Source organism: Burkholderia sp. BCC1644, from assembly GCF_902833225.1.
GTDB lineage: Bacteria > Pseudomonadota > Gammaproteobacteria > Burkholderiales > Burkholderiaceae > Burkholderia.
Window position 1 is genome coordinate 112,801 of the sequence record NZ_CADFEI010000005.1, and the last position, 113,640, is coordinate 226,440.

Annotated in this window: 103 protein-coding genes, 3 tRNA genes and 2 pseudogenes (2 of these 108 cut by a window edge); 55 read left to right on the top strand and 53 right to left on the bottom strand. The window is 66.0% G+C overall.

Annotation, left to right across the window (positions count from 1 at the left end; translation table 11 throughout):
- Positions 1–153, top strand: partial view of a folate-binding protein YgfZ gene (locus tag HWX87_RS11485; protein WP_176047241.1) — the 3' portion only. Its footprint begins 882 nt before the window's first position; 153 of the gene's 1,035 nt are visible here — the last part of the coding sequence; its start codon lies beyond the left edge, outside the window; the stop codon is at positions 151–153.
- A 76-nt stretch (positions 154–229) separates the two neighbouring features.
- Positions 230–1,075 (top strand): NRDE family protein, encoded by an 846-nt coding sequence (locus tag HWX87_RS11490; protein ID WP_176047242.1) that lies wholly within the window; start codon positions 230–232, stop codon positions 1,073–1,075.
- A 16-nt stretch (positions 1,076–1,091) separates the two neighbouring features.
- Here HWX87_RS11490 and HWX87_RS11495 read toward each other — a convergent pair whose 3' ends face one another.
- The 4 genes from HWX87_RS11495 to HWX87_RS11510 all read right to left on the bottom strand — a co-directional run bounded on the left by HWX87_RS11495 (position 1,092) and on the right by HWX87_RS11510 (position 3,480).
- Entirely contained in the window at positions 1,092–1,532 is a 441-nt protein-coding gene (locus HWX87_RS11495; protein WP_176047243.1) for a GNAT family N-acetyltransferase, read from the bottom strand.
- A 41-nt stretch (positions 1,533–1,573) separates the two neighbouring features.
- A complete protein-coding gene (locus HWX87_RS11500) occupies positions 1,574–2,533 on the bottom strand; it encodes an alpha/beta hydrolase (protein ID WP_176047497.1) in 960 nt (319 codons plus the stop codon).
- A 156-nt stretch (positions 2,534–2,689) separates the two neighbouring features.
- A complete protein-coding gene (locus HWX87_RS11505) occupies positions 2,690–3,169 on the bottom strand; it encodes a PaaI family thioesterase (protein WP_046545900.1) in 480 nt (159 codons plus the stop codon).
- Positions 3,166–3,480, bottom strand: a complete 315-nt coding sequence (locus tag HWX87_RS11510) for a Dabb family protein (RefSeq protein WP_176047244.1) — start codon at positions 3,478–3,480, stop codon at positions 3,166–3,168. The genes HWX87_RS11505 and HWX87_RS11510 overlap by 4 nt, the downstream gene beginning before the upstream one ends.
- An 83-nt stretch (positions 3,481–3,563) precedes the next feature.
- On the opposite strand from HWX87_RS11510, the gene HWX87_RS11515 reads away from it, so the two are divergent.
- Both HWX87_RS11515 and HWX87_RS11520 read left to right on the top strand, forming a co-directional pair.
- Positions 3,564–3,938, top strand: coding sequence for an Arm DNA-binding domain-containing protein (locus HWX87_RS11515; RefSeq protein ID WP_244137655.1), 375 nt, complete (start codon positions 3,564–3,566; stop codon positions 3,936–3,938).
- A gap of 26 nt (positions 3,939–3,964) precedes the next feature.
- A complete protein-coding gene (locus tag HWX87_RS11520; RefSeq protein ID WP_176047245.1) occupies positions 3,965–4,675 on the top strand; it encodes a hypothetical protein in 711 nt (236 codons plus the stop codon).
- A 168-nt stretch (positions 4,676–4,843) separates the two neighbouring features.
- On the opposite strand, the gene HWX87_RS11525 is transcribed toward HWX87_RS11520, so the two are convergent.
- The 3 genes and pseudogenes from HWX87_RS11525 to HWX87_RS37990 form a co-directional block, all read right to left on the bottom strand.
- The gene (locus HWX87_RS11525; protein ID WP_176047246.1) at positions 4,844–6,169 is read right to left on the bottom strand and encodes a hypothetical protein; all 1,326 of its coding nucleotides are present in this window, start codon (positions 6,167–6,169) and stop codon (positions 4,844–4,846) included.
- A 30-nt stretch (positions 6,170–6,199) separates the two neighbouring features.
- Positions 6,200–6,505: pseudogene (locus HWX87_RS11530) on the bottom strand (phage baseplate assembly protein V); the annotation flags it as partial.
- A 384-nt stretch (positions 6,506–6,889) separates the two neighbouring features.
- A pseudogene (locus tag HWX87_RS37990) lies at positions 6,890–7,084 on the bottom strand (RidA family protein); the annotation flags it as partial.
- Between HWX87_RS37990 and HWX87_RS37995 the strand changes: the two are divergent.
- Positions 7,037–7,288: a hypothetical protein gene (locus HWX87_RS37995; RefSeq protein WP_244137656.1), complete on the top strand. Its 252-nt coding sequence runs from the start codon at positions 7,037–7,039 to the stop codon at positions 7,286–7,288. The pseudogene HWX87_RS37990 and the gene HWX87_RS37995 sit on opposite strands and share 48 nt — an antisense overlap.
- An 826-nt stretch (positions 7,289–8,114) precedes the next feature.
- A complete protein-coding gene (locus tag HWX87_RS11540) occupies positions 8,115–10,256 on the top strand; it encodes a hypothetical protein (RefSeq protein WP_176047248.1) in 2,142 nt (713 codons plus the stop codon).
- A 78-nt stretch (positions 10,257–10,334) separates the two neighbouring features.
- Here the strand turns inward: HWX87_RS11540 and HWX87_RS11545 are convergent, their stop codons facing one another.
- The 5 genes from HWX87_RS11545 to HWX87_RS11565 form a co-directional block, all read right to left on the bottom strand.
- Entirely contained in the window at positions 10,335–11,735 is a 1,401-nt protein-coding gene (locus HWX87_RS11545) for a GGDEF domain-containing protein (RefSeq protein WP_176047249.1), read from the bottom strand.
- Positions 11,736–11,990: 255 nt separating this feature from the next.
- Positions 11,991–13,169: an acetyl-CoA C-acyltransferase gene (locus HWX87_RS11550; protein WP_176047250.1), complete on the bottom strand. Its 1,179-nt coding sequence runs from the start codon at positions 13,167–13,169 to the stop codon at positions 11,991–11,993.
- A gap of 44 nt (positions 13,170–13,213) precedes the next feature.
- Positions 13,214–13,846 (bottom strand): bifunctional nicotinamidase/pyrazinamidase, encoded by a 633-nt coding sequence (gene pncA, locus HWX87_RS11555; protein WP_176047251.1) that lies wholly within the window; start codon positions 13,844–13,846, stop codon positions 13,214–13,216.
- 44 nt (positions 13,847–13,890) lie between these two features.
- Positions 13,891–15,975, bottom strand: a complete 2,085-nt coding sequence (locus HWX87_RS11560) for a 3-hydroxyacyl-CoA dehydrogenase NAD-binding domain-containing protein (RefSeq protein ID WP_176047252.1) — start codon at positions 15,973–15,975, stop codon at positions 13,891–13,893.
- 190 nt (positions 15,976–16,165) lie between these two features.
- Complete coding sequence (locus HWX87_RS11565; protein WP_176047253.1) at positions 16,166–17,809, bottom strand: 3-(methylthio)propionyl-CoA ligase; 1,644 nt, start codon at positions 17,807–17,809, stop codon at positions 16,166–16,168.
- A 179-nt stretch (positions 17,810–17,988) separates the two neighbouring features.
- Here HWX87_RS11565 and HWX87_RS11570 point away from each other — a divergent pair, with 179 nt between their 5' ends.
- The 5 genes from HWX87_RS11570 to HWX87_RS11590 all read left to right on the top strand — a co-directional run bounded on the left by HWX87_RS11570 (position 17,989) and on the right by HWX87_RS11590 (position 21,820).
- Positions 17,989–19,557, top strand: coding sequence for a protein adenylyltransferase SelO (locus HWX87_RS11570; RefSeq protein ID WP_176047254.1), 1,569 nt, complete (start codon positions 17,989–17,991; stop codon positions 19,555–19,557).
- Between the two features lie 45 nt (positions 19,558–19,602).
- Positions 19,603–20,034: a peptide-methionine (R)-S-oxide reductase MsrB gene (gene msrB, locus HWX87_RS11575; RefSeq protein WP_176047255.1), complete on the top strand. Its 432-nt coding sequence runs from the start codon at positions 19,603–19,605 to the stop codon at positions 20,032–20,034.
- A 144-nt stretch (positions 20,035–20,178) separates the two neighbouring features.
- Positions 20,179–20,709, top strand: a complete 531-nt coding sequence (locus HWX87_RS11580; RefSeq protein WP_176047256.1) for a septation protein A — start codon at positions 20,179–20,181, stop codon at positions 20,707–20,709.
- A gap of 1 nt (position 20,710) precedes the next feature.
- Positions 20,711–21,019, top strand: a complete 309-nt coding sequence (locus tag HWX87_RS11585; protein ID WP_176047257.1) for a BolA family protein — start codon at positions 20,711–20,713, stop codon at positions 21,017–21,019.
- A gap of 18 nt (positions 21,020–21,037) precedes the next feature.
- A complete protein-coding gene (locus tag HWX87_RS11590; protein ID WP_176047258.1) occupies positions 21,038–21,820 on the top strand; it encodes a peptidylprolyl isomerase in 783 nt (260 codons plus the stop codon).
- Positions 21,821–21,991: 171 nt separating this feature from the next.
- Here the strand turns inward: HWX87_RS11590 and HWX87_RS11595 are convergent, their stop codons facing one another.
- Entirely contained in the window at positions 21,992–22,537 is a 546-nt protein-coding gene (locus tag HWX87_RS11595) for an N-acetyltransferase (protein ID WP_176047259.1), read from the bottom strand.
- Positions 22,538–22,542: 5 nt separating this feature from the next.
- Positions 22,543–26,607, bottom strand: a complete 4,065-nt coding sequence (purL, locus tag HWX87_RS11600) for a phosphoribosylformylglycinamidine synthase (RefSeq protein ID WP_176047260.1) — start codon at positions 26,605–26,607, stop codon at positions 22,543–22,545.
- Positions 26,608–26,935: 328 nt separating this feature from the next.
- Here purL and HWX87_RS11605 point away from each other — a divergent pair, with 328 nt between their 5' ends.
- From HWX87_RS11605 to pgi, 3 genes are all read left to right on the top strand, one after another.
- A complete protein-coding gene (locus HWX87_RS11605) occupies positions 26,936–28,237 on the top strand; it encodes an FAD-dependent oxidoreductase (RefSeq protein ID WP_176047261.1) in 1,302 nt (433 codons plus the stop codon).
- Positions 28,238–28,288: 51 nt separating this feature from the next.
- Entirely contained in the window at positions 28,289–29,833 is a 1,545-nt protein-coding gene (locus HWX87_RS11610; protein ID WP_176047262.1) for an NAD(P)H-hydrate dehydratase, read from the top strand.
- Between the two features lie 111 nt (positions 29,834–29,944).
- The gene (gene pgi / locus HWX87_RS11615; RefSeq protein WP_176047263.1) at positions 29,945–31,567 is read left to right on the top strand and encodes a glucose-6-phosphate isomerase; all 1,623 of its coding nucleotides are present in this window, start codon (positions 29,945–29,947) and stop codon (positions 31,565–31,567) included.
- A gap of 72 nt (positions 31,568–31,639) precedes the next feature.
- On the opposite strand, the gene HWX87_RS11620 is transcribed toward pgi, so the two are convergent.
- Positions 31,640–32,341, bottom strand: a complete 702-nt coding sequence (locus tag HWX87_RS11620) for an ABC transporter ATP-binding protein (RefSeq protein WP_124450440.1) — start codon at positions 32,339–32,341, stop codon at positions 31,640–31,642.
- On the opposite strand from HWX87_RS11620, the gene HWX87_RS11625 reads away from it, so the two are divergent.
- Complete coding sequence (locus HWX87_RS11625; RefSeq protein ID WP_176047264.1) at positions 32,340–33,008, top strand: arylesterase; 669 nt, start codon at positions 32,340–32,342, stop codon at positions 33,006–33,008. The genes HWX87_RS11620 and HWX87_RS11625 overlap by 2 nt on opposite strands.
- Before the next feature lie 72 nt (positions 33,009–33,080).
- Here the strand turns inward: HWX87_RS11625 and HWX87_RS11630 are convergent, their stop codons facing one another.
- The 7 genes from HWX87_RS11630 to tig form a co-directional block, all read right to left on the bottom strand.
- Complete coding sequence (locus HWX87_RS11630; protein ID WP_176047265.1) at positions 33,081–35,015, bottom strand: SurA N-terminal domain-containing protein; 1,935 nt, start codon at positions 35,013–35,015, stop codon at positions 33,081–33,083.
- A 322-nt stretch (positions 35,016–35,337) separates the two neighbouring features.
- Positions 35,338–35,414: transfer RNA gene (locus tag HWX87_RS11635), tRNA-Asp, on the bottom strand.
- A 23-nt stretch (positions 35,415–35,437) separates the two neighbouring features.
- A tRNA-Val gene (locus HWX87_RS11640) sits at positions 35,438–35,513 on the bottom strand.
- 205 nt (positions 35,514–35,718) lie between these two features.
- The gene (gene lon, locus HWX87_RS11645; RefSeq protein ID WP_176047266.1) at positions 35,719–38,142 is read right to left on the bottom strand and encodes an endopeptidase La; all 2,424 of its coding nucleotides are present in this window, start codon (positions 38,140–38,142) and stop codon (positions 35,719–35,721) included.
- Between the two features lie 197 nt (positions 38,143–38,339).
- Positions 38,340–39,611 carry an ATP-dependent Clp protease ATP-binding subunit ClpX gene (gene clpX, locus HWX87_RS11650; RefSeq protein ID WP_006489345.1) on the bottom strand — a complete coding sequence of 424 codons (1,272 nt, stop codon included), beginning with the start codon at positions 39,609–39,611 and terminating at the stop codon, positions 38,340–38,342.
- Positions 39,612–39,774: 163 nt separating this feature from the next.
- The gene (gene clpP, locus HWX87_RS11655) at positions 39,775–40,428 is read right to left on the bottom strand and encodes an ATP-dependent Clp endopeptidase proteolytic subunit ClpP (protein ID WP_010092137.1); all 654 of its coding nucleotides are present in this window, start codon (positions 40,426–40,428) and stop codon (positions 39,775–39,777) included.
- A 140-nt stretch (positions 40,429–40,568) separates the two neighbouring features.
- Positions 40,569–41,915, bottom strand: a complete 1,347-nt coding sequence (gene tig, locus HWX87_RS11660) for a trigger factor (RefSeq protein ID WP_176047267.1) — start codon at positions 41,913–41,915, stop codon at positions 40,569–40,571.
- A gap of 388 nt (positions 41,916–42,303) precedes the next feature.
- Here tig and HWX87_RS11665 point away from each other — a divergent pair, with 388 nt between their 5' ends.
- Positions 42,304–43,449, top strand: coding sequence for a glycerate kinase (locus tag HWX87_RS11665; RefSeq protein ID WP_176047268.1), 1,146 nt, complete (start codon positions 42,304–42,306; stop codon positions 43,447–43,449).
- Positions 43,450–43,511: 62 nt separating this feature from the next.
- Positions 43,512–43,961 (top strand): MarR family transcriptional regulator, encoded by a 450-nt coding sequence (locus HWX87_RS11670; protein ID WP_176047269.1) that lies wholly within the window; start codon positions 43,512–43,514, stop codon positions 43,959–43,961.
- Positions 43,962–44,127: 166 nt separating this feature from the next.
- Here HWX87_RS11670 and HWX87_RS11675 read toward each other — a convergent pair whose 3' ends face one another.
- Positions 44,128–45,126, bottom strand: coding sequence for a 2-dehydropantoate 2-reductase (locus tag HWX87_RS11675; protein WP_176047270.1), 999 nt, complete (start codon positions 45,124–45,126; stop codon positions 44,128–44,130).
- Positions 45,127–45,226: 100 nt separating this feature from the next.
- The gene (locus tag HWX87_RS11680) at positions 45,227–46,375 is read right to left on the bottom strand and encodes a LuxR C-terminal-related transcriptional regulator (protein WP_176047271.1); all 1,149 of its coding nucleotides are present in this window, start codon (positions 46,373–46,375) and stop codon (positions 45,227–45,229) included.
- A 302-nt stretch (positions 46,376–46,677) separates the two neighbouring features.
- On the opposite strand from HWX87_RS11680, the gene HWX87_RS11685 reads away from it, so the two are divergent.
- The 4 genes from HWX87_RS11685 (at position 46,678) to HWX87_RS11700 (ending at position 50,420) form a co-directional block, all read left to right on the top strand.
- Positions 46,678–47,724, top strand: a complete 1,047-nt coding sequence (locus tag HWX87_RS11685; RefSeq protein ID WP_176047272.1) for a porin — start codon at positions 46,678–46,680, stop codon at positions 47,722–47,724.
- A gap of 21 nt (positions 47,725–47,745) precedes the next feature.
- The gene (locus HWX87_RS11690; RefSeq protein ID WP_176047273.1) at positions 47,746–48,954 is read left to right on the top strand and encodes an MFS transporter; all 1,209 of its coding nucleotides are present in this window, start codon (positions 47,746–47,748) and stop codon (positions 48,952–48,954) included.
- A 14-nt stretch (positions 48,955–48,968) separates the two neighbouring features.
- Complete coding sequence (locus HWX87_RS11695) at positions 48,969–50,078, top strand: class II histone deacetylase (protein WP_176047274.1); 1,110 nt, start codon at positions 48,969–48,971, stop codon at positions 50,076–50,078.
- A gap of 111 nt (positions 50,079–50,189) precedes the next feature.
- Positions 50,190–50,420, top strand: a complete 231-nt coding sequence (locus HWX87_RS11700; RefSeq protein ID WP_059233918.1) for a hypothetical protein — start codon at positions 50,190–50,192, stop codon at positions 50,418–50,420.
- A 104-nt stretch (positions 50,421–50,524) separates the two neighbouring features.
- On the opposite strand, the gene HWX87_RS11705 is transcribed toward HWX87_RS11700, so the two are convergent.
- Both HWX87_RS11705 and HWX87_RS11710 read right to left on the bottom strand, forming a co-directional pair.
- Positions 50,525–50,818 carry a hypothetical protein gene (locus HWX87_RS11705; protein WP_176047499.1) on the bottom strand — a complete coding sequence of 98 codons (294 nt, stop codon included), beginning with the start codon at positions 50,816–50,818 and terminating at the stop codon, positions 50,525–50,527.
- Positions 50,819–51,014: 196 nt separating this feature from the next.
- Positions 51,015–51,101: transfer RNA gene (locus tag HWX87_RS11710), tRNA-Leu, on the bottom strand.
- Positions 51,102–51,336: 235 nt separating this feature from the next.
- Here HWX87_RS11710 and hpnD point away from each other — a divergent pair.
- Complete coding sequence (hpnD, locus tag HWX87_RS11715; RefSeq protein ID WP_176047275.1) at positions 51,337–52,170, top strand: presqualene diphosphate synthase HpnD; 834 nt, start codon at positions 51,337–51,339, stop codon at positions 52,168–52,170.
- A gap of 9 nt (positions 52,171–52,179) precedes the next feature.
- On the opposite strand, the gene HWX87_RS11720 is transcribed toward hpnD, so the two are convergent.
- The 3 genes from HWX87_RS11720 to HWX87_RS11730 all read right to left on the bottom strand — a co-directional run bounded on the left by HWX87_RS11720 (position 52,180) and on the right by HWX87_RS11730 (position 55,382).
- The gene (locus HWX87_RS11720; RefSeq protein ID WP_176047276.1) at positions 52,180–53,400 is read right to left on the bottom strand and encodes a DUF1501 domain-containing protein; all 1,221 of its coding nucleotides are present in this window, start codon (positions 53,398–53,400) and stop codon (positions 52,180–52,182) included.
- 67 nt (positions 53,401–53,467) lie between these two features.
- A complete protein-coding gene (locus tag HWX87_RS11725; RefSeq protein WP_176047277.1) occupies positions 53,468–54,970 on the bottom strand; it encodes a DUF1800 domain-containing protein in 1,503 nt (500 codons plus the stop codon).
- A gap of 133 nt (positions 54,971–55,103) precedes the next feature.
- Positions 55,104–55,382 (bottom strand): hypothetical protein, encoded by a 279-nt coding sequence (locus HWX87_RS11730; protein WP_124450473.1) that lies wholly within the window; start codon positions 55,380–55,382, stop codon positions 55,104–55,106.
- A gap of 267 nt (positions 55,383–55,649) precedes the next feature.
- Between HWX87_RS11730 and ompR the strand changes: the two genes are divergently transcribed.
- From ompR to HWX87_RS11750, 4 genes are all read left to right on the top strand, one after another.
- Positions 55,650–56,375 carry a two-component system response regulator OmpR gene (gene ompR / locus HWX87_RS11735; RefSeq protein WP_004199523.1) on the top strand — a complete coding sequence of 242 codons (726 nt, stop codon included), beginning with the start codon at positions 55,650–55,652 and terminating at the stop codon, positions 56,373–56,375.
- A gap of 40 nt (positions 56,376–56,415) precedes the next feature.
- The gene (locus HWX87_RS11740; protein WP_176047278.1) at positions 56,416–57,777 is read left to right on the top strand and encodes an ATP-binding protein; all 1,362 of its coding nucleotides are present in this window, start codon (positions 56,416–56,418) and stop codon (positions 57,775–57,777) included.
- 189 nt (positions 57,778–57,966) lie between these two features.
- On the top strand, positions 57,967–58,515 hold the full coding sequence (locus HWX87_RS11745; RefSeq protein WP_043188036.1) for a peroxiredoxin: 549 nt from the start codon (positions 57,967–57,969) through the stop codon (positions 58,513–58,515).
- 76 nt (positions 58,516–58,591) lie between these two features.
- Positions 58,592–59,119, top strand: a complete 528-nt coding sequence (locus HWX87_RS11750; protein ID WP_176047279.1) for a carboxymuconolactone decarboxylase family protein — start codon at positions 58,592–58,594, stop codon at positions 59,117–59,119.
- A 123-nt stretch (positions 59,120–59,242) separates the two neighbouring features.
- On the opposite strand, the gene ispF is transcribed toward HWX87_RS11750, so the two are convergent.
- Entirely contained in the window at positions 59,243–59,728 is a 486-nt protein-coding gene (gene ispF / locus HWX87_RS11755; RefSeq protein WP_034188783.1) for a 2-C-methyl-D-erythritol 2,4-cyclodiphosphate synthase, read from the bottom strand.
- Positions 59,729–59,756: 28 nt separating this feature from the next.
- A complete protein-coding gene (gene ispD / locus HWX87_RS11760) occupies positions 59,757–60,467 on the bottom strand; it encodes a 2-C-methyl-D-erythritol 4-phosphate cytidylyltransferase (protein ID WP_176047280.1) in 711 nt (236 codons plus the stop codon).
- Between the two features lie 107 nt (positions 60,468–60,574).
- On the opposite strand from ispD, the gene mfd reads away from it, so the two are divergent.
- The 9 genes from mfd to HWX87_RS11805 all read left to right on the top strand — a co-directional run bounded on the left by mfd (position 60,575) and on the right by HWX87_RS11805 (position 73,224).
- Positions 60,575–64,045 (top strand): transcription-repair coupling factor, encoded by a 3,471-nt coding sequence (gene mfd, locus HWX87_RS11765; RefSeq protein ID WP_176047281.1) that lies wholly within the window; start codon positions 60,575–60,577, stop codon positions 64,043–64,045.
- Between the two features lie 104 nt (positions 64,046–64,149).
- A complete protein-coding gene (gene argE / locus HWX87_RS11770; protein ID WP_176047282.1) occupies positions 64,150–65,370 on the top strand; it encodes an acetylornithine deacetylase in 1,221 nt (406 codons plus the stop codon).
- Between the two features lie 60 nt (positions 65,371–65,430).
- Entirely contained in the window at positions 65,431–66,450 is a 1,020-nt protein-coding gene (locus HWX87_RS11775) for a threonine/serine dehydratase (protein ID WP_176047283.1), read from the top strand.
- A gap of 145 nt (positions 66,451–66,595) precedes the next feature.
- Positions 66,596–67,060, top strand: a complete 465-nt coding sequence (locus tag HWX87_RS11780) for a DUF3574 domain-containing protein (RefSeq protein ID WP_244137658.1) — start codon at positions 66,596–66,598, stop codon at positions 67,058–67,060.
- Between the two features lie 323 nt (positions 67,061–67,383).
- A complete protein-coding gene (locus tag HWX87_RS11785; RefSeq protein ID WP_176047285.1) occupies positions 67,384–67,716 on the top strand; it encodes a hypothetical protein in 333 nt (110 codons plus the stop codon).
- A 78-nt stretch (positions 67,717–67,794) separates the two neighbouring features.
- Positions 67,795–68,172 (top strand): hypothetical protein, encoded by a 378-nt coding sequence (locus HWX87_RS11790; RefSeq protein WP_176047286.1) that lies wholly within the window; start codon positions 67,795–67,797, stop codon positions 68,170–68,172.
- A 183-nt stretch (positions 68,173–68,355) separates the two neighbouring features.
- On the top strand, positions 68,356–69,615 hold the full coding sequence (locus tag HWX87_RS11795; protein WP_176047500.1) for an HlyD family efflux transporter periplasmic adaptor subunit: 1,260 nt from the start codon (positions 68,356–68,358) through the stop codon (positions 69,613–69,615).
- Positions 69,616–69,628: 13 nt separating this feature from the next.
- Positions 69,629–71,782, top strand: a complete 2,154-nt coding sequence (locus tag HWX87_RS11800; protein ID WP_176047287.1) for a peptidase domain-containing ABC transporter — start codon at positions 69,629–69,631, stop codon at positions 71,780–71,782.
- The gene (locus tag HWX87_RS11805; RefSeq protein ID WP_176047288.1) at positions 71,779–73,224 is read left to right on the top strand and encodes a TolC family protein; all 1,446 of its coding nucleotides are present in this window, start codon (positions 71,779–71,781) and stop codon (positions 73,222–73,224) included. Before HWX87_RS11800 ends, HWX87_RS11805 begins: the two co-directional genes overlap by 4 nt.
- 83 nt (positions 73,225–73,307) lie before the next feature.
- Here HWX87_RS11805 and HWX87_RS11810 read toward each other — a convergent pair whose 3' ends face one another.
- Positions 73,308–75,830 carry a penicillin-binding protein 1A gene (locus HWX87_RS11810; protein ID WP_176047289.1) on the bottom strand — a complete coding sequence of 841 codons (2,523 nt, stop codon included), beginning with the start codon at positions 75,828–75,830 and terminating at the stop codon, positions 73,308–73,310.
- A gap of 443 nt (positions 75,831–76,273) precedes the next feature.
- Between HWX87_RS11810 and HWX87_RS11815 the strand changes: the two genes are divergently transcribed.
- The 4 genes from HWX87_RS11815 to HWX87_RS11830 all read left to right on the top strand — a co-directional run bounded on the left by HWX87_RS11815 (position 76,274) and on the right by HWX87_RS11830 (position 79,641).
- Complete coding sequence (locus HWX87_RS11815; protein WP_059233905.1) at positions 76,274–76,954, top strand: PspA/IM30 family protein; 681 nt, start codon at positions 76,274–76,276, stop codon at positions 76,952–76,954.
- Between the two features lie 80 nt (positions 76,955–77,034).
- A complete protein-coding gene (locus HWX87_RS11820) occupies positions 77,035–78,207 on the top strand; it encodes a tetratricopeptide repeat protein (RefSeq protein WP_176047290.1) in 1,173 nt (390 codons plus the stop codon).
- A 222-nt stretch (positions 78,208–78,429) separates the two neighbouring features.
- Entirely contained in the window at positions 78,430–78,861 is a 432-nt protein-coding gene (gene mscL, locus HWX87_RS11825; protein ID WP_176047291.1) for a large conductance mechanosensitive channel protein MscL, read from the top strand.
- Between the two features lie 333 nt (positions 78,862–79,194).
- Positions 79,195–79,641: a hypothetical protein gene (locus tag HWX87_RS11830; protein ID WP_027784713.1), complete on the top strand. Its 447-nt coding sequence runs from the start codon at positions 79,195–79,197 to the stop codon at positions 79,639–79,641.
- Positions 79,642–79,707: 66 nt separating this feature from the next.
- On the opposite strand, the gene HWX87_RS11835 is transcribed toward HWX87_RS11830, so the two are convergent.
- Positions 79,708–80,601 (bottom strand): NAD(P)-dependent oxidoreductase, encoded by an 894-nt coding sequence (locus tag HWX87_RS11835; protein ID WP_176047292.1) that lies wholly within the window; start codon positions 80,599–80,601, stop codon positions 79,708–79,710.
- A 135-nt stretch (positions 80,602–80,736) separates the two neighbouring features.
- On the opposite strand from HWX87_RS11835, the gene HWX87_RS11840 reads away from it, so the two are divergent.
- Both HWX87_RS11840 and HWX87_RS11845 read left to right on the top strand, forming a co-directional pair.
- On the top strand, positions 80,737–80,946 hold the full coding sequence (locus tag HWX87_RS11840; RefSeq protein WP_006493215.1) for a dodecin: 210 nt from the start codon (positions 80,737–80,739) through the stop codon (positions 80,944–80,946).
- Between the two features lie 220 nt (positions 80,947–81,166).
- Positions 81,167–82,096: a LysR substrate-binding domain-containing protein gene (locus HWX87_RS11845; RefSeq protein WP_006490213.1), complete on the top strand. Its 930-nt coding sequence runs from the start codon at positions 81,167–81,169 to the stop codon at positions 82,094–82,096.
- Between the two features lie 97 nt (positions 82,097–82,193).
- Here the strand turns inward: HWX87_RS11845 and HWX87_RS11850 are convergent, their stop codons facing one another.
- Complete coding sequence (locus HWX87_RS11850; RefSeq protein WP_059233901.1) at positions 82,194–83,606, bottom strand: 8-oxoguanine deaminase; 1,413 nt, start codon at positions 83,604–83,606, stop codon at positions 82,194–82,196.
- 509 nt (positions 83,607–84,115) lie between these two features.
- On the opposite strand from HWX87_RS11850, the gene uraH reads away from it, so the two are divergent.
- Positions 84,116–84,469 carry a hydroxyisourate hydrolase gene (gene uraH / locus HWX87_RS11855; RefSeq protein WP_011352401.1) on the top strand — a complete coding sequence of 118 codons (354 nt, stop codon included), beginning with the start codon at positions 84,116–84,118 and terminating at the stop codon, positions 84,467–84,469.
- Positions 84,470–84,521: 52 nt separating this feature from the next.
- Positions 84,522–85,715 (top strand): urate hydroxylase PuuD, encoded by a 1,194-nt coding sequence (locus tag HWX87_RS11860; RefSeq protein ID WP_176047293.1) that lies wholly within the window; start codon positions 84,522–84,524, stop codon positions 85,713–85,715.
- 100 nt (positions 85,716–85,815) lie between these two features.
- Here HWX87_RS11860 and HWX87_RS11865 read toward each other — a convergent pair whose 3' ends face one another.
- Both HWX87_RS11865 and HWX87_RS11870 read right to left on the bottom strand, forming a co-directional pair.
- A complete protein-coding gene (locus HWX87_RS11865; protein ID WP_176047294.1) occupies positions 85,816–86,226 on the bottom strand; it encodes an ACT domain-containing protein in 411 nt (136 codons plus the stop codon).
- Between the two features lie 71 nt (positions 86,227–86,297).
- The gene (locus tag HWX87_RS11870; protein WP_176047295.1) at positions 86,298–87,218 is read right to left on the bottom strand and encodes a LysR substrate-binding domain-containing protein; all 921 of its coding nucleotides are present in this window, start codon (positions 87,216–87,218) and stop codon (positions 86,298–86,300) included.
- 133 nt (positions 87,219–87,351) lie between these two features.
- Between HWX87_RS11870 and HWX87_RS11875 the strand changes: the two genes are divergently transcribed.
- Complete coding sequence (locus HWX87_RS11875) at positions 87,352–88,167, top strand: aminotransferase class IV family protein (RefSeq protein WP_176047296.1); 816 nt, start codon at positions 87,352–87,354, stop codon at positions 88,165–88,167.
- A gap of 12 nt (positions 88,168–88,179) precedes the next feature.
- On the opposite strand, the gene HWX87_RS11880 is transcribed toward HWX87_RS11875, so the two are convergent.
- A complete protein-coding gene (locus HWX87_RS11880) occupies positions 88,180–88,584 on the bottom strand; it encodes a RidA family protein (protein WP_176047297.1) in 405 nt (134 codons plus the stop codon).
- A 153-nt stretch (positions 88,585–88,737) separates the two neighbouring features.
- Here HWX87_RS11880 and HWX87_RS11885 point away from each other — a divergent pair, with 153 nt between their 5' ends.
- Positions 88,738–89,700, top strand: a complete 963-nt coding sequence (locus tag HWX87_RS11885; protein WP_176047298.1) for a LysR family transcriptional regulator — start codon at positions 88,738–88,740, stop codon at positions 89,698–89,700.
- Between the two features lie 96 nt (positions 89,701–89,796).
- Here the strand turns inward: HWX87_RS11885 and HWX87_RS11890 are convergent, their stop codons facing one another.
- From HWX87_RS11890 to HWX87_RS11940, 11 genes are all read right to left on the bottom strand, one after another.
- Positions 89,797–90,309, bottom strand: coding sequence for an ureidoglycolate lyase (locus HWX87_RS11890; protein WP_021160363.1), 513 nt, complete (start codon positions 90,307–90,309; stop codon positions 89,797–89,799).
- The gene (gene alc / locus HWX87_RS11895; protein ID WP_176047299.1) at positions 90,306–91,319 is read right to left on the bottom strand and encodes an allantoicase; all 1,014 of its coding nucleotides are present in this window, start codon (positions 91,317–91,319) and stop codon (positions 90,306–90,308) included. Before alc ends, HWX87_RS11890 begins: the two co-directional genes overlap by 4 nt.
- A gap of 62 nt (positions 91,320–91,381) precedes the next feature.
- The gene (gene uraD / locus HWX87_RS11900; RefSeq protein ID WP_176047300.1) at positions 91,382–91,903 is read right to left on the bottom strand and encodes a 2-oxo-4-hydroxy-4-carboxy-5-ureidoimidazoline decarboxylase; all 522 of its coding nucleotides are present in this window, start codon (positions 91,901–91,903) and stop codon (positions 91,382–91,384) included.
- Entirely contained in the window at positions 91,900–92,853 is a 954-nt protein-coding gene (gene puuE / locus HWX87_RS11905; protein ID WP_176047301.1) for an allantoinase PuuE, read from the bottom strand. Before puuE ends, uraD begins: the two co-directional genes overlap by 4 nt.
- Positions 92,854–93,002: 149 nt before the next feature.
- Positions 93,003–93,794: an aspartate/glutamate racemase family protein gene (locus HWX87_RS11910; protein WP_176047302.1), complete on the bottom strand. Its 792-nt coding sequence runs from the start codon at positions 93,792–93,794 to the stop codon at positions 93,003–93,005.
- A gap of 10 nt (positions 93,795–93,804) precedes the next feature.
- Complete coding sequence (locus HWX87_RS11915; protein ID WP_176047303.1) at positions 93,805–95,289, bottom strand: NCS1 family nucleobase:cation symporter-1; 1,485 nt, start codon at positions 95,287–95,289, stop codon at positions 93,805–93,807.
- 149 nt (positions 95,290–95,438) lie between these two features.
- A complete protein-coding gene (locus tag HWX87_RS11920; protein ID WP_176047304.1) occupies positions 95,439–96,143 on the bottom strand; it encodes a GntR family transcriptional regulator in 705 nt (234 codons plus the stop codon).
- Between the two features lie 307 nt (positions 96,144–96,450).
- Positions 96,451–97,389 (bottom strand): muramoyltetrapeptide carboxypeptidase, encoded by a 939-nt coding sequence (gene ldcA, locus HWX87_RS11925; protein ID WP_176047305.1) that lies wholly within the window; start codon positions 97,387–97,389, stop codon positions 96,451–96,453.
- 81 nt (positions 97,390–97,470) lie between these two features.
- Positions 97,471–98,067, bottom strand: coding sequence for a tRNA adenosine(34) deaminase TadA (gene tadA / locus HWX87_RS11930; RefSeq protein ID WP_176047306.1), 597 nt, complete (start codon positions 98,065–98,067; stop codon positions 97,471–97,473).
- Positions 98,064–98,465 carry a DnaJ family domain-containing protein gene (locus HWX87_RS11935; RefSeq protein WP_176047307.1) on the bottom strand — a complete coding sequence of 134 codons (402 nt, stop codon included), beginning with the start codon at positions 98,463–98,465 and terminating at the stop codon, positions 98,064–98,066. Before HWX87_RS11935 ends, tadA begins: the two co-directional genes overlap by 4 nt.
- A gap of 279 nt (positions 98,466–98,744) precedes the next feature.
- Complete coding sequence (locus tag HWX87_RS11940; protein ID WP_176047308.1) at positions 98,745–99,962, bottom strand: MFS transporter; 1,218 nt, start codon at positions 99,960–99,962, stop codon at positions 98,745–98,747.
- 289 nt (positions 99,963–100,251) lie between these two features.
- Here HWX87_RS11940 and HWX87_RS11945 point away from each other — a divergent pair, with 289 nt between their 5' ends.
- From HWX87_RS11945 to HWX87_RS11980, 8 genes are all read left to right on the top strand, one after another.
- Positions 100,252–101,022, top strand: a complete 771-nt coding sequence (locus HWX87_RS11945) for a GntR family transcriptional regulator (protein ID WP_176047309.1) — start codon at positions 100,252–100,254, stop codon at positions 101,020–101,022.
- The gene (locus tag HWX87_RS11950) at positions 101,019–102,758 is read left to right on the top strand and encodes a fumarate reductase/succinate dehydrogenase flavoprotein subunit (RefSeq protein ID WP_176047310.1); all 1,740 of its coding nucleotides are present in this window, start codon (positions 101,019–101,021) and stop codon (positions 102,756–102,758) included. The genes HWX87_RS11945 and HWX87_RS11950 overlap by 4 nt, the downstream gene beginning before the upstream one ends.
- 11 nt (positions 102,759–102,769) lie before the next feature.
- Positions 102,770–103,015 carry a ferredoxin family protein gene (locus HWX87_RS11955; protein ID WP_175920231.1) on the top strand — a complete coding sequence of 82 codons (246 nt, stop codon included), beginning with the start codon at positions 102,770–102,772 and terminating at the stop codon, positions 103,013–103,015.
- Between the two features lie 31 nt (positions 103,016–103,046).
- Positions 103,047–104,042, top strand: a complete 996-nt coding sequence (locus HWX87_RS11960; protein WP_176047311.1) for a HEAT repeat domain-containing protein — start codon at positions 103,047–103,049, stop codon at positions 104,040–104,042.
- Positions 104,039–104,317, top strand: coding sequence for a DUF971 domain-containing protein (locus HWX87_RS11965; protein WP_176047312.1), 279 nt, complete (start codon positions 104,039–104,041; stop codon positions 104,315–104,317). Before HWX87_RS11960 ends, HWX87_RS11965 begins: the two co-directional genes overlap by 4 nt.
- 106 nt (positions 104,318–104,423) lie before the next feature.
- Positions 104,424–105,302: an NAD(P)-dependent oxidoreductase gene (locus HWX87_RS11970; RefSeq protein WP_176047313.1), complete on the top strand. Its 879-nt coding sequence runs from the start codon at positions 104,424–104,426 to the stop codon at positions 105,300–105,302.
- A gap of 8 nt (positions 105,303–105,310) precedes the next feature.
- The gene (locus HWX87_RS11975; RefSeq protein ID WP_176047314.1) at positions 105,311–105,799 is read left to right on the top strand and encodes an NUDIX hydrolase; all 489 of its coding nucleotides are present in this window, start codon (positions 105,311–105,313) and stop codon (positions 105,797–105,799) included.
- A 97-nt stretch (positions 105,800–105,896) separates the two neighbouring features.
- Positions 105,897–106,346, top strand: coding sequence for an acetyltransferase (locus HWX87_RS11980; protein WP_176047501.1), 450 nt, complete (start codon positions 105,897–105,899; stop codon positions 106,344–106,346).
- A 64-nt stretch (positions 106,347–106,410) separates the two neighbouring features.
- Here HWX87_RS11980 and HWX87_RS11985 read toward each other — a convergent pair whose 3' ends face one another.
- On the bottom strand, positions 106,411–106,965 hold the full coding sequence (locus HWX87_RS11985) for a TetR/AcrR family transcriptional regulator (RefSeq protein ID WP_176047315.1): 555 nt from the start codon (positions 106,963–106,965) through the stop codon (positions 106,411–106,413).
- Between the two features lie 96 nt (positions 106,966–107,061).
- Here HWX87_RS11985 and HWX87_RS11990 point away from each other — a divergent pair, with 96 nt between their 5' ends.
- Both HWX87_RS11990 and HWX87_RS11995 read left to right on the top strand, forming a co-directional pair.
- Positions 107,062–107,727: a DJ-1/PfpI family protein gene (locus HWX87_RS11990; protein ID WP_176047502.1), complete on the top strand. Its 666-nt coding sequence runs from the start codon at positions 107,062–107,064 to the stop codon at positions 107,725–107,727.
- 254 nt (positions 107,728–107,981) lie between these two features.
- Positions 107,982–108,599 carry a 3'-5' exonuclease gene (locus tag HWX87_RS11995; protein WP_176047316.1) on the top strand — a complete coding sequence of 206 codons (618 nt, stop codon included), beginning with the start codon at positions 107,982–107,984 and terminating at the stop codon, positions 108,597–108,599.
- A 206-nt stretch (positions 108,600–108,805) separates the two neighbouring features.
- Here the strand turns inward: HWX87_RS11995 and guaA are convergent, their stop codons facing one another.
- From guaA to HWX87_RS12015, 4 genes are all read right to left on the bottom strand, one after another.
- Positions 108,806–110,425: a glutamine-hydrolyzing GMP synthase gene (gene guaA, locus HWX87_RS12000; RefSeq protein WP_176047317.1), complete on the bottom strand. Its 1,620-nt coding sequence runs from the start codon at positions 110,423–110,425 to the stop codon at positions 108,806–108,808.
- A gap of 107 nt (positions 110,426–110,532) precedes the next feature.
- Positions 110,533–111,138, bottom strand: a complete 606-nt coding sequence (locus HWX87_RS12005) for a hypothetical protein (RefSeq protein WP_176047318.1) — start codon at positions 111,136–111,138, stop codon at positions 110,533–110,535.
- 6 nt (positions 111,139–111,144) lie between these two features.
- A complete protein-coding gene (gene guaB / locus HWX87_RS12010; protein ID WP_166959983.1) occupies positions 111,145–112,605 on the bottom strand; it encodes an IMP dehydrogenase in 1,461 nt (486 codons plus the stop codon).
- A gap of 278 nt (positions 112,606–112,883) precedes the next feature.
- On the bottom strand, positions 112,884–113,640 hold the 3' portion of the coding sequence (locus HWX87_RS12015; RefSeq protein WP_176047319.1) for a DUF2182 domain-containing protein. 50 nt of this gene lie beyond the right edge of the window; 757 of the gene's 807 nt are visible here — the last part of the coding sequence; its start codon lies beyond the right edge, outside the window; it ends in the stop codon at positions 112,884–112,886.

Sequence of the window (113,640 nt, forward strand, 5' to 3'; positions counted from 1 at the left end):
GTCAATGCGGCGGCCGCGCCCGCGGGCGGCGTCGATGCGCTCGTCGAGATCAAGCTCGCCGCGCTCGACAACGGCACGGTGCACCTCGGTTCGGCCGACGGCCCGGTGCTCGCGTTCGATACGCTGCCGTACGCATGGCCGACGGAAGCGTGATGCACTGACAACCCGTTCGGGCGCCGGCTCGCGAGTCGCAGCCGGCGCCCGATGTTTCCTGCGAGAGAATCGCCCGATGTGTCTGATTGCCTTCGACTGGCAGCCCGATGCCGCCGCCGGTCCCGTCTTTACCCTCGCCGCCAACCGTGACGAGTTCTTTCGCCGGACCAGCGCGCCGCTCTCGTGGTGGGAGGATGTGCCGGGTGTACTGGCCGGCCGCGATCTCGAAGCGGGCGGCACGTGGCTCGGCGTCTCGCGCGACGGCAGGTTCGCCGCGCTGACGAACTACCGCGCGCCGTTCGACATTCGCGCGGGCGCCCCGACCCGCGGCAAGCTCGTGTCCGATTTTCTCGGCGGCCCGTCCGTCGCGCCGCTCGAGTATCTCGGGCAACTGGCCGAGCATGCCGCCGTGTACAACGGCTTCAACCTGCTCGTCGGCGACTGGCGGCGACGCGAACTCGCGTGGTTCTGCAACCGTGCGCCCGAAGGCGAAAGCAGTGTCGCCGCGCCCGTCGCGATCACGCCCGGCGTGCATGCGCTGTCGAACGCGCGGCTCGATACGCCCTGGCCGAAAGTCGTGCGCAAGCGCGCGGAACTCGGCACGCTGCTCACCGACAATCCGACCCCGTCGCTCGACGAGCTGATCGCGTTGATGCGCGACCCGCATGTCGCGGACGACGACGCGCTGCCCCATACCGGCATCCCGATCGAACGCGAACGTGCGCTGTCGGCCGCGTTCATCGAGACGCCCGAATACGGCACGCGCGGCACGACCGCGCTGCGCGTCACGATGAAGGAAGGCGTGCGGCTGACGGTCGAGATCAAGGAGCGCTGCGACGACGACGGCTCGCACCGCACCGTCCGTCCGGGTTCGTTCGAGCGCGCGTTCACGTTCGACCTCGACGCGACGCGGCCGCGCTGAACGCGCGCACCGCGCGCTACGGCGCGCGCGTCATCTCGACGTGCGGCACACCGGCTTCGACGAACGGTTCACCGACCGCCGCGAAGCCATGCCGCACGTAGAACGCCACCGCCGAATCCTGCGCGTAAAGCCGCACGGCAGTTTCGCCGCGGTGCCGCGCGGCACCCAGCAACGCGTTCAGCACGGCTGACCCGACACCCTGCCCGCGTACATCGGCCAGCACCGCGACACGGCCGATCATGCCGGATGGCAACAGCCTTCCCGTCGCGACCGCCCGACGCGTACCTGTCGCCGCATCGATCCGGTAGGCAACCGCATGGAACGACAGCGGATCGTCATCGTCGAGTTCCCATTCCGGCGGAATCTGTTGCTCGCGTACGAACACCGCGTCGCGAATGCGCGCAGCATCACCGCCCAGCACCGTCCAGTCACCCGTTTCCACTACGCCGTCCGCCATCGCAGCTCCCATGCGGCGCGTGCGCCGTCAAACGCCTGCCGTCAAACGTCGTCGAATGCGGCCTTCAGCGCCGCGACCGCATCAACATGCGCGGCCCGCACCTCGGGGATGTAGCCGCCCATCTTGAAGAATTCGTGGATCATCCCCGGATAGCAGACCAGCGTGACCGCGTTGCCGGCCGCGCGCAGCTTCGCTGCGTACGCGGCACCCTCGTCGCTCAGCGGATCGTATTCGGCCGTCGCGATCCACGCCGGCGCGACGCCCGCAAACGACGGCGCGCCGCGCGTACCGTCGAGCGGCGCGAAGCGCCAGTCGTCGCGATCCGCCCGATCGCGCACGTATTGCGTGAAGAACCACTGGATCGTGTCCTGCGTCAGCAGGTAGCCGTTCGCGAGCCGCGCGTGCGATTCGGTGTCCTGGTAACCCGTCACGCCCGGATAGATCAGCAGCTGCAGCGCCAGGCGAATGCCCGCATCGCGCGCGAGCACCGCGCAGACGGTGGCAAGCGTGCCGCCCGCACTGTCGCCGCCGACCGCCAGCCGAGCAGCGTCGATGCCGAACGTGGCGGCCTCGCGATGGAGCCACTGCAATGCGTCGTCGGCGTCGTTCACCGCGGTCGGGAACCGGTGTTCGGGCGCGAGCCGGTAATCGACCGACAGCACCGCGCACTGCGCATCGCGCGCGAACATCCTGCACAGCGCGTCGTGCGTGTCGACGCTGCCGACCGTGAAACCACCGCCGTGATAGTAGACGAGCGCGGGCAGCGGCTCTGCAAGGCTCGGCGCGACCGGCAGGTACAGCCGCGCACCGATCGTGCGGCCGTCGCGCGTCGGCACGACGCATTCTTCCACCGAATGCATCGGCGCCGGCGCGACGTCGAGGATCGGCGCGCTCTTCTCGTACGCGGCGCGCGCCTGCTGCGGCGTCTGGTGGTGATAGGACGGACGTTTCGCGCGCTCGATCATGTCGAGCACCTGGGCGACCTTCGGATTCAGCGGCATCGGGGAAGACAGCGCCTGTGCGGCGCCCTGAACGGACAAGCGTGCATGATGCCACGCTCGCGTCAGGCCGGTATGGCGCGCGATGTGCGGGAATCCCGTGCCGCCAAACAAAACGGCCCTGCCTCATTCGGGAGACAGGGCCGTTCGTCCGGGTGCTTACGCGTCGCTCGGGCCGGGCTGGGCGTCCGGCGCCGTGCGCGAGCGTTGCCGCTTGATGTCGCGGCCGACCGCAAGCCGCCGCATGTACTTGAACGTACCGAGCGCCTTCGCGACGAAGTTGCCGTCGCTGTCGCGCACTTCGCCTTCGCAGTAGGCCATCGTCGTCGAGCGGTGCATCACGCGCCCGTAGGCGCGCAGTTCGCCGCGGCCCGGCTGCATGAAGTTCACCTTCATCTCGACCGTGACGACGCCGATGCCGTCGTCGGTCAGGCTGCGCGCCGCCATCGCGAGCGCGATGTCCGCGAGCGTCATCGTCACGCCGCCGTGCGCGATGCTCCACGTGTTCATGTGCCGCTCCTCGAGCGGCAGCACGATCTCGCTCGCCCCGTCCTTCGCGGACACGAGCTGCACGCCGAGCATGTCGACGAACGGGCTTTCGATCGACGGGCCGTCCGTCGGGGTTGCCGCGTCGCTCATCGTGCGCTGTCGACGATGTAGTCGACGCACTCGCGCGATTCGGCCACCGCAACGACGAATTTCTTCACTTCCTGGTGGATCGGGTGCACCTGGTATGCGTCGAGCGCGGCTTTGTCCGCGAAATCGGACACGAGCACGATGTCGGCGGTCGCGTCGAGGCCGGGCGTCGCCAGGCCGACGTCGATCTGCAAGGTGCCCGGCACGAGGTCGCGGCAGCCTTCGAGCTTTTCCTTCAGCTTCAGCGCGTTCTGTGCGCGCGTCGCGCCTTCGGCCGATTCTTTCAACTTCCACATCACAATATGTCTGATCACTTCGGTTGCTCCTGTTCGTGTTGGTTCGGCAGTGTGCCCGTCACCCTTAGCAGTCGGGTACCTTGCACCGTTCGCCCGGAATCGTGTCCAGTCTCAAGATCCGACCAGCGAAGGCAGGCGACAAGCCTACCAAACTTGCCGACGGCAATGGACAGTATCTGTTAGTGAATCTGTCCGACTCGAAGCTTTTGCGACACAAGTATGGAATCGCAGGGAAGGAGAATCTCTTCGCGATCGGAGAATATCCCACTGTCAGCCTTCAAGACGCTCTCCCGGCACGCGATGATGCCCGTGCACTCGTCAAGAAGGGATTGCATCCCTCCCATGCGAAGCACGAAGTGCTGTCCGCGCGTATCAACGAAGGCAGTTGTCAGTCCAATGATGCACCTCCGCCGCGCATAGCAGCATTAAAATTCAAGAGCTATGCCACGACCTACGCCGAATTTGCAAAAGAATAATTGCTGCCAGCCCGGAGAAGCCACTCATGAACTACGTTCGTCCAGACGTATACAAGGCCATCACTGAGAACGACATTGGTGAGGTTGTCTTTCAAGATCCATTAACGGACGATACTCGTAAAGCAAAGCGGAATCTCGTAGCAGGTAGCTTCACGGCATTGTTGATTGCGGCGTTGAATCTGCAGGTCAGTGGATTCCTGGGGTTACAAACTGCCGTTCACACTACATTGGAAAGCAGCATAACGAAGGGCCTTGCATGCCTCATAGTAGGCTATTTTCTTTCCGCATTCGCCCTCGCAGCCTATGTCGACTACTCCGCGTGGAAATTCACGCGCGAGCGCGCCCTGACCAAACCTTACCTTGATCTAGTGTCGATGCTGGAAGCTCATTTTCACATCACAGGCGAACAAGTGAAGAACGCGATGCACGGTCTCGATGGCACAGTGATCGAAACGGATATGCGGTCTCAAGTGCAATTCTCGTCGCAAATCTCCAGTGCGACCGGGCAACTCAAGGCAATCCAAGAAGGGATGAATTCGTTGCATGCAGAGGTAGCGCCACTCCTCGCCAAATGGGCGACTGTGATCACACGATCAGAGCGTCTTTCTTGGCGCCTACGAGCAAGATTCATCAGTCTTTGGCTCCTAGATCTTCTTCTGCCATTGCTGTTGGGCGGTTTGGCAATCTGGAAAACATACGACGGCTTGTCGTCCGTGCTTGTAAAGCTTGTGACCTGATAACGTCGAAAAACATGAACCCGAGAACACGATCACCCGGCTGGGGAATTCGGCGTCGATAAATGTCACGGGTGCCGCCCCGCCTTTCCGTGCATCTTTCCGCAAACAACCTCCGGAAAATAAAACCCCCCGCGTTCTGCGGGGTCCAGGTAGTAAGCAAACTTGTGATCAAGGTTTGTGACGGCTTTGCAACAACCGAACCTCATCAGCGCGCGCTTTCACGCAAAAGTACCCACCGGCACGCCAGATCAGATTTTTGTTCTGCACATCCTTGTCACTCATGGATCCACCGTCGGCCTTATTAAAGGCGAGTGGATCTCGGCAAAGCAACAGCACACTGGCGAAATTGAAACGCACATAGCTGTCCACAAAGTAGGCAGGCAAATCCTTGCTATAAGGGGATTGAGCAACCATATGGACTGTGAACCCGGCCCCCTGCATCCCGGTCACAAGATCTGGCTTGAGCACCTGATAGACGTATCGATTCTCATCAATAGCACCAATCGATCGTAGGATCGTAGATGTAACCGGGCCAAGGGTCAGCGCCACAATCCATAGCACATAAAACACCATCACGCCAGCAACGGTTGTCGTTTTAAAAATATCGAATGGCTTTTTATCTGAAATCTTTTCAAACAAATAGGCCATTCCCGGAAGAACACCTATAACACTATAAAAAATACATGCAACGAACACCCCAAAAGCCGCCCAGTCCGACATTTCCCCAGACGAGAAAACACTAAGACAGATAAACAAAGAAAGTGATACTGGCAATGCAGCAAATGTCGGAGCCACCATAAGCCTGAGCCAATGTCCCACGACACTAATAAAGCCCGATTTACTCGAATCCGAAAGCGAATTTCTCCACCGATAAATTACTGCAATCTCAAACAAAACCATCACACCGATGCTTATCAAAAACGTCCAACCACCAGAAGAGTCTGCAATCAGAGCTAGAACTCCAGCCGTTCCCAGCCACACGACCGGAGAAAAAATGAATAAGCACGCGATTGGATTTCTAATACTGGGCAATCCCGCAGCTTTCGCCACCTTGCTTTGCTCGTCGTAAACGCCAGCAGCACCCACTGAAATTATCGATGGCACACAAAATTGAACCGCCAGTACGAGTGTCAGCAAGCATGCTGACACGATCATGACTATCAACCCCGGCACCGACACCACCGACTCCTGAAACAATTGCTGCCATCCGATTTTCTTCAAATACGACCATATCAAAATGGCAGGCATGATCAAACCAATTGGAGCGAGCTTCCAAAGGACGTCTAGCGTATCTTTGACCACTGCAATCGCAGCGACGTAGTTTTTGTAGAACCTCTTGAAATCTTCCCACCCCGCGTCAGTTGGTGGATTCACTGTGCCCTGCTGCCCTCCGACACCATTTTGATTTTCTCCGTCAGAACTCATTGAGTGGACTCCCTTCCCCAAAGTAGCTTTGTTGTATAGCGTCAATTCTAAGAGCTTGTTGTGTTTCATCACCCTCGTAAATTTCACAGGCTCGCGACGTTAATCAGGCATACCATCCAGCTCGCCGCCTGCTTGCTCACGGTGGCGGTGCTTACTGACAGCCTTACCTGCCGCGACAACGTCTTCGGTATATTCCGCACAACCCGAGATCTTCAATGCGACACGACCGGTCTCGCCCGACTTGCCCTGCATACCACCGTTGCACGTGAGCACGTGTTCGGTCGTCGTGTTGCCCGTGAACCTCGAGTCCGGAATGTCCGCCAGCAGCTTTGCGCTGCGCAGAGTCGCGCCGTCTGCATTCAGCTCAAACTCCGTCCCGCCGATGTGAAACAAAATCCGCCCACCCGTCGCATTGAAACCGGCGACACGAGGTCGAAAGCCAAGGGAGCAGCAAGCGTGCGCTCATGGCTCGACAAACTTCGTTCAATGCCCACCCCCGACTGGCCCCCTGAGATGGCGCGGGACGCCGCCGCATGACCTCGCTCCCGGCCCTTTCTACCCTACGTCCGCTGCCGCGAAAACGGGAACACGCGAAGAAACTCCCGGCTATCGCCCTGGCGAGCGTCAATAGCACTTCGATGCGGCGAGACAGCAGCGTTCTAACACCGCCAAAAGCGATCCAAAAAGCCGAAGCGCCGCTCACGCGGCGCAAACCAATCCAGACGAACACAGCCTTGGCAGATTTGACCGACCGTCAGCGCCAAACGGTTCGACGTGTGAAGCACCCGATCACTCGATGGTCGCGATCGCATCGATTTCGATCAAATAACCGGGGGACAGCGTCGCGACACCGAGCACCACGTCCGCCGGCTTGTGATCTCCGAACAGCGCTGTCCGGGCACTTTCGATAATCGGCAAGCAGGCGTCACGGTCGTAATGGACGACGTAGATGGTGGTCCTGGCGACCCGCTCGGGCCGCGCACCGGCCGCAGCAAGTGCCCGCCCGAGATTGCCAAATACATGGCGCGCCGGTGCGTCAAGATCACCCTATCCAACCAGCTTGCCGTGTATGTCCTCGGGCTCCCGGCCCGAGATGAATACCATCTTGCTCCCCGTCGCAACGACGACTTGCGTGTACGTTTGAGGAACGGGCAGATCCTCGGGATTGATGCATTCGAGCGTCATTGAACAGGCCTCCTGCCGGGGTCGATTGTCAACACGCCAACACGTCGTGGCCAGGTCTGCAGGAATCGCACCGTTACCGGCCTTTTCGACCGATTCCCGCGACAAATGCTAGTAGAAGACGTCGAGGCGCTTCTTGGCTTCGTGGTCAGACGCAGGCTGGATCACGGCGCTGGAGACGCCGTTGCGGGACGGGAACGTCGATAAGCGCGCCGTATGCGCCGACGGATCTAATAGCGCGAACGCGGTCTTCGGTTGATTTGCAGGAATGCGGATTGCAGGGTGCATCCCGGCCTTTCGCGACAGTGGCCGGCACAAACACGACGATTAATTTCCTCTCTGGCATCAATCTCCGGAATGAAACACTATTGCCGATCGTTTCGCCATCGGATATCCGAACCGCATTCCCCGAATCAATTAAATCGCACATTTTACCGATCAGCGAGTAATAATTGCGACCGCATTTTCAATCAAGCATTGGAAAATCACAAAACATTATTGACTTCGACTTTCCCGTAAATTTAGAATCCCCTACGACGGCTTACGTTTTATTTTCTTTCACCGCGTGACTCGCCAGTCACCCGCACGAAGGCTCATTTCATTGCCTCTTCCGCGCCGCAAAGGGGCAACACGCCCTGCCGTTTCTGCGTTTAGCATTTATCGACCATTTGTTTATTTATTGCCTGATCTTTCTTTATCAGAAGCGTCAGCTCCGATTAATTCCGGTCACTCACCAGAATGACCGCGACAACAGATCAAACGGACCCCAGATCCGTTCATTCGACCACCCAGATAAAAAATCGCCAATCCAGCCATCAGGAGGGACATCAACATGCATCGCCTTGCGAAGTCGCTGTGTCTCGGGCTCGTCTGCGCCAGCCTGCTCGCGGCCTGCAACGACGACGACGTTCAGTCGAACAGCCCGCCGTCGAACAATGCCGCGCTGTCGTTCCGCATGGACGCCGGCGGCCAGATCAACGCGTTCTACCGACAGGACAAGGTCGCCGCGCACCTGCTCGTGCGTTCGTCGACGAAGCCGCGCCTGCTCGTGGTCTTCCCCGCCGGCAACAGCGGCACGGGGCTGTGGTTCGACGACACCGCGCAGCCGGTGAACTGGAGCCTCGACACGCCGCCGTCCGCGCTGTCTGCCCCCGACGGGCACGGCCGCCCGCTGTACGGTATCGGCGCCGACGTGTCGGTCGACACCGGTACGCTGACGATCCGCCAGGGCGTGCTCAGCAACGTGCGCTTCCTGCGCGACTTCAACGGCGGCGCGACGATTCCGCAGCAGATCATCACCGCGCCGACCGTCCAGGGCAGCGCCGCGCAATGGCAACGCGACCGGATCGACGGCGCGCCCGGCTATTCGCTCCGCATCACGCTGCGCGACGGCGGCAGCATCGCGCCGGCAGCCGGCGGCAAGCTCGTGCTGAACGCGCCGGCCGGCTCGCACACGCTCAAGTTGCACATCGATGCGTTGTCGGGCGAAACACCGTTGTCGCCGATCACGCGTGCCGACCTGTTCGCCCCGTCCGTGAACCCCGATCCGGTAAGCCAGAACGTGCTCGAGTTCCTGAGTTTCAACGACAAGCTGCTGGCCGGCTCGTGGCAATACGACACGTACTTCGGCCGCGACACGCTGATCTCGGTCCGCATGCTGATGCCCGTGCTCGAACCCGCGGCAATCGAGGCCGGCCTGTCGTCGGTGCTGAGCCGCCTGTCGGTCGACGGCAAGGTCGCGCACGAAGAAGGCATCGGCGAATTCGCGCTGGTCGACAACCAGAAGAACAGGAAACCGAACGATCCGACGCCGACCTACGACTACAAGATGATCGACAGCGACTACCTGCTCGCGCCGATCGCAGCCGCATGGCTGATCGACGATACGCGCGGCCAGGCGCGTGCTGCCGCGTATCTCGCGCAGCGCGGCAGCGACGGGCAGACCAACGGCAGCCGCCTGGTCGTGAACCTGCTGCACGTCGCGACGACCGCACAGGCGTTCGCTCAGCAGCCGTCGGTCGCGAACCTGATCCACCTGCGGCCCGGCGAGATCGTCGGCAACTGGCGCGACAGTACCGACGGCCTCGGCGGCGGCGTCTACCCGTACGACGTGAACGCGGTGCTCGTTCCGGCCGCGCTGCGCGCGGCGAACGCGTTCCTCGCGCATGGCCTGCTCGACCCGTACCTCGATGCCGGGCAGCGCGCGACGCTCGCCAACACGGCAAACGAAGCGGCCACGTGGGAGACGCAAGCGCCGCCACTGTTCCAGGTCGGCGTGCCGGCCACGCAGGCGACCACCGACGTGTCGGCCTATGCGCCGTCCGCCGGCGTGCCGGCCGGAGCCGCGCCAAGCGCACCGTTGGCCTTCTACGCGCTGTCGCTCGATCAGCAGGGCAATCCGATTCCGGTGATGAATTCGGACGGCGGCTTCGCGTTGCTGTTCGGCACGCCGCCGGACGACCAGCTCCAGCGGATCGTCACCGACGTCACGCGGCCGTTCCCGACCGGGCTCGTGACCGATGCCGGCATGCTGATCGCGAATCCTGCGTATGCGAGCCAGTCACTGTGGCCGAAATTCACGAGTTCCGCGTATCACGGAACGGTGGTCTGGTCGTGGCAGCAGGCGATGTGGGTGGCCGGGCTCGATCGCCAGCTCGCGCGCCAGGACCTGTCGGCCGCGACTCGCACGCTGCTCACGCAGGCACGGCAGACGATCTGGCAGGTAATCTCGAACGGGCGCGACATGCGGACATCGGAGATGTGGACGTGGTCCTACGTGAACGGCAAGTACCAGACCGACGCGTTCGGCACGCGCAGCGCCGATGCGACCGAAGCCAATGCGGCCCAGCTCTGGAGTACGACGTATCTCGCGATCCGCGATCCGCAGCAGCGCGCTGGCAAGTACTGGTGGCAGGCGTCGCGGCAGATGCAGGACGGGCAGCCGAAGAGCGCGACGGCGGTGGCGTCGCGCTAGCGCATCGCCTGTCGCCTGCCGGCCGGCAAGCAAAAGCCCCGGGGCGTTGCCGCCTCCGGGGCTTCGGTGGAACCCGGATTACCGTGACACCACGCGATTGCGCCCTTCCCGCTTCGCCGCATACAGTCGCTCGTCGACCACCCTGAGCAATGCGTCGACCGTACTTCCATCGACACCGTATTGCGCAACGCCGACACTGACCGTCACCTGCACGCGCTTGAAATCCAGCCCGAACGGCGAACTCGCGATCGACGAGCGCACGCGCTCGGCCGTCATCCGCGCGCCTTCGAGCGGCATGTCCGGCAGCAGCGCCATGAACTCCTCGCCGCCGACGCGCGCGAGCCCGCCCGCCGGCCGGATCGCCTCGAGGCACTGACGCACGACGCCGCGCAGCACCTCGTCGCCGATCTGGTGGCCGTACGCGTCGTTGATGTTCTTGAAATTGTCGAGATCGAGCGCGAGCAGGCAGAACGGCGTGCCGTCGCGTTCCGCCCGCACCATCTCGCGCTCGACCTGCGCGATGAACTGCCGGCGGTTCGACGCGCCCGTCATCGGATCGGTCGCGGCCATGTACTCGAGCTTCTGGTTCGTGCGGCGCAGTTCCTGCAACGCGCTCTCGGTACGCGCCATCGATTCCGACAGCCGGCTCATCAGGTCTTCCTGGCTGTAGATCGCCGAGAACGAGCGGGTCGTCTGCAGCGCCTGCACGACGCCGTAGCTGAGCAGGAAGAAGCCGCCCGCAAATATCGCGTGCGCCAGCCACCACATGTGGTTCCACGGCTTGCCGAGTATGAATGCGAGCGAAGACAGCGCGAATGCCATGATCGACACGCCGTAGATCACCATCAGTGGCGAGCGGATCCGCCGCGCGAGCAGCAGGCAGACGTTCAGCAGCGAGAACACGAGCGCGCCGCCCTCCATCGACAGCCGCGTCCCGAGCGCGCCGGCAATCGGCGAATACGCGACATAGGCGACGACGACGTTGACGATCACAAAGAACGCGATCCACGGCAGCCACGTCCGCGCGCTCGTGCGTTTCTCGATCCGGTCGGACGGACGCGAATACGACAGCAGACCCGTCAGCAGCAGGATCGACATCACGAGCCGCGACGCAGGCCCGTACAGCAGAAACAGCCAGATATTGTGGTGCGCCATCCCGGTGAACGCACCGTGCAGCGCATAGATCATCGCGAAGCCGAGAAAGCCGAGCGTCAGCCAGCGCAGCAGCGGCTCGCCGGACGACCGGTAGCACACCCACGTCACGTAGGTGACGAACGCGCCTTCGAGGGTCGCGGCCGCGATCGCGATTTCATGGAATGCGTGGCTCTCGAACACGACGTGCGGGTCGCTGAAGAACCACAGGTAGGCAATCAGATACGCAGGCAGCAACGCGAATCCGATCAGCAGGCATTTCGCGTAGAGCCTGGCGGCCGCGCTGACGACGCGCGGCGGTTCCCCGTCTGCATAGGTCGTACTCATTCGGTCCCCGGTCGGTCTGCTGCGTTGGTTCGAACCTTCGCGGCACGGATCGCGCGATGCACGATCCTGCCCATCGTGCCGAAAGGCAAATGTCAGAGCAAGTATAGGTGGGGCAATTCGTTTGACAAGTAAGGGGAAACGGCATTACCGGGCGCATGCCTTTTGCTTCCCGATTGTTTCGAATCGCGGTTCTGTCACGCCGATTCACGTCGCGGCCGCGAGCGCCGCCGAAGCGACACCGCGGCCGGTAAAAGATCAGAGGATTTCGAACAGGCCGGCCGCACCCTGCCCGCCGCCGATGCACATCGTGACGACCACGTACTTCACGCCGCGCCGCTTGCCTTCGATCAGCGCATGGCCCGTCAGGCGCGCGCCCGACACGCCGTACGGATGGCCGACCGCGATCGCACCGCCGTTCACGTTCAGGCGATCCTCAGGAATCCCGAGTGTGTCGCGGCAGTACAGCACCTGCACCGCGAACGCTTCGTTCAGCTCCCACAAGCCGATGTCGTCGACCTTCAATCCTGCCTGCTTCAGCAGCTTGGGCACCGCGAACACGGGGCCGATGCCCATCTCGTCCGGCTCGCAGCCGGCCACCGCGAAGCCGCGGAACACGCCCAGCGGCTGCAACCCTTCGCGCTGCGCGGCATCGGCGCTCATCACGACGCATGCCGACGCGCCGTCCGAGAACTGGCTCGCGTTGCCGGCGGTGATCACGCCGCCCGGCACGGCCGAACGGATCTTCGACACGCCTTCGAGCGTCGTATCGGGGCGAATGCCTTCGTCGGACGATACCGTCACTTCCTTCGTGAACAGGCGGCCCGTCGCCTTGTCGGCGATGCCCGCGAGCACCGTGATCGGCACGATCTCGTCGCGAAAGCGCCCGGCTTCCTGTGCGGCCGCGGCGCGCAGCTGCGACTGCACGCCATACTCGTCCTGCCGCTCCTTCGAGATGCCGTAGCGCTTCGCGACGTTCTCGGCCGTCTGCAGCATGTTCCAGTAGATCTCGGGCTTGTGCTGAACGAGCCAGCCTTCCTGGACCATATGCCGGTTCATCTCGTTCTGCACGCACGAGATCGATTCGACGCCGCCGGCAACATACACCTCGCCTTCGCCCGCGATGATCCGCTGCGCGGCAAGCGCGATGGTCTGCAGCCCCGACGAGCAGAAACGGTTCACCGTCATCCCCGGCACGGTCACGGGCAGCCCCGCGCGCAGCGCGATCTGCCGCGCGATGTTCGCGCCGGTCGCGCCTTCGGGGTTCGCGCAGCCCATGATCACGTCCTCGACGCGCGCGGGGTCGAGCTTCGCGCGTTCGAGCGCGGCCGCGACCACGTGGCCGCCGAGCGTCGCGCCGTGCGTCATGTTGAATGCGCCACGCCAGGATTTCGCCAGCGGCGTGCGGGCGGTCGATACGATTACGGCTTCGGTCATGCGAGTCTCCTTCGGTCCTGCTTCATATCGGATAGGGAAATGCGCTACGCCGCCGGGCGCGCGCCCGCGGACGTCACATGCGCGACGCCCGCTGCCTGCATCTGTTGCCATGCGTGCGCGAGCGACCCGTTCAGGTCGATCGCACGGCACGCATCGTTGATCACCGCGGCTTCGAAACCGGCCGCGCGCGCATCGAGCGCCGACCACGCGACGCAATAGTCGGTCGCGAGCCCGCAGCACCACACGCGCTTCGCACCGAGCTCGCGCAGGTAGCCTGCGAGCCCCGTGCGCGTCGTGCGATCGGCTTCGACGAACGCGGAATAGCTGTCGACCTGCGCGTCGCTACCCTTGCGGATCACGAGCCGCGCGTGCGGGATGTCGAGGTCGCGATGCAGCGCCGCGCCGTCGGTGTCCTGCACGCAATGCACGGGCCACAGCACCTGCTCGCCGTACGGCAGCGCGAGCGTGGAAAACGGCTCGCGGCCCGGATGGTTCGCCGCGAACGACACGTGCTCGCGCGGGTGCCAGTCCTGCGTCAGCACGACCTGGTCGAAGCGCTGCGCGAGCGCGTTGATCACCGGCACGACCGCATCGCCGTCGGGCACCGCGAGCGCGCCGCCCGGCATGAAGTCGTATTGCACGTCGATCACCAGCAGGACGTCGTCGGTGCGTTTCATTGCGTTTCTCCAGACGGGATCGGTCGCGCCGCCATACAGCGTCGTCAGCCGTTGAACCCGCGGCCGGCCTTCGCCAGTTCCGCGATCGACGGCGCAAGCTGCCATGCGTCGCCGTTCGGCGCCGCCGCGTAGCGACGAATCGCACGCTCGACGTTGTAGAGGCCGACCACGTCCGCGTACAGCATCGGGCCGCCGCGCCACAGCGGGAAGCCATAGCCGGTCAGGTAGACCATGTCGATGTCGGACGCCTTCGACGCGATCTTCTCCTCGAGAATCTTCGCGCCTTCGTTGACGAGCGCCAGCACCAGCCGCTCGACGATCTCGTCGTCGCCGATCTTGCGCCGCTCGACGCCGCGCTCCGTCGAATACGCGACGACCATCTCGTCGACCAGCGACGACGGCTTCGCCTTGCGATCGCCCGGCACGTAGTCGTACCAGCCGGCGCCCGTCTTCTGGCCGAAGCGGCCCTGTTCGCACAGGCGGTCGGCGATCTTCGAGTACTGCAGATCGGGTTTCTCGACATAGCGCCGCTTGCGGATCGCCCAGCCGATGTCATTGCCGGCGAGGTCGCTCATCCGGAACGGCCCCATCGCGAAACCGAACTTCTCGATCGCGCGGTCGACCTGCGCGGGCAGCGCGCCTTCCTCGAGCATGAACAGCGCCTGGCGGATGTACTGCTCGATCATCCGGTTGCCGATGAAGCCGTCGCACACGCCCGACACGACCGCCGTCTTGCGGATCTTCTTCGCGACCGCCATCACGGTGGCGAGTACGTCTTTCGCGGTCTGCGCGCCGCGCACGACCTCGAGCAGCTTCATCACGTTCGCCGGGCTGAAGAAGTGCATGCCGACGACGTCCTGCGGGCGCTTCGTGAACGCCGCGATCTTGTCGACGTCGAGCGTCGACGTGTTCGACGCGAGGATCGCACCCGGCTTCGCGACTTCGTCGAGCTTCCTGAACACCTGCTCCTTCACGCCGAGTTCCTCGAACACGGCTTCGACGATCAGGTCGGCATCCTTCAGGTCGTCGTAGGACAGCGTCGGCGCGATCAGCGCCATGCGCGCGTCGAGCTTCTCCTGCGTGAGCTTGCCCTTCTTCACCTGCGCATCGTAGTTCTTGCGGATCGTCGCGATGCCACGCTCGAGCGCATCCTGCTTCGTCTCGAGCAGCGTGACGGGCAGGCCCGCATTGATGAAGTTCATCGCGATCCCGCCGCCCATCGTGCCCGCGCCGATCACGCCGACGCGGCGGATCTCGCGCAGCGGCGTGTCCGACGGCACGTCGGGAATCTTGCTCGCCGCCCGTTCGCCGAAGAACGCATGGCGCAGCGCACGGCTTTCAGGCGTCATCATCAGCGCGACGAAACCCTCGCGTTCGGCGATGCTGCCCTTGTCGAAGCCGTGCAGCACGCCGGCCTCGATCGCATCGATGCACTTGTGCGGCGCGGGGAAATTCGGCGCGGCGGCCTGCGCGGAATTGCGCGCGAACTGGATGAAGCCTGCGGCGTTGTCGTGGATGATCTTGCGATCTCGCACGCGCGGATGCGGCCCCTTCTGTGCGCCGGCCTTCTGTGCGAACGCGACGGCCGCGTCGAGCAGGTCGCCGTCGGCCATGGCGTCGAACAGCCCGCTTTTCGCCAGTTGCTCCGACAGCACGGGCGCGCCCGACACGATCATGTTCAGCGCGGTTTCGAGCCCCACCGCGCGCGGCAGGCGCTGCGTGCCGCCCGCGCCCGGCAGCAGGCCGAGCTTCACTTCGGGCAGCGCGACCTGCGCGCCGGGCGCCGCGACGCGGTAGTGCGCGCCGAGCGCGAGCTCGAGGCCGCCACCCATCACGACGCTGTGCAGCGCCGCGACGACGGGCTTCGCGCTCGCCTCCACCGCGCGGATCACGGTGTGCAGCGTCGGCTCCTGCAGCGCCTTCGGCGTATTGAATTCGGTGATGTCAGCCCCGCCCGAAAACGCGCGGCCGGCGCCGGTCAGCACGATGGCCGTGACCGACGGATCCTGCGCGGCGCGATCGAGCGCGTCCATGACGCCCTGGCGGGTCGACAGGCCGAGCCCGTTGACGGGCGGATTGTTGAGCGTGATGACGGCCACGCCGTCGCGAGTCGAGTAATCCACTGCCATCTGCCTGCCTCCATGCATCGCGCGCCGGGGTGGCTGCGCTTCATTGTGCGCGGTCGAACAGCCGCATGTCCGGATGAACTGAGGCAGCATACAACAAAAAAGCACGGTCGTTCAATTTGAATTTTGTTCCCGATCCGGGGACGGATCGGGCGACCGGTCTGCGGGCCGTCGCCGGCCCGGGGCGCAACGCTTACGGCTCGCACACCGCCGTCGGCAACACGTAATTGCGGAACGTCTCGCGCAGCTTCAGCTTCTGCAGCTTGCCGGTCGCGGTGTGCGGCAGCGATTCGACGAACACGACGTCGTCGGGGATCCACCATTTCGCGACCTTGCCTTCGTAGAACGCGAGCAATGTGTCGCGGTTCAGGTTCGCGCCTTCGCGCGGCACCACGACGAGCAACGGACGCTCGGTCCATTTCGGGTGCGCACAGGCGATGCACGCGGCTTCGGCCACGCCCGGGTGCGCAATCGCGACGTTCTCGATATCGATCGAGCTGATCCACTCGCCGCCCGACTTGATCACGTCCTTGCTGCGGTCGGTGATCTGCAGGAAGCCGTCGGGGTCGATCGTCGCGACGTCGCCGGTCGGGAACCAGCCGTCCGTCAGCGGCGACGTATCGCCGCGAAAGTAGTGGTCGATCACCCACGGCCCGCGTACCTGCAACTCGCCGAACGCGACGCCGTCCCACGGCAGCTCGTGGCCGTCCTCGCCGACGATGCGCATGTCGACGCCGCAGATCACGCGCCCCTGCTTCTCGAGCAGCTTGCGCTGCGCGTCGAGCGGCCGCTGCGACTGCGCCCAGTTGAGCTTCGCGAGCGTGCCGAGCGGCGACAGTTCGGTCATCCCCCATGCATGGATCACGCGCACGCCGTATTCGTCCTCGAAGGTGCGCAGCATCGCGGGCGGGCACGCGGAGCCGCCGATCACCGTGCGGTTCAGCGTCGAGAAGCGCACACCGGCTTCACGCATGTAGTTCAGCAGCCCGAGCCACACGGTCGGCACGCCCGCGGAGAACGTCACGCGCTCGGCTTCCATCAGCTCGTACAGCGATTTCCCGTCGAGATCCTTGCCGGGCAGCACGAGCTTGCCGCCCGTGAGCGGCACGGCGTACGGCAGCCCCCATGCGTTGACGTGGAACATCGGCACGACGGGCAGCACGGCGTCCATCGCGGACAGGTTCATCGCGTCGGGCAGCGCGGCGCCATACGCGTGCAGCACGGTCGAACGATTCGAATACAGCACGCCCTTCGGGTTGCCGGTCGTGCCCGACGTGTAGCAGAGTCCCGACGCCTGCTGCTCGTCGAGGCGCGGCCAGTCATAACGGCCGTCCTCGGCTTCGACGAGCGTTTCGTAGCAGAGGTACGGCGTCGCGCCCGACGGCAGGTGCGCGACATCGGTCATCGCGACCCAGCCCTTCACATGCGGGCACTGCGGCGCGATGGCGTCGACGAGCGGCGCGAAATTGATGTCGAAGAAGACGTAGCGGTCTTCCGCGTGATTGACGATGAATGCGATCTGCTCGGGGAACAGGCGCGGGTTGATCGTGTGGCATACGGCGCCCATCCCGCCGATCCCGTAGTACGCCTCCAGATGCCGGTAGCCGTTCCACGCCAGCGTGCCGACGCGGTCGCCGGCTGCGACGCCGAGCCGCGCGAGCGCCTGCGCCAGCTGCTTCGCGCGGCGTTCGCAATCGCGGTACGTGTAGCGATGCAGGTCGCCTTCCACGCGCTTCGACACGATCTCCGTGTCGCCGGCGTGCCGCGCGGCATGCGAAATCAGCGAGGACACCAGCAGCGGCATGTCCATCATCTGGCCCAGCAACGGCTTACCCATCGTCTTGTTCTCCGTGAGGATGCGAATCGGTGACCAGCCTGGGGCGCGTTTCCGTCCGGAAGCCGCCCCTGCGGCGCGCCCGTCAGCGGCCCCGGACGGGCGTGGCGCACGGCGTGCGGGCCACCATGCGGGCGGCGCGACGCCGCCTTACAATATCGGCTTACCCAGAGGCGCTCAACATGTCGTTTTCCCGAAGCGCAGCCGATACGGCTGACACCCTCCCCGACCTCGCCGCCACGCTCGGCGCGCCCGCCGCAGGCGCGTTCGTCACGCTCGGCGATGCGTTTCATACGCGGCTGCCGGCCGCGCCGCTTGCCGCGCCGTACGTCGTCGGCTTTTCCGGCGAAGTCGCGCAGTTGCTCGACCTGCCGCCGTCGATCGCCGCGCAGCCCGGCTTCGCCGAGCTGTTCGCCGGCAACCCGACACGCGACTGGCCCGCGCACGCGATGCCGTACGCGTCGGTGTATTCCGGTCACCAGTTCGGCGTGTGGGCGGGCCAGCTCGGCGACGGCCGCGCGCTGACGATCGGCGAACGCACCGGCTCGGACGGCCGCCGCTACGAGCTGCAGCTGAAAGGCAGCGGCCGCACGCCGTACTCGCGGATGGGCGACGGCCGCGCGGTACTGCGCTCGTCGATCCGCGAATTCCTGTGCTCGGAAGCGATGCATCACCTCGGCATCCCGACCACGCGCGCGCTGACGGTGATCGGCTCCGACCAACCGGTGGTGCGCGAGGAAATCGAGACGTCGGCCGTCGTCACGCGCGTGTCGGAGAGCTTCGTGCGCTTCGGCCACTTCGAGCACTTCTTCTCGAACGATCGCCCCGACCTGCTTCGCCAGCTCGCCGATCACGTGATCGACCGCTTCTATCCGGCATGCCGCGACGCGGATGACCCCTACCTCGCGCTGCTCGAAGCCGCGACGCTGCGCACGGCCGACCTCGTCGCGCAGTGGCAGGCCGTCGGCTTCTGCCACGGCGTGATGAACACCGACAACATGTCGATCCTCGGCGTGACGATCGACTACGGCCCGTTCGGCTTCGTCGACGCGTTCGATGCGAATCACATCTGCAACCACTCGGACAACAGCGGCCGCTATGCGTACCGGATGCAGCCGCGCATCGCGCACTGGAACTGCTACTGCCTCGCGCAAGCGCTGCTGCCGCTGATCGGGCTGCAGCACGGCATCGCCGACGACGATGCGCGCGCCGAGCGTGCGGTGGACGATGCGCAGGCCGTGCTCGCGAAATTTCCGGAACGTTTCGGCCCCGCGCTCGAACGCGCGATGCGCGCGAAGCTCGGCCTCGAGCTCGAACGCGAGAACGACGCCGAACTCGCGAACAAGCTGCTCGAGACGATGCACGCGAGCCACGCGGATTTCACGCTGACGTTCCGCCGCCTCGCGCAGATCTCGAAGCACGACGCGAGCCGCGACGCCCCGGTGCGCGACCTGTTCATCGACCGCGAAGCGTTCGATGCGTGGGCGAACCTCTACCGCGCGCGGCTGTCCGAGGAAACGCGCGACGACGCCGCACGCGCGGCCGCGATGAACCGCGCAAACCCGAAATACGTGCTTCGCAACCATCTGGCCGAAGTTGCGATCCGGCGCGCGAAGGAAAAGGATTTTTCGGAAGTCGAGCGGCTCGCGCAGATCCTGCGTCGCCCGTTCGACGAACAACCCGAGCATGAAGCATACGCGGCGTTGCCGCCCGACTGGGCCGGGTCGCTCGAAGTGAGCTGCTCGTCCTGAGCCCGCAACCCGCGCGTATCGACCGACCGATCAGGAGAACCCCACATGTCCCACGATTCCGACGACAAGACCTTCCCGTACCAGAAGGACGACGCCGACCTGCGCCGCCGGCTCACGCCGATGCAGTACGAGGTCACGCAGCATGCGGCGACCGAGCGCGCATTCACCGGTGAATACACCGACACGGAAGACGCCGGCATCTACAAATGCGTCGTCTGCAGCACGCCGCTGTTCGAATCCGGCTCCAAGTTCCACTCGGGCTGCGGCTGGCCCAGCTACTTCAAGCCGCTCAACGGCGAGGTGATCGACGAGAAGGTCGACTACTCGCACGGGATGGTGCGCGTCGAGGTGCGCTGCAACCATTGCGGCGCGCATCTGGGCCACGTCTTCGAGGACGGCCCGCGCGACCAGACCGGTTTGCGTTACTGCATCAATTCGGCTGCGTTAAACTTCGAGTCCCGACCCGAAAACGACTGAGCGGCGCCGGGCGGATCGGCGGGGTCGACCCTCGCCGGCCGGCCAGCCCCGGGCTGGCCGCCCCGATCCGCAACGGTGGTGCCTGGCGGGTCCCTACAACGGTGAAAGGCCGCGCAAGCGGCCTTTCACGCAGCTGCGAGCGCCATGAAATTCCTGTTCGATCTGTTTCCGATCATCCTGTTTTTTGTCGCCTTCAAGGTCTGGGGCATCTTTACCGCCACCGCCGTCGCGATCATCGCGACGCTGGCCCAGGTTGCATGGGTCGCTTTCCGGCACCGGAAGGTCGACACGATGCTGTGGGTGAGCCTCGGCGTGATCGTCGTCTTCGGTGGCGCCACCCTCGTCCTGCATGACGAGAAATTCATTCAATGGAAGCCGACTGTGCTGTACTGGTTGTTTGCGGTCGGGTTGCTCGCCGCGCGTTATGCGTTCAGCAAGAACCTGATCGAGAAGATGATGGGCAAGCAGCTCACGCTGCCGACTCCCGTGTGGGACAAGCTGAACGTCGCATGGGCGCTGTTCTTCGCGGTGCTCGGCGTCGCGAACCTGTACGTGGTACACAACTTCACCGAATCGCAATGGGTGAACTTCAAGCTGTTCGGTACGACGGGCGCGATGGTCGTGTTCATCATCCTGCAGAGCCTGTGGCTCACGAAATACCTGAAGGACGAGTGACATGACGGACGCCTTTCTCCACGCCTCGCCCGACGAGCGCATCGCGCTGATCGAAGCGCGCCTCACCGCATCGCTGGCGCCGCTGGCGCTCACCGTGCGCGACGACAGCGCGCAGCACGCGGGCCACGCCGGCGCGTCCGCCGGCGGCCACTTCACGGTCACGATCGTGTCGTCCGCCTTCGCGGGCAAGCCGCGCGTCGCGCGGCACCGGCTGGTGTATGATGCGCTCGCTGATGCGATGCAGCGCGGCATTCACGCGCTCGCGATCGTGGCTTACACGCCCGAAGAATTCAACGAATCTTCAATCTAGTCTCATTAGGAATTCCCGATGATCCTGAAATCCCCCCGCCTGTGGGTCGCGGCGGCTGCTTTTGCAGCGGCACCGGCATTTGCCCAGAACATCGCCGTCGTCAACGGCACGCCGATTCCGAAGTCCCGCGCCGATGCGATGGTCGCGCAGCTCGTCCAGCAAGGCCAGACCGACGGCCCGCAACTGCAGCAGGCCGTGCGCCAGGAACTCGTGAACCGCGAAATCCTGATGCAGGAAGCGATCCGCGAAGGCATCCCGAATCGTCCGGACGTGAAGGCGCAAGTCGCCGTCGCGCAGCAGACCGTCGTGCTGCGCTCGATGATCGAGAGCTTCCTGAAGAAGAACCAGCCGACCGACGCCGAAGTGAAGGCGCGCTATGACGATCTCGTCAAGGGCGCCGGCGGCAACCGCGAATACCACCTGCACCACATCCTCGTCGACAACGAGCAGCAGGCGAAGGACCTGATCGCGAAGATCAAGGCCGGCGCGAAGTTCGAGGATCTCGCGAAGCAGTTCTCGAAGGATCCGGGTTCGGGCAAGAACGGCGGCGATCTCGACTGGTCCGATCCGAAGGCGTACGTGCCGGAATTCGCGGCAGCGGCGCAGAAGCTGCAGAAAGGCCAGATGACCGACACGCCGGTGAAGACGCAGTTCGGCTGGCACATCATCCGCGTCGACGACATTCGCGACATCGCTCCGCCGCCGCTCGAGCAGGTGAAGGCGCAGATCGCGCAGCAGCTCGTGCAGCAGAAGCTGCAGGCGTTCGAGGAAGGTCTGCGTCAGCAGGCGAAGATTCAGTAACGTCGGCGATACTCGCCCGCGCATCGAAAAGCCGCTCTTCGGAGCGGCTTTTTTATTGCCCGCAGGCTGACTGCCGGCGCATCACGATACGCTGCGGCGCACCCAAAGAAAAAGCCGCTCCGAAGAGCGGCCTTTCCCGTGTGCCGGATCGACTCGCGCCGCACCCTTGCGTTACGCAGGGTAGAACACGTCGTGATAGCGAACGTCGCCCGACGGCCGCGGCGCCGAGTCGTCGAGCGACAGCGCAAGGAAATACTCGGGCGGCACGCCCGGGAACACGATGTCGCTGGACGGCGCGAAGCCGAACCGCGTGTAGTACGCGGGTTCCCCGAGCAGCACGCAACCGCGCGCGCCAAGCCGGCGCAACGCATCAAGCCCCGTGCGCACCATTCCGGCGCCGATGCTCTGCCGCTGGCAGCCGGGCAGCACCGCGAGCGGCGCCAGCCCGTACCAGCCCTGGCTGCCGGACGGCACGCCGCCGATCGACACCGGCGAGAACGCAACGTGCCCGATCACGCGGCCGTCACGTTCCGCGACGAGCGAGACGCTCAACGCACCGTCCGCACGCAGTGCGTCGACGATCCGCCGTTCGAACTGCCCGCCCTCCGGTTCACCCGCGAACGCGGCGACGATCACGCGGCCGATCGCATCGACATCGCCCGCGCGCTCGTCGCGCAGCGTGACGACCTCGACCGGCGCATTCGGGTCGAACATCATCCCGCTCAACCGATCCAGCGGCGTGCGTTACGGAACACGCGCATCCACGGGCTCGCTTCACCCCAGCTTTCCGGGTGCCAGCTCATTGCGACCGTACGATGCACACGCTCCATGTGCGGCATCAGCACCGAGAAGCGGCCATCGGCCGTCGTGACCGACGTAATCCCGGCCGGCGAGCCGTTCGGGTTGAACGGATAACGCTCGGTCGCTTCGCCGCGGTGGTCGACGAAACGCATCGCGACCGCGACGCGATCGATGTCGCCCTGCTGCGAGAAGTCCGCATAGCCTTCACCGTGCGCGACCGCGACCGGAATCCGCGAGCCTTCCATCCCGGCGAAGAAGATCGACGGCGACTTCTCGACTTCGACGAACGAGAAGCGCGCCTCGAACTGCTCGGACTTGTTGCGCGTGAACTTCGGCCACGCTTCCGCGCCCGGGATCATCGACGCGATGCTCGACAGCATCTGGCAGCCGTTGCAGATGCCGAGGGCGAACGTGTCCGGCCGCGCGAAGAACGCCGAGAACATGTCGGCGAGGTTCGCGTTGAAACGAATCGTCTTCGCCCAGCCTTCGCCCGCGCCCAGCACGTCGCCGTACGAGAAGCCGCCGCATGCGACCGCACCCGCGAAATCGGCAAGATTCGCGCGGCCGGCGAGCAGGTCGCTCATGTGTACGTCGTGCGCGTCGAAGCCTGCACGGTCGAACGCGTAGGCCGTTTCCAGGTGCGAGTTCACGCCCTGCTCGCGCAGGATCGCGACGCGCGGCCGTGCACCGGTCGCGATGAACGGCGCGGCGATGTCGTCGGCCGGATCGAAGCTCAGCACCGGCGAGATGCCCGGATCGGCCGCGTCGAGCAACGCGTCGTATTCGGCATCCGCGCAGGCGGGGTTGTCACGCAGGCGCGCGATGCGCCAGCTCACTTCGCCCCATGCGCGATGGAGTTCGGTACGCGGTGCGTCGAAGATCTTCTTCGCGTCGCGGTACACCTCGATCACGTCGCGGTCGTTGACCGAGCCGATCACGTGCGAGCATGCCGACAGGCCGAACTCGCGCAGCGCGCCGAGCACCGCGTCACGGTCGGACGCGCGCACCTGCACGACGGCGCCGAGTTCTTCCGAGAACAGCGCGCGCAGCGTGCGGTCGTCACGACGGCCGCTCGTCTGCTTCGCCCAGTCCTTCGCGTCGCCGTAGTCGGATTCGTGATTCGGATCGAGCGTCAGCATGTCGACGTTCAGCGACACGCCCGTGTGGCCCGCGAATGCCATTTCGCACACCGTCGCCCACAGGCCGCCGTCCGAGCGGTCGTGGTAGGCGAGCAGCTTGTCCTGCGAATTGAGCGACTGGATCGCGTTGAAGAATCGCTTCAGGTCTTCGGCATCGTCGACGTCCGGCGTCGTGTCGCCGACCTGCTGCGTCACTTGCGCGAAGATGCTGCCGCCCATCCGGTTCTTGCCGCGGCCGAGATCGATCGCGATCAGCACGCTGTCACCCGCATCGGCGACGCGGCGCAGCTGCGGCGTCAGGTGACGGCGCACGTCCTCGACCGGCGCGAACGCGGAGATGATCAGCGACACCGGCGACACCACTTCCTTCGCGACGCCCTGTTCGTCCCACTTCGTCTTCATCGACAGCGAGTCCTTGCCGACCGGGATGCCGATCCCGAGTGCCGGGCACAGCTCCATGCCGATCGCCTTGACCGTGTCGAACAGCGCGGCGTCCTCGCCGGCCGTGCCGCACGCGGCCATCCAGTTCGCCGACAGCTTCAGCTTGTCGAGCGATGCGATCGGCGCGCTCGCGATGTTCGTGATCGCCTCGCCGACGGCCATGCGGCCCGATGCGGGCGCGTCGATCACCGCGAGCGGCGTGCGCTCGGCCATCGTCATCGCCTCGCCCTTGAAGCCCGCGTAGTCGAGCGCAGTGACCGCGCAGTCGGCCACCGGCACCTGCCACGGGCCGACCATCTGGTCGCGCACCGACGTGCCGCCGACCGAACGGTCGCCGATCGTGATCAGGAACGACTTGCTGCCGACCGTCGGGTGCTTCAGCACGTCGACCGCGACTTCCGACAGCGCGATGCCCGTCACGTCGACCGGCGTGCGCTCGGTCGCCACGCGCGCGACGTCGCGATGCATGCGCGGCGGCTTGCCGAGCAGCACTTCCATCGGCATGTCGACCGGGTATTCGTCGGCGCCCGTCGCTTCGTCGTCGACGAGCTTCAGCTGGCGTTCGTCGGTCGCAACACCGACCACCGCGAACGGGCAGCGCTCACGCGCGCAGATCGCCTCGAAGCGCGGCAGGTCGGCCGGCGCGATCGCCAGCACGTAGCGCTCCTGGGCTTCGTTCGACCAGATTTCGCGCGGCGACAGGCCCGATTCCTCGAGTGCGACCTTGCGCAGTTCGAAGCGCGCGCCCTTGCCCGCGCCGTCGACGATTTCCGGGAACGCGTTCGACAGGCCGCCCGCGCCGACGTCGTGGATGCTCAGGATCGGGTTTTCCGCGCCGAGCTGCCAGCAGCCGTTGATCACTTCCTGCGCGCGACGCTCGATTTCAGGGTTGCCGCGCTGCACCGAGTCGAAGTCGAGCTCGGCCGTGTTCGCGCCGGTCGCCATCGAGCTCGCGGCGCCGCCGCCCATCCCGATCCGCATGCCGGGGCCGCCGATCTGGATCAGCAGCGAGCCTGCCGGCACGTCGTGCTTGTGCGTATGTTGATCGGCGATGTTGCCGAGGCCACCCGCGATCATGATCGGCTTGTGATAGCCATGCACCTTCCCGCCGACGTTCTGCTCGTACACGCGGAAATAGCCGCCGAGGTTCGGGCGGCCGAATTCGTTGTTGAACGCTGCGCCGCCGAGCGGGCCGTCGATCATGATCTGCAGCGGCGATGCGATGCGGTCCGGACGACCGTACGGGCCGTGCGCGTCGTTCGGGTTGCGCTCGCCGACCGGCTGCGCTGCGTCACGTGCGTTTTCCCACGACTGGCGGGCGTCCGGCAGGTCGAGGTTCGACACGGTGAAGCCCGTCAGGCCGGCCTTCGGACGCGCGCCGCGGCCCGTCGCGCCTTCGTCGCGGATCTCGCCGCCCGCGCCGGTCGCCGCACCCGGGAACGGCGAGATCGCCGTCGGGTGGTTGTGCGTCTCGACCTTCATCAGCGTGTGCGTGAGCTCGGTGTGGCGGCCGTAGCGCTCGCCCGGCTCGCCGGCCGCGCCCGCGTTGCGCGGGAACCAGCGCTCGGCTTCGGCGCCGACCATGATCGACGAGTTGTCCGAATACGCGACGATCGTGCCCTGCGGGTTCAGCTTTTCGGTGTTGCGGATCATCGAGAACAGCGACATGTCCTGCGCTTCGCCGTCGATCGTCCACTGCGCGTTGAAGATCTTGTGGCGGCAGTGCTCGCTGTTCGCCTGCGCGAACATCATCAGTTCGACGTCGGTCGGGTTGCGTTCGAGCTTGCGGAACGCGTCGACCAGGTAGTCGATTTCGTCGTCGGCGAGCGCGAGGCCCAGCTCGACGTTCGCGCGCTCGAGCGCACCGCGGCCGACGCCCAGCACGTCGACGCTCGTCAGCGGCTTGGCCGGCAGTTCGTCGAACAGGTGCTTCGCGTCGTCGCGCGCCGCGACCACGCTTTCGGTCATCCGGTCATGCAGCGCATCCACGACGGCTGCACGCGCGTCGTCGGACAGCGCCTTCTTGCCGCCGAGCAGACCCGACTTCAGCGTGACCGTGAATTCGACGCCGCGCTCGATGCGGCGCACCTGCGTGAGACCGCAGTGCTGCGCGATGTCGGTCGCCTTGCTCGCCCACGGCGAAACCGTACCGAAGCGCGGCAGCACGACGAAGGTCTCGACCGTGCCCTTCTCGGCGGCCGGCTGGAACGGCTCGCCGTAGTGCATCAGCGCGTCGATGCGCGTGCTGTCGTCGGCCGACAGCGGTTCGGCCGCATTGACGAAGTGCAGGAACTGCCCGCGCACCGCGACGATGTTGGCGTCGATTTGCCTGAGCGTGTCGAGCAGACGGGTTTGACGGAAATCGGAGAGGGCCGAAGCGCCGGGAAAACACGAGAAGTGAGCCATGGGCTGGACTGACGTCGATGAGTCGCGCGAGGTGGCGACGTGGGGCGAAAGGAAGGCCGTAATTATACCCGGAAGTCGGGCGCCCAAGACCGGCCGATCGGTAGTCCGCGTGCACCGCAACGGTGCCCGGGTGCGCGCCGCGCACGGCCGCCCGCCGGGCCGGCCCGCGCGGGTGCGGGCGCCGGCCGCCACGGCGCGACTGCACGGCGCATGCTCGCCCGACGCCGGTTTCCGCGATTTTGGCGCTATCATTCCGGGTTCACCGGGCCCGGGCCCTCAGCGAATTCTCACCGGGCGGCGCGCGCGCCGCCCGTCATCGAAGCAATCCATGGATGTCATCGTCATCGGCGGCGGAATCAGCGGCGTCGCCACCGCCTACCAGCTGCGCGCGGCCGGCCATCGCGTGTGCGTGGTCGAACGCCACGCGACCGTCGCGCAGGGCGCCACCTACGGCGACGGCGGCGCACTGCTGCCGAGCCCGCTCGATGTCTGGTTCGGCCCGACCTTCATGCGCCAGCGCCAGCCGCGCGACAGCGGCATCGTCTACAAGCCGGGCTTCAACGGCGGCGTGCGCCGCTTCGTCAAGCAGCTCGGCACGCTGCGCGAGCCCGACGCGTTCGCCGCGCAGTACGCGCGGCTGCGCCCGCTGATCGACGCGTCGCGCGACACGCTCGCCGACATCGAGGCCCGCCTCGAACTCGAATTCGAGCAGAAGCCCGGCATCCTGCACGTCGTGCGCGACCCGCGCGACTGGGAAGCGCTGCAGCCCGCACTCGACCTGCTGCGCACGCTCGACCAGCCGTACCGTACGCTCACCGCCGACGAATGCGCGGCGCTCGAACCGTCGGTGCCGGCCGAACCCGGCTTCGCCGGCGGCGTGCTGCTCGAAACCGAGCGCACCGGCAACTGCCCGCTGTTCGCGAAACTGGTCAAGCAGACGCTCGACGAGCATGGTGTGCAGTTCCGCTTCGGCGCTGACGTCGCCGCGATCCGCGTCGACAACGGCCGCGCCGCGGTCGAGCTCGTGCCGTCCGGCCAGCGGACCGCGGCCAAGGCGCGCGAAGTCGACGTGATTTCCGCCGACGCGATCGTGGTCGCCGCCGGCGCCGGCAGCGTGCCGCTGCTCGAACGGCTCGGCTGGCGCCTGCCGCTGCACCCGGTGCGCGTCCACACGCTCACCGCGCCGGTCGCTTACGAAGAACATGCGCCGCACCTGAGCGTCGTCGATTCGATCAAGCGGATCTCGATCACGCGCACCCATCAGCGGCTGCGCATCGGTGGCGGCGCCGTGCTGCAGAGCCTCGCCGACACCGCGAAACCGCTCGCCGAGCCGCTGTCCGAGGCCGCGCTCGCCCTGCTCGGCCAGGCCGTTCACGACTGGGTGCCGGGCGCCGCCAAAATCTCGGCCGCGCTGTCGTGGCAAGGCATGCAGCTGCTGTCGCCGGACGGCCTGCCCGTGGTGGGTCCGACCCCGCATCCGCGCGTGTTCGTCAATTTCGGCCATGGCCCGACCGGCTGGGGGCTCGCGTGCGGGTCTGCTAAAGTGGTGACCGACTACCTGGGCGGCGACGCCCAGCAGTGGCCCGCCGACACGCTCGCCGCGCTCAGCGCCGGCCGCTTCACGACCTGACCGCCGCGGGCCCGTCTCGTGGCGGCATCCTTGCCAGCCGCCACGATCCCGATGACCGTTACCCGCCCGCTTCCCGATTCCGATCCGATCGCACTGCTGCGCGTCGCCGACCTGCGCTCAGCCGAAGCCGACGCCACCGCGGCGCTGCCGCCGCACACGCTGATGGGCCGCGCGGGCGCCGCCGCCGCGCATTGGCTGTCCGAGCGCGTCGCCGGCGATGACCGCCCCGTCTGGTTCGCGGTCGGCCCCGGCAACAACGGCGGCGACGCACTGGTGGCCGCCGCGCATCTCCAGCAGCTCGGTGTCGCGACGCAAGCGTGGATGCCGGTACCGGTCAAACCGGACGACGCGCAATGGGCGCTCGGCCTCGCACGCGCGGCCGGCGTCCCGCTGTCGGCCACGCCGCCTGCATCGCTGGACGAATACGCGTGGGTCGTCGACGGGCTGTTCGGCATCGGTCTCGGCCGCGCGCTCGACGGCGCATTCGCCGAGCAGGCCACGCGCATCGCCGCGCATGCGCGCAACGGCGGTCGTGTCCTCGCACTCGACGTGCCGAGCGGGCTCGACAGCGATACCGGCCGGATCGTCGGCGCGGGCGTCGCCGTCGCGGCCACCCATACGCTCACCTTCATCGGCGCGAAGCCGGGCCTCTACACGGGTGACGGCCGTGACCTCGCCGGCGAGATCGACATCGCGTCGCTCGACGTCGCGCCGCCCGCCGCACCGGCCATCGTGCTGAATGCGCCCGCTCGGTTCGCCGCGGCGCTCCCCGCGCGCGCATTCTCGTCGCACAAGGGCACCTACGGCAGCCTTGCCGTACTCGGCGGCGACACCGGCATGTGCGGCGCACCGATCCTGGCCGCGCGCGCCGCGCTGTTCGCGGGCGCCGGCAAGGTACATGTCGGCTTCCTCGGCGCCGGTGCGCCGCCGTACGATCCGCCCTTCCCCGAACTGATGCTGCACCCGGCCGATACCCTCGACCTCGGTGCGATGACCGCGATCGCCGCCGGTTGCGGGCTCGGCACGCGCGAGGCCGCGGCGACGCTCGTGCGCGACGTGCTCGCACACGCCGCCGCGACGCTGCTCGATGCCGACGCGCTGAACCTCGTCGCGACGCACGCGGATCTCGCGGCCGCCGTCGCCGCACGCGGCGCGCGCGGCAATCCGTGCGTGCTGACGCCGCATCCGCTCGAAGCCGCGCGGTTGCTCGGCAGCGACACGGCCGCCGTGCAGCACGACCGCATCGCGGCCGCGCAGGCGCTCGCGGCCCGTCATGCGGCGATCGTCGTGCTGAAAGGCTCGGGCACGGTGATTGCGGCACCCGACGGCCGCGTGACGATCAACCCGACCGGCAACGCGGCGCTTGCCACCGGCGGCACCGGCGATGTACTCGGCGGCCTGATCGGCGCGCTGCTTGCGCAGCGCGTCGCGCCGTACGAAGCGGCGCTCGCGGGCGTCTACCTGCACGGGCTCGCGGCCGACACGCTGACCGCGAACGGCATCGGTCCTTCCGGACTCACCGCGGGCGAACTCGCACCGATGGTGCGCTCGCTGATCAATCGCCTTTTTTATCCGTCGCCACGCGCCGACACGTAACGCCGCTATACTGACTGCCCCGCCGCACGGCGGGCCTTCTCGTCCGCCGGCCTTCCGATCCCGATGAGCCGGCGCGGCATTCCTCCCGATTCACGCTTCACTCGAACCGCCATGACGCTGAATTCGCTCCCCGCCTGGACTGCCCTTCAATCCCACTTCGAACAGATCCGTCACGCCCGGCTGCGCGACTGGTTCGCGCCGGAAAACGATCGCGCGCCGACGCGCGCCGAACGCTTCACGATTCCGGGCGGCGGTCTCGCCGCCGATTTCTCGAAGAACCGCATCAACGACGAAACGCTGCGCCTGCTCGCGCAACTCGCGCGCGACGCGGGTGTCGAAGCGCGCCGCGACGCGATGTTCGCGGGCGAGATCGTCAACCCGACCGAAGGCCGCGCCGCGCTGCACACCGCACTGCGCGCGACCGATCCGCAAGCGCCGTTCCACGCCCAGGTGAGCGCCGAGCGCGCGAAGATGGCGACGTTCGCGCGCGCCGTGCGCAGCGGCACGTGGACCGGCTACACGGGCAAGCGCATCCGTCACGTGATCAACATCGGCATCGGCGGCTCCGATCTCGGGCCGAAGATGGTCGTGCATGCGCTGCATCACGTCGCGACGCCGGAAATCTCGACCCACTTCGTATCGAACGTCGACGGCGCCGATCTCGCGCGCGTGCTCGAACAGGTCGACCCCGAGGAAACGCTCGCGATCATCGTATCGAAGACCTTCACGACGCTCGAGACGATGACCAACGCACGCTCGCTGCGCGACTGGTTCGTCGCGCGCGGCTGCCCCGAGGACGCGCTGTCGAAGCACTTCGTCGGCGTGTCGGCGAACCCGGCCGAAGTCGTGAAGTTCGGCATCGCCGCGGAGAACGTGTTCGAAATGTGGGATTGGGTCGGCGGCCGTTATTCGCTGTGGTCGGCGGTCGGCCTGTCGATCATGATCGCAATCGGCCCCGAGCAATTCGACGAACTGCTGGCCGGCGCGAACGACATGGATCGCCACTTCCGCGAAGCGCCGCTCGAACGCAACCTGCCGGTGCTGCTCGGCATGATCGGCATCTGGTACCGGAATTTCTTCGGCTCGCAGAGTTATCTCGTCGCACCGTACTCGGAAGCGCTGCACTACCTGCCGTCGTACCTGCAGCAGCTCGAAATGGAGAGCAACGGCAAATCCGCGCGCCTGGACGGCACCTTCGTCGATTACCCGACGTCGGCCGTTACGTGGGGCGAGCCGGGCACCAATGGCCAGCACGCGTTCTTCCAGATGCTGCACCAGGGGCCGACGATCGTGCCGATCGACTTCATCGCGGTGCTGACGCCCGAGCACCCGCTCGCGAGCCATCATCCCAAGCTGCTCGCGAACTGCTTCGCGCAGAGCGAGGCATTGATGCTCGGCCGCACGCTCGAAGAAGCCCGCAAGGTCGCCGGGCCCGGCAAGGAGGCGCTCGCGCCGCACCTGACGTTCCCCGGCAATCGCCCGACCACGACGCTGCTCGTCGATGCGCTGACGCCGCGCACGCTCGGCGCGCTGATCGCGCTTTATGAACACAAGGTGCTCGTGCAGGCAACGGTGTGGGACATCAATCCGTTCGACCAGTGGGGCGTCGAGCTCGGCAAGATTCTCGGCAAGGTCGTGGAAGCCGACCTGTCGGCCGAATCGGTCGATCCGGCGAAGCACGACTCGTCGACCACGGCGCTGATCGAGCGCGCCCGCGCAGCGCTCAAGCGCTGACGCACCAAGCGCATGCCCGTGCCGGCCGCGCAGCACACCCTGCTCGGCCGGCAGAACAATTCATGCGTGGCGCTATGCCGTATGCGGCGCGACGATGCGACCGGTGTCGAGCGTCACGGTCGTCGCGCAGCGACGCGCGAGTTCGGCATCGTGCGTGACGAGCACGAGCGTCGCGCCGTGCGTGCGGTTCAGCTCGAACATCAGGTCGATGACGGCATGGCCCGTCGCCGCGTCGAGACTGCCGGTCGGCTCGTCGGCAAACAGGATCGCCGGGCGCGTGACGAACGCACGCGCCAAAGCGACGCGCTGCTGCTCGCCGCCCGACAGCAGCTTCGGATAATGCGCGGTACGCTCGCCGAGCCCGACCTGCACGAGCAGCGCGCGGGCGCGATCCGCCGCATCGCGCGCGCTGATGCCCCCCTGCAGCTCAAGCGGCAGCATCACGTTCTCGAGCGCCGTCAGGTGCGGCATCAGCTGGAACGACTGGAACACGAACCCGACCGCGCCGTTGCGCAGCGCGGCGCGCTCGTCCTCGTCGAGCTGGTCGAGCGCGCGGCCGAGCAGGCGAACCGTGCCGCTCGTCGCACTGTCCAACCCTGCGAGCAGGCCGAGCAGCGTCGACTTACCCGACCCCGACGCGCCGACGATCGCAAGGCTGCTGCCCGGCCGCACGGCAAGCGTGATGCCGTCGAGGATCGTCAGCTCGCCCGTCGCATCGGCGACCCGCTTGCACACGTCATGGACTTCGATGATTGGATCGGTAATCTTGAACATGGACACGACATTTCGCTGGAAAAGACGCACGGCGGTCGCCGCGCTGCTGGGCACCCTGCTGGCCGCCGCCGTACCGGCACACGCCGCGACGGCGCCAGCATCAGGCCAGCCCGTGATCGTCGTGCTCGGCGACAGCCTGTCGGCCGAATACGGGCTCGCGCGCGATACCGGCTGGGTAGCGTTGCTGCGACAACGGCTCACGACGGAGCGAATCGATTATAGCGTCGCGAACGCCAGCGTCAGCGGCGACACCACGAGCGGCGGCCGCGCGCGGCTGCCCGCGGTGCTGCAGCGGCTCAAGCCGTCGATCGTCGTCGTCGAGCTTGGTTCGAACGATGCGCTGCGCGGCGTGCCGCTCGCCACGACCGAACAGAACCTGCGCGACATCATCGCCGGTGCGCGACAGGTGCAGGCCAAGGTCGTGCTGGTCGGCATGTATGTGCCGCCCAATTACGGCCCCGACTACACGCAGAAGTTCCACGCCGTCTATACGCGACTGTCGAAGGATCTCGGCGTGCCGCTCGTGCCGTTCCTGCTGGCCGGCATCGAGAACAAGCCCGAGATGTTCCAGGCCGACCAGATGCATCCCACGCAGCAGGCGCAGGGCATTCTGCTCGACAACGTCTGGCCGGCGCTGAAACCGTTGCTCGGCAAACCGCGCGGCTGACGCCGCCGCCCCGCCGGAAAACAAAAAGCCCCGCTCGAAGCGGGGCTTTTTGGGTTGCGTGCGAAACGATGCTCAGTTGTCGCCGTCCTGCTTCTGGCTGGACGTCGAACCGTACAGCTTCACCTTCGAGCGATCGCGCAGCGCGGTGAGATAGGCCTCGCCTTCGCTCTGTGCGTCGACCTGCGCCATCTGCTGCTGCGCGGCCGCCAGTTGCTGCGGATCGACCGCCGAACCGGGGATCACCGCGTTCACGCGGTAGATCGCGTAGCCGTCTGCGCCGAGATCGACACCGACGTAGGCCGGCAGCGTCTTCGCATCGACCTTGTAGACGGCGCTCAATGCAGCGGGCGTCAGGCCTTGCGACTGCGTGCGCGACACCTTCTGCGCAGCGGAGAACCCGTCAGCCGACTTCGACTTCTGCAGCTCGGCCAGCTTCGCCGCGCCGTCCTTCTTCGCGAGTTCCGCAGCCTGCTCGGCAACGACCTTCTGGCGCACGACGTCCTTGATCGCGTCGAGCGCGGGCACGGCAGCCGGCTTGTAGTCGGTCACGCGCGCGGAGATCAGCGTGTTGTTGCCGACGTCGATCGCCTGCGTGTTGTTCTGGCTCTTCACCGAGTCGTTCGCGAACACGGCAGCCAGGAACTTCGGATTGTTCAGCGGGCTGGTCGGCGGCAGTTGCGGGTTCGGCGTCGGCGCGACAGTAGCCGTCTGGATCGTCAGCTTGTACTTGTCCGCGGCCGGCTGCAACGTCTTCGCCTTTTCGTACACGGTCGACGTGAAGCCTTCCGCGTTGTCCGTGAATGCCTTCGATGCGTACTGCTGCTTCAGGTCGACCGCGATCTGGTCCTTCACTTCCGCGAACGGCTTCACGGCCGCCGGCTTCACTTCGGTCGCCTTCAGGATGTGGAAGCCGAGATCCGACTGCACGACACCGCTCACGTCGCCCTGCTTGAGTGCGAACGCGGCATCGTCGAACGCCTTGCCGCCTGCCGTCGAGCCACGCGTGATGAAGCCGAGGTCGCCGCCCTTCGCGGCCGACGGTGCGTCCTGCGAGCTCTTCTGCGCGATCTGCGCGAACTGGTCCGGATGCGCCTTCACGTCGGCGAGCAGTTGCTCGGCCTTCGTCTTCGCTGCCGCCTTGTCGGCCGCGCTGGCGCTACCCGGTGCAGCGATGAAGATGTGGCTCACGCGCACCTGCGCTTCGGTGCGGAAGTGCGTCGGGTTGTCGTCGTAGAACTTCTTGATGTCCGCGTCGGTCGGCTGCGCGCTCGCGGCCGCTGCGGCCGGCGAATACACGAGGTACTGGATCGTCGCGGTCTCCGGCGTCGCGAAGCTCTGCTTGTGCGCGTCATAGTACGCGGCGAGCTGCGCGTCGGTCGGCTGGACCTTCGCTGCGAAGTCGCTCGTCTTCAGCACGAGCGCCTGCACTTCGCGTTGCTGCGCAGCGAGCTCGGACAGACGTTGCGCGAGGCTCTTCGGCGTAAATGCACTCGACACGATGCTGGCCGGAATCTGCTGCAGCGACAGGCTGTAGCGCACGCGCTCCTGGTACTGCTCGGGCGTCATCCCCTGGAACGACAGCAGCTGCGCATAGCGCTCGACGTCGATCGTACCGTCGGGCTTCTTCAGCGACGCGATCATCGGGTCGCTCATCAGCGCTTCGCGCACGGCGTTGTCGGAGGCGGTGAGGTGGAGGCGCTGCGTCTCGTCGGCCAGCACACGTTGCTGGATCAGGCCGTCGAGCACTTGCTTGCGATGCTCGGGCGTATCGAACATCTTGATGTCGAACTGCCCGCCGAGCGCCTGGCGCGCCTGGTCGATCTGCTGGCGGAACGCGCCGTCGAATTCGACCCGCGTGATCTTGTGCCCGTTGACTGCCGCGACGTTCGCACTATCGTCGAAGAAGCCGCGGAAGCCTTGGATCCCGACGAAACCCAGCCCCGGCAACACGATCAGGAGCAGGAGCGCCATCATCAGGCGCTGGTGATTACGGAAGAAATCGAGCATGCGTGACGGGAAAATTGGACAAAACGTCCGATATTACAACATACGGGGTGGGACGGGAGAAAAGCACGCGTGCTGCGTGCGGGCGCAGCCGGCAACGCAAATGAAAAAGCCCGCACAAGGCGGGCTTTCTCATTTTTTGGCGGAGCGGACGGGACTCGCCTACATCCCGCAGGCCGCGGATGCGCGTGCACGCGCATCCCTTCGAGTCCCGCCGGAAGCCGCGCAGGCGGCTTCCTCCGCTCCGTAGTCACGCGCCCGCCAGCGGGCGCAACCGACGACAGAAATGAAAAAGCCCGCACAAGGCGGGCTTTTTCATTTTTTTTGGCGGAGCGGACGGGACTCGAACCCGCGACCCCCGGCGTGACAGGCCGGTATTCTAACCGACTGAACTACCGCTCCTTGGTCTGGCTGAATCAGGAAACTGGTGGGTGCTGAGGGGTTCGAACCCCCGACCTACGCCTTGTAAGGGCGCCGCTCTACCAGCTGAGCTAAGCACCCGTTTCCGATTCGTTCTGACTGCGATCTGCGTTTCCGCATCAACAACCAGCGAGCCCGCAAGTTTAATTCATCCCTGATCATTTTGCCAAGCCCGCACGCGAATTTTTTTAAACGCTCATGCACGCGTTTTCAATGCGCATAAAAAAACCCGCGGACACGCCGCGGGTTTCGTGAACAACCGTCAGCAACGACGGCGCTCAGGGTCTCAGTGCTTGACGACTTCCGTCGAGCCGGCATCCTTCGCCGCCTCGCCGACCGGCGCTGCTGCCTTCGCCTCTTCTTCCGGCGGCAGCGGCGTCGGCGAACGCTCGAGCGCGAGCTCCAGCACCTTGTCGATCCAGCGGACCGGCACGATCTCGATCGCGTTCTTCACGTTGTCCGGAATGTCCGCGAGATCCTTCACGTTCTCTTCCGGAATCAGCACGAGCTTGATGCCGCCGCGATGCGCAGCCAGCAGCTTTTCCTTCAGCCCGCCGATCGGCAGCACTTCGCCACGCAACGTGATTTCGCCCGTCATCGCGACATCGGCACGCACGGGGATACCCGTCAGCACCGACACCAGCGCGGTCGTCATCGCACCGCCGGCGGACGGACCGTCCTTCGGCGTCGCGCCTTCCGGCACGTGGATGTGGATGTCCTGCTTCTCGAACGCTTCGTCCTTGATGCCCAGACGGCGCGAACGCGAGCGCACGACCGAACGCGCAGCCTCGACCGACTCCTTCATCACGTCGCCGAGCGAACCCGTACGGATCACGTTGCCCTTGCCCGGCATCACCGCGGCTTCGATCGTCAGCAGATCGCCACCGACTTCCGTCCACGCGAGACCCGTGACCTGGCCGACCTGGTTTTCCTTCGCCGCGAGGCCGAAGTCGTACTTGCGCACGCCGAGGAACGTGTCGAGGTTTTCACCGTCGACCTTGATCGCGCCCGATGCCTTCTTCAGCAGCAGCATCTTCACGACCTTGCGGCAGATCTTCGACACTTCCCGCTCGAGCGAACGCACACCGGCTTCGCGCGTGTAGTAGCGGATGATGTCGCGGATCGCCTGTTCGGTGACATCGATCTCGCCGTCCTTCAGCCCGTTGTTCTTCTTCTGCTTCGGCAGCAGGTAACGCTGGGCGATGCTGACCTTCTCGTCTTCCGTGTAACCCGACAGACGGATCACTTCCATCCGGTCGAGCAGCGGCGGCGGGATGTTCAGCGAGTTCGACGTCGCGACGAACATCACGTCCGACAGATCGAAGTCGACTTCGATGTAGTGGTCGGCGAACGTGTGGTTCTGTTCCGGATCGAGCACTTCGAGCAGCGCCGACGACGGATCGCCGCGGAAATCCATGCCCATCTTGTCGACTTCGTCGAGCAGGAAGAGCGGATTGCGCACGCCGACCTTCGTCAGGCTCTGCAGGATCTTGCCCGGCATCGAACCGATGTACGTACGGCGGTGGCCACGGATCTCGGCTTCGTCACGCACGCCGCCCAGCGCCATCCGGACGAACTTGCGGTTCGTCGCCCGGGCGATCGACTGGCCGAGCGAGGTCTTGCCGACGCCCGGGGGCCCGACGAGGCACAGGATCGGCGCCTTGACCTTGTCCACGCGCTGTTGCACCGCGAGATACTCGAGGATCCGTTCCTTGACCTTCTCGAGGCCGAAGTGATCCTCGTCGAGCACCTGCTCGGCGTTCGACAGGTCGTTGTTGACCTTGCTCTTCTTGCGCCACGGCAGGCCGATCAGCGTGTCGATGTAGTTGCGCACGACGGTCGCTTCCGCCGACATCGGCGACATCAGCTTCAGCTTCTTCAGCTCGGCGTCGGCCTTCTTCTTGGCTTCCTTCGGCATGCGCGCGGCGTTGATGCGCTTCTCGAGTTCCTCGAGATCCGCACCTTCCTCGCCTTCGCCCAGTTCCTTCTGGATCGCCTTGACCTGTTCGTTCAGGTAGTACTCGCGCTGGCTCTTTTCCATCTGGCGCTTCACGCGCCCGCGGATGCGCTTTTCGACCTGCAGGATGTCGATCTCGGCTTCGAGTTGCGCGAGCAGGTGCTCGAGGCGCTCGATGACCGGGAACATCTCGAGGATGTGCTGCTTCTGGTCGAGCTTCAGCGGCAGGCGCTCGGCGATCATGTCCGCGAGGCGGCCTGCTTCGTCGATACCCGACAGCGACGTGAGGATCTCCGGCGGGATCTTCTTGTTCAGCTTCACGTACTGGTCGAACTGCGACACGATCGCGCGGCGCAGCGCTTCCGTTTCAGCGCTGTCGGCGTGATCGGGCTCGAGCGGCATCACTTCGCAGGAGAACTGCGTCTCCTGCTCTTCGATCGACAACGCCTTTGCGCGCTGCAAGCCTTCGACGAGCACCTTCACGGTGCCGTCCGGCAGCTTCAGCATCTGCAGGATGTTCGCGATACAACCGACCTCGTACATGTCCTTTTCGGTCGGCTCGTCCTTGGCCGCGGTTTTCTGGGCGACGAGCATGATGTGCTTGCCGCCTTCCATCGCTGCTTCGAGGGCCTTGATCGATTTCGGCCGGCCCACGAAGAGCGGAATCACCATGTGCGGGAAAACGACGACATCCCGCAGCGGCAGCAGCGGGAGCGTGATGCGTTCCGGCGGGAGAAGTTGGGTGCCTGACATTTCATTTCCCCATGAGTGGAATCAATTGTTCGGTAATTGAGGCCGCCACAACGAATTGCAAGCCTTCAAGTGCGGGAAATATTCGGTAAGAAAGTAACCACCGCGTTTCGAGTCAGAGTTACCCACAAGATAAACGAAAAAAAGCCGCCCACGGTCTCATGAACGGCCTTTTTCGCAGAACATCGTCGGCAAGCCGGTCAGTTCGAACCCGCCACCTTCGGCGTGTCCTCGTAGATCAGCAAAGGCTTGCCGTCGCCATCGATGACGTTCTCGTCGATGATGACTTTGCTGACCCCTTTCATCGTCGGCAGCTCGTACATCACGTCGAGCAACGCCTGTTCGATGATCGAACGCAAACCGCGCGCGCCGGTCTTGCGGCGAATCGCCTTGCGGGCGACTGCCTGCAACGCGCCCGGCCGGATCTCGAGCTCGACGCGCTCCATCGCGAACAGCTTGTGATACTGCTTGACGAGCGCATTCTTCGGCTCGACCAGGATCTTCATCAGCGCCGCTTCATCGAGCTTGCCGAGCGTCGCGACCACCGGCAGGCGGCCGATCAACTCGGGGATCAGACCGAATTTGATCAGGTCTTCCGGTTCCGTTTCGCGCAGCACTTCGCCCGCGTCGCGTTCCTGCTTGCTCTTGACCGTCGCGCCGAAGCCGATGCCGGTTTTCTCGGTGCGATCGGTGATCACCTTTTCGAGGCCGTCGAACGCGCCACCGCAGATGAACAGGATGTTGGTCGTGTCGACCTGGATGAAATCCTGGTTCGGGTGCTTGCGGCCACCTTGCGGCGGCACCGACGCCATCGTGCCCTCGACGAGCTTCAGCAGTGCCTGCTGGACGCCCTCGCCCGACACGTCGCGCGTGATCGACGGGTTGTCCGACTTGCGGCTGATCTTGTCGATTTCGTCGATGTAGACGATCCCGCGCTGGGCCTTGTCGACCTCGTAGTTGCAGTTCTGCAACAGCTTCTGGATGATGTTCTCGACGTCCTCGCCGACATAGCCGGCTTCGGTCAGCGTCGTCGCATCGGCGATCACGAACGGCACGTTCAGCAACCGCGCGAGCGTCTGCGCGAGCAGCGTCTTGCCGGAGCCCGTCGGGCCGATCAGCAGGATGTTGCTCTTCGACAGCTCGACGTCGTCCTTCTTGTCGAGATGCTTCAGGCGCTTGTAGTGGTTGTACACGGCCACCGCGAGGATCTTCTTCGCACGCTCCTGGCCGATCACGTACTGATCGAGGATGTCGCGAATTTCCTGCGGGCTCGGCAAATCCGACCGGGACAGGCTGGCCTCGACGCCGGCAGCTGCCGCCTCGTCGCGAATGATCTCGTTGCAGAGGTCGATACATTCATCGCAGATGAACACCGACGGGCCCGCGATGAGTTTTTTCACCTCATGCTGGCTCTTCCCGCAAAACGAGCAATACAACAGCTTCTCGCTGTTCGAACCTTTTTTGTCCGCCATGAATGTAGAGCCTCCGGACAGGTAAATGACATGATACGCCGAATGCTCCGGACGCCGCGCCTAGGGCGCGACCGGAGCCGGCTGGATGTGCTTGCCGCAGATGCTCAGGGCGTTCGGGGCAGCAGGGGCCGCCGCACGAATCGGGGCGGCACCCTACTTAAGCTCACGGGCGCTTCAGCAACACCTGATCGATCAGCCCGTACGCCTTCGCATCCTCGCTCGACATGAAGTTATCACGGTCGGTGTCGCGCGCGATGCGCTCGACGTCCTGGCCCGTGTGCTGCGCGAGCAACTGGTTCAGCCGCTCCTTCAGGTAGAGGATTTCGCGTGCCTGGATCTCGATGTCGGACGCCTGGCCGCGCGCGCCGCCGAGCGGCTGGTGAATCATCACGCGCGAATTCGGCAGCGCGAAGCGCTTGCCCTTCGCACCCGACGCGAGCAGGAACGCGCCCATGCTGGCCGCGAGCCCCATGCACAGCGTCGACACGTCCGGCTTGATGAACTGCATCGTGTCGTAGATCGCCATGCCGGCCGACACCGACCCGCCCGGGCTGTTGATGTACAGGCTGATGTCCTTGTCGGGATTCTCGCTCTCGAGGAACAGCAATTGCGCGACCACGAGATTGGCGGTCTGGTCGTTCACTTCGCCGACCATGAACACCAGGCGCTCCTTCAGGAGACGCGAGTAGATATCGTACGAACGCTCGCCGCGGCCGCTCGTTTCGACGACGATCGGCACCAGCCCCAGCGCTTGCGCCTCGAAACCCTGCGGCGCGTTCGAAGCAAGCATGTCCAGCAATTCAGCGCGAGTGATCATTCAATGAACCTTGTTCGAATGGAAAATTGAACGGAAGGAAGCCGCCCGCTCAATCGCCATATTAATGGCAACCGTGCGCTTGACGTAAAAACGGCGTGCGGGCCGTCGCTCCGACAGCCGGCACGCCGCTAGAGCGACACTTACGCTTGCGCCGATGCGCTCGCGAGTGCCTCGAAGCTCACTTCCTTGTCCGTCACCTTCGCCTTGCCCAGCACGAAATCGACGACGTTGCTTTCAACGACGAACGCTTCCATCTCGGCGAGGCGCTGCTGGTTGGAATAATACCAGCGGACCACTTCCTTCGGGTCTTCGTAGCTCTTCGCGAACTCGTCGACTTCCGCGCGGATCTGTTCCGGCTTCGCTTCCAGGTTGTTCGACTTCACGAGTTCGGCCAGCACGAGGCCCAGCTTCACGCGGCGCTCGGCCTGCTCGGCGAACATTTCCGCCGGGATCGGTGCGTCCTTCGCGTTCGGCACGCCGCGCTGCGCCAGATCCTGGCGAGCCATTTCGACGAGGCGTTGCTGGTCTTGCTCGATCAGCGCCTTCGGCACGTCGAGTTCGGAGATCTTCAGCAGCGCATCCATCACCTGGTTCTTGACGATCGACTGCGTGCGACGCTTCGCTTCGCGCTCGAGATTCTCCTTGATCTCGCCGCGCATCTTCGTGAGGTCGCCGTCTTCGATGCCGAGCGACTTCGCGAATTCGCCGTCGATTTCCGGCAGGTGCGGCCACTCGATCTTCTTCATCGTGACCGTGAATTGCGCCGTCTTGCCGGCAACATCGGCACCGTGGTAATCGTCCGGGAACTTCAGGTCGAACGTACGCGCTTCACCAACCTTCAGGCCAAGTGCGGCGGTTTCGAATTCCGGCAGCATGCGGCCTTCGCCGAGCACGAACGGGAAGTCTTCGGCCGTGCCGCCCTGGAACGCGACGTCGTCGATCTTGCCGACGAAGTCGACCGTCACGCGGTCGCCGTTCTTCGCTGCGGTATCCGCGCCGCCGTCACCGTGCTCGCCGGCTTCGCCACGTGCGTGGAAGTGCACGCGCTGCTTGCGCAGGATGTCGAGCGTGCGGTCGATTTCGGCGTCGCTGATCGACGTCGTCGAGCGCTCGACTTCAGCCGTCGCCAGATCACCGATCTTCACTTCCGGGTAGACCTCGAACGTCGCGTCGAACGCGTATGCATCCTCAGCCTGTTCCTGCTTCGGCTCGAAGCTCGGCTGGCCGGCGACGCGCAGGTTTTCCGCGCGGCTGATCGTGAAGAATTCCTGGCCGATCTTGTCGCTCAGCACTTCGGCTTCGACCTGACCCGCGTACTGTTGCGCGACCATCTTCAGCGGCACCTTGCCCGGGCGGAAACCCGGCATGCGCACGTTCTTCGCGAGTTTCTGGATACGGGCGTCGATTTCCTTCTGCACGGTGTCTTTCGGCAGGGAAATCGTCACGCGGCGTTCAAGCTTGCCGAGGTTCTCAACAACGTTAGCCATGGCTTCAATCGTCCTAAAATTATTCGAGCGAATCGGGTTTTCCTTGCCGTGCCTGCCTGCAGCATGCGATGCGTCGCACTCGCACGCCGCGCCGGAGCGCCACGCCATCCCTGCACGCGCCGAATGGCTAGCGCAAGCGGCTCGGAGCACGGCTTTGGCCGGAAGAATCGACTATTCTAGCAAACAATTTTCCTCGTACCGCCAGATCAGCGCGTCGCGCGTGCATCCTCGCCATGCCGACAGCCCCGCGCACGGCAACGCGCGCGGATCGCCGCTATGCCGAACGCCGTATCCTCCACGGCCCCACCATCCTGTAAGCTCCAATGGAAAGTGAGCCGTCATTGCGGCCGCGTCATTCTTCACACCAATCACGCCTTCCGGAGACACCATGCCGCAACACCCGTCCGCGCCTGTCGTCGTCATCGCGCCCGATTCGTTCAAAGGCTCGCTTTCCGCCGAGCAGGTCGCGGACGCGATCGCCACCGGCATCCGCCACGCCCGGCCCGACGCGGTCGTGCGCTGCTGTCCGATGGCCGACGGCGGCGAAGGCACGCTCGACGCGATGCTGGCGGGCGGCGGCACGCGGCGCACGTTGCAGGTGGCCGGCGCGTCGCTCGCGGCACGCGACGCGGCGGTCGGCGTGATCGACGCGCGCACCGCGATCGTCGAGACGGCCGAGATCGTCGGCATTACCGACGCGGTCGGCATGAGCGTACCGGTCGACGCGCGCAGCACGCGCGGGATGGGCGAGGCGATCCGCACGCTGCTCGACGACGGCGTGCGCCGCTTCTTCGTCGCGCTCGGCGGCAGCAGCACCAACGATGCGGGCGCCGGGCTGCTCGCAGGCCTCGGCCTGCAGTGCTTCGACGCCGCCGGCCAGCCGGTCGAGCCCGTGCCGTCGCGGCTCGCCGACATTGCGCGCGTCGACGCGTCGGCGCTCGACCCGCGCCTGAAGGAAACGGAATTCGTCGGCATGTCCGACGTCGACAACCCGCTGACGGGCGCGCACGGCGCGACCGCCGTGTTCGGCCCGCAAAAAGGTGTGACGCCCGATCAGGTTGCGACCCTCGACGCCGCCCTCGCCCGCTTCGCCGACCTGCTCGAAACCGCGCTGGACCGCCGCGGCCGCGACCTGCCGGGCGCCGGCGCCGCGGGCGGCCTCGGTTTCGCGCTGCACATGCTCGGCGCGCAGTTCGAAGCCGGCGCCGAAGTGGTCGCGCGCCAGGTCGGGCTCGACGCCGCGCTCGCCGGCGCCGACTGGCTGATCACCGGCGAAGGCCGCTCCGACGTGCAGACGCTGCACGGCAAGGCGCCGTTCATCGCATGCCGTCACGCACAGGCCGCCGGCGTGCCCGCGTCGCTGCTGTCGGGTGCGGTCGACCCGGCCGCGCTGCCGCGCCTGTCCGAGCATTTTTCCGGCTGCTTTTCGCCGGCTCCCGGGCCGATCACGCTCGACGTCGCGATCCGCGACGCGGCCAATCTGCTCGCGAACGAAGCGGAACAATTGACGCGCCTGAAATACGGTGCACACTGACCGTTGACCCGAGCGCGCGATACAGGAACAATCGGGCCCGCCCTTTTTCTTCAGGATTCGACATGAAAGGCCGTCAAGCCGGGCTCGATCAGTTTCTGACCTATCGCCTCCACGCGCTCACGAAGCGCTCCGACCGCGGGATCGGCGAGGTGTACCGGCACAAGCTCGACATCTCGCTGCCCGAGGCGCGCGTGATCGCCGCCGTCGGCGCGTTCGGTCCGTTCTCGATCATGGATCTCGCGCGTCACACCAATCTCGACAAGAGCCAGGCAAGCCGCGCGGCCGAGGCGCTGCTGCGCCAGGGCCTGCTCGAGCGTAGCGCGAGCGAGGAGGACGGCCGGATCGTGCTGATCGCACTGACTGGCGACGGCCGCGCGCTGCATCGCAAGATCATGCCGATCGTGCGCAAATGGAACGACGGCCTGCTCGCCTGCCTGTCCGACAGCGAACGCCAGACGTTCGAGCGGCTGCTCGACAAGGTCGTCGCGCACGCCACCGAGCGGGACGACTGAGCCGCATCGCGGGCGCCCGGCCCTATTGATCCGATGAATTCGACGGGCCGCCTACGTTGCCTGACCGGCAACGCGGGCGGCCCGCTTTGCGTCATGTGGCGGGCGCGATGAACGTCCCGCGCTTCACCGCCGGCGCCGCGCCGCACCGGCAGCGGCCCCGCACGCGCTAGAGCCCGCTGTTCGCGGCGCGCTGGCGCAACAGTCCGAGCACCGCGTCGCAGTACGGCGTCGGCACGCCAAGCTTGCGGCCGAGCTCCGGAAACACGCCGAGGATCGGCCCGATCTCGAGCGAACGCCCAGCTTCGACATCCTGCAGCATCGACGTCTTGAACGCGCCAAGCTTACGCGTGACCGCGATCCGCTCGGGTCCGCTCATCCCCGAGGACAGGCCGAGCCGTGCGCCGATCGCCGCCGCCTCCTCCATCATCCGCAACGCGAGTTCCTGCGTGAACGGATCGTCGAGCAACTGCCCGGTCGTCGATCCCGTCAGCGCACTCAGCGGATTCATGTTCATGTTGCCCCACAGCTTCGTCCAGATCTCGGCCCGGATCGCGGGCGTCGACTCGACGTCGAAACCACCTGCCGCGAGCGCCGCGGCAAACCGGGCCGTGGCCGCGTCGAGCCGCTGATCCGGCGCACCGACGATCAGCCGGTTGCCGCGCCCGCGGCGTACGACGCCCGGCGCGTCGGTGCTCGACGACAGGTGCACGACGCAGCCGATCGCCTGCGCGGGCGGCAACGCCGCCGACACCGCGCCGGCCGGATCGACCGCGTCGAGCGGCACGCCGTCGATCGACCCGGCCAGCCCGTGCGTGAACCACCATGGCAGCCCGTTCATCGCCGCGACGATCACGGTGTCCGGCCCGACCAGCGGCGCAATGCGCTCCGCCAGTGCCGGCAGCGCCTGCGCCTTCAGCGCGATCACCACGTAGTCCTGCACGCCGAGCGCGAGCGCATCGTCGCTCGCGCGCACCGGCACCGACGACGTATCGCCGGTTTCGTCGATCACGCGCACCCCGTGCGTGTTCAGCGCGTCGAGCGTCGCGCCGCGCGCGTACGCGCTCACGGTCATGCCGGCCCGCGACAGCGCGGCCGCGAGCAATCCGCCGATCGCGCCGACACCGACCACCGCCGCGCGCACCGACCCTGAATTCGTGTCGTTCATGATGGAATTCCGTCTCCTGGGAGCTGACGAGCATAACGCTCAATGGTTGCGGGCACAACCATTCCCACGGGAACACGCCATGCGCCCGCGTTCGCGCGCTTCAGCGCGGCATACTGCCGGCTTCGACGGGTTCGTCGTCGGCCATGCTGCTGCCGGTGGCGCCGAGCACGCCCGCGATCTGGCTCTTGTCGTGCATGCCGAGCTTGCGGTACGCGCAGCGCAGGTAGTGACGCACGGTCGTCGGCGAAATCTCCATCTGTTGGGCGACCTCCTTGTGCGACCGCCCGGCGCCGTAATAGCGGATCGCCGCCAGCTCGCGCGGGCTCAGCCGGTCGAGCAGCGAGCGCGGCCGCGCTTCGATCTGGAACAGCCCCGCGACGGGCACGCACTGGATGCGCAGCGCGTCGCCGACGAACGGCTGGCCCGACTGGCGGCGCAGGTGCGCGACGAGCGGCTCCGGCACGCGCGCCCCGGCCCAGGCCGGCCACTCGGTGCGCAGCACGTCGTCGAAACCGTGATCGGCATGGTGGAGCACGCCGAAGTTGTCGCACAGCGCGCGCGCCGCCGGCGCGACCGTCTCGGCGCGCTCGCGCGTGAGCTGCGCGGCACGATTGATCGTCAGCGCGGCCGCGAGGTGCGGAATCACCTCCTCGAAGCGACGCGCATCGTCGTCGCTGAACGGGCGATTGAGCCCTTGCCGGTAGATCGACATGAACGTCGTCAGGCCGAAACGGCGATCGAGCGTACACACGCACATCAGCTGCGCGAGCCCGTACTTCACGCACCAGTCGCGAAACCGCACGTCGAGCCCCGGCTCGACGACCGTCAGCCGCACCGCGCGGCCATGCGCGCCGTGCAGCGTGCGGTGCGCCAGCGGATCGCAATCGCGCACGCGCTTCCAGTCGATGAAGAACGCGTGCGGCAAACGGTACAGAAAGCTGTTGTGCATCACGGGGCCGGTCGGCGCATGGGTCGCGACGCCGGTCCACGCGGCATCGAACGGAATGAGCGCCTGCAGTAGCGAAAAGAATCGGTATTCGAATTCGCCGATGCCGGATTGCGCGGCCACTGCATACAGGTCGAGCAGCATCAGGCCGAGTTCGCGCTGTGCTGCGTCGCCACGCGTGACGCCGTCGAAATCGGCGCGCCGGGACGGCAGCGGCGGCCACGCGAATTCGTCGAGCACGATGGCGGCCGGCACGTCGCGCAGCGCTTCGAGATCCTGCCCGATATCCGTCGTGATCCTCACCTTCCGCTCCCCTGCCCGATCGGGCTGCTGATGTGCGCTACGACACCGGCCGATTATAGCGAGCGGCTTTTTTGGCGGGCCACGGTGCCGGAACCAGCGCCAACCCCATCCATTTGAACGGTGCACGGCACGTTGCTGCTCCGCAGCACGCCGCGCCGCGGCGTCGCACGGCGCTGATGCCGCGCACCGCGGGTTTTCCACACCGTTCATCTGTACGACTGTTCGAAGGTTTTCCCGCTGCGGACACTGCGTCGCGACAACACCAACGACAAACCGATGCAAGACGGTCTGGAGAACCCCTCGTGACGAAAACCCGCTTCATCCGCACGGCCGCGGCCGCCGCGACGCTTGCCGCGTGCAGCGCCGCCGCCCATGCGCAGTCCGCCCTCACGCTGTACGGCGCGCTCGACGCCGGCGTGCAATACCTGACGCACGCCGACGGACGCCGTTCGGCCGTGCAGTTGCAGAACTACGGCATCCTGCCTTCGCAGGTCGGGATCAAGGGCCACGAGGATCTCGGCGGCGGCTGGCGCGCGCTGTTCAAGCTCGAACAGGGTCTCAACATCAACGACGGCACCGCGACCGCGCCCGGCTACGCGTTCTTCCGCGGCGCGTACGTCGGCATCGCGGGACCCGTCGGCACCGTCACGCTCGGCCGGCAGTTCAGCGTGCTGTTCGACAAGACGCTGTTCTACGACCCGCTCTGGTACGCGTCGTACAGCGGCCAGGGCGTGCTCGTGCCGATGAATGCGAACTTCATCGACCATTCGGTGAAGTACCAGTCGCCGACGTTCGCGGGCTTCGACGTCGAGGCGCTTGCCGCGACGTCCGGCGTCGCCGGCAATACACGCGCCGGACGCGTGCTCGAACTCGGCGGCCAGTACACGAGCAACGGGCTGTCGGTCAGCGCGGTACTGCATCAGGCGCACGGCGACGTGGCGGCGGCCGACGACACGTCCGCGCGGCGCCGGGAACTCGGCACGCTCGCCGCACGTTATGCGTTCGCCACGCTGCCGCTCACCGTCTATGCGGGCGTCGAACGCCTGACCGGCGACCTCGATGCGGCGCGCACGATCGTCTGGGGCGGTGCGCGTTACCAGACATCGAACGGGATCGGCCTGAACGCGGGCGTCTATCACACCGATTCGCGCACGCCGGCGATCGGCCACCCAACGCTGTTCATCGCGAGCACCACGTACGCGCTGTCGAAACGCACCGTCGCCTACGTGAACCTCGGCTATGCGCGCAACAGCGGCCAGAGCTCGCAGACCGTCTACGAATACGACCCGACGCCGCTCGCCGGCGCATCGCAGTTCGGCGCGATGGTCGGCATGTACCACCTGTTCTGATTCCCCCAACGAGATCCCGCCATGAAAACCCTGTCCCCGGATGCCGCACGCTCGCCCGACGGCCGTGCGCCGGCCTTCGCGCGCTCGACGCTCGTCGCGCTCGTCGTGTTCGCGGCCATCACGCCGTTGCTGCTGCTTGTTGCACCGGCCGTTGCCGGCCAGCTCGCGACGCAACTCGGATTGTCTGCATCGCAGGTCGGCACCTACTTCTTCGTCGAACTCGGTGCGTTCAGCCTCGCGACCGTGCCGTCGTACCTGTGGCTCGGCCGGGTCGACGCGCGCCGCGTCGCCGGATTCGCCATTGCGCTGTTCGGCGCGGGCAACCTGCTGACCGCACTGTCGATGCCGGGCTTCGCCGCGCTGCTCGCGCTGCGCGCCGTCACCGCACTCGGCGGCGGCTCGCTGATGGTGCTCTGCATGACGAGCGCGGCGACGAGCGAGAACAGCGACCGCGTGTACGGCCTGTGGGTCGTCGGCCAGCTGATCGCGGGTGCGATCGGCCTGTTCGTGCTGCCGCACGTGTTCGCCGCGTTCGGGCTGCGCGCGCTGTATGTCGCGCTCGCCGCGCTCGCACTGTTCGCAGCACCGCTATCGCGCGGCTTTCCGTCGTCGCTCGGCACGCGGACGACGCCTGCCCGATCCGCGCGCGGCGACGCGACGCAAACGCCGCGAAGCTTCGTCATGCTCGCCATCGGCGCGGTGCTGACGTTCTATCTCGCGATCGGCAGCGTGTGGACCTTCGCGAGCCGCGCGGCGGCCGAGGCCGGGCTCGATCCGCAGTCGACCGGCAACGTGCTCGCGATCGCGAGCGTGATGGGGATCGCGGGCGCGGCGCTCGCGTCGTGTGCGGGCGGCCGGCTCGCGCGACGCGCGATGCTGGCGGCCGGTTACGCGCTGCTCGCCGCGTCGCTCGTCGCGCTCGCCGCGATGCGGCACACCGGCGGCTACAGCGCGGCGATCTTCGCGTTCAAGTTCGCGTGGACGTTCGTGCTGCCGTTCATCCTCGCGACCGTCGCGCAGATCGACACGTCGGGCCGCCTCGTGGCAACGCTCAATTTCGTGATAGGCGCAGGCCTTGCCGCCGGCCCACTGCTTGCGGGCCTGATGCTCGACGCCGGCGGCACGATGCGCGCGCTGTTCGTGGCCGCGACGGCCGTCGCGATCGTATCGTTCGCCGCGCTGCGCCACATCGATCGCCGCGCGCGCGCTTCCGTTTTCTCCCAACCGTGACAGGTTACGCATCCATGAATCGCACTGCCTTCTTCACCGACGAACGCACTTTCTGGCACACCGGCGGCACACACGCGCTGTTCTTTCCGGTCGGCGGCTGGGTCCAGCCGCCGTCGAGCGCGGGCTACGCGGAATCGCCCGATTCGAAGCGCCGCTTCCTGTCGCTCGTCCAGGCGTCGGGCCTTGCCGCGCAGCTCGACCTGCGCGGCGCCGAGCCGGCCACGACCACCGATCTGCTGCGCATTCATCCGGCGCACTATCTCGACGCATTCCGCGCACTCAGCGACGCGAACGGCGGCGACCTCGGCGATCTCGCGCCGTTCGGCAAGGGCAGCTACGAGATCGCCGCGCTGTCGGCCGGCCTCGCGATCGCGGCCGTCGATACGGTCGTCGGCGAGCGCGCGGCCAATGCGTTCTCGCTGTCGCGCCCGCCTGGCCACCACTGCCTGCGCGACCGCCCGATGGGCTTCTGCATGCTGGCGAACATCCCGATCGCGATCGAGGCCGCCCGCGCGAAACACGGTATCGAGCGCGTCGCGGTGATCGACTGGGACGTGCATCACGGCAACGGCACGCAGTCGATCTACTACGACGATCCGGACACGCTGACGATCTCGCTGCACCAGGACCGCTGCTTTCCGCCCGGCTACAGCGGCGCGGACGACCGCGGCGAAGGTGCCGGCCTCGACGCAAACCTGAACGTGCCGCTGCTCGCGGGCAGCGGTGACGACGCGTATCGCTACGCGTTCGAGCGGATCGTGCTGCCGGCGCTGGAGCGCTTCCGCCCCGAGTTGATCGTCGTCGCGAGCGGCCTCGACGCAAGCGCCGTCGATCCGCTCGCGCGCATGCAGCTGCATACCGACAGCTACCGGTTCATGACGCGCGCGGTGAAGGATGCCGCGCAGCGTTTTTGCGGCGGGCGGCTCGTGATCGTTCACGAAGGCGGGTATTCGGAGGCGTACGTGCCGTTCTGCGGACTCGCGATCGTCGAGGAACTGGCCGGCATTCGCACCGATGTCACCGATCCGATGCTCGATCTCGCGATCGCCCAGCAACCGGGCGAGCGGTTCGTTGCGTTCCAGCGCGCGCTGCTCGACGAACTGGCGACGTCGTTCGGGTTGTAACGCGCGGGAACGGATGTGACGGGGCCGGCCCGCGCCGGCCCTTGCGCGATCCGTGCGGATGGGGTTTCCTGTGCTTTTACCCCTGTTCCGGCTCGAGGCCGCACTCTTCCGATGAAATCGTCCCCGCGCGATGACAACGACAACGCCAAAACGCGCCGCCAGCCATCGAAGCTGGTCCTGAACATCGCCGCCGTCACGGTCGGCCTCATCACGTTCGCGATCGGCGCGGCGTGGGTGATCTACAGCTGGGTCGTCGATCGCGAAGCGCAGTATTTCGCGATTCCGCTGGTGTTCTCGGTGCCGGTGATCGTGGCGGTCGCGATCCGGAGTTTCTGGGAGTAGGCGCGCCTGAAATGACGAAGCGCCGCGGTCGGGCGACGCGCGGCGCTTGTTGTCGGGCTGGTTTCAGATGGCGCGGAGAATCGCGCGATTCGCTTGCGCGTCGGTCACAGGCCGGGACGCGGGCACGGGTTGGGTGCTGCGCCCTGATATCCGCCGGCGACGGCGCCCAGAGCAGCGCCAGCCAGCGACGTGCCGAGCGCTTTCAGCACGTTTTCGGTCGACAGCGTCTCGCCGCTCGACATCATCCGCCCCGAGTACGCGGAACACGCCGACGACGATGCAACCGTCTGCACGGGCTTGGCGCTCCATGCGATGTTGTCGGCAGGCGTATTGGCAAAAGCCGGCGCGGCCAGCATCAGCGCCAGAACGGAAATCGGAATGCGTACGGTGTTGTTCATCGGTGGCCCCTCGGTATATTTGTGCTTCTTGTATTCGATCGTGAACATGATATTACACGCGGCCGGATTTCAGTGAGCGTGCGTATGGACGCGCATGTCGGCGAAAGAACGACCATCAACGAAAAAAGCGCTGCGATCAGTCGACCGGCAGCGCTTTCTTGAGGAACCGTACCCTGGCGGGTGCGTATCCAACTTCTGGTGCGTGAGGCCGGACTCGAACCGGCACACCCTTGCGGGCGTCAGGACCTAAACCTGGTGCGTCTACCAATTTCGCCACTCACGCGCATTTCTGTCGCCTGACCGCGCGGCACGCAAGATACGTGCGCCACGCGCCCGGGACGTCATGCCGGCCCGAAAACCGGCACGCCCGATCAGGCGAGCGCGAGATTCTACCCGATCCGTGCGGCCTTGTCTCGCCCCGCCCGCACGCGTCGTGCAGCGATGCTAGAATGCCGCGCTCGACGTTTCGGCACCGCGCCGCCGCGCGTCCCCCGAACCCGCCCCACCCGATTCCGCCCGTGAACTTCGACGACTACTGTCAGCAAAAGGCCGCCCCTGCGGGCTCCAGCGTCTACTACGCGCTGCGTCAGGCGCCGCTCGCCACGCAGCCGCGCCTGACCGCGCTGTTCGCGCTGCGCCGCGAACTCGAGGAAACCGTCAAGGAAACCAGCGATCCGACCGTCGGACACACGAAGCTCGCGTGGTGGCACAAGGAACTCGCGGCACTGGCCGACGGGCAGCCGTCGCACCCCGTCACGAAGGCGCTCGCGCAGCATCATCCGGCGATCGCCGCCGAAGCCGATGCGTTGCGCACGCTCGTCAACGGCTACGGGATGGATCTCGAACAGGCGCGCTACCTCGATTTCGCGAACCTGCAGCGCTACATCGCGCAGGTCGGCGGGACCTTCGCGTCACTGGTTGCGCGCGCCAGCGCGGCGAACCCGGCCGACCCGCAGCCGTGGGCCGCGGACGCCGGCCGCGCGCTGATGCTCGCTCAGTTCGTGCAGGAACTCGGCAACGACGCGCGCCACGGCCGCATCTACCTGCCGATCGACGAACTGCAGCGCTACACCGTGACCGCGGCCGATCTGCTGAATGGCCGCTACAGCCCGGCCTTCACCGAATTACTGCAATTCCAGACGGCCCGCGCGCGCGAAGCGCTCGCGGCCGCCGAAACGGCGATCCCCGCCTCCGAGCGCCGCGCGCAGCGCACACTGCGCGCGCAGATCGCACTGGCCGGCGCGCTGCTCGACGAAATCGAGCGCGACGGCTACCAGGTACTGCACCAGCGCATCGCACTGACGCCGATCCGCAAGCTGTGGATCGCGTGGCGCGCATCGCGCCGCCGCTGACCCCTCGCATCACGCCTTCAACAACGGCAGCGTATCGAAGCGCTGCTGCAGCACGCGCGACGCATCGAGCCCCCACCACGGCCCGAGCACGGTCGCATAAAGCTGGCGGAAATCGACCGCGACCGGCAGGTTGCCGTTGCCGTCGAGCCGGCCGAGCGCGGGCGGCGCACCGTACAGGCCGCCGGCCACGCGGCCGCCCATCACGAAATGCGGCGCGGCCGTGCCGTGATCGGTACCGTTGCTCTGGTTCTCGCGCACACGCCGCCCGAATTCCGCATACGTCATCACGAGCGTCTGGTTCCAGCGCCCGAGTTCGATCAGCGCGCCGCGCATCGCACTCATCCCTTCCGCGAACTGCTTGAGCAACGCAGCCTGCTGCCCCGGCTGGTTCTGGTGCGTGTCGAAGCCGTTGAGCGTCAGGCGCAGCACCGCGACGCCATCCTGCGCGCCGGGCCCGGACGCCTCGCACGCGGCCAGCACCTGCATCGCAGTCTTCACCGACGTGCCGAACGCGCCGGCCGGAAAGGCCGTCCTGAATTCGCGCATCCCGCCACGCGGACGCAGCCGGTCGGCCGCCTTCACGATGTCGTTCTCGACGTCGATGATGTGCGCGAGCGCAGGGTTCTGCTCGCGCAGCGACGACGGCTCGGCGAGCCGGGCCGCCCGGATGAACTGCGCGGGATTGACGAGCGCGATCGCACGCGCACCATTCGACAGCGGCCCCATCTCGGCGCTGCCGAGCACGACGCCATCCGCCGCGAACCCCGGCGGCACGGGCGCCTGCGCGAACGTGCGCGTGAGCCAGCCTTCGTGCAGGTACTGGTCCGAGCGCGACGCGGTATCCCAGATCTCGATCGAGCGGAAATGCGACAGGTTCGGCTGCGGGTAGCCGACGCCCTGCACGACCGCGACCTGCCCGTCGCGCCACAGCGGCATCAGCGGCGCAAGCGCCGGGTGCAGCCCCGTATGCGCATCGAGCTGCAGCACCTGCTCGCGCTTGATGCCGATGCTGCGCCGGAACTGGTAGTACAGCGGATCCGTGTACGGCACCACGGTATTGAGCCCGTCGTTGCCGCCCTTCAGCTCGACGAGGATCAGCACGTTCGCATACCCGGCCGCCGGTTGCCGCCCCGCCTGCGTCGCGGAAGCCGCCATCGCGGGCGCTTGCCACATCGACACGCCGGCCGCGGCCGCAGCGCCCGTCAGCGTCAGAAAATCACGTCGGTTCATCGCGCATCCTTTGGTTCGCCGTCCGGCACCTTTGCCGCGGCGGCGCCCCGCTTCGTCGTCGTTCGAATCATTTCAGTTGATAGGCCGGATCCATCAGCAGCGCCTCGAGATACGCGCTGCCGGTCGAATCCGTGTCGATCGCCGCGACCGGCGACAGTTGCAGCACCGCGTGCTGTAGTTGAAGCTCGGTCGACAATCCCGCGATCGCCTGCGGCCGCGCGCGATATTGCGCGAGCCAGCGTTCGAGGTCGAAACGCAGGCCGGCGCGCGCGGGCTTCGGCGGCGTGCCGCGCATGCCGGCCGCGGACGCCGTGTCGACCACCGGCATCGCTTGCGCACGCGCATTCGGCGGCGGCGCCATCGGATGCGCAGGCGGATGCATGCCGGCCGTCTCCGTCGCGCGGAACAACTGCTCGACGAACTGCTTGCGCGACAGCAGCGTGGTGCTGTTGATCCACAGCGCGCCGCCCGGCCAGCCCTTCACGTTCGGCGGATAGAACAGGTTCTGCCCGAGCGTGCGCACGGTGTTCGCGAGCATCTGCGGATCGCCGTACGCGACATCGAACAACCGCACCGATCCGACGACGAACTCGGCCGGCGATTTGACGAGCACGCCGCGATTGCGCGGATCCCAGAACGCATCGGTCGACCACAGCGCGGCGAGCGCCGCGCGAATGTCGTAGCCGCTCGCGCGGAACCGTTCGGCCACCGTATCGAGCGCGCCCGGCTCGGGCGTATCGGACACGAACTCGCGCCACAGCTTGCCGGCAATGAAGCGTGCGGTGCCCGGCCGCTTCAGCAGGATGTCGAGAAAGCCGTCGCCGTCGAACGGCCCCGTTTCACCGAGTATCGTCTTGTCGCCGGCATCGTGCGCTTCGGGCCGCACCTCGAAGTGCAACGTATCGGGATCGATCGTCCAGCCCGTCATCGCGCGCGCGGCCTCGGTCACGTCGTACTGCGTGTAATGCCCTTCGCCGAGCGTGAACAGCTCCATCACCTCGCGCGCGAAATTCTCGTTCGGACGTCCCTTGCGATTGCTCGCGCCGTCGAGATACTGCAGCATCGCCGGATCCTTCGCGACCGCATGCAGCAGCGTGCCGAAATTGCCGAGCGCCTCGCGGCGAAACAGCGCGTTCTGCGCGGCCATCGTCTGCGGGTAAGGCACCTTGTCCTGCCCCGACGTGAAGTGCCCGTGCCAGAACAACGTCATGCGCTCGGTCAGCGGCGAAGGCGTGACGATCATCTCGTTGACCCAGGCCGCGCGCAGCGCATCGTAGCGGCGATTGCGCTCGCGCTGCTCGTCGCGGCGCATGTCGGGGGTCAGCGCCTGACGCTGCGCGCGCGTCGGCGGCAGCTCGGCGATCCAGTCGGGCCACGTCGTCGCGGGCTCGTGCCGCACGTTGCCGAGCGTGTCGGCCACGACCTGCGCGCGCGTCATGCCGACGACGCGCGCGACGTCGGCGGGCGCGGGAGAGAAGCCGGTGCGGCTGAGGAAAAACAGTGCGTCGTCGGCATCGAGCGGCGACTGCATGGCAGGCGACGGCGCCGGTGCGGCAGCGTTCGCTTTCATCGTCATGGACTCCCGGAACTCACCGGCGGTGCGGATGCCGGTACAACGGCATGCGGCAGGCGAAAGTTGACGGAAAAAGTGCTACGAATTCTTTCCGCACGGGATGTCCGCGCAGGGCGAAAGACGGCGCGTGTCAGCGCTTGTACAACTCGCGAACGGCGTCTTCGATGTGCTGGCGCAGCAGGTGCCGCTCTTCGGGCGTCATGTGGCCGTCGCGGCGGTGCTGTTCGAGATCGGGAGGCACGGCGGAACGAACCGTCATCTCGGCGGTACGGTCGGACTGCGGCGCTTTGCCGCGCGGCAGCTTGCGCGACGGTGCGCCCTGCTCGGGGCGCTGCGCATACGCGAAGTTCGACGCATACGGACCGGCAAGCGCGATCGTCAGCATCAGTGCAATCCGGGCAGATCGCATGACCGTCCTCGCTTCTTTGGTCGATTTGTTCCCTTCGTCACGCGGCAACCGGCTACCTCTGGTACTTGAAAAACCCTGCGGAAATCGGGTGTACAAAGATGAATGATGGAGTGCAGGGGAGTATCTACCGAATTTCGGCTTCGAGTAAAGGAATCTCTATAGCCTGCCTTTACTCGGCGCGACACTACGGGTAAATTTTGTAACCGACTGTAACGCACGAAAATACGTGACCGTGCGTCAATTCCCATTCGCGATAAGATGCCGATCATGGAAACGAAAAACCCCTCCAAGATTCTCGTCGTCGACGACGACCCTCGCCTGCGCGATCTGCTGCGCCGTTACCTCGGCGAGCAGGGTTTCAACGTATACGTCGCGGAAAACGCGACCGCGATGAACAAGCTCTGGGTACGCGAGCGTTTCGACCTGCTCGTGCTCGACCTGATGCTGCCGGGCGAAGACGGCCTGTCGATCTGCCGCCGCCTGCGCGGCAGCAACGACCGCACGCCGATCATCATGCTCACCGCGAAGGGCGAAGATGTCGATCGCATCGTCGGCCTCGAGATGGGCGCCGACGATTACCTGCCGAAGCCGTTCAACCCGCGCGAGCTCGTCGCGCGCATTCATGCGGTGCTGCGCCGCCAGGCGCCGGCCGAACTGCCGGGCGCGCCGTCGGAAACCACCGAGGTGTTCGAGTTCGGCGAGTTCTCGCTGAACCTCGCCACGCGCACGCTGACGAAGTCGGGCCAGGAAATTCCGCTGACGACCGGCGAATTCTCGGTGCTGAAGGTGTTCGCTCGCCATCCGCGCCAGCCGCTGTCGCGCGAAAAGCTGATGGAGCTCGCGCGCGGCCGTGAATACGAAGTGTTCGACCGCAGCCTCGACGTGCAGATCTCGCGCCTGCGCAAGCTGATCGAACCGGATCCGGGCAGCCCGCGCTTCATCCAGACCGTCTGGGGCCTCGGCTACGTGTTCATCCCGGACGGCGCCGCCTGATCTTTTTCCTTTCCGGTTTCGCCCGCCCACGGCCCGTCCCATGCGTATCGACCGGCGCCTCCTTCAGCTCGCGTTCGGCGGGCTGTTCTGGCGCACCTTCCTGCTGATCGCGCTGCTGATCTCGGTCAGTCTCGCCGCGTGGTTCCAGAGCTTTCGCGTGATCGAGCGCGAGCCGCGTGCGCAACGCGTCGCGCTGCAGCTCGTCGCGATCGTGAAGCTCACGCGCACCGCCCTGCTCTATTCCGATCCCGATCTGCGGCGCGCGCTGCTGCAGGATCTCGAGAGCAACGAGGGCGTGCGCGTGTATCCGCGCGAGAAAACCGACAAGTTCAAGCTGCAGCCCGACGAATCGCTGAACCGCCTGATCGAACACGATATCCGCAGCCGCCTCGGCGACGATACCGTGATCGCGCAGTCGGTCAACGACATTCCCGGCGTGTGGATCAGCTTCAAGATCGACGACGACGATTACTGGGTCGCGCTCGACCGCGACCAGCTCGACAACGTCACGGGCCTGCAGTGGGCCGGCTGGGGGCTGTTCGCGCTCGCGCTGTCGCTGTTCGGCTCGGCGTTCATCACGAGCCTCGTGAACCGGCCGTTCTCGCGGCTCGCGCTCGCCGCACGGCAGATCGGCTCGGGCCAGACACCCGAGCTGCTGCCCGAGCGCGGGATGGGCGTTGCGGCCGAGACCAATCGCAGCTTCAACCAGATGGTGCGCGACCTCGAACAGCTCGAGGCCGACCGCGCGCTGATGCTCGCGGGCATCTCGCACGACCTGCGCACGCCGCTCGCGCGACTGCGGCTCGAAACCGAGATGAGCCCGTCCGACCAGGCGACCAAGGACGCGATGGTCGACGACATCGAACAGATGGACCGCATCATCGCGGCCTTCATCGACTACGCGCGCCCGTCGCAGCGCAAGCCCGAGCCGGTCGACCTGTCGTCGATCGCGCAGGAAGTCGCCGCGCGCGTCTCGGGCGAGGACGGCGTCGAGATCCGCACGCGGCTCGCACCGAGCGCGATCATCGAAGCCGACGAGACCGACATGCGCCGCGTGATCGGCAACCTCGTCGAGAACGCGCGCAAGTACGGCCAGAGCAAGCAGGACGGCATCTCGCGCATCACGGTCGAGACCCGCGTGTCGCACGCACGCGTCGAGCTGTCGGTGAGCGACGAAGGCCCCGGCATCCCCGAGGATCAGCTGCCGCTCGTGATGCGGCCGTTCTACCGCGTCGACACCGCGCGCACCAAGGCGGACGGCACGGGCCTCGGGATGGCGATCGTGCTGCGCCTCGTCGGCCGCTATCGCGGTGCGCTGCGCCTGCGCAACCGGAACCCGGAAGCGGGTCTCGAAGTCACGCTCGAATTCCCCGGTGCCGGCAAGGCACGTGCGACTGCGTGACGCGCTCACGCACGCTTCCCGCGCTTCACACTATCGATTCGGTTGAAAAAAACTATGAAGATAGTTAGTTAAAATCTATTGAAGCGTTTTATTAATAGTGTTATAGTCTTGCCCATGCTGTCACACCATCGTTGCAGCACCGAGGTAGCTTGACTCAGTCCTCTTCCCAACTCATACAGGAGTATCCGCATGAAAACCGTGGGCGATAAACTCGAAGCTTTCACCGTCGTAGCCGCGAAGCCGGGCTTCAACAATCACGAGGAAAACGGCCAGTCGGCATTCGAGACCGTCACCGAAGCGTCGTTCCCGGGCAAGTGGAAGATCATCTACTTCTATCCGAAGGATTTCACGTTCGTGTGCCCGACGGAAATCGTCGAGTTCGCGAAGCTCACGAAGCAGTTCGAAGAGCGCGATGCCATCCTGCTGGGCGGCAGCTCGGACAACGAATTCGTCAAGCTCGCATGGCGCCGTGAGCACAAGGACCTGAACAAGCTGAACCACTACTCGTTCGGCGACGTCAAGGGCGAGCTGATCGACCAACTCGGCGTGCGCGACAAGGAAGCCGGCGTGGCCCTGCGTGCAACGTTCATCGTCGATCCGGACAACACGATCCAGCACGTTTCGGTGAACAACCTGAACGTCGGCCGTAGCCCGGAAGAAGTCCTGCGCATTCTGGACGGCCTGCAAACGGACGAACTGTGCCCGTGCAACCGTGCAGTCGGCGGCGCAACGCTGTAAGCGCATCGATGCACGAAGCCCGCGGCGCACGTCCTGCCTGCGGGCTTTTTTAACGGCCAACCCATAGGAGATATCAATGGAATTCATCGACTCGATTAAGGCACGCATCCCCGACTACGCGAAGGACATCCGCCTGAACCTCGACGGCACGATCTCGCGCTCGTCGCTCGAAGGCACCAACGCGGTTGGCGTCGCGCTGGCGGCCGCCATCGCGGCAAAGAGCCCGGTGCTCATCAAGACGATCCGCGAAGCCGGCGTCCTGTCGCCCGAAGAGACGAACGCCGTGCTGACGGCGGCCGCGCTGATGGGGATGAACAACACCTGGTATCCGTATGTCGAGATGGCCGACGACGCCGACCTGAAGACGCAGCGCGCCGAACTGCGGATGGGCGCGTATGCCACGCACGGCGGCGTCGACAAGCGCAAGTTCGAGATGTACGCGCTCGCCGCGTCGATCGTCGGCAAGTGCCACTTCTGCGTGAAGTCGCACTATGCGCTGCTGAAGGACGAACAAGGGATGACCGTCACGCAGCTGCGCGACGTCGGCCGCATCGCGTCGGTCATCAACGCCGCCGCGCAAGTGATCGCCGCCGAAGGCGAATAAGCGGTTGCGCCACGCGCGCCGGCAGCGATGCCGGCTTCAAACGAAAATGCCACGCCGATGCGTGGCATTTTCGTTTCCGCGGGACGGCGTGCGGCGCGAACCGCGCGCCGCCACGCGCAACCGTCAGCCGCCCTGCTTCACCAGCAACGCGGCGGCCTGCGCCTCGATGCCTTCGCCACGGCCGAGATAGCCGAGCTTCTCGTTGGTCTTCGCCTTCACGTTCACACGATCGAGCGGCAGCCCGAGATCGGCCGCGATGTTCGCGCGCATCCCGTCGATATGCGGCGCGAGCTTCGGCGCCTGGGCGATCACGGTGCTGTCGACGTTCTGGATCGTGAAACCCGCCGCCTTCACGCGCTCGGCGCACGCGCGCAGCAGCACGCGGCTGTCCGCACCCTTGAACGCCGCGTCCGTGTCGGAGAAATGGCGGCCGATGTCGCCGAGCGCCGCCGCGCCGAACAGCGCGTCGGTGATCGCGTGCAGCAGCACGTCCGCGTCCGAGTGGCCGAGCAGGCCGCGCTCGTACGGAATCGTCACGCCGCCAATGATGAGGGGGCGCCCTTCGACGAGCTGGTGCACGTCGTAGCCTTGTCCGATTCTGAAATCCATGCGTGTTCCGATTGAGATGGGGTGAAAGTCAGGAAGCGCTCGCGGGGCGCGCGAGGATCGCTTCCGCGAGCGCGAAATCTTCCGGGTACGTGACCTTGAAATTGCGCAGGCTGCCCTGCACGACGCGCGGCGTATGGCCGGCCCATTCGATCGCGCTCGCTTCGTCGGTCAGGTCGTGCCCTTCGCGCTGCGCGCGCAGGATCGCCTCGCGCAGCATGCCGATGCGGAACATCTGCGGCGTCTGCGCCTGCCACAGCGCGTCGCGCGACTCGGTGCGCGCGATCGCGTCGCCACCGGCCGGCACGCGCTTGAGCGTATCGGCCACCGGCAGTGCGACGATACCGCCGACCGGGTCGTCCTTCAGCGTCGCGACGAGGGTGCGGATCAGCTCGGGCGTAATGCCCGGGCGCGCCGCGTCGTGCACGAGCACCCAGTCCTGGTCGTTCGCGCCGAATTCGGCCAGCTCGAGCAGCCCGTTCAGCACCGACGCCTGCCGCGAGCCGCCGCCGCAGCGGCGCACCGCGAAACGCAGGCCCGCGAAGCGGCGAGCGTCGAAATGGGAATCGTCGGGCGCGAGCACGACGAGCGTTTGCGCGAACTCGCTGCACGCGTCGAACGCGGCGAGCGTGTAGTGCAGCAGCGCGCGGCCGGCCAGCGTACGGTATTGCTTCGGCACGGCGGAGCCGGAACGGCTGCCCGTACCGGCACAGGGAATCAGGGCGAAAAGTCGGGGAGTCACGAAGGGAAACGCCGGAAAGATGAAATCGAGAAGCGGATTTTATAATAGGTCTTTCGTCTCGACCGGCGCACCGCGATGCGCCCGTGCACGCCACCCCTGTCGTCCCTATGCCAGATAACGCTTCCACCCCGTCCGCCTCGCCCGTTGCGCGCGTCAAACCCGGCCAGCGCTTTGCCTTCGACGGCACGCACGGCTCCGCCGACGCGCTCGCCATCGCCCGTTATCTCGCCGACAACCGCCAGGACGTGCCGCTCCTCGCAGTGATCTGCGCGAACGCCGTCGACGCACAGCGGCTCTCGCAGGAAATCCGCTACTTTTCGCCCGATGCGCGCGTGCGCCTGCTGCCGGACTGGGAAACGCTGCCGTACGACACGTTCTCACCGCACCAGGACCTCGTGTCCGAGCGGCTCGCGACGCTGCACGACCTCGGCGAGGGCCGCTGCGACATCCTGCTCGTGCCCGCGACCACCGCGCTGTACCGGATGCCGCCCGCCTCGTTCATGGCCGCGTACACGTTCGCGTTCGCGCAGGGCGAGCGGCTCGACGAGGCGAAGCTGAAGGCGCAGCTGACGCTGGCCGGCTACGAGCACGTGAGCCAGGTCGTGCGGCCCGGCGAATACTGCGTGCGCGGCTCGCTGATCGACCTGTACCCGATGGGCTCGCCGCTGCCGTACCGGATCGACCTGTTCGACGACCAGGTCGACTCGATCCGCGCGTTCGACCCCGACACGCAGCGCAGCCTCTACCCGGTGCGCGACGTGCGCCTGTTGCCCGGCCGCGAGTTCCCGTTCGACGAGGCCGCGCGCACGGCCTTCCGCAGCCGCTGGCGCGAGACCTTCGAAGGCGACCCGAGCCGCGCGCCGATCTACAAGGACATCGGCAACGGCGTGCCGTCGGCCGGCATCGAGTACTACCTGCCGCTGTTCTTCGACGAAACGGCCACGCTGTTCCACTACCTGCCGCAGGACGCGCACCTCGTGTTCACCGGCGATCTCGAGGGGTCGATCCGCCGTTTCACGGCCGATACGAAGCAGCGCCACGCGTTCCTCGCCCACGATCGCGAGCGGCCGATCCTCGAGCCGCAGCGGCTGTTCCTTTCCGACGAGGATTTCTTCGCGTTCGCGAAGCCGTTCGCGCGCATCGTGCTGCCCGCGCAGCCGGCCGGCGGCTGGGCGACCGCGCTGCCCGAGCTGACCGTCGACCGCCATGCGGACGATCCGCTCGCGTCGCTGCGCACCTTCGTCGAAACGTCGGGCAAGCGCGTGCTGCTGACGGTCGAATCGGCCGGCCGGCGCGAGACGATCCTGCAACTGCTCGCCGAGCATCACCTGCGCCCCGTGTCGAACGACCACTTCGCGGGCTGGCTCGCGAGCGACGAACGTTTCGCGCTCGGCGTCGCGCCGCTCGCGAACGGCTTCGCGGTGCCCGGCGAAGGTTATGCGGTCGTCACCGAAACCGAGCTGTACGGCGCGCTCGGCCGCCGCGCGGGCCGCCGCCGGCAGGAACAGGCGAGCAACGTCGACGCGATGGTGCGCGACCTGTCGGAACTGAAGGTCGGCGACCCGGTCGTCCATGCGCAGCACGGCATCGGCCGCTACATGGGCCTCGTGTCGATGGATCTCGGCGAAGGCGAGACCGAATTCCTGCATCTCGAATACTCGGGCGACAGCAAGCTCTACGTACCCGTCGCGCAACTGCACGTGATCTCGCGCTACAGCGGCGCCGATCCCGACAGCGCGCCGCTGCACGCACTCGGCTCCGGCCAGTGGGAGCGCGCGAAGCGCAAGGCCGCGCAGCAGATCCGCGACACGGCCGCCGAGCTGCTGAACCTATATGCGCGCCGTGCGGCTCGCGAAGGCCACGCGTTCTCGCTCGATCCGCGCGACTACGTGAAGTTCGCCGAAAGCTTCGGCTTCGAGGAAACGCCCGACCAGGCGGCAGCCATCGCGGCCGTGATCGGCGACATGACGAGCGGCAAGCCGATGGACCGCCTCGTGTGCGGCGACGTGGGCTTCGGCAAGACCGAGGTCGCGCTGCGCGCCGCGTTCATCGCGGTGCTGGGCGGCAAGCAGGTCGCGCTGCTGTCGCCGACCACGCTGCTCGCCGAGCAGCACACGCAGACCTTCGCCGACCGTTTCGCGGACTGGCCGGTGCGGATCGTCGAGCTGTCACGCTTCAAGACCGCGAAGGAAGTAAGCGCGGCAATCGCGCAGATCAACGAAGGCAGCGTCGACATCGTGATCGGCACGCACAAGCTGCTGTCCTCGGACGTGCAGTTCAAGCGGCTCGGCCTCGTCATCATCGACGAGGAACACCGCTTCGGCGTGCGCCAGAAGGAGGCGCTGAAGGCGCTGCGCGCGGAAGTCGACGTGCTGACGCTCACCGCGACGCCGATTCCGCGCACGCTCGGGATGGCGCTCGAAGGGCTGCGCGATTTTTCGGTCATCGCGACCGCGCCGCAGAAGCGGCTCGCAATCAAGACCTTCGTGCGCCGCGAGGAAGAAAGCGTGATCCGCGAGGCGATGCTGCGCGAGCTGAAGCGTGGCGGCCAGGTGTACTTCCTGCACAACGAGGTCGAGACGATCGAGAACCGCAAGGCGATGCTCGAGGCGCTCGTGCCGGAGGCGCGCATCGTGATCGCGCACGGCCAGATGCACGAGCGCGAACTCGAACGCGTGATGCGCGATTTCGTCGCGCAGCGCGCGAACGTGCTGCTGTGCACGACCATCATCGAGACCGGCATCGACGTGCCGAGCGCGAACACGATCATCATGCACCGCTCGGACAAGTTCGGCCTCGCGCAGCTGCACCAGCTGCGCGGCCGCGTCGGCCGCTCGCACCACCAGGCGTATGCCTACCTGCTGGTCCACGATCCGCAGTCGCTGACCAAGCAGGCGCAGCGCCGGCTCGAAGCGATCCAGCAGATGGAGGAACTCGGTTCCGGCTTCTATCTCGCGATGCACGACCTCGAGATCCGCGGCACCGGCGAAGTGCTCGGCGACAAGCAGTCGGGCGAAATCCACGAGATCGGCTTCCAGCTCTACACGGACATGCTGAACGACGCGGTGAAGGCGCTGAAGAACGGCAAGGAGCCCGACCTCACCGCCCCGCTCGCCGCGACGACGGAAATCAACCTGCATGCGCCCGCGATCCTGCCGGCCGACTACTGCGCGGACGTGCAAGAGCGGCTGTCGCTGTACAAGCGGCTCGCGAACTGCGAGCACGGCGACGCGATCGACGGCATCCAGGAAGAGCTGATCGACCGTTTCGGCAAGCTGCCGCCGCAGGCGCACGCGCTCGTCGAGACGCACCGGCTGCGGATCGCCGCGAAGCCGCTCGGCATCGTGAAGATCGACGCGAGCGAGGTCGCGATCGGGCTGCAGTTCGAGCCGAATCCTCCGATCGATCCGATGCGGATCATCGAGATGGTGCAGAAGCACCGGCACATCAAGCTCGCGGGCCAGGACAAGCTGCGCATCGAAACGCGCTCGCCCGATCTCGCGATCCGCGTGTCGACGATCAAGGAAACGCTGCGCGCGCTGGCCCCGAAACAGGGGGCGGCCGCCGCGGCGCGCTGACGCGATACCGACGGGCGCGACGTTGCTGCACCGCATCGCGCCCGACGAAGGCGGGCCGGCGCGTTTTTGAGTATGATTTCCCATTCATCAGACGGAGTTTTGCCATGTCCACTCTCGACGCGTCGGCGCCGTCCGCCGCAACCCGGGGCGACGAATCGCTCGTCAGCCTGCCGTGGGTCAAGCAACTGGTGTCGATGGACACGACGAGTCGCGTGCCGAACCTCGGCCTGATCGAAACGGTGCGCGACGCACTCGCCGCGAAGGGCATTGCTTCGACGATCACGCACGATCCGCGCGAAGGCTGGGCGAACCTGTTCGCCACCGTGCCCGCGCACGACGGCTCGACCAACGGCGGCATCGTGCTGTCGGGGCATACCGACGTCGTGCCGGTCGACGGCCAGCAATGGGACAGCAACCCGTTCGCGCCGGAAATCCGCGACGGCCGCCTGTACGGCCGCGGCACCTGCGACATGAAGGGCTTCATCGGCACCGCGCTCGCGCTGCTGCCCGACATGCAGGCGACGAAGCTGGCGAAGCCGATCCATTTCGCGCTGTCCTACGACGAGGAAATCGGCTGTGCGGGCGCACCGCTGATGATCGCCGATCTCGTCAAGCGTGGCGTGCAGCCGTCCGGCTGCATCGTCGGCGAGCCGACCAGCATGCGGCCGATCATCGCGCACAAGGGCATCAACGCGTACCGCTGCTGCGTACGCGGCCACGCGGCGCATTCGTCGCTGACGCCGAAGGGGCTCAACGCGATCGAATATGCGGCGCGCCTCATCTGCCATATCCGCGACATCGCCGACCGCTTCCGCGCGGAAGGCCCGTTCGACGAACTGTACGACGTGCCGTTCACCACCGCGCAGACGAGCACGATCCAGGGCGGCAACGCGATCAACACGGTGCCGGCCGAGTGCCGCTTCGACTTCGAATTCCGCAACCTGCCGACGCTCGATCCCGAGCAGATCTTCACGCGCATCGAAGCGTATGCGCAGGAAACGTTGCTGCCGCAGATGTTGCGCGAGCATCCGAATGCCGCGATCGAGTTCTCGAAGATCGCCGCGGCGCCCGGCCTCGACGCGACCGAACAGGCCGCGATCACGCAGCTCGTGCGCGCGCTGACGGCCGACCAGGACAAGCGCAAGGTCGCGTACGGCACCGAGGCCGGCCTGTTCGAACGCGCGGGCATCCCGAGTGTTGTGTGCGGGCCCGGCAACATCGAGCAGGCGCACAAGCCGAACGAGTATGTCGAGCTCGCGCAGCTCGCCGGCTGCGAGCAGTTCCTGCGCAAGTTCATCCGCAGCATGTCGGTCGACGCGCACTGACTGCCTCCCGCCACGCCGGCCCGCGTGTGCGGGCCGGCCCACTCCGCCACCCGCCACGTCATGTCGACTGAACAACAGGGCACCGCCCATGCGACGATCGACGGCGAGCCGATTCCGACGCTCGACGAAATCGCCGCTCAGCATTTCGCTTTGTCGCCGTGGGTCGCGCGCACGCCCGTGTTCGAGCGCGCCGACCTGCCGTCCCTCGAGGGCACGCACGTCAACTTCAAGTTCGAGCTGCTGCAGGAGAGCGGCAGCTTCAAGGCGCGCGGCGCGTTCACGCACCTGCTCGCGCTCGACGAGGCACGCAAGAACGCGGGCGTCACCTGCGTGTCGGCCGGCAATCACGCGGCGGCCGTCGCGTACGCGGCAATGCGGCTCGGCAGCAGCGCGAAGGTCGTGATGTTCCACACCGTGAGCCCGACGCGCATCGCGCAGTGCAAGCAGTACCGCGCGGAAGTCGTGCTCGCGGGCAGCGCGTCGCAGGCATTCGATCTCGTGCGGCGCATCGAGGCCGAGGAAGGCCGCTTCTTCATCCACCCGTTCAACGGCTATCACACGATCCTCGGCACCGCGACGCTCGGCTACGAATGGGCGACGCAGACGCCCGACCTCGACGCGGTGATCGTGCCGATCGGCGGCGGCGGGCTCGCGGCAGGCATGGCGACCGCGCTGCGGCTCGCGAATCCGCGCGTGCACGTGTACGGCGTCGAACCGGAAGGCGCGGACGCGATGAGCCGCAGCTTTGCGGCAAACCACACGATCAAGATGAGCGCGATGCAGACCATCGCCGATTCGCTGATGGCGCCGCATACCGAGGAGTACAGCTACCAGCTGTGCCGGCGCCACGTCGACCGCATCGTCACCGTGTCCGACGACGCGCTGCGCGCCGCGATGCTGTTCCTGTTCTCGCACCTGAAGCTGTCGGTCGAGCCGGCCTGCGCGGCTGCGCTCGCCGCGCTGCTCGGCCCGCTGCGCGAAACGCTGCAGGGCAAGCGCGTCGGCGTGCTGCTGTCGGGCACGAACACCGATCCCGGCACGCTCGGCATGCATCTCGCACACGCGAAACTGCAGCACTGACCCCACATCGGGCACCCACGGACCAACCTAGGGTTATCCCCAGATTATGTTGACAGCCCTGTTGATAACCCGCCGGACAAGCACGCAAGTGGTTGAGCGCGCAGCGTTTTGCACGCGCGAAGGTCGATCGTCACGAAATGGGCAGATGCGGCGGCCATGGGCCTCAACGTGGCCTCCCCGCGCGCGGGCGGTGATCGGCGCCGCGGCGATCGCGCTGCTCGCCGGTTGCGCCGTGCCGCCCTCACCCGTCGCCGGCGCGGCGCCGGCCTGCACGCAGCCGGGCGAGAACCGCATGCTGCAGGCCGACCTGCTGTTCGGGCGCGACATCGCGGGGCACGGCTCCGTCACCGACGCGGAACGCGCGGCGTTCCTCGCCGACACGGTCACGCCGCGTTTTCCCGACGGCCTGACCTACTGGGATACACACGGCCAATGGCGCGATCGCACGACCGGCGGGATCACGCGCGAGGACAGCTTCGTGATCCGTATCATCGCCGACGATACGCCCGACACGCGCGTGCGGCTCGCCGCGATCCGCAAGGCCTATATGGAGCGGTTTCATCAGGAATCGGTCGGCATGACGGTCGTGCCGGCCTGCGCGTCATTCTGATTCCACCGCTCCGGTCTCGAAAATGCGTGACGATTACTGACGCCCAGCCGCGTACTACGCAGAAAGCAACTGCGATATTGAACCAACTCACCAGTAAGCGCGGGCCAGCGGATGTCACGCGTGCACTCGGACACGCTCGTGTGCCGCGAAGCCAAGGAATCGACGTCGCCAAAGCGCGGTAATTGCCGACGCCAAAGCGCACCTGAATTCTGAGATAAATCAGCAATGTTGACACAAATGCAAATGAGATGCATTATCGTTTGCGTCGATTACGTTTTAACGTGACCGACACTTCCATCAATTTAAAATTGGAGTCCTGAGCAATGAAAGTATTGAGTAATCAGGAAGTGATGAAAGTATCGGGGGCCGGTCTTGCGGGGACCGTGGCTGGCGGCGTAGCCGGAACCGTGGCCGGCCAATATATAGGTGCGGAAGTCGGTGCTGGAATTGGCGCTGCGGCTGGATCCATCGTTCCAGGAGTCGGCACGGTGGGCGGAGCGATTATCGGCGGCGCAGTCGGCACGTTATACGGCCCGACTGTCGGTGGATTGACCAGCGCCTACGTACTCGACCGTATTCAAGAGTACGGTTGGTCGTACTTTTTCCCTCGCGGCGTCTCGTTTGAGCAGCTGTGGGAAGCGACGAGCAGCCTGTAGTTGATAGAAATAAGCCGATTCCCAGAAAAATTTAGCGGAATCTCGCCGCAATAATTCAATTATTATTTTCAATATCTCATGCTGATCCCTGTCAGGCGCTTTCTCGAGGTGACCATTGCGCGTCTGTTCGCCGCGCAGTTAGTGAGTATTGTTGCATTCTTGATGCTTGCTCAGAATCGAGCCGCTGAATATCTCGTGCTCTGTGCGACTTGTTTTGTCGGGGCATTCATTGTCGGGCGCCTGACCCGCATCTGCGGGCGATCCGGTTACGATCGATTGCCCTATTATCCGCGTTGGCTCTCAATGCAGGCAGTCATCCTCAATCTTGGGTTATCACTGATTGCCTTGGCCACTGGTCGGAACGGATGGATATGCGCTGTCACGCTTCCCAGCATTCTCGGCCTTGTTTGCAGCGACTATCTTTACTTGCGGCTTCAGAACCGGCCAAAGCGCTAACTGCACGTGCGAACACAGAACTCTCGACGATGAGAATTGTCTCGAGTCACACTGACAAGCATTGAATAATAACGAGCAAAAAGGGAAAGTAGCACATAGCGACAACGCGCTGGAAAGTCGAATTACCGATTGCCTCGTCAAACTCAAAGTAATCCAGCTTCGATAATTTTCTAGTTGATCATGTTGATTCCGCAATCGCTCTTTCGCACGGAGGCTGAGCAAGCCCAACGCGCGCCTATGCTCGGGAAGATTTTACTGGTACGCCCACTGTCATTCGCTTTCCTGACATGCGCAGCGGGAAGCATGGCACTTTGCGTCATAGCGTTGTTCCTGCTGTGCAATTACACACGGCGTACCACGGTCGAGGGCGTAGTGATGCCCGATACGGGACTCGTCAAAGTCTATGCGCAGCAGCCCGGCATCGTTCTGCGCAAGGCCATCATCGAAGGTCAACACGTAACGCGTGGAACGGTGCTCTATACGGTGTCCACCGACCTACAGAGCGCCGCCGGAGGGCGCACGCAGGCCGCACTGATCAAGCAGGCACTCCAGCGCAAGACATCGCTGCTGCAGGAAATCGACAAAACCCGAGTATTGCAGCAGGACGCTCGAGAAACGCTGCAAGCGAAACTATCCAGCTTGGGCGCTGAACTCGCGCGCGTAGACGCACAGCTAACCAGCCAACGTGAGCGAACAGCCATCGCTGCCGATGGTGTTACTCGCTATCGGCGTCTGCTCGCACTGGACTACATCTCGACGGACCAGTTCCAGCAGCGCCAAACCGAGCACCTTGATCAGAAGTCGAGGCTGCTCGGCCTGCAGCGCGAGCGCGCGAACATATCACAAGCGCTCAAAGAATCCGAGAGCGAACTCTCGGGCCCTGCATTCAAGCAACAGAATCAGCTCTCGCCACTTGAGCGCAACGTAATCGACGTTGATCAAGCTCTGATCGAAAACGAAGCGCGGCGCGAACTGGCGGTAACAGCGCCCGAGACCGGCGTACTCACTGCTGTGATCGCTGAGCCTGGTCAGACGATCGATACGGCGCACCCCGCGGCGAGCATCGTGCCGAACGGCGCGCGCTGGCAAGTTCACCTGTTCGTGCCAAGCGCCGCTGTTGGCTTTGTGCACGTCGGCGATTCAGTACGAGTCCGGTACCAAGCCTATCCATACCAGAAATTCGGCCAGTATCGTGCGCACGTGACATCCATCGCGCGTACGGCACTATCCCCCGCCGAATTCGCAACAAGCGGAGGCCCCACGAATCGTGATGGCACATTCTATCGAATCACCGCCGCCCTTGACGCGCAAACCGTCACCGCGTATGGCAAGCCGCAGCCTTTGCAGGCTGGCATGACGCTGCAAGCCGACATCTTGCAAGAACGTCGCCGCCTGTATGAATGGGTTCTCGAACCACTCTATAGCTTAACCGGTAAACTCTGATTCCACTGCTTTTATGTTCTTTCCAGACCGTCTTTCACTCGGCATCCGAAGCAAATTGCCGATGCTACTGCAGACAGAAGCGGCCGAGTGCGGGCTCGCATGCCTCGCGATGATTTCGGGTTACCACGGACACCACGTCGATCTCGCAACGCTTCGCAGCCGCTTCCCGGTGTCGCTCAAGGGAACAGCGCTCTCGCGCGTGATCGAGGTTGCTCATCGGCTCGATCTCGGCACTCGTGCGCTAAAACTCGATCTCGACCAGCTTGGGCAACTGCGCATGCCGTGCATCCTCCATTGGGAATTCAATCACTTCGTTGTATTGAAGGAAGTAACTACCAAACGAGCAGTAGTCTATGATCCGGCACACGGAATTCGTCGCTTACCGCTCACCGTCCTTTCGCGCTCGTTCACCGGCGTCGCGTTAGAGCTATGGCCAACGAGTGCTTTTAAACCACTTGAAGCAGCGCCTGCAGTCAAACTGCGCTCGCTGATGGGGCCAGTGTCGGGATTATCTCGCTCGCTCGGCCAAGTACTCGTGCTTGCGCTTGTACTCGAGGTTTTCGCACTGATACAACCGTTCTTTCTGCAATGGGTTATCGATGAAGTAATCGTCAGCACCGATCGCGATCTTCTCACTGTCCTTGCACTCGGTTTCGGTCTTCTGTTGCTGATGCAACAAGCGACAAGTGCAATCCGCGCATGGGCGTTGATGTACTTCGGCACGACCCTCAACGTCCAGTGGCGTGCGAATGTGTTCAGCCACCTGCTGAGCCTGCCGGTGCGCTACTTCGAACGACGCCATTTAGGCGACGTCGTGTCGCGCTTCGGTGCAATCGATACGATCCAGCAAACCCTGACCACATCGTTCCTGAGCGCCGTGATTGATGGTCTGATGACGATAGTTACTCTCGTGATGATGTTTGTCTACAGTCGTATGCTGGGCTGCATCGCGCTTGCCGCAATGGCGCTGTATGCGTTATTGCGCTGGCTCTGGTATCAGCCGCTACGGCGAGCGACAGTCGAACAGATCGTGCATGCCGCCAAACAGCAAAGCCACTTCCTTGAGACCGTACGCGGCGTAAAGACAATCAAACTATTCAACCGACAGGAGGAGCGCCGAGCGAGTTGGCTGTCTCTGCTGGTCGAACAAATTAATGCCGGTTTGCACATACAGAAGCTGCAGTTACTTTACCAGCAACTTAACGGGTTGCTGTTCGGCATCGAAGGCATCCTGATTGTCTGGCTTGGTGCACGGATGGTAATTGACGGCCAGTTCACGGTCGGTGTACTCATAGCATTCAATGCGTACAAAGGGCAATTCGACAGTCGCATCGGCGGCCTAATCGACAAGTATTACGAAATCAAAATGCTGCAGTTGCAGGGAGAGAGGCTCGCCGATATCGTGTTCGAGAAGCCCGAGAGCGACGCAAACCTGCGCGACGTACACGGCGAGACAGACGATGTTGCAGCCAGCATTGAATTCGCTGCGGTCGGTTTTCGTTACGCAGATGGTGAGCACGCCGTGCTCGATTGTGTATCGTTCGGGATTTCACCAGGCGAGTCAGTCGCACTGATCGGACCATCAGGCTGTGGCAAAACCACACTCGTCAATGTGCTACTCGGTGTGCTCACCCCAACCGCCGGCAGCATACGAATCGGTGGCGTCGAAATTAATCGACTCGGCACAAATCGACTGCGTGCGCTGATCGGAACCGTGCTTCAGGACGATGTGCTGTTTGCCGGCTCTATCCGTGACAACATCAGTTTCTTCGATCCAAATACCGATATACAGTGGGTTGTCGAATGCGCACGGCTCGCCGCAATGCATGATGACATCGTGGCAATGCCGATGGGATACAACACCTTGGTCGGCGACATGGGTACTGTGCTGTCGGGTGGTCAGAAGCAGCGCGTATTGCTGGCGCGAGCGCTGTACAAACGGCCCAAGATTCTAGTACTCGACGAGGCAACGAGCCATCTGGATATTCAGCGCGAACGACAGGTCAATGCCGCTGTCAGTGCATTGAAGATGACTCGTGTGATCATCGCGCACCGGCCAGAAACCATCGAGTCAGCCGCGCGTGTGGTGATGCTGCACGGTGGCCGGGTCGTTCTCGATCAGCCGACAATTGACAACGCAGTCACCGAACCGCAAGCAGGCCGATGAAGCTCGTCGTCTACTTAACCATTTCGGCCGCCACCCTGACGACGGCTCTTCGAACCGATGCACAGGTACTCGACGTGTTCCGCATGCACCCCGCCGTGTCCGCGACGCCCACCGGAACGTTACTGCGCGATACCACGTGTCGACAATCGCGGAATACACGTCCGCTCGAACTCGACGACGCGGTGCTGTACGCGATCTGTACAAACCCGCAGGCACGCCGAGCATGGAACGACGCGCGTGCGCAAGCCGCAGCGCTAGGCATTGCCGATGCCGCATACCTGCCTTTGCTGAACGCGACGGCAGGCATAGAGCGCAATACACTGTCGACTACCTACAATTACAGCGCCTTCGGCGCCGGTTCGAGAAACCAGTCACAGAACTCATCGAGTCAATTTGGAAGACTCAACCTGAGTTGGATATTGTTCGATTTCGGCAAACGCGGCGCCGCTCGACGCCAGGCGCAGGCTTTACTTGCGGCCGCGAACGCGACGCACGACGAGACGCTGCAAGTGGTGTTCTTCAATACGGCTCAGGCATTCTATGCGCTACGTGATGCACAGGCGTCACTCGACTCTGCACTGCAAACAGAGACGATTGCACACCAAACCCTGATCGAAGCGACTGCCAAACACCAGGCCGGCGCCGGCACGCTCGCCGACGAGTTGCAAGCGCGCACCAGTTATCGACGTGCGTTGCTTGATCGCGTCAGCTCGGAGGGCGAAGTGCGCATTATGACGGGAGCTCTTGCTGTCGCGATCGGGTTGGACGCAAACACCACCGTACAGGTCACGCCTCAGGAACCCGATATCGCGGATAAGCCAACCGAAATCGAGGCCACGATCGATCGGCTGATCGAGGAAGCCAAACAGCAGCACCCAAAGCTGATTGCCGCACGCGCGAAGCTCGACGCAGCGCGTGCCAGCATCGACGCTGCCCGCGCGCTGGGGCGGCCCGCCATCTCACTCGTCGGCAGCATCACACAAAACAATCCGTCGTACCAGCAACAACCACAATCGGCCCCGATCATGCACAGTCGTGGCAGCTCGGTCGGGATACAGATGACAATCCCGCTGTTCGAGGGTTTCGCATTCGGATACCGAATCGAACAAGCGCAAGCGCAAGCCGATGCGCAGGAAGCTGCCTTGCGCAACGTCGAACTCCAGGCGTCGCTGGACGTATGGAAGAGCTATCACGGCCTACAAGCCGATGCTACCAATCTCGCGAACTCGCAGAATCTGCTGGAAGATGCACAACAGGCGCTCGATATCGCGCGTGGTCGCTACAAGGAGGGGGTCGGGACGTTCACCGATATGCTTGTCGCCCAAACCGCGCTTGCCGATGCACAAAAGCAGCGCGTGTTAGCCAAATCAAAGTGGCGCTCCACGCGCCTCGGTCTAGCAGCGAGCCTCGGTAAGCTTGACCTGCAGGATACTAATCCATAACTACAGCTTCATTCTTTTCCGCAACGCACAAAAAAACGGGCGCCCGAAGGCGCCCGTCGCTTGTCTGAAGAACAGCGTACCGCTTACTTGTTCTCGAACATGTCCATGATCTGCTGCTTCTCCTGCGGCGTGACGGGCGGCGGCGCGAGCCCTGCCGCGCCGGCCGAACCCAGCGCGTCGTTCGCGCTGATCGCGTTCTCCGCCGGGTTGATGTCGACGTTCGCGACGAAGCCGTTGCCCGGCGTGCGATCGGCGTAGTACAGCTCGCCGTCGATCGAGGTCAGCCCGTCCGGCATCGGCATCTGCTGCTCGGGCACGCCGTTCAGCGCGGTGCGCATGTAGTTCACCCAGATCGGCAACGCGAGCTGCGCGCCGAATTCGCGGCTGCCGAGGCTCTTCGGCTGGTCGAAGCCCATCCATGCGACCGCGACGAGCGACTGCTGGTAGCCGGCGAACCAGCCGTCCTTCGCGTCGTTCGTCGTACCCGTCTTGCCCTGCAGGTCGCTGCGGCCCAGTGCGTTGGTGCCTGCGCCCGTGCCGGCCGTCGCGACCGAATGCAGCAGGCTGTTCATCACGTACGCGTTGCGGCCTTCGATCGTGCGCGGCGCCGTGCCGCCCGCGATCACCGGCTGCGACTTCTGCAGCGGCTGGCCGCGTGCGTCGTCGACTTCGGCGATCAGGTACGGATCGACCTTGTAGCCGCCGTTCGCGAACACCGCGTAGCCGGTCGCGAGCTGCAGCGGCGTCACGAGGCCCGCGCCGAGCGCCATCGGCAGGTACGGCGGCGTCTTCGCCGGATCGAAGCCGAAGCGCTGCGTCACGTACTGCTGCGCATACTGCGTGCCGATCGATGCGAGGATCCGGATCGACACGAGGTTCTTCGAACGCTGCAGGCCGGTGCGCATCGTCATCGGGCCGTCCGGCTGGTCGTCGTCCTTCGGCTCCCACGCGGTGCCGCCCGGCACGCTCGGCGGGAAGTACAGCGGCGCGTCGTTGATCATCGTCGCCGGCCCCATGCCCTTGTCGAGCGACGCCGAGTAGATGAACGGCTTGAACGACGAGCCCGGCTGCCGCCACGCCTGCGTCACGTGGTTGAACTTGCTCTTGTTGAAGTCGAAGCCGCCGACGAGCGAGCGGATTGCACCGTCCTGCGGGGCAATCGCGACGAGCGCGCCTTCGACCTGCGGCAGCTGCACGACCTGCCAGCCCGTCTTGCCGTCCTTCAGCACGCGCACGACCGAGCCCGGCTTGATGCGCAGCGTATCGTTCGCGCGCGGGCTCAATGCGGCCGACACGAAGCGCAGCCCGGCCGGCCCGATCGTCGTGGTCGCGCCGCCGACGAACTGCACCTCGACCGCATTCGGCGACGCCGACAGCACGACCGCCGACTGCAGGTCGCCGTTGTCCGGGTGATCGGCGAGCGCATCGTCGATCGCCTCGTCGCGGTCGTCGCCGGCCGCGGGCAGCTGGATCGATGCTTCCGGCCCACGATAGCCGTGGCGGCGCTCGTAGTCGAGAATGCCGCGACGCACGGCCTGGTACGCGGCTTCCTGGTCGGACGAGTTGATCGTCGTCGTGACGGTCAGCCCGCGCGTATAGGTTTCGTCCTTGTACTGCTGGTACATCATCTGCCGCACCATCTCGGCGACGTATTCGCCGTGCACCGCGTACTGGTTGCCCGGCGTGCGCACGTGGATCTCTTCCTTGATCGCTTCGTCGTACTGCGGCTGCGTGATGTAGCCGACCTCGAGCATGCGCTTCAGGATGTACTCCTGACGCACCTTCGCGCGCTTCGGATTGACGACCGGGTTATACGCGGACGGCGCCTTCGGCAGCCCCGCGAGCATCGCCGCTTCAGCAAGCGTGATGTCCTTCAGGTCCTTGCCGAAATACACGCGTGCAGCGGCGGCGAAACCGTACGAACGCTGGCCGAGATAGATCTGGTTCATGTACAGCTCGAGGATCTGGTCCTTCGTCAGGGCCTTCTCGATCTTGTACGCGAGCAGCATTTCGTAAATCTTGCGCGTGTAGGTCTTCTCGCTCGACAGGAAGAAGTTGCGCGCGACCTGCATCGTGATCGTGCTCGCGCCCTGCCGCGCGCCGCCGTGCATCAGGTCGGCCACGCCCGCCCGCAGGATGCCGACGAAGTCGACGCCGCCGTGTTCGTAGAAGCGGTAGTCCTCGATCGCGAGCACGGCTTTCTTCATCACGTCGGGAATGTCCTGGAAGCGCACGAGGCTGCGACGTTCCTCGCCGAACTCGCCGATCAGCACGTGATCGGCCGTGAACACGCGCAGCGGCACCTTCGGCTGGTAGTTGGTCAGCGCATCGAGCGACGGCAGCTGCGGCGCCATCACGACCAGTGCATAACCGACGATCAGCGCGCCGACGATCGCCAGCGTCACGAACAGGCCGGCGAACCACAGCGCGACGCGCGAGCCGAACGAGCGACGGCGTCCGCCGCCACCCCCGCTGCGCTGCTGTGCGCGGCGGCCGTCGTCGCGATCGTCGTCATCGGGGTAATAGGCCCCGGACGGCGAACGGCGCAGCGTGTAGTGGGGTTCGTTCCTGTCGGAAGAAGAAGGCGGTCGTTTGATAATTGGCATGTCGGAATGGCGGGCGTACGTGGCGCCCTCGGACGCATGCGGAAATGCAAGCGGATGAATCAGAGTGGGTGCATCGAGATGCGGCTGTCACGTCGACAGACCCCGCCGCGCGGCGATCCGTTCCCGCGACGTGACAGCGCATTTTAATGAAATCGACCGGGTGCCTTCGCGATTTTTTGTAAAAATTCCCGCAATGCCGTGATTTGCGGAACGTATTGTCGGCATCCTCGGCCTATGATGGACACGCAATATCGCGCGTTACCGATTTTTTCTTTCAGCTTCGAAAGCTTCGGTATCCGGATACACGGGCCGCTTGAACTCGCGCGTTTAAGCCGTATTTAAGTGAACCGGTGGTGTAATATCCGCCGGCTCATGCGGGTCGGAACCGGCCCGCAGCGGGCACTGCCGCGAATGCGCGGCGCCTTTCAATCACGGAGGATTTCATGTCGCTTTTCGACTCTGTTTCGCGCACGATCAAAGGCCTGCTGAACGATGCGGCCGATTCGGTACAGGATCCGTCGCGCGACGCACGGCAGATCGTGCGGGAGCTCGACGACAGCATCGGCCGTGCCGAGAATTCGCTGATCGAGATCGAGGCACAGGTCGCGACCCAGCGCAGCAAGCGCGATGCGGCCGACGACAAGGTGAAGAAGTACGAGGACGGCGCGAAGCGCGCGCTGCAGTCCGGTGACGAAGCACTCGCCCGCGAGGCGCTCGCCGCGCAGTCGAACGCCGAAGCCGAGCGCGATGCGCTCGCGGCCGAGCTGACGACGCTCGAGCCGTCGGTCGACAAGCTGAAGGGGCAGATCGCCGACATGCGCCAGCGCCGCAACGACCTGAATGCGCGCTCGAACATCCTGCAGGCCAAGCAGGAAATCGCGCAGGCGAAGGACGTCGCGGCCAGCGCGCTGGGCGGCATCGGCGGCAAGAACCTGTCCGAGGATTTCCAGAAGCTCGAAGACAAGGTCGCGCTGCAGAACGCCCGCTCGGACGCCCGTCTGAATTCCGCCGACACGTCGAGCGGCAAGGCGCTCGACGACAAGCTCGCCGCGCTGAACAAGGGCCCGTCGGTCGAGGATCGCCTCGCCGCGCTGAAGAAGCAGCTCGATACGCCCGCGCAGTAACGGCAAACGCGCCGCGCCCCGGCCCGGGTGCGCGGCGCGAACCGATCGTCAGGAGACGGGCGCCTGCGCCCGGTTCGACCATGAAGAAATCTCTCGCCGCACTCGGCCTCTCGCTGATGTTGCTGTCGTCCGCCGCGTTTGCGGTACCGTCGCTGCAGCAGGTCGAGCAATCGATCGCGCAACGCAACTGGCAGCAAGCCGACACGCAGCTGTCGCAAGTCATCGACGCCCATCCGAACAACGCGCACGCGCGCTACCTGTATGCGCAGGTGCTGGACCGCGAAGGCCGCGCGTCCGACGCGCTCGCGCAACTGCAGCAAGCGAAAACGCTCGATCCGCAGTTGAAGTTCACCGACGCGTCGCGCTTCGCGCAGACCGAATCGCGCATTCGCGCCGACGCCGCGCGCGTGAGCGGCAACGTGCCGTCAGCCACGCAAGCCGGCACGCTGCAGCCGGGGCTCGCCCCTGCCGTCGCGCCGGCCGAAAAACACGGCCCGTCGACGGGCATGTGGATCGGCCTCGGGCTGATCGTCGCGATCATTGCGCTGGTGCTGCGCTGGACGCTGCGGCGCGCGCGCACGGCCGACGACGGCCGCGCCGACGACGAACGCCGCACGCAGCTCAAGCGTGCGACCGACGTGCTGAACGACATCCGTCCGCTGAAACTCGACGCGAAGCTGTCGACGACGCCCGGCGCCGCGGCACTCATCGGTGAAATCGAAGCGATCGAGACCGACGCGCGCACGCTCGTCGAGGCGCTGTCGAACGGCAAGAATCCGGTGCCGCCGTATCGCATCGACGAACTCGAACAACGCCATGCGAGCGTGAAGGCGCGCGTCGAAGGCCGCCCCGATCCGGCCGCGCAACCTGCGGCACCGGTGAACGGCAGCGGCTCCGTGTACGCACAGGAAGCCGATCGCATGACGGGCGCGCAGGGCCAGCCCTACCCGCCACAACCCTATCCGCAACAGCAGCCGCCCGTCGTGATCCAGCAAGGCGGCGGCGGTTTCGGCGGCGGGATGGGCGGGCTGCTGACCGGCGTGCTGCTCGGCGAGGCGATGTCGGGCGGACGCGAGCGCGTGGTCGAACGCGACGTGATCGTCGACGGCGAGCGCCGCCGGCAGGAAACCGACCCGGGCTTCGACCTCGGCCGCGGCGACGCGTCGAACTGGAGCGACGGCAGCGGCGGTGGCGGTGGTGGCGGCATGGACCTCGGCAGCAATGACGACGGCTGGACCGACGACAACACCTGACAGTGCACCGCGCGTCGCACGCGCTGCCACGCACGCCACGCTCCCCTGCCTCGCCGGCCGCGTCGACGCGCGGATTTGTCAATCATTTCAAGATGGACTACCGGCAATGGGGAGCGTTCGCTATCATGCGGCCATCGGCGTGCCACCGACCCTCATTCGACGCATTGCAATCCTGCGCGTCGCGGCACGCCTCCCCTCGCCCCAACCAGGAGAAAGCCGCTCATGAGCATCATCAAGGAATTCAAGGAGTTCGCCGTCAAGGGCAACGTGATGGATCTCGCCGTCGGCGTGATCATCGGCGGCGCGTTCTCGAAGATCGTCGATTCGATCGTGAAAGATCTCATCATGCCGGTCATCGGCGTGCTGACCGGCGGTCTGGATTTCTCGAACAAGTTCGTTCTGCTCGGCACCATCCCCCCGACGTTCAAGGGTAATCCCGATTCGTTCAAGGACCTGCAGGCCGCGGGCGTCGCCGCATTCGGTTACGGCTCGTTCATCACCGTGGCGATCAACTTCGTCATCCTCGCGTTCATCATTTTCATGATGGTGAAATTCATCAACAAGCTGCGCAAGCCGGAAGAAGCCGCGCCGGCCGCGACGCCGGAAGACACCGTGCTGCTGCGCGAGATCCGCGATTCGCTCAAGCAGCGCTGATCGCCGCGCGCTCCGCTCGCCAGGCCCGCCTCGTGCGGGCCTTTTTATTGCGCGTGCGATGCACCACTGCAAGCGGCCTATCTCACTTTTTTGTGACGGGCGAATGCACGCGCGGGGAAAGCAGGTCTATGATGGAGACTAAACGACAGTACGGGCGCCAAGACGCTGGCTGTGTCGATCATGGCGAGCAGGTCGACGGGAGACATTGATCGTCGTACTGCACGAATGCAGCATTTTCGTGTGCTATAAAGGATCGACATGCGGCGTACATAGCCGGGAGTGGGTCGCATGAAAGTGCCGCATTTCTTGCAATTGTTTTTGAGGCGAGTGTTTATGTCCTTCCCGAAAAAACGTCGGCGTGCGCAGCAGGATGGCCAGGAGTCATTCCTCGCGGTTCTGCGCCACTCGAAACCGTTTGCTCAACTCGACACCAAGATTGCCCGCGCCCGTGCGCAGGACGAACCCGTCCTCTATGCGCATGTGCTGCCCGGTCTCGACGTGCTCCTGTGCAGCGTGCGCGGTGCCCAACCGCCCTATCCAGCGATCGCCGAGCTGCGCAAGCGCTGCATCGAATCGATCGCCAACGCGCTCGAGCAGCCGCTCGACGGCCTCGAGAACGGCGGCTACTGGTACGAGGCGAACGGCTTCGGTTTCCTCGTATTTGCAAGCCGTGCGCGTGCGCGCATCCTGCCCGAGTTTGGTGCAGGCACGAAAGCGAGCCTGCGCGGCGGGCTCGGCCGCCAGAACGCCGGCGACACGACACCCCGCTCCCTCGGCTGATCCGCCTGCCACTCGATGGGCCGCCTCCGGGCGGCCCATCTGCCATTCACGCGCCCCGCTTGCCCGTCACGACGCCTGCTGACGGCCGTTGCCCGGCCGCACGATGTCGATGAACGCGGCGAAATCGGCGCCGGCGAGCCCTTGCGCGGCACCGAGCCGCAGCACCTGCTGGACCGTGGCCGATACGGGCATCACCGCGCCCGTGTCGCGCGCGGCGTCGGCAATCGCATCCACATCCTTCTGGAACGTGGCGAGCGCACCGATCGGCGGATGGCCGCCCGACGTCATGCGCGGCACGAACGTCTGCAGCAGCACCGAATCGGCCCAGCCGCCGGCCAGTGCCTCGGCCAGACGCGCGGCATCGATGCCGCTCGCCTGCGCGAGACCGACGGCCTCGGCGATCGCCGTGACCGTCGCGGTGACGATCGCCTGGTTGCACAGCTTCGCCGTCTGGCCCGCCCCGGCGTCGCCCATGTGCGTGATGCGCGACGCGTACGTGTCGATCAGCGGCCGCACCGCGTCGAGATCGGCCGCGCGGCCGCCCGCCATCACCGCGAGCGTGCCGGCCTGCGCGCCCGGCACGCCGCCGGACACTGGCGCATCGACCCAGCCGACGCCGAGTGCAGCCGCACGCGCCGCGTAGTCGCGCGTCGCCGCAGGCGGAATGCTCGAATGATCGACGATGCGCAGCAGGCGGCGCGCGGCGGCGGCGCCGGAGAGCAGCCCGTGCTCGCCGAACACGACATCGCCGACCGCACGGCCGTCGAGCACACACACGAATACCGTATCGACACGTTCGGCCAGTTCGCGCGGCGTGCCGACCACCTGCGCGCCGTCCTTGACCAGCGCCTCGGCCTTGTCACGCGAGCGATTCCACACGCTGACGCGATGCCCCGCCGCCAGCAAATGCCGAATCATCGGCGCGCCCATCAATCCCGGTCCGCAAAATCCGACTTCCACGATGTTCCTCGTCTCCGATATGGGTTGCACTTGCCGCCCATCATACCTATCACTCAAGAAGCCGGGCACGCGCGGCACCGCTTCGGGACCGCGGCTTGCACCGGCAATACAGACCGATATCCCAGGGAGCGCATCATGAGCGACCACGTGTACAAGATGATCGAGCTGACCGGTTCGTCGCGGCAATCGAGCGACGACGCGATCCGCAACGCGATCTCGAAAGCCGGCAAGACGCTGCACAACCTGCACTGGTTCCAGGTAACCGAAACACGCGGCCACATCGAAGGCGACCAGGTCGTGCACTGGCAGGTCACGCTGAAAGTCGGCATGCGCATCGACGACTGACGCGCCCCCGCATCCCACGCCGCGCCGCGATCCGGATCCGCGCAATACGGATCCGTGCGGCGCCGCGCGCCCCGCTTTCCACCCCGTTCAGGCCCCTTGTCGCGGCCCGGCCGGCGGGTGTCTGCGGGTATCCATCTCTTGACGCTGGACCCGCTTCATATTAAAAACAATATACCCCCCTTGCCCCTCGATCAGCCCAGCCATATAAACCGGAGATATCATGAGTCAGCAACGCGAGGCGATCGACACGTACCTCTTGCGCGTCTTGCACACCTTGTTGATGGAGCGCAGCGTCACGCGCGCGGCCGTCAAACTGAACCAGTCGCAACCGGCGATCAGCGCCGCGCTGCGACGCCTGCGCGACATCACCGGCGATCCGCTGCTGGTGCGCGGCAAATCCGGCATGGTGCCGACCGAATACGGGCTGCGCCTGCTCGAGCCCGTGCAGAACGCACTGCGTGAAATCGAGCGCATCAAGTTCCAGCAGCACAATTTCGACCCGGCCACGTCGATCCGCTGCTACCGGATCGGCTGCCCCGATTACCTGAACGTGCTGTTCGTGCCGACCGTCGTCGAACGCTTCCGCCAGGCCGCGCCGAACGCGACGCTCGAGTTTCATTCGCTCGGCCCCGCGTTCGACTACGAGCTCGCGCTGGAAGACGGCAAGCTCGACATCGTCGTCGGCAACTGGCCCGAACCGCCCGAGCAACTGCACCTGTCGAACCTGTTCGTCGACGAAATCGTCTGCCTGATGAGCAACACGCACCCGTTCGCAAAGCGCGGCGGGCTCACGCTCGACCAGTACCTGAATGCGCCGCATCTCGCGCCGACGCCGTACTCGGTCGGCCAGCGCGGCGCGATCGACGTGCATCTCGCGCGCGAACGCCTCAAGCGCCACGTGGTCGTCACGCTGCCGTACTTCAATCTCGCACCGTACGTGCTCGTGAAGTCCGACCTGATTTTCACGACGACGCGCCTGTTCGCCGATCACTACGCGAAGTTCCTGCCGCTGTCGGTCGTGCCGGCGCCGCTCGACTTCCCGCCGATGCAGTACTACCAGCTGTGGCACGAACGCTGCCACTACTCGGACGAAGTGCGCTGGCTGCGCAGCCTCGTCGCCGAAGCCACCCGCACGCTGATCGAGCCGTAACGGCATAGGCCGTCGCATCGCGTCGTGACACGTCACGGCGCGGCGACGGCCGGCGGCACGCCCGGCGAGGCGGCCGCCGTGCCGCTTCAGTGACGCTTCAGCGCGACGCCTCGACGAGCGCGTGCGCAAGCGCGTTGTGACGCTCGATGACGGGCGGCAGATCGAGCGTCGCCAACCGCCCTTCCCGCACCACCACCTTCCCGTTCACCACCGTGTACGCCGTCTGCGACGGCGCGCAGAACACGAGCGCCGCCACCGGATCGTGCAGCGCGCCCGCGAACAGCGGCTGGCGCAGGTCGAACGCCGCGAAGTCCGCGGCCATGCCGGGCTTCAGCGCACCGATGTCGTCGCGGTTCAGCACCTTCGCACCGCCAAGCGTCGCGATCTCGAGCGCTTCGCGCGCGGTCATCGCATCGGGCCCGAAGCCGACCCGCTGCAGCAGCAGCGCCTGCCGCACTTCCGCGACCATCTGCGCGCCGTCGTTCGACGCGGAACCGTCGACGCCGAGGCCGACCGGCACGCCCGCGAGACGCATCTTCTTCACCGGCGCGATGCCCGACGCGAGCCGCATGTTCGAGCACGGACAGTGCGCGACGCCCGTGCCGGTGCGTGCGAACAGGCCGATGCCCGCATCGTCGAGCTGCACGCAGTGCGCATGCCACACGTCGTGGCCGACCCAGCCGAGATCTTCCGCATATTCGGCCGGCGTCATCCCGAACTTCTCGCGGCTGTACGCGATGTCGTTGACGTTCTCCGCGAGGTGCGTGTGCAGCGACACGCCGTATTCGCGCGCGAGCACGGCCGCGTCGCGCATCAGGTCACGGCTCACCGAGAACGGCGAGCACGGCGCGACCACCACGCGCAGCATCGCGTAACGGCCTTCGTCGTGATAGGTCTCGATCAGGCGCTGCGTGTCGCGCAGGATATCGGGCTCGCGCTCGACGACCGAATCGGGCGGCAGCCCGCCGTCGCGCTGGCCGACGCTCATCGAGCCGCGGCTCGCGTGAAAGCGCATGCCGATCCGCTGCGCGGCGCCGATGCTGTCGTCGAGCCGGCTACCGTTCGGATAGATGTACAGGTGGTCGCTCGACGTCGTGCAGCCCGACTGCAGCAGCTCGGCCATCGCGGTCAGCGTCGACACTTCAATCATCTCGGGCGTCAGGTGCGCCCAGATCCGGTACAGGTTCGTGAGCCAGCCGAACAGCTCGGCGTTCTGCGCCGCGGGCACCGCGCGCGTGAGGCTCTGGTACATGTGATGGTGCGTGTTCACGAGCCCCGGGATCACGAGGTGGCCGCGCAGGTCGAGCACTTCGTCGGCCGTGTCGGGCAGCTCCGCGGTCGGGCCGACCGCGACGATTCGGTTGTCTTCGATGTAGAGCCCGGCGTCGCGCAACTCGCGGCGCGTGTCGTCCATGGTCACGAGCACGTCGGCGTGCTTGACCAGCAGGGTTTTCGGGCGGGATGAAGAGGTGTTCGGCGCGCGTGCGCCAGCGTGCTGCTCGAGGTTCATGCGTTCTCCGCGTCGGTCTGCCCCCAGGGGCTGTCCTGGAGGCGGTCACACAGCCGTTCGAACGCTGAATCGCGGCACGCCCCGGTGCCTGCGTCCGTTCGAACGCCCTGGCCCGGTTACCCGGCGTGCTCGCCGTCTTCGGGGTACGCGCCGGCCACAGGCCGACGCGCACGGCGGGAGGATCGCCCAAGCGCGCGCCGCACACAATGCGCGATCCGGAATACCGCGCTTCAGGGTTCCGATATGGTACGCCGCGCAGGCCCGCGCCGGGCACCTGACAGGCCACCGGAAGCCGCGTCCGGCATGCCGTCGACAGCCGCTCATGCGCGGCGCATTATCTTTGATATCGCGCCCGTATTTGCGCGGGGAACCTTTTTACAATGCCTGCACGGCGCTCGCTTCAATCTCGCCGACGGGTATGTAGCCACGTGACGTGGAGCCTCGATCCGCCGCACAGTCAATGGATCGAGTCGCCGCCGAACCTCGCATTCACACAAGGACAATTGCGAATGGGAAAGCTCACTACCCACGTACTCGATACGGCGCACGGCCGTCCCGGCGCTGCAATCAAGGTGGACCTCTACGCGCTGGACGGCGAATCGCGCCGCGCGATCAAGACCGTGCTGACCAATAGCGACGGCCGCTGCGACGAACCCCTGCTCGAAGGCGCCGCGCTCGCCGCCGGCGAATACGAACTCGTGTTCCATGCCGGCGACTACTTCGCGTCGCTCGGCGTGAAGGTACCCGAACCCCGTTTCGTCGATCGCGTCGTGCTCCGCTTCGGCATCGCCGACACCGGCTCGCACTACCACGTGCCGCTGCTCGTGTCGCCGTGGTCGTACAGCACCTATCGCGGCAGCTGACATTCGAATCAGCGCCCACATCAAACAAACGATTTGAGTCTGGAGGAGTTTCATGGAAGGCTTCATCACCGACTGGCTGAACCTCGCGCTGCGATGGCTGCACGTCATCGTCGCCATTGCGTGGATCGGCGAGTCCTTCTATTTCGTCGCGCTCGACAACAGCCTGAAACCGCCGACCGACCCGAACCAGCGCAAGCGCGGTGTGTTCGGCGAGCTGTGGCACGTCCACGGCGGCGGTTTCTACAACATGCAGAAGTACACGGTCGCCCCGCCGGAAATGCCGGATGACCTGCACTGGTCGAAGTGGCCGTCGTACACGACCTGGCTGTCGGGCTTCTCGTTGTTCTTCGTGCTGTACCTGCTCGCGCCGAACACCTACCTGATCGACAAGAGCGTGCTCGACATGGGCCCGGTGGTCGCCGTCGCATCCGCACTCGGCTTCCTCGCGGCCGGCTGGATCGTCTACGACTCGCTGTGCCGCATCCTCGGCACCAACGATCGCGTGCTCGGCATTTGCGTCGGCCTCTACGTCGTCGTCGCAGCGTACCTCGCGTGCCACATTTTCTCGGGCCGTGCCGCCTACCTGATCGTCGGCGCGATGCTCGCGACGATCATGTCGGCGAACGTGTTCTTCGTGATCATCCCCGGCCAGCGCAAGATGGTCGACAAGATGCTCAAGGGCGAAGAACCGAACCCGATCTACGGCAAGCGCGGCAAGCAGCGCTCGGTGCACAACACGTACTTCACGCTGCCGGTCGTGTTCGCGATGCTGTCGAACCACTACGCGATGACGTACACGAACAAGTTCAACTGGGTCGTGCTCGTGCTGATCATGCTGGCCGGCGCGCTGATTCGCCAGTTCTTCGTGATGCGTCACCGCGGCAAGCAGCTGTGGTACCTGCCGATCGGCGGCGTCGCCCTGCTGTCGGGCGCGCTGGTGTGGACGATGCCGAAGCCGGTTGCACCGGAAGCGCAAGCCGCGAACGCACCGAAGATCGTGATCAACGACATCATGCCGATCCTGCAGCAGCGCTGCGTCGAGTGCCACTCGTCGAAGCCGACGCTGATGGGCAGCGCACCCGCGGGCGTGATGTTCGACACGCCGGACGAAGTGTCGAAGAACGCGCAGCGTATCTACGAACAGGCCGTGCGCCTGAAGGCGATGCCGATCGGCAACGTCACGCACATGACCGACGACGAGCGCACCAAGCTCGCCGCCTGGTTCGAGGGTGGCGCGAACAAGTAAGCCGCCGTGCGCCGGGTACGAATGCCCGGCGCAATCCTCTCCGTTCGCGGGCCCGGTAACGGGCCCGTTTTTTTTGCGTGCGCCGAATGCGCTTCGTGCGCTAGCCGCGAATCGCGTCGCGCTGCAGTGCGACGAGCGCATCGACCGCGCGCGGGCCGTCGTCGAACGGTACGAAGATGTGATCGTGGTACGCGGCGGCCATCACGTTGCAGCTGATGCCGGCCGCACCGAGCGCCCGAGCGAATGCAGCCGTGAGGCCGACGGCCGCGAGGTCGGAGTGCACGGTCAGCGTGATCCATGCCGAGCGGAACAGCACGGGCCAGCCGCGACGTGCGGCCGTTTCCTCGTCGACCACGACCGTCAGCCCTTCCGCTTCGCGGAAGGTCGCAATCACTTCGGATAACGATACGTCCACATCGGTCGGCAGCGACACGAAGGCGAACGCGCCCGGATGCAGTTCGGGTTGCATCGTGCGCAGCAGGACCATGAGGTCGTTTTCAGGTTGGCTCATCGGAGGGGTACGCCCGGAACCGGACGTCGTGCGGTGGCGATGCGGGCACGATAGCACGCGCGCCGCCGCCGCTACGCATCCACCATCGCCGCTTCGTCCGCGAGCCAGTCGCGCAATGCAACGATACGGGGATCGTCCTGCGTGTGCGCCGGATACACGACGTGATACGCGAGCCCCGGCGCCACCTCGACGTTCACGTCGAACAACCGCACGAGGCGCCCGTCCGCAAGCTCACGCGCGATCATGTGCGGCTCCGCCAGCCCGACCGTCGTACCGTCCATCACGGCCTGCACGACGTGGCTCGAATCCGGAAACGCGACGCACCGGCTGTCGTCGAAACCGTCGATGCCGGCCGCCGCCATCCATGCCGACCAGCGCGGCCAGATCACGCCATCGACTTCACAGTCGGCGTGGCAAAGGGTGTGGCGCAGCAGGTCGCGCGGCTTGCGTAACGGCGGCCCGGCCGACAACAGCGCGGGGCTGCCAATCGCGACGACCGACGTGCCGAACAGGCGCTGCGTACACGCGTCGCGATAACGCCCGGTGCCGAAGCGGATCGCGACATCCACATCGTCGCCGTCGAAATCGCGCAAGCGGTCGGTGATGTCGAACGTCAGTTCGAGCGCCGGATGCGCCGCCTTGAATCGCGGCAGGCGCGGCAGCAGCCAGTGCGTCGCGAAGCGCGCGCCGACCGACACGCGCAGTTCCGTCTGCTCGCGCGCGATGCGCCGAGCCCGTGCGGTCGCGTGCCGGAGGCCCGCCAGCGCATCGGCAGCGGCCGCAGCCAGCACCGCGCCGGCCTGCGTCAGCCGGATGCTGCGGCTCGTACGGACGAACAGTTCCATGCCGAGCTGCGCCTCGATTTCCTTGATCTGGTGACTGACGGCTGCCGGCGTCAGCCCGACCTCGTCGGCCGCCCGCGAAAAATTCAGGTGCCGCGCCGCCGCATCGAACGTCCTCAGCGCGCGCGTACCGGGCCACATGCGTTCCATTGATCTTCAAAAATAATTTGATGACCGCTCCAAAATTACTCGTTTTTCATGAAGCCATCAATCGGCAAACAATAGGCTTTCTTGAAGATGCCGTGCGCCGTCCCGTGCCCGCGGCCAACCTGGAGAATCGCCGATGACCGCTGCACCGTTCCCGTCCGTCGCCCAGATCAACGGCGTAGCCGCCACGCCCGATGCGCTCGCCGCATTGGCATTCGCGGGCCACGCGCATTTCACCGCGATGCAGATACGCGAAGGCCGCGTCCGCGGGCTCGACCTGCACCTCGCGCGATTGCGCGACGCGTCGAACGCGCTGTTCGGTCATGCATTGCCCGACGAACGGATACGCACGTTCCTGCGCGCCGCGCTCGATCGCGCACCGTCGGCACTGTCGCTGACCGCGACCATCCATGCGACGACGGGTGAATTCGTCGCACCGCGCGACGACGAAGCGCTCGACGTGCTGGTGCGCACCGCCGCGCCGTCGCCGGGGCCGGTCGGCCCGCTCGATCTCGCGCTGTTCGAACACGAGCGCGTGCTGCCCGGCATCAAGCACGTCGGCGAAGTCGCGAAGACGCACTTCCTGCGCCGTGCGGTCGCGCAGGGTTTCGACGATGCGGCGTTCGTCGATCGTCGGGGGCGCATCAGCGAGGGCTCGATCTGGAACCTGGCGTTCTGGACCGGCGATTCGGTCGTGTGGCCGGTGGCCGGCATGCTCGGCGGCGTCACGATGGGCATCCTGCGCCGGCAACTGGCACGCGTCGGCATCGCACAGCATGACCGTGAAGTAACACCGGCCGATCTGTCGTCGATGGCCGGCGCCGTCGTGATGAATTCGTGGACACCGGGAATCGCCGTGCACCGGCTCGGCACGGCGACGCTGCCCGAATCGTCATCGCTCGCCGCGCTGCTGCATCGCGCTTATGAACAGGAGCCGCCCGTCGCGCCGTGACGCGCGCCCTGCTTACCCGTCGACCGCCTCCGGCAGCCGCGCGATCACCTTGATCTCGAACTGGAAGCCATACAGCCAGGTCACGCCGACGGCGGTCAGCGTCGGATGCGGCGCATCGCTCCAGTATTCGGGGACGATCGCCCAGATCCGCTCGAACGTCGCTTCCGGATCGACGAGGAACACCGTCACGTCGACGACATCATCGAACGTGCAACCGGCCGCGCGCAGCACCGCATTCAGGTTGTCGAACGCGCGGCGGACCTGCGCGCCCAGCTCCGGCTCGGGCGAACCGTCGTCGCGGCTGCCGACCTGCCCGGACACGAACAGCAAGCCGTTCGAGCGCACGGCCGGCGAATAGCGGTTGCGGTCATACAGCGCCTGGCGACCGGGCGGAAAAACTACGCTACGCTTTGTCATTCAACACCTCCATCGGTTTGCGGGGCAAAACCGCCCCTGTATCAACGATGGAAAGCACTTTATGGACCGTTGCGCGGCGGATAAACCGGCAACCTTGTCCAACACTGTTTGCGCTCTCCAAACAATGTCCGAACACTGCGGAGCCCTGACCCGATGGATCGATTCGACGCAATGCAGGCGTTCGCCCGCGTGGTGGAAGCCGGCAGCTTCACGAAGGCGGCCGACACGCTGCACATGAGCCGCACGACCGTCACGCAACTGGTGCAGCAGCTCGAAGCACGGCTGCGCGTGAAGCTGTTCAACCGCACGACGCGCAAGGTCGTCGTCACGGCCGACGGCGCCGCGTACTACGACCGCGTCGTACGCCTGCTGGCCGACATGGACGATGCCGAAACGAGCCTGTCCGCCGCGTCGGCGTCGCCAAGGGGGCGGCTGCGCGTGGACGTGCCGAGCCCGTTCGCGCGCCTGATCCTGATCCCCGCGCTGCCCGCGTTCCATGCGCGCTATCCGGACATCCAGCTCGACATGGGCGTGAGCGACCGCGTGGTCGACGTGATCGGCGAGAACGTCGACTGCGTCGTGCGCGGTGGCGAGCCGACCGACCGCTCGCTGGTCGCACGCCGCGTCGGCGATCTTCGGCTCGGCGTATACGCGTCGCCTGCCTATCTCGCGCGCGCCGGTGCACCGGTGCATCCGGGCGAACTCGAAGACTCGCATCACCGCATCGTCGGGTTTCTGTGGGCGCGCACCGGCAAGGCGTTGCCGTTTGCGATGGAGCGTGACGGCGAGCAGATCACCGTACGCGGACGCTACGTGCTCGCGGTCGACGACGGCAATGCGTATCTCGAAGCCGGTCTCGCGGGGCTCGGCATCCTGTGGCTGCCCGACTACATGGCCGCCGCGTATCGCGAACGTGGCGAACTGGTGCCGCTGTTCGAGCAATGGCAACTCGAACCGATGCCGATGTACGTCGCGTTCCCGCCGAACCGCCACGTCAGCGCGAAGCTGCGCGTCTTCGTCGACTGGGTCGCCGGCCTGATGGCGCAGCATGCGCCGGTCTCGAAGGAGCGTCGCGGCGGCGGTTCGCGCGACACGCGCCAGGCCGTCGCAACCTGAGCCGAGCGAAAGCGACCGCACATAAAAAAACCCGCGCACATTGCGCGGGTTTCGGCAGGCTGGCAAACAGCCTCTCGGTCGCGAGACGCCGGCGCCTCAGGCCGTCAGCGCGTGCAGCGCTTCGTCGGTGAGCCACAGCGATTCCTGAAGATCTTGCTCGTTCAGGTTGAGGCCATCACCGCCGCGATCGACGACGATGAAGTCGCTGACGCCGCCGAGCGCGATCAGCGGGTGATGCCACACGCCCTTCGCATAGTTGACGCCCTGCCAGCCGCTCGTCACGAAAGCGCGGATCTTCGCCGGATCGAGATCGCCCGCGGGCGCCACGACGACGAGATACGGCTGATCGTTCAGCGGCACGAATGCCTGGCTGCCGAGCGGGTGCCGCTCCAGCATCTTCACTTCGAACGGCAGCGTGCGCGGCTGGCCGCGGAACAGGTTGACGAGCGTGCGGCCGTCTTCATCGGTCACGTCGACTTTCGCGAGATCGTGAAAGCGGATCGTCGTGCCGAGGTTGATCGGGATCTGCTTCGCCCCTTCCGTTTCGATCACGTCGCCGAACGGCGCGAACGCTTCCTTGGTCAGCGGTTCGATAACAAGCGTCTTCATTTGTCGAGCGTCCCCCACAGACGCAGGCGCGACACGCCACCGTCCGGAATGATGTTCAGTCGCACGTGCGTGACAGGGCCGAGCGACGCGATGTCGTGTTCGAAATAGTGCTGCTTGTCCATCTGCAGCTTCTGTTCGCCGAGCAGCACCGGCCAGAACATCGACTGCGTGATCAGCGAGCTGTCCGTGCCGCCCGACACGTACGCGGCCTGGATCGAGCAGCGGTCCGGGTAGTTGCCCTTGAAGAACGCTGTATCGACTTCGATCTTGCGGATCACGCCCGGCTGCGCAAGCGCGATGATCGCCCAGTCGTTGCCCGGTTCGCGGCGGCGGCGGGTTTCCCAGCCGTCGCCCATGTTCACGCCGCGGCCCGGCAGCAGCAGGTTCGATGCGACGCCGAAGTGCTGGTTGTTCGCGGCCACGACGTAACCGCCGTTTTCCATCGCCGCGAGGTCGAACTGCTCGGTCGCGCTCGCGCCGGCCCAGTCGAGCTGCGGCTGGCCATACACGCGCAGGCGTGCAATGCCGCCGTCCGGGTAGATATTCACGCGCAGGTGCGTGAACGCACGCGCATCGCTCGCTTCGACGTAGTGATGGCTGTTGCCCTGCAGCGTCGTCGACGGCACGATCTCGACCCACTCGGTCGCATGCGTCGGCGCGCCGTCGGCCACGAACGCGGCCTCGATCGACGCGGCCGGCGGGAAGTTGCCGGTGAAGTGGCTCGTGTCGATGTCGAAGCCCTTGATCACGCCCGGGCGCGCGAGCTTGACGATGCACCAGTCATAGCCCGTCGTGCGCTTGCGGCGCGTTTCCCAGCCGTCCATCCACTTGCCGTGGTCGTCGTACTTGCCGGGAATGAAGACGGCCGGCTCGGGGTTCAGCATCCGGTCCTTCGGCGCGAAGAAATCGTCGCTGGCCTCGAGCGCCTGCGCACTGAGACGCGGGTCGGCAAGATTCACGTAGCGCCGCGTGAAATCGGGTGCGTTGGGATCGAGAAGCGGAACAGCCATGATGTTTCCTTGTTTCAGTGAGGCGATCAGGCCGCTGCGACGCAGCAGGCCGTATCGCGGTGTCAGGCGTCGATCAGGTCGTCGAGGCGGAAGCGTGCGATCCGGTAGATCTGGTCGAGGCTCGCACGCAGCTCTTCGGTGCGCGAATGATTCACGCGCGACTCGAAGTTCGCGATGATGCCGTGACGGTCATAGCCGCGCACCGCGAGGATGAACGGGAAGCCGAACTTCTCGCGATACGTGCGGTTCAGCGTCAGCAGCTTGTCGAACTCTTCCTGCGTGCACTGGTCGAGGCCCGCGCCGCTCTGCTCGCGCGTCGACTCGGCCGTCAGCTCGCCGCGCACGGCAGCCTTGCCGGCCAGCTCCGGGTGAGCGTTGATCAGCGCGAGCTGGCGCACTTCGCCGCCCGCTTCCACCGCACCCGACATCGTCTTGTGCAGCGCATCGATGCTCGCGAACGGCCGCTCGCCCGCGGCGACCTCGGCCACCCACGGCGAATGTTCGAAGATCCCCGACAGCGCCGCGACAAATGCGCTCGGCGCCATCGTATTCAGTTGATTCAACGTGTAGCGCATCGCCTTCATGCTTTCCCTTCGTTTTGATGATTGGGCTGATACGGATGATGTTCACGCCAGTGACGCGCGATATCGACACGGCGCGTCACCCATACGCGATCGTGTTTCTCGATGTGATCGAGGAAACGCTGCAGCCCGCGGAACCGGCCCGGCCGGCCGAGCAACCGGCAGTGCATGCCGATCGACAGCATCTTCGGCGCTTCGTCGCCCTCCGCGTACAGCACGTCGAATGCGTCGCGCAGGTAGTCGAAGAAGTGATCGCCGGTGTTGAAGCCCTGCGGCGTCGCGAAGCGCATGTCGTTCGTGTCGAGCGTGTACGGCACGATCAGCTGCGGCGACGTCTTGCCGCCCGACACTTCGACGTCCATCCAGAACGGCAGGTCGTCGCCGTAGTTGTCGGAGTCGTACAGGAAACCGCCGTGTTCGGCGACCAGGCGGTGCGTATTGGGACTGTCGCGGCCGGTGTACCAGCCGAGCGGACGCTCGCCCGTCACGCGCTCGATCGCTTCCATCCCGAGGCGCATGTGCTCGGCTTCGAGTTCCGGCGCCATGCTCTGGTAGTGGATCCAGCGCCAGCCGTGGCACGCGATTTCATGGCCCAGCTCGACGAATGCGCGTGCCAGCTCCGGATGACGCTCGATCGCCATGCCGACGCCGAATACCGTCAGCGGCATCCCGCGCTTCTCGAATTCGCGCAGGATGCGCCACACGCCGGCCCGCGAACCGTATTCGTAGATCGACTCCATGCTCATGTGGCGGTCCGGATACGCGGCCGCGCCCACGATTTCGGACAGGAACTGCTCGGAGCCCGGATCGCCGTGCAGCACGCAGTTCTCGCCACCCTCCTCGTAGTTCAGCACGAATTGCACGGCGACGCGGGCGCGCCCCGGCCAGTTCGCCTGAACGGGATGGCGGCCGTAGCCGATCAGGTCGCGAGGATAGTTGGGATCGAGTGACATGGGTTCGAAGTGCGGCGAAAGCGGGCTGAAATAATGGGTTCGCATCGACTGCGCGGTGCCCGGAGGCCGGCCGCGCAAGCCGATGCGATGACGGCCCAGTGTAGCGAAAACGTTCATACGCGCCCATACAGCGACGCAGATAGTGCGTGTCAGACGGTGTGTATGTGCGGTTGCGGCAAATTCGGGACCGGTTCCTCCGCATCCCCGCCCGGCGGGCTGAAGCGGGCGAATGCGCCGTCGTAGCGCTTCGGCAGCGGCCGGGCGAAATCGCCGCGTTTCGCGGTCGCGAGGCGCAGCGCGACGAGCGCCTCGGCCCATTTGACGGCCGCCGTGACGCCCTCGACCACCGGCGCGCCGATCTGCTGCTCGATCTCGTGCGCGAATTCGGCCATCCCCGCGCAACCGAGCACGATCGCGTCGGCGCCGTCCTCGTCGAGCGCGCGCCGGCACTCGTCGACGATGATCCGGCGCGCGGCCGAGCCCGGCCGGTCGAGTTCGAGCACCGCGACGTCGGTCGCGCGCACGTTGCGGCAGAAGCGCTTCATTCCGTAGCGCTCCGCGAGGTGCCACGCCATTCCGCAGGTGCGCGCGAGCGTCGTGACGACCGAGAAGCCCGGCGCGAGCACGCTCGCCGCATGCATCGCGGCCTCGGCGATGCCGATCACCGGCCCGCGCGCGAGTTCGCGCGCCGCGTACAGGCCCGGGTCGCCGAAGCACGCGATCACGTACGCGTCGCAGCCGTCGCGCTCGCCCTGCGCGATCTCGGCGAGCAGCCCCGGCGTCGCGAGCGCCTCGTCGTAATACCCTTCGATCGACGGCGGCCCCATCGGCGGGCTCACCGCCACGATCTCCGTGCCGGCGGCCGCGACCTCGCGCGCGCAGCGACCCATCGCGTCGGTCATCCGCTGCGTCGTATTCGGATTGATCAGTCGGATCTTCATCGCATGCTCCTCACGCCTTCGCGCTGACGAGCAGCCGGTAGAACACGAAGCCGAGCCCCGCGCCGATGAACCACGAGAAGTTCGCGACGCCCTGCCAGCCCGGCATCATCACGCAGACGATCGCGATCACCGCGGCCGGCAGCAGCGCGGCGACCGCACGGCGGTTCACGCCGCCCGTGTACCAGTACGTGCCGCTTTCCGACATCGTGTACAGGTCGTCGCGTACGAGCCGGCCGCGCTTGACGAGATAGAAGTCGGCGATCAGCACGCCGTACAACGGGCCGATGAACGCGCCGAGCACGTCGAGCGTGTAGTGGATCACGGCCGGGTTGTTGAACAGGTTCCACGGCGTGATGAAGATCGACGCGACGGCCGCGAGCATGCCGCCCGCGCGCCAGCTGATCAGCTTCGGTGCAACGTTCGAGAAGTCGAATGCGGGAGACACGAAGTTCGCGACGATGTTGATACCGATCGTCGCGATCGTGAACGTCAGCGCGCCGAGGATCACCGCGGTCGGGTGATCGATGCGGCCGACCGTCTCGACCGGATCGGTGATGAGTTCGCCGAACACCGGCAGCGTTGCAGCCGTCGTGATCACCGTGACGAGCGAGAACGCGAGGAAGTTGACGGGCAGCCCCCAGAAATTGCCGCGCTTCACTTCGCCGAACGAGCGGCAGTAGCGCGAGAAGTCGCCGAAGTTCAGCATCGGCCCGGAGAAGTACGACACGACCAGCGACACGGCCGTGATCATCACCGGGATCACTTCCGCGCCGTGATACTTGACGCCACCGAGGTTGATGCCGATGTTGCGCCAGCCCGCACGCCACACCATGTAGCCGGCGAGGATGAACATCACGACGTAGACGGCCGGGCCCGCGAAGTCGATGAACTTCTTGATCGTCTCCATCCCGTTCCAGAACACGAACGCCTGCAGCACCCACAGCAGCATGAAGCCGGCCCAGCCGACCGCCGACAGCCCGAGGAAACCGTAGCGATGGACGTCCGCGTACGGCAGCCATTGCGGGAAGAACTTCAGCACGACGATCACGAGCGCGCTCGATGCGAGATAGGTCTGGATGCCGTACCACGCGATCGCGATCAGCCCGCGGATCACGGCCGGTACGTTCGCGCCGAGCACGCCGAACGTCGCGCGGCACGCGACCGGATACGGCACGCCGATCTGCTGGCTCGGGCGTGCGATCAGGTTGCACAGCACGTTCACGAGGCCGATGCCGACGATCAGCGCGATCAGCACCTGCCAGCTCGTCAGCCCGAGCGCGAACAGGCTGCCCGCGAACACGTAGCCGCCCACACTGTGTACGTCCGACATCCAGAACGCGAAGATGTTGTACGAACCCCATGTCTGATTCTTCAGGGGTGCCAAATCTTCGTTGTACAGACGTTCGCTGTACCCATTCGGCAGCGTCGGGTCGCCGCCCTCGCCGCCTTCTTCCGCCGGATAGGCGCTCTCGTGCGCCACACTGAACTGAGCCATGACTTCTCCTTGACGCGGCCGGGCGGCCGCTCCACCGTCATCGATATCGCTCCGGATCGTCGCCCGGAGTCGGACCCGCCGCCCGCGGCAAACACCGCGGGCCTGCATTTCGCTCGTTCTGTGGCGCGCGGCCGGGTTCGCGTCGCCGCTCAGGCGCCGCCGAACACTTCGCGCAAATCGACCTGCCCTTGCGCGGGCCGGTCCAGCATCTTCAGTTCGACATGCTGCAGGTGGCGCGCCATCAGCGTCGCCGCCTGCTTGGGATCGCCCGCCTCCAGCGCGGCGAGAATCTCGTCGTGGTCGTCGCACGAGCACGGGCTGCGCCCGTGCGATTCGTACAGCGCCGACATCAGCGTCGAGCGTGCGACGAGCCCTTCGAGGCACTCGCTGAGCGTCGCATTGCCCATCAGCGTGGCGAGCGTCGTGTGAAATTCGCCCGACAGCCGGATCCACGCCGCGAAGTCGTGCCGCTCGAACGCCCTGCGTTCCTTGTCGATCAACGCAGCAACGCCTTTCAGCCGCTTCGCGCCGGGCCCGGTTGCAAGCCGCTCGACCACCGCAAGCTCGATGATCCGGCGCATCTCGAACACCTCGTGCACGTCCTGCAGCGTCGGACTCGCGACGAACGCGCCGCGGTTCGGCTCGAGCTCGACCAGCTTGTCGGTCGCGAGCTGCGCGAGCGCCTGGCGGATCGTCCCGCGCTTCACGCCGAACACCTCGCAGAGCTGCGCCTCCGTCAGCTTCGCGCCGGGCGCGAGCCGATGCTCGAGGATCGCGGTGCGGATCCGCTCGGCGATCGCTTCGGGGCCGGCTGCGCCGGACGGCTGGAAATCGGGCTCGTTCATGATCTGCATCGTGTGATGATCCTCATGCTAGGGCGGACATAAAGATTGTCAACAATTCTTTTCCGGGAATGCGCACAATTGGCGTGCATCGATGTGACCCTGCCCGGTGCAGGATGCGCTCATTCCATGCACGGCAAGCGTTACAGGCAAGACAGAAGCCCTTCTCGTCGTATACCCACACGGTCATTTTGTTGACAAAAATGGTGCACAACCTGGCAACGACCGGATTCAAGTCGACGAAAATTTTCGACCGTTAGTTGCGCGCTTACATAAAGAAAAAGGCGGGAAACCCGCCTTTCGGTCGATCGCGCCGGCATCAGCCGAGATGCGGATAGTCCGACAGCGTCAGCCGGAAGCCGTGTGCATTCGCGACCAGTTGCGCCTGCGCGCCGAACGGCAGTGTCAGCAGGTCCGGCACGTGGCCGAACTGGAGCCCCGTGACGACCGGAATCCCGATCACCGCGCGCACCTGGTCGATCATCGCCTGCATGTCGTAGCCGTTGTCGTACTCGAACGGCCGCGCGCCGGTGAACTGGCCGAGCACGAGCGCCTGCTGGCGCGCGAGCAGCCCCGACAGGTGCAGCTGATAGATCATCCGCTCGATCCGGAACGGCTGCTCGTTGACGTCCTCGATGAACAGGATGCCGCCTTCGATGTCGGGCATGTACGGCGTGCCGATCAGCGACGTCAGGATCGCGAGGTTGCCGCCCCACAACGTACCCGTCACGTTGACGGCCTGCACCTGCGGCGCCTCGGTGACGATCGTCGTGCTCGGCTGCGTCAGCGTCTGCCAGAAGTGCTGCATCGTGAAGTCGCTCGGCGTTTCCGCGCCGAAGTCGGCGGACAGCATCGGGCCGCCGAACGTCTTGATGCGCGCCTTCGCGTAGAGCGCGAGCTGGATCGCGGTGAAGTCGCTGTGGCCGACGAGCGCGACCGGTTGATCGCGCAGCCGACGCTCGAGCCCGCGGTAGTCGAGCCCGTGCAGGATCCGCGCGGCGCCGTAGCCGCCACGCACCGCGAGTGCGATGTCCGGCAGCGGCCGCTCGGGATCGGCAAGGCGGTTCAGGTCGCCTGCCCGCTCGCCGTCGGTGCCGCCGAACCGCTGGAAGCGTCGCTGCGTCGCCTCGATGTTCTCGATGCGCTGCTGTGCGGTGCTGAGGCGCTCGAGCGCGCGGTTGATCGCGTCGGGGTCGTGCGGATAACCGGACGGCGCCAGCAGGCGGATGGTGTAGGACGCGGCGGGCTGGAAGGACATGGCGAAAGGTGTCGGGTCGTCAAACCTGCTTAGAGGGTCCGAACCGTCTCCGGTTCACGGCGTCGTGCGCGGCGAGCGCGCTTACGACGCACCGGATTCGGCATCGCGGGCGAGCCGCGCTTCGCGCAGCGCGCGGCGGCGCTCGGCGAAGAACGACTTCAGCGCGGCGCCGCATTCGTCGGCGAGCACGCCGCCCGTCACTTCGGTATGGTGGTTGAGCTGCGGATTCGCGAACGCGTCGATCACGCTGCCGCACGCGCCCGTCTTCGGATCGGCGGCGCCAAAGACGACTCGCGCGATGCGCGCATGCATGATCGCCCCTGCGCACATCAGGCACGGCTCGAGCGTCACGTACAGCTCGCAGCCGGGCATCCGGTAATTCTGCAGATGCTGCGCGGCCATGCGCAGCGCGGCCATTTCCGCATGGGCGGACGGGTCGTGCCCGCCGATCGGATGGTTGAAGCCGCGTGCGATCACTTCGTCGCCGCGCACGAGCACCGCGCCGACCGGCACTTCGCCGGCCGCGCGCGCCTCTTCGGCGGCGGCCTGCGCGAGCCGCATGAAATGCAGGTCGCGCGCCGACACGGGCGTGGCTTCGGGAACAGGTGTATCGGTGGCCGGCTCGGCCGCCGGGGCGGTTGCCGACCGGGCTGCGTCGTGCAGCTCGCCGGACGTCACATCGGCCCCGCTTCGGCGGGCGCTTCGTCGAGCCCGCGCTCGCACAGGCGTTCCGCGATGCGTCGGCAGTAGTCGCGCGGCATCACCATCGGGCCGCCGCGCAGCGATTCGAGCGCCATGTCGAGCGCGAGGATCTTGGCGTGCAGCCGGCAGCGCGCGGCGCGGTCGCTGACCGCCTGCACTTCGTCATGCAGGTTGCGCAGCGCGCGCAATTGCTCGACGGCCGGCGGCACGAAGCCCGCGTTCTTCAGGATACGGTTGGCCACCCGCACCTCCTCGGGCACGAGCAGGTCGTCATCCAGCGCCTGCGGCGCGCCGGTACCCGGCAAATCGTCGAACTCGCCCCGCGCGGCGGCGGCGGCAATACGTTGTTCGACCAGGGCGTCAAGCAATCTCATCAGTCAATCGGAACAATGCGGCAGGCCGAATTCTAGCAGGGTGACGCGGCTATGACAGGCCCTTCGAATATATGCTCGATATTGCGTTTTTTAGGGGCCGAATCGCTGCGCATGCACGCCGATCACCGTCAAACGCCGCTCTGCTGCGCCGCAGCGGGCTGAGCGGCGTCCGGACCGCATCAGACGCACACGGTGTCGGGCCCTGTTTTTATTCGTGATGACGCGAGCCGAACCGCGCCGATCCGGCGAAATGGCCGCCGCCCGGCTGCCGTTGCCGCGTCACGCGGCCACCGTTTCCGGGTGCGGTTTCGGGAACGGGCGGAACATCATCGCGATCAGGAACGCGCCGATGCCGATCGCGAACGAACCGAGGTACAACCAGCCGTAGCTGCCGAACGTGTCGACGATCAGGCCGCCGGCGACCGGGCCCGCGGCCATTCCGAGGCTGCCGGCCATCGCGCAGCCGCCGATCACGGTGCCCATCATCCGCAGCGGGAAATTCTCGCGCGCGAGCACCGAATACAGCGGCATCACGCCCGCATAGATGAAGCCGAACAGCGTCGCGACCGCGTAGAACCCGTCGAGCGAGCGCACGAAGTAGTAGCCGAGCGCGCCGAGCGCCTGCGCGAGCAGCCCGGCCACCAGCATGCGCTTCGCGCCGAGGCGGTCGCCGAGAATCCCGAACGCGATCCGGCCGCCCATGCCGGCGAGCCCTTCGACGCTGTAGATCGACACCGCGACGATCAGCGGGATGCCGCACGTGACCGCGTAGCTGACCGTATGGAAGATCGGGCCCGAGTGCGTCGCGCAGCAGAAGAAATTGGTCAGCAGCAGGATCATGAACTGCGGCGAGCGCAGCGCAGCCGCGACCGACATCGCCACGGGCGCGCCGGCAGCCGAAGGCGCGGCCGGCGCGGGGGCATGGTCGAGCGCGGGCGCCCGCCGCACCAGCAGCGACACGGGAATCATCACGACGGCGGCCAGCGCGGCAATCAGCAGCATCGACGTGCGCCAGTCGCGCACCGACACGAGCCACGCGGCGAGCGGCGCCATCGTCATCGGCGCCATCCCCATGCCGGCCGACACGAGCGACACCGCCAGGCTGCGATGCGTATCGAACCAGCCCGTCACGCACGCCATCATCGGCGCGAATATCGCCGCCGTCGCGCTGCCGACGGCGAGGCCGAAGGTCAGCTGGAACACGAGCAGCGACGGCGCGCGGCTCGCCAGCGCCAGGCTCGCCGACAGCAGCACCGCGCCGGCGATGACGACCGGCCGCGTGCCGATCCGGTCCGACAGGCTGCCCCACGCCATGCTCGCGAAGGCCATCGCGATGAAGCCGAGCGTCATCGCCGTGGAAATGCCGGTCATCGACCAGCCCGTATCGCGCGCAATCGCGCGCAGGAACACCGGCAGCGAAAACATCGCACCGATCGCGACGCAGCCCATCAGGCCGCCCGCGGCGACGATCACCCAGCGGTATCGGGAATCCGTCATCTGGCGTCTCCATGTTCGTTTCGACCGTCCTCGGAAACCGGGCGCGGGCCGCGTGCACGGCGCAATGCCCGGTCGACATGGATACGACGGGCGAATCCTCGGGAAATCGACATGCGCGGCCCACGGGCCGGGGATTTTTCATTGTCGGTCAATTCGCGCGGCCGGCAAGGGGCAGATCACGCGTTCGCCCCGCTTTTCCGGAATCGGAAATTCGATATCGGAAATGGTTGGTTTGGGCGCGTGGCGACGCTGACTACACTCGAACCATCTTGTCATAACAAGTTGATCGATGACCCCATCCAACGTCGTGCCGCTGTCGGCGGCCCCGCTCTACGTGCAGATCAAGGACACGCTGCGCGCGCGCATTCTCGACGGCACCTATGCGCCGCACAGCCGGATGCCGTCCGAGCACGAGCTGTGCGCAATCTTCGACGTCAGCCGCATCACGGTGCGCCAGGCACTCGGCGACCTGCAGAAGGAAGGACTGCTGTTCAAGCTGCACGGCAAGGGTACGTTCGTGTCGAAGCCGAAGGCATTCCAGAACGTGACGTCGCTGCAGGGTTTCGCCGAGGCGATGTCGTCGATGGGCTACGAGATCGTCAACCAACTGCGCAGTTTCCGCACCGTGAAAGCCGACCGCCATCTCGCGACGAAGCTGAACGTGCCCGAAGGCGCGCCGCTCGTCGAGATCCACCGCGTGCGGCTGCTGAACCGCGAACCGGTGTCGCTCGAACAGACCTGGGTGCCCGAAGCGCTCGGCAAGCGCCTCGCGGGCGCCGATCTCGCGACCCGCGACATCTTCCTCGTGCTGGAAAACGACTGCGGCATTCCGCTCGGCCATGCCGACGTGTCGATCGACGCGATCCTCGCCGACGACGAGATCGTCGACGCGCTGCGCGTCGAGGAAAGCAGCCCCGTGCTGCGCATCGAGCGCCTCACGCACGACACGTCAGGTGCCCCGATCGACTACGAATACCTCTACTTCCGCGGCGATGCGTTCCAGTACCGCCTGCGCATCGACCGGCAAAAAGCCCGCAAATCTGCAAGGAAACAGCAATGACGACCCAGGTTCATGAATACGACATCGTCGTGGTCGGCGGCGGCACCGCCGGGCCGATGGCAGCGATCAAGGCGAAGGAGCGCGACCCGTCCCTGCGCGTGCTGCTGCTCGAGAAGGCCAACGTGAAGCGCAGCGGCGCGATCTCGATGGGCATGGACGGCCTGAACAACGCGGTGATCCCCGGGCATGCCACGCCCGAGCAGTACACGCGCGAGATCACGATCGCCAACGACGGCATCGTCGACCAGGAAGCCGTGTACGCGTATGCGACGCACAGCTTCGCGACGATCGAGCAGCTCGACCGCTGGGGCGTGAAGTTCGAGAAAGACGGTACCGGCGACTACGCGGTGAAGAAGGTCCATCACATGGGCTCGTACGTGCTGCCGATGCCGGAAGGACACGACATCAAGAAGGTGCTGTACCGGCAACTGAAGCGCGCGCGCATCGCGATCACGAATCGGATCGTCGCGACGCGCGTGCTGACCGACGCGCAGGGCCGCGCGAGCGGCGTGCTCGGCTTCGACTGCCGCACCGCCGAGTTCCACGTGATCCGCGCGAAGGCCGTGATCCTCTGCTGCGGTGCGGCCGGCCGCCTCGGCTTGCCGGCGTCGGGCTACCTGATGGGCACCTACGAGAACCCGACCAACGCGGGCGACGGTTACGCGATGGCCTATCACGCCGGCGCCGCGCTCGCGAATCTCGAATGCTTCCAGATCAACCCGCTGATCAAGGACTACAACGGCCCCGCGTGCGCGTACGTGACGGGCCCGCTCGGCGGCTTCACCGCGAACGGCAAGGGCGAGCGCTTCATCGAATGCGACTACTGGAGCGGCCAGATGATGTGGGAGTTCTACCAGGAACTGCAGAGCGGCAACGGCCCCGTGTTCCTGAAGCTCGACCATCTCGCGGAAGAAACGATCCGGACCATCGAGCAGATCCTGCATACGAACGAGCGGCCGAGCCGCGGCCGCTTCCATGCCGGGCGCGGCACCGACTACCGCAGCCAGATGGTCGAGATGCACATCTCCGAGATCGGCTTCTGCAGCGGCCACAGCGCATCGGGCGTCTACGTGAACGCACGCGCCGAGACGACGGTGCCGGGACTCTACGCCGCCGGCGACATGGCGGCCGTCCCGCACAACTACATGCTCGGCGCGTTCACGTACGGCTGGTTCGCCGGGCAGAACGCGGCCGACTACGTGGCCGGCCGCGACCATGCGCCGGTGGACGACGAACAGGTCGAGGCCGAACGCGCCCGCGTGCTCGCGCCGCTTCTGCGCGAACACGGCCTCGCACCGGCGCAGGTGGAGTACAAGCTGCGCCGCATGGTGAACGATTACCTGCAACCGCCGAAGGTGACGCGCAAGATGGAAATCGGGCTGCAACGTTTTGACGGCATTACTGAGGATATCGAACAGATGAAGGCCGGCCATCCGCACGAACTGATGCGCGCGGCCGAAGTGCGCGCGATCCGCGACTGCGCGGAAATGGCCGCGCGCGCGTCGCTGTTCCGCACCGAGAGCCGCTGGGGGCTGTACCACCATCGCGTCGACTTCCCGCATCGCAACGACGCCGAATGGTTCTGCCACACATGGCTGCGCAAGGACATCGACGGCGCAATGCGCAGCGAGAAGCGGCCGGTCGAACCCTACATCGTGCCGCTTGCCGATGACGAACGCGGCGCCTACGCGCAGTTGCGCATCCGCGAACCGGCCGCACTCGCGGCCGCCCTCTGAGGAACCATGCCATGCCGCATACCCCGCACGACATCTTCCAGCGCAGCAGCGCGCCCGTCACGATCGACGACGCACTGTGCATCGCCGACAAGGGCTGCACCGTCTGCGTCGACGTGTGCCCGCTCGACCTGCTCGCGATCGACGTGACCAAGGGCAAGGCCTACATGCAGTTCGACGAGTGCTGGTACTGCATGCCGTGCGAGCGCGATTGCCCGACCGGCGCAGTCAAGGTCGATATCCCTTACCTGCTGCGCTGACCGCGTGCGTCAGCGCCCTTTTGCTTCGCTCATGACCGACTCCTCCTTCGCTTCCCCGCTACCCGGCGCACACGAGCGCGACCGGGCCGCGCTCGTCGCCCGCCTCGCCGCGCCCGACGCATCCGTGCGCCGTGTCGCGCTATTCGAACTCGCGGATCTCGAGGATCCCGAACTCGTGCCGGCATTCGTCGCCGCACTGCGCATCGACCCGTCGGCCGACGTGCGCGGCGAAGCCGCCCGCGTACTCGGTGCGTGGGAACAGCCCGACGTCGTCGACGCACTGTGCGGCGCACTGCTCGATCCCGACGACGACGTGCGCGCCGCCGCCGCGCAGAGCCTGTCCGAACTGAAGGACGCGGCATCGGGCGCCGTGCTGTGCCGCTGGGCCGACCGGCCCGAGCCGTTCGTCCGCCGCGCCGTGCTGCGCGGATTGCGCGAGTTGCGCGACCCCGACGCGTTCGCACCCGCGCTGCACGCGCTCGATGCCGAACCGCCGGCCGTGCGCGCCGAAGCCGTTGCGGTACTCGGCTGGCTCAAGGATCCGCGTGCGCTATCGCCGCTCGCACGCGTCGCGACGGCCGATGTCGAAGCGGACGTGCGACGCGCCGCGGTCGGCTCGATCGGCTTCGCGGCGGCCGACGATGCGGCCGTCATCGACGCACTGCTCGCCGCGCTGCGCGACCGCGCATGGCAAGTGCGCGAGGAAGCGGCCACCACGCTCGGCAAGCTGCGCGTGACGACTGCGCGCGAGCCGCTCGTCACCGCGCTCGACGACGATTACTGGCAGGTGCGCCTGCGTGCCGCGCGCGCACTCGGGCAGTTGCGCGATGCGGCTGCGGCGCCGGCCGTCGTCACGCTGCTCTCGCATGCGATCAGCAATCTGCGCAAGGAAGCCGCGCTTGCGCTCGGCGAATTGCGCGACCCCGCGATACTGCCCGCACTGAACGATGCGCTCGAGGATCGCGATCCGGAAGTCCGCAAGGCCGTGCGGATCGCGATCCGGCAAATCGGCGACGCTCCGCGATGATCGCGCCGACCGAAATCGCACTCGATCATCCGGCACGCACGCTGGCGCTGCACTGGCCCGACGGCAACACGCAGCGCATCGGTTATGCGCAATTGCGCAGCGATTGTCCGTGCGCGGAATGCCGACGAATCCGGCGTGACGGCGGCCGTGTCGATGCACGACCCGACCTGACGCTGGAAGGCGTGGAGCCGGCCGGCTACGGCATCCGCTTCATGTTCGGCGACGGCCATGCACGCGGCATCTATCCGTGGCCGTATCTGGCGGACCTCGAATAACGCCCGTCATGCGGCTCGCGCAGGCTCATAGGCGAGATGGCAGGCGTGCGCAAACGCTGCGATACTGACGCCCACGATCGTCTCCACCCACCGTGGGAGCAAGGACATGCAAACCGCAGTCGGATTCATCGGCCTCGGCGTGATGGGCACGCCGATGGCGCTCAATCTTGCGCGGGCCGGCACGCCGCTCGTCGTATGGAGCCGGTCGCACGGCAGCGACGATGCGTTGCGCGACGCCGGCGCACGCGTCGCCAAGCACGTCGACGACGTATTCGCGACCTGCCGCACCGTGATCCTGATGCTCGCGAACGACGCGGCGATCGACGCCGTGCTCGCGCGCGGCACGCCCGGTTTTGCCGCGCGCGTCGGCGGCCACACGATCGTGAACATGGGCACCAACGCCCCCGAGTACTCGCGTGCGCTCGCCGATGAAATCGCCGCCGCGTCGGGCCGCTACGTCGAGGCGCCCGTGTCGGGCTCGCGCAAGCCGGCCGAGGCCGGCCAGCTCGTCGTGATGCTGGCCGGCGCGCCGCACGACGTCGACGCCGTGCGCCCGCTCGTGAAGCCGCTGTGCCGCGACAGCTTCGTATGCGGCGACGTGCCGTCGGCGCTGACGATGAAGCTCGCGGTCAATCTGTTCCTGATCACGATGGTCACCGGCCTGACCGAAGCCACGCATTTCGCGCAACGTCACGGCATCGATCTCGCGCGCTTCGCCGACGTGCTGAACGCCGGCCCGATGGCGAGCGACGTGTCGCGCGTGAAGCTCGGCAAGCTGGTCGCCGGGGACTTCTCCGTGCAGGCCGCGATCACCGACGTGCTGAAGAACGCGCGCCTCGTCGCCGAATCCGCGCGCAGCATCGGCATCGCGTCACCGCTGCTCGACATCTGCCACGCGCTTTATGGCGAGACCGCAAAGGCCGGGCACGGATCGGACGACATGGTCGCTGTCATCCGGGCGATAGAACGTCGCACCGACGCGTAGGCACGGCCATGTCCGGATCGTCGCATCCCGCATCCGTTGCCGCCGCGCCCGTGCGCGCCGTTCCCGCCGTGATCGGCATCGTGCTGCACGAACGCGACGTGCTGCTCGTGCGCCGCGCGAATCCGCCCGATGCGGGGTGCTGGGGGTTCCCCGGCGGCAAGATCGAACCGGGCGAGCCGATCGCGGACGCGGTCGTTCGCGAGATCGCCGAAGAGACGACCGTCGAAGTCGCAGCGCTCGATGCCTTTACCGCGCTGGATGCGTTCGATTACGATGCCAGCGGCGCCGTGCGCCAGCATTTCATCATGGTCGCGGTGCTGTGCAGATGGTTGCGCGGCACGCCCGTTGCCGGCGACGATGCGCTCGATGCGCGCTGGTTCGGCATCGACGAGCTCGACCGCGACGATTTGCCGATGAGCGCAGGCGTGCGCGACGTCGCACGACGGGCGATCGAACGGGCGGCATCGCTGGGCGACGCGCGACGCGCGCCCGTCTGAAATTCCGTTGTCGTTTCCGCGCTACCGTGCGGACGACGCGTTCGGTCCATCACGGGGCCGGCTATCCGCCGAGCGCCGGATCACCACTTGTCCAGCCATGATCAGAATTCGCAAATCCACCGACACCGACGGCACACGCGTGCTGGCCATCTGGCGCAATGCAGTCGATGCAACGCATCACTTCCTGAGCGACGACGATCGTCGCGCGATCGAATCCGAAGTCGTCGCGTTCCTGCCCGCCGCACCGCTCGACCTGGCTGTCGACGCGCACGATCGGGCGATCGGTTTCATGCTGCTCGACGGCAGTCACATGGAAGCGCTGTTCGTCGATCCCGCCCACCATGGCGCGGGCGTCGGGCGGCGGCTTGTCGAACATGCACTCGCGCGCCACCCCGGCTTGACGACCGACGTCAACGAACAGAACGAAGCGGCAACGGGATTCTACGAGCGGCTCGGGTTCGAGCGCTGCGGGCGATCGGCGCTCGATGGACAAGGCCGGCCTTATCCGCTGATTCACCTTCGTTATCGGGGTAGCAAGCAGCCCTGAACAGGATCGGGACAACGCGTGACATCCAGTTGCGTCGCATCAATCTGATACGCCGCTCTCGCGGCTACACGCGTCGACGCGGCAGCACGCGCTCGGCGACGGCGAACGCACGTTGCATGAAGTGATTGAACCGCTCGGCCTCGCGCCGCAGCCCCGCCTGCTGGCCGCCGATCAGACACAGGTGCGCGACCTGCCCCACGATCTCGGCTTCGCCCGGCATGCCGACCCAGCGACGGGACGTGTCGACCGCGAAGGCGAGACGCGTGGCATCGACGCGCTGCTGGAATGTTGCAACCAGCGCGTCCTGCAACGCCCACGCACGGATCGCCACTTCGCGTCCCGGCCGCTTTTCAGCTGCGATGCGCAGGTAGCGCGTCAGCGTGTCGCCCGCACTGCGGCCCTCCGCCGCGTACGCGAGCATGCGTGCCGTGTAGTCGTCCTCCCACGCGGTCAGCAGCGCCCGGACGAAGTCTTCGCGATTGCGGAAGTGGTGATAGAACGAGCCGCGGGTCACGTTCAGCCGTCGCGCGAGGCTTTCGGCCGAAATGCCCGAATAGCCTTCCCCGTCGAGGGCGTCGAAGCCTGCCGCGATCCAGTCGTTTCGAGTCAGTGTGCGCATCGGCATCGCCATACAGGCTGTGTATGGTGCGGGTTGGACAGTTAGGCTGCGAACTCTATCACGGCCGCCGCCGCTTCCCGCATGGCGCCACGACTCATGGAGTTCGCGTTGAAAGACATCGTGCTCGTTGCATTCGACCGGTTCACCGACATCGACCTGTTCCTGATGTGGGACGTACTCGGGCGCAACGCCTCGGACTGGCGCGTCCGGATTCTTGGCGCCCAGCCGGTGCTGCATTCCGCGCATGGGCTGACCATTCCCGTTCACGGCCCGCTGTCGGACGCCAATCACGCGGATGCCGTGTTGTTCTCGAGCGGCAAGCAAGGCATACCGGCCGCGCTGGCGAGCCCGGATTTCCTGCCGTCGTTCGATCTCGATCCGACACGCCAGCATATCGGGTCGATCTGCGCCGGCGCGTTCATTCTCGAGCGGCTCAGGTTGCTGCCGGAGCGCCGGGCGACCACCCATCCCGATGCGCGGGACGGCTTGATCGCACATGGGCTGCAGGCGCCGGATCAGCCGCTGGTGTGTCACGGCAACGTCGCGACGGCGGGCGGATGCCTGGCGGCGCTCTACCTGACGGGGTGGCTGGTGGAATCGCTGTTCGATGCAGACAAGCGCCGCGAAACGTTGCTGCCCGTGCTGCCTGCCGGGCAGCGGGAGATTTATGAGGAACTGATCGAATTCAGCATCAGGCAAGGTACGGGGAAAACCACGGGCTCGATCCGGATGATCGAAAGCGCGAGCGGGCTTGCCGCCTGATGTTCAGAGACGAGCATCCGATCGTCAGCGTACCGATCGGGCATCGCGGCGAAGAAAAAGCGGTGCTTCGGAACCGGCGGCGGCACATCGAATCCGGGCAGCGTCAGTGAGGTCACGGCACCATGGCAGCGGATCGCAAACGGTGAAATGGCGAGAAAGTGCGTTTCCGGGGCTGAACGAGTCTATCGCGGCCCCGATGATGCTACCCTCTCGGCCAACCCGAACATCACCCCATGAAGCAGCAGGATTCAACCATGCAAACCGTCGCGGTACTGGACTTCGAAACCACCGGGCTGTCGCCGAATATGGGCGACCGTGCGACCGAAATCGCCGTCATCCTTCTGCGTGACGGGCAGATCGTCGACCGTTTCCAGAGCTTGATGAATGCGGGCAGACGCATCCCGTCCGACGTCGTCGCGCTCACCGGCATCACGAACGACATGATTGCGGCGGCACCGCCCGCGTCCGAAGTCATGAAGGAAGCAGCCGCGTTCGTTGGCAAGCATGCGGTCGTCGCCCACAACGCCGGTTTCGACAAGCGCTTCTGGCAGTCGGAACTCGGGCTGCTCGGCATGGCGGCCGAGCATGCCTTCGCCTGCACGATGCTCGTCGCGAGACGGATCTATCCGGACGCCCAAAGTCACCGCCTGTCGAGTCTGGTCGAGATGCTGCGGCTGCCGAAATCGGGCCGCGCGCACCGGGCGATGGTCGATGCCGAGATGGCTGGTCATCTGTGGTGCCGGTTGCAGGACGACATCGCTCGGACTTACGGGCTGGATCGGATCGATCACGCGCTGATGTCGCGCGTCCAGGCAACGAGCAAGGCGAAGGTGCCGATGTACTTGCGATCGCTCGTGCGCGCGCACGCGTGAGGATCCGATCGCGAACGGGGGCACGACGCTTCCTGCTCCACGCGATGCGTTAACGCAAAACGGCTTGGCAATCGCCAAGCCGGTTTTTTGTCCGGACCGGAACCCGGACAGCAGACGAACCGAACCAGCAACCCGCTACGAACTATCGCGCCTCAACCGACGCGCAATGACGAAAGCGAACCCGAGCGCCGATTCGGCCGCGATGCTTACTCCCACTCGATCGTCGCCGGCGGCTTGCCCGAGATGTCGTACACGACCCGGTTGATCCCGCGCACTTCGTTGATGATCCGGTTCGACGCACGGCCGAGCAGCGCGTACGGCAGGTGCGCCCAGTGCGCGGTCATGAAGTCGGTCGTCTGCACGGCGCGCAGCGACGTCACGTAGTCGTACGTGCGGCCATCGCCCATCACGCCGACCGACTTGACCGGCAGGAACACCGCGAATGCCTGGCTCGTCAGGTCGTACCAGCTCTTGCCGACATCGGCCTCGCCGCACAGGCCCGCTGCCGCATCCTGTGCGGTCGCGGTCGTGTTGCGCAGTTCCTCGATGAAGATCGCGTCCGCGCGGCGCAGCAGGTCCGCGTACTCACGCTTCACTTCGCCGAGAATCCGCACGCCGAGGCCCGGGCCCGGGAACGGATGGCGGTACACCATCTCCGGCGGCAGGCCGAGCGCGACGCCCAGCTCGCGCACTTCGTCCTTGAACAGGTCGCGCAGCGGCTCGAGCAGCTTCAGGCCGAGCGTTTCCGGCAGGCCGCCGACGTTGTGGTGGCTCTTGATCGTCGTCGCCTTCTTCGTCTTCGTGCCGCCCGATTCGACCACGTCCGGGTAGATCGTGCCCTGCGCGAGCCACTTCGCCTTCGACAGCTTCTTCGCTTCGGCCTGGAACACCTCAACGAACTCGCGGCCGATGATCTTGCGCTTCGCTTCCGGATCGGTCACGCCGGCCAGGTGGCCAAGGAACTGATCCGCGGCATCGACGTGCACGACCTTCGCATGCAGGCGGCCCTCGAACATGTCGAGCACCATCTTGCCTTCGTTCAGGCGCAGCAGGCCGTGGTCGACGAACACGCAGGTGAGCTGGTCGCCGATCGCGCGATGGATCAGCGCGGCCGCGACGCTCGAATCGACGCCGCCCGACAGGCCGAGAATCACTTCCTCGTCGCCGACCTGCTCGCGAATCTTCGCGACGGCTTCCTCGATGTGGTTCTTCATGATCCAGTCGGGCTTCGCGCCGGCGATCTGCAGCACGAAGCGTTCGATGATCTGGCGGCCCTTCACCGTGTGCGTGACTTCCGGGTGGAACTGCACCGCGTAGTAGCCGCGCGCCTCGTCGGCCATGCCGGCGATCGGGCAGCTCGGCGTCGACGCCATCAGCGCGAAGCCCGGCGGCAGCTCGGCAACCTTGTCGCCGTGGCTCATCCAGACCTTCAGCATCCCGTGGCCTTCGGCCGTCGTGAAATCCTCGATGCCGTCGAGCAGGCGCGTATGGCCGTGCGCACGCATTTCCGCGTAGCCGAATTCGCGATGGTCGCTCCACTCGACCTTGCCGCCGAGCTGCACGGCCATCGTCTGCATGCCGTAGCAGATGCCGAGCACCGGCACGCCGAGATCCCACACGGCCTGCGGCGCGCGCAGCTGATGGTCTTCGTACGTGCTCGCGTGGCTGCCCGACAGGATCACCGCCTTCGGCGCGAACTCGCGGACGAAGTCGTCGGACACATCGTTCGGATGGATTTCGCAGTAGACGTGCGCTTCACGCACGCGCCGCGCAATCAGTTGGGTGACTTGCGAACCGAAGTCGAGAATCAGGATTTTGTCGTGCATGGCTGCGGACGGGATGAAGAGAATGAGAAAAGCAGCGCATCGAGCGCTGCGTCAAAAGCATGGACAACGGCGTCGGGCGGCAGGCGGCTCGCGCGACGCATCGCCGGTCAATCCTGCATCGGCGGGCGTTCGTCGAGTGCGACGCCGCCGGACGACTGACTGGAACCGGATGGCGCCGACGACGATGCAGCAGGCGCCGCGGGACGGCTGACGACGGGCTCGACACGCTGCGGCGCGGGTGAAGACGCCTGCGCCATCGCCGGCTCGGCCGGACGCTGCGCCGATGCGCGCGCCTCGAGCGCTTGCGCCTTCTCGCGCCGGCGCACGGCCGATGCGATCCGCACGCCGCCGAGGCCGAGCACGATCAGCGCGATGCCGGCCGCGACCGACAGCACCCTGCCGGCGGCCGCAAGCGCGGGACCGCTGCCGGCGCCGAGCGACCAGACGATCGTCAGCACGCCGGTCAGCCAGTACACGTGGCCGACCGACCGCGCCACCGGCGCCGTGAGGTCACCGTTGAACGCCGCATGAAACGCGAGCCACGCGAGCCCGAGCAACGCGATGCCGAACGCCTGGCCGAGCATCGCCGGCTGGATGTTCTGCAACTGCAGCGCATTGAACAGCGACTGCCAGGGCGTCAGCACGAACAGCACGCCGAACGCCAGCAGCAGCACGGCATCGAGGATCAGCACGGCTCGCAGCAGCGGTTTCATCGGCGATCAGTCCACGTGGTAGTTCGGTGCTTCCTTCGTGATCTGCACGTCGTGCACGTGCGACTCGCGCATGCCCGCTGCGGTGATCTGGACGAATTCGGCCTTGTCGTGCAGCTCGTCGATCGTGCGGCAGCCGCAGTAGCCCATGCTCGCGCGCACGCCGCCGACCAGCTGGAACAGGATCGCGTTGACCGAACCCTTGTACGCGACGCGGCCTTCGATGCCTTCCGGCACGAGCTTGTCGATGTTCGCCGAGTTGTCCTGGAAGTAGCGGTCTGCCGCGCCGTCCTTCATCGCACCGACCGAACCCATGCCGCGGTACGACTTGTATTGGCGGCCCTGAAACAGGAACACGTCGCCCGGCGCCTCTTCGGTGCCCGCGAACATGCTGCCCATCATCACCGCGTTCGCGCCGGCCGCGAGGGCCTTCGACACGTCGCCCGAGAAGCGCACGCCACCGTCGGCGATGCACGGCACGCCAGTGCCCTTCAGCGCTTCCGCGACGTTCGAGATCGCGCTGATCTGCGGCACGCCGACACCGGCGACGATCCGCGTCGTGCAGATCGAGCCCGGGCCGATACCGACCTTGACCGCGTCTGCGCCGTATTCGACCAGCGCCTTCGCGGCGGCGGCCGTCGCGATGTTGCCGCCGATCACTTCGACGTGCGGGAAGTTCTGCTTGACCCAGCGGACGCGCTCGAGCACGCCCTTGCTGTGACCGTGCGCGGTATCGACGACGATCACGTCGACGCCGGCCTGCACCAGCAGTTCGACGCGCTCTTCGTTGTCCGCGCCGACGCCGACCGCCGCGCCTGCGCGCAGCTTGCCGTGTTCGTCCTTGCACGCGTCCGGGTGCTCGGTCTGCTTCGTGATGTCCTTGACGGTCATCAGGCCGCGCAGTTCGAACGCATCGTTGACGACCAGCACGCGCTCGAGGCGGTGGCTGTGCATCAGCGCCTTCGCTTCGGCGAGCGGCGTGCCTTCCTTGACCGTGACGAGGCGCTCGCGCGGCGTCATGATCGACTTGACCGGCTCGTCGAGGCGCGTCTCGAAACGCAGGTCGCGGTTCGTGACGATACCGACGAGCTGCGGGCCTTCGACGACCGGGAAGCCCGAAATGCCATGCTGGCGCGACAGCGCGATCACGTCGCGCACCTTCATTTGCGGCGGCACCGTGATCGGGTCGCGGACGACGCCCGACTCGAAACGCTTGACCTTCGCGACCTCGCGGGCCTGCTCGGCCGGCGTGAGGTTCTTGTGGACGATACCGACGCCACCCTGCTGCGCCATCGCGATCGCGAGGCGACCTTCGGTGACCGTGTCCATCGCGGCGGACACGAGCGGCATGTTCAGGGAGATGTTGCGGGTCAGCTTGGTCTTGAGGCTGGTGTCGCGCGGGAGAACGTCGGAGAAGGCGGGAACGAGGAGCACGTCATCGAAAGTGAGTGCTTTTTGGATCAGACGCATGGCAAATCCTATGGGCGCAAAAGCGAATTATACGCGAAGCGCCGTGAATTTTCACAACACGAACAACGGCTTAGCCGGTTTCAGCCGTTCGGGGGCCGAATCGTTCGGATCGCAGTTCGGTTCGTTTTCGATCGCCTTTCGTTTCACCGCTGCATCGAGCCATTCGCGCAACGGGCGGCAACGCGGTCCATCGGCCTGTTGCGAACGGGTCACGCGGCCGACGCGGCCACGGTGAAGCAAGGCCCGGCAACGTGTCGAATCGGCCTGCCTACCCTGTGTTATAGCAGCCCTGCCGCACGCGCGATCATCGCGATACCGCCGCCGACCGCCATGCCACCGGCGATCCGCGCAACACGCCCGCCGGGCGGCGCGAGGCGCTCGGCGGCGATCGCGACCGTCACGGCGGCCATCACGCGCAGGTCCATCATGCCGGCCGCCAGCGCGATCGCCATCAGGTTCCCGCAACAGGCACTGCAATGCATGGCGGCCCGCACGCCGTGCCACCATGCCGCACCGGCAACTGCCGACGACCGGTGTGCGTCGCCTGCCGTATGGCGGCAGCACGCCAGCCGCCGCGCCTTCCACGCGGAGAATTGCAGCATGCCCGCAACCGACACGACCGCGCCGGCCGCGAACGGCAGCGCGCGGGCAAGCGCCGGCAGCCGTGCGGCGGCGGCCGTCAGCGCGGCGCCAGCCGGAAACACGAGCGCCCCGAGCGCCATCCACACCGCGAAATACCCGACGCCCGCGACGACGACGAGCCAGGCGGAACGCGCCGTGGCCATCGGGCCGATGCCCTGCCGGTATCGCCAGAGCATCGGCGCCAGCACCGGCAGCATCATCGCCACCGTCATCGCGCCCCACATTCCGGCGAACGCCGCGAAGGCGCGTCCGGCGCCCCGGCCGCACGGCTGCAGCCATGCGGCGGAAGCCATCCAGCCGCCGGCCATCGGTTCGCGGCCCATCGCGGCCATCGACGCGTGCTGCGCCAGTGTCGCCGTCACGGCGACGGCAAACACGGCCGCGAGTGCGGCC

What these genes read in the sequence shown, in the direction of transcription:
- HWX87_RS37995 (WP_244137656.1), top strand. Translation starts at nt 7,037, where the DNA reads ATGGACGACGTAGATGGTGGTCCTGGCGACCCGCTCGGGCCGCGCACC.
- ldcA (WP_176047305.1), bottom strand. Translation starts at nt 97,389, where the DNA reads ATGTCCTTCCAGCCCGCCGCGTCCTACACCATCCGCCTGCTGGCGCCG.
- HWX87_RS11875 (WP_176047296.1), top strand. Translation starts at nt 87,352, where the DNA reads ATGACCGCTGCACCGTTCCCGTCCGTCGCCCAGATCAACGGCGTAGCC.
- clpX (WP_006489345.1), bottom strand. Translation starts at nt 39,611, where the DNA reads ATGGCGGACAAAAAAGGTTCGAACAGCGAGAAGCTGTTGTATTGCTCG.
- HWX87_RS11630 (WP_176047265.1), bottom strand. Translation starts at nt 35,015, where the DNA reads ATGCTCGATTTCTTCCGTAATCACCAGCGCCTGATGATGGCGCTCCTG.
- HWX87_RS11805 (WP_176047288.1), top strand. Translation starts at nt 71,779, where the DNA reads ATGAAGCTCGTCGTCTACTTAACCATTTCGGCCGCCACCCTGACGACG.
- HWX87_RS11730 (WP_124450473.1), bottom strand. Translation starts at nt 55,382, where the DNA reads ATGCGATCTGCCCGGATTGCACTGATGCTGACGATCGCGCTTGCCGGT.
- HWX87_RS11955 (WP_175920231.1), top strand. Translation starts at nt 102,770, where the DNA reads ATGCCGCATACCCCGCACGACATCTTCCAGCGCAGCAGCGCGCCCGTC.
- HWX87_RS11950 (WP_176047310.1), top strand. Translation starts at nt 101,019, where the DNA reads ATGACGACCCAGGTTCATGAATACGACATCGTCGTGGTCGGCGGCGGC.
- HWX87_RS11820 (WP_176047290.1), top strand. Translation starts at nt 77,035, where the DNA reads ATGAAGAAATCTCTCGCCGCACTCGGCCTCTCGCTGATGTTGCTGTCG.
- HWX87_RS11780 (WP_244137658.1), top strand. Translation starts at nt 66,596, where the DNA reads ATGCGGCGGCCATGGGCCTCAACGTGGCCTCCCCGCGCGCGGGCGGTG.
- HWX87_RS11870 (WP_176047295.1), bottom strand. Translation starts at nt 87,218, where the DNA reads ATGGAACGCATGTGGCCCGGTACGCGCGCGCTGAGGACGTTCGATGCG.
- HWX87_RS11970 (WP_176047313.1), top strand. Translation starts at nt 104,424, where the DNA reads ATGCAAACCGCAGTCGGATTCATCGGCCTCGGCGTGATGGGCACGCCG.
- HWX87_RS11945 (WP_176047309.1), top strand. Translation starts at nt 100,252, where the DNA reads ATGACCCCATCCAACGTCGTGCCGCTGTCGGCGGCCCCGCTCTACGTG.
- pncA (WP_176047251.1), bottom strand. Translation starts at nt 13,846, where the DNA reads ATGAAACGCACCGACGACGTCCTGCTGGTGATCGACGTGCAATACGAC.
- purL (WP_176047260.1), bottom strand. Translation starts at nt 26,607, where the DNA reads ATGGCTCACTTCTCGTGTTTTCCCGGCGCTTCGGCCCTCTCCGATTTC.
- HWX87_RS11545 (WP_176047249.1), bottom strand. Translation starts at nt 11,735, where the DNA reads ATGAGTACGACCTATGCAGACGGGGAACCGCCGCGCGTCGTCAGCGCG.
- HWX87_RS11995 (WP_176047316.1), top strand. Translation starts at nt 107,982, where the DNA reads ATGCAAACCGTCGCGGTACTGGACTTCGAAACCACCGGGCTGTCGCCG.
- tig (WP_176047267.1), bottom strand. Translation starts at nt 41,915, where the DNA reads ATGGCTAACGTTGTTGAGAACCTCGGCAAGCTTGAACGCCGCGTGACG.
- lon (WP_176047266.1), bottom strand. Translation starts at nt 38,142, where the DNA reads ATGTCAGGCACCCAACTTCTCCCGCCGGAACGCATCACGCTCCCGCTG.
- HWX87_RS11540 (WP_176047248.1), top strand. Translation starts at nt 8,115, where the DNA reads ATGCATCGCCTTGCGAAGTCGCTGTGTCTCGGGCTCGTCTGCGCCAGC.
- puuE (WP_176047301.1), bottom strand. Translation starts at nt 92,853, where the DNA reads ATGTCACTCGATCCCAACTATCCTCGCGACCTGATCGGCTACGGCCGC.
- HWX87_RS11775 (WP_176047283.1), top strand. Translation starts at nt 65,431, where the DNA reads ATGTCGACTGAACAACAGGGCACCGCCCATGCGACGATCGACGGCGAG.
- HWX87_RS11920 (WP_176047304.1), bottom strand. Translation starts at nt 96,143, where the DNA reads ATGCAGATCATGAACGAGCCCGATTTCCAGCCGTCCGGCGCAGCCGGC.
- HWX87_RS11610 (WP_176047262.1), top strand. Translation starts at nt 28,289, where the DNA reads ATGACCGTTACCCGCCCGCTTCCCGATTCCGATCCGATCGCACTGCTG.
- HWX87_RS11890 (WP_021160363.1), bottom strand. Translation starts at nt 90,309, where the DNA reads ATGAAGACGCTTGTTATCGAACCGCTGACCAAGGAAGCGTTCGCGCCG.
- HWX87_RS11785 (WP_176047285.1), top strand. Translation starts at nt 67,384, where the DNA reads ATGAAAGTATTGAGTAATCAGGAAGTGATGAAAGTATCGGGGGCCGGT.
- HWX87_RS11935 (WP_176047307.1), bottom strand. Translation starts at nt 98,465, where the DNA reads ATGAGATTGCTTGACGCCCTGGTCGAACAACGTATTGCCGCCGCCGCC.
- HWX87_RS11580 (WP_176047256.1), top strand. Translation starts at nt 20,179, where the DNA reads ATGAAATTCCTGTTCGATCTGTTTCCGATCATCCTGTTTTTTGTCGCC.
- alc (WP_176047299.1), bottom strand. Translation starts at nt 91,319, where the DNA reads ATGGCTGTTCCGCTTCTCGATCCCAACGCACCCGATTTCACGCGGCGC.
- pgi (WP_176047263.1), top strand. Translation starts at nt 29,945, where the DNA reads ATGACGCTGAATTCGCTCCCCGCCTGGACTGCCCTTCAATCCCACTTC.
- HWX87_RS11595 (WP_176047259.1), bottom strand. Translation starts at nt 22,537, where the DNA reads ATGATGTTCGACCCGAATGCGCCGGTCGAGGTCGTCACGCTGCGCGAC.
- HWX87_RS11490 (WP_176047242.1), top strand. Translation starts at nt 230, where the DNA reads ATGTGTCTGATTGCCTTCGACTGGCAGCCCGATGCCGCCGCCGGTCCC.
- ompR (WP_004199523.1), top strand. Translation starts at nt 55,650, where the DNA reads ATGGAAACGAAAAACCCCTCCAAGATTCTCGTCGTCGACGACGACCCT.
- guaA (WP_176047317.1), bottom strand. Translation starts at nt 110,425, where the DNA reads ATGCACGACAAAATCCTGATTCTCGACTTCGGTTCGCAAGTCACCCAA.
- HWX87_RS11590 (WP_176047258.1), top strand. Translation starts at nt 21,038, where the DNA reads ATGATCCTGAAATCCCCCCGCCTGTGGGTCGCGGCGGCTGCTTTTGCA.
- HWX87_RS11980 (WP_176047501.1), top strand. Translation starts at nt 105,897, where the DNA reads ATGATCAGAATTCGCAAATCCACCGACACCGACGGCACACGCGTGCTG.
- HWX87_RS11940 (WP_176047308.1), bottom strand. Translation starts at nt 99,962, where the DNA reads ATGACGGATTCCCGATACCGCTGGGTGATCGTCGCCGCGGGCGGCCTG.
- HWX87_RS11705 (WP_176047499.1), bottom strand. Translation starts at nt 50,818, where the DNA reads ATGAACAACACCGTACGCATTCCGATTTCCGTTCTGGCGCTGATGCTG.
- HWX87_RS11965 (WP_176047312.1), top strand. Translation starts at nt 104,039, where the DNA reads ATGATCGCGCCGACCGAAATCGCACTCGATCATCCGGCACGCACGCTG.
- HWX87_RS11620 (WP_124450440.1), bottom strand. Translation starts at nt 32,341, where the DNA reads ATGTTCAAGATTACCGATCCAATCATCGAAGTCCATGACGTGTGCAAG.
- HWX87_RS11605 (WP_176047261.1), top strand. Translation starts at nt 26,936, where the DNA reads ATGGATGTCATCGTCATCGGCGGCGGAATCAGCGGCGTCGCCACCGCC.
- uraD (WP_176047300.1), bottom strand. Translation starts at nt 91,903, where the DNA reads ATGAAGGCGATGCGCTACACGTTGAATCAACTGAATACGATGGCGCCG.
- HWX87_RS11505 (WP_046545900.1), bottom strand. Translation starts at nt 3,169, where the DNA reads ATGAGCGACGCGGCAACCCCGACGGACGGCCCGTCGATCGAAAGCCCG.
- HWX87_RS11525 (WP_176047246.1), bottom strand. Translation starts at nt 6,169, where the DNA reads ATGAAACACAACAAGCTCTTAGAATTGACGCTATACAACAAAGCTACT.
- HWX87_RS11665 (WP_176047268.1), top strand. Translation starts at nt 42,304, where the DNA reads ATGCCGCAACACCCGTCCGCGCCTGTCGTCGTCATCGCGCCCGATTCG.
- HWX87_RS11720 (WP_176047276.1), bottom strand. Translation starts at nt 53,400, where the DNA reads ATGAACCGACGTGATTTTCTGACGCTGACGGGCGCTGCGGCCGCGGCC.
- mfd (WP_176047281.1), top strand. Translation starts at nt 60,575, where the DNA reads ATGCCAGATAACGCTTCCACCCCGTCCGCCTCGCCCGTTGCGCGCGTC.
- HWX87_RS11750 (WP_176047279.1), top strand. Translation starts at nt 58,592, where the DNA reads ATGGAATTCATCGACTCGATTAAGGCACGCATCCCCGACTACGCGAAG.
- HWX87_RS11550 (WP_176047250.1), bottom strand. Translation starts at nt 13,169, where the DNA reads ATGACCGAAGCCGTAATCGTATCGACCGCCCGCACGCCGCTGGCGAAA.
- HWX87_RS11865 (WP_176047294.1), bottom strand. Translation starts at nt 86,226, where the DNA reads ATGAGCCAACCTGAAAACGACCTCATGGTCCTGCTGCGCACGATGCAA.
- HWX87_RS11725 (WP_176047277.1), bottom strand. Translation starts at nt 54,970, where the DNA reads ATGAAAGCGAACGCTGCCGCACCGGCGCCGTCGCCTGCCATGCAGTCG.
- HWX87_RS11570 (WP_176047254.1), top strand. Translation starts at nt 17,989, where the DNA reads ATGTCGTTTTCCCGAAGCGCAGCCGATACGGCTGACACCCTCCCCGAC.
- HWX87_RS11800 (WP_176047287.1), top strand. Translation starts at nt 69,629, where the DNA reads ATGTTCTTTCCAGACCGTCTTTCACTCGGCATCCGAAGCAAATTGCCG.
- HWX87_RS11810 (WP_176047289.1), bottom strand. Translation starts at nt 75,830, where the DNA reads ATGCCAATTATCAAACGACCGCCTTCTTCTTCCGACAGGAACGAACCC.
- HWX87_RS12005 (WP_176047318.1), bottom strand. Translation starts at nt 111,138, where the DNA reads ATGAAACCGCTGCTGCGAGCCGTGCTGATCCTCGATGCCGTGCTGCTG.
- HWX87_RS11960 (WP_176047311.1), top strand. Translation starts at nt 103,047, where the DNA reads ATGACCGACTCCTCCTTCGCTTCCCCGCTACCCGGCGCACACGAGCGC.
- HWX87_RS11695 (WP_176047274.1), top strand. Translation starts at nt 48,969, where the DNA reads ATGAATCGCACTGCCTTCTTCACCGACGAACGCACTTTCTGGCACACC.
- HWX87_RS11560 (WP_176047252.1), bottom strand. Translation starts at nt 15,975, where the DNA reads ATGGCAGTGGATTACTCGACTCGCGACGGCGTGGCCGTCATCACGCTC.
- clpP (WP_010092137.1), bottom strand. Translation starts at nt 40,428, where the DNA reads ATGATCACTCGCGCTGAATTGCTGGACATGCTTGCTTCGAACGCGCCG.
- HWX87_RS11625 (WP_176047264.1), top strand. Translation starts at nt 32,340, where the DNA reads ATGGACACGACATTTCGCTGGAAAAGACGCACGGCGGTCGCCGCGCTG.
- HWX87_RS11675 (WP_176047270.1), bottom strand. Translation starts at nt 45,126, where the DNA reads ATGAACGACACGAATTCAGGGTCGGTGCGCGCGGCGGTGGTCGGTGTC.
- HWX87_RS11880 (WP_176047297.1), bottom strand. Translation starts at nt 88,584, where the DNA reads ATGACAAAGCGTAGCGTAGTTTTTCCGCCCGGTCGCCAGGCGCTGTAT.
- HWX87_RS11740 (WP_176047278.1), top strand. Translation starts at nt 56,416, where the DNA reads ATGCGTATCGACCGGCGCCTCCTTCAGCTCGCGTTCGGCGGGCTGTTC.
- HWX87_RS11990 (WP_176047502.1), top strand. Translation starts at nt 107,062, where the DNA reads ATGGAGTTCGCGTTGAAAGACATCGTGCTCGTTGCATTCGACCGGTTC.
- HWX87_RS11565 (WP_176047253.1), bottom strand. Translation starts at nt 17,809, where the DNA reads ATGGGTAAGCCGTTGCTGGGCCAGATGATGGACATGCCGCTGCTGGTG.
- HWX87_RS11840 (WP_006493215.1), top strand. Translation starts at nt 80,737, where the DNA reads ATGAGCGACCACGTGTACAAGATGATCGAGCTGACCGGTTCGTCGCGG.
- HWX87_RS11850 (WP_059233901.1), bottom strand. Translation starts at nt 83,606, where the DNA reads ATGAACCTCGAGCAGCACGCTGGCGCACGCGCGCCGAACACCTCTTCA.
- argE (WP_176047282.1), top strand. Translation starts at nt 64,150, where the DNA reads ATGTCCACTCTCGACGCGTCGGCGCCGTCCGCCGCAACCCGGGGCGAC.
- guaB (WP_166959983.1), bottom strand. Translation starts at nt 112,605, where the DNA reads ATGCGTCTGATCCAAAAAGCACTCACTTTCGATGACGTGCTCCTCGTT.
- HWX87_RS11500 (WP_176047497.1), bottom strand. Translation starts at nt 2,533, where the DNA reads ATGCCGCTGAATCCGAAGGTCGCCCAGGTGCTCGACATGATCGAGCGC.
- HWX87_RS11745 (WP_043188036.1), top strand. Translation starts at nt 57,967, where the DNA reads ATGAAAACCGTGGGCGATAAACTCGAAGCTTTCACCGTCGTAGCCGCG.
- ispF (WP_034188783.1), bottom strand. Translation starts at nt 59,728, where the DNA reads ATGGATTTCAGAATCGGACAAGGCTACGACGTGCACCAGCTCGTCGAA.
- HWX87_RS11975 (WP_176047314.1), top strand. Translation starts at nt 105,311, where the DNA reads ATGTCCGGATCGTCGCATCCCGCATCCGTTGCCGCCGCGCCCGTGCGC.
- HWX87_RS11885 (WP_176047298.1), top strand. Translation starts at nt 88,738, where the DNA reads ATGGATCGATTCGACGCAATGCAGGCGTTCGCCCGCGTGGTGGAAGCC.
- HWX87_RS11520 (WP_176047245.1), top strand. Translation starts at nt 3,965, where the DNA reads ATGAACTACGTTCGTCCAGACGTATACAAGGCCATCACTGAGAACGAC.
- HWX87_RS11700 (WP_059233918.1), top strand. Translation starts at nt 50,190, where the DNA reads ATGAAATCGTCCCCGCGCGATGACAACGACAACGCCAAAACGCGCCGC.
- msrB (WP_176047255.1), top strand. Translation starts at nt 19,603, where the DNA reads ATGTCCCACGATTCCGACGACAAGACCTTCCCGTACCAGAAGGACGAC.
- HWX87_RS11585 (WP_176047257.1), top strand. Translation starts at nt 20,711, where the DNA reads ATGACGGACGCCTTTCTCCACGCCTCGCCCGACGAGCGCATCGCGCTG.
- HWX87_RS11690 (WP_176047273.1), top strand. Translation starts at nt 47,746, where the DNA reads ATGAAAACCCTGTCCCCGGATGCCGCACGCTCGCCCGACGGCCGTGCG.
- uraH (WP_011352401.1), top strand. Translation starts at nt 84,116, where the DNA reads ATGGGAAAGCTCACTACCCACGTACTCGATACGGCGCACGGCCGTCCC.
- HWX87_RS11790 (WP_176047286.1), top strand. Translation starts at nt 67,795, where the DNA reads ATGCTGATCCCTGTCAGGCGCTTTCTCGAGGTGACCATTGCGCGTCTG.
- HWX87_RS11985 (WP_176047315.1), bottom strand. Translation starts at nt 106,965, where the DNA reads ATGCGCACACTGACTCGAAACGACTGGATCGCGGCAGGCTTCGACGCC.
- HWX87_RS11910 (WP_176047302.1), bottom strand. Translation starts at nt 93,794, where the DNA reads ATGAAGATCCGACTGATCAATCCGAATACGACGCAGCGGATGACCGAC.
- mscL (WP_176047291.1), top strand. Translation starts at nt 78,430, where the DNA reads ATGAGCATCATCAAGGAATTCAAGGAGTTCGCCGTCAAGGGCAACGTG.
- HWX87_RS11915 (WP_176047303.1), bottom strand. Translation starts at nt 95,289, where the DNA reads ATGGCTCAGTTCAGTGTGGCGCACGAGAGCGCCTATCCGGCGGAAGAA.
- HWX87_RS11670 (WP_176047269.1), top strand. Translation starts at nt 43,512, where the DNA reads ATGAAAGGCCGTCAAGCCGGGCTCGATCAGTTTCTGACCTATCGCCTC.
- HWX87_RS11815 (WP_059233905.1), top strand. Translation starts at nt 76,274, where the DNA reads ATGTCGCTTTTCGACTCTGTTTCGCGCACGATCAAAGGCCTGCTGAAC.
- HWX87_RS11845 (WP_006490213.1), top strand. Translation starts at nt 81,167, where the DNA reads ATGAGTCAGCAACGCGAGGCGATCGACACGTACCTCTTGCGCGTCTTG.
- HWX87_RS11830 (WP_027784713.1), top strand. Translation starts at nt 79,195, where the DNA reads ATGTCCTTCCCGAAAAAACGTCGGCGTGCGCAGCAGGATGGCCAGGAG.
- HWX87_RS11495 (WP_176047243.1), bottom strand. Translation starts at nt 1,532, where the DNA reads ATGGCGGACGGCGTAGTGGAAACGGGTGACTGGACGGTGCTGGGCGGT.
- HWX87_RS11860 (WP_176047293.1), top strand. Translation starts at nt 84,522, where the DNA reads ATGGAAGGCTTCATCACCGACTGGCTGAACCTCGCGCTGCGATGGCTG.